An 88,745-nucleotide genomic window follows, 5' to 3' on the forward strand; every position below is an offset into this window, starting at 1 on the left:
CCGTTCGGGCGTCAGATGCCCACCGTCCCGCATGCCCTTGTACGCCTTCCCGGCCAGGCGCACCTCGACGACGGGCCGGCGCCGACGGCTCGCGCGCAGGTAGGCGCGCGCCAGATCCGGGGCCGTACGCACCTCGGGACCACCCATGTCCGCCACGCGCCCCGCAGGTGCGCCCGTCGCCAACCCCACCAGGCGGTCGGCCACTTCGGCGACCTCGACCGGTTGGTCGGCGACCCCCGCGGGAAGGAGCATCACCGGCAGCCTGGCCAGCGTCTGAAGCCCCTGGAACACCAGGTCGTGGAACTGCGTCGTGCGCAGCACCGTCCAGCCGAGACCCGACTCCTCCACCAGCTTCTCGACCGCGTGCTTGGACTTGTAGTAGCCGAGCGGCACCCGGTCCACGCCCACGATCGAGATGTACAGCAGATGCGGCACCCCGGCCCGCCGCGTGGCCTCGATCAGATGCCGGGCCGCCTTCTCGTCACCGCCGCGCGGCGTGCTCGCGCAGTGCACGATCGCGTCCACACCCGCGACGGCCTCGTCCAGGCCTGGTCCGCCCTCGCGCAGGTCCACCGCGTACGGCCGCGCGTGCCGGCTGAGCACGCGCACCTCGTGCCCGCCCGCGCGCAGCCGCTCGGCGACGAGCCTGCCGAGGGTTCCCGTGCCGCCGGTCACCAGGATCGTGGTCATCGCAGTTCAGCTCCTTCGCGCACCGGACGCTCCACGGTGGAACGTCCCTCGCCAGGTGAGACCGGTGACGGCGCGAAAATGTGACATCGTCCGCGAGGCGCCTCGGGATTCCGCCGGCACGCCGCCCGCCTCGGCGGTTGCGATCGTCACGCTATTGCCCTGGCAAAGGGACCGCCCGGAACGCTGCGCGAGTCCACGCACACGGCCTGTGAGCCAGCCCACAGCCGATCACCCGTTTGGCCCACGCGGGGACGTGGCACACTGGCCCTGTACCAGAAGCAGCGCACTCCGGGGTCGGTGAAAGTCCGAACCGGCGGTTACAGTCCGCGACCCGGTCGCTTCCAGCGGCCGGTTGACCAGGTGAAATTCCTGGACCGACGGTTAAAGTCCGGATGGGAGGCAGTGCGCGGCGGGCGGGCATTCGTGCGCGTCGCCGTCTGTTTCGACGTGTCCCCAGGGACAGGTCTCATTCGGCGTCGGCCTCGGTGTCTTCGCCCGTACGTTCTGTCGCCGTATTGCGACAGTGCCCCGGAGTCCGTGCCCGAAGAGGCAGGAGGACCCGGTGGCCCCCACTTCCGCAGTGCCCGCCCGGCGAGCAGCCGTGCGCCCGCACGCGTCCTTCGCTCCTTCAGGAATCCCCGCCGGCCCTGAGGCGTTGCGCCTCACCGCCACCCTTGTCGGCCCCGCGGCCCCTGCAGCGAAGGAGCACTGACGTGTTCACCGGAATCGTCGAAGAGCTGGGCGAGATCACTGCCGTCGAGGAACTCGGCGACGCCTCCCGCTTCAGGCTGCGCGGCCCCGTCGTCACCGAAGGGGCGCGGCACGGCGACTCCATCGCCGTCAACGGCGTCTGTCTGACGGTCGTGGAGCACGAGGGCGACGAGTTCACCGCCGACGTCATGGCGGAGACCCTCGACCGGTCCAGCCTCGGCGCCCTCGCTGTCGGCTCCCGGGTCAACCTGGAGCGCCCCACCGCTGTCGGCGCCCGCCTGGGGGGACACATCGTGCAGGGCCACGTCGACGGCACGGGCAGCATCGTCGAGCGCAAGCCGTCGGAGAACTGGGAGATCGTCAAGGTCTCGCTCCCGGCGCACCTCGCGCGCTACGTCGTCGAGAAGGGCTCCATCACCGTCGACGGAGTGAGCCTCACGGTCGTCGACGCGGGCCCCGACTACTTCACCATCAGCCTCATCCCCACCACCCTCGCCCTGACCACGCTCGGCCTGAAGCAGGCCGGCGACCCGGTCAACCTCGAGGTCGACGTCATCGCCAAGTACGTCGAGCGGCTGCTCGGCGATCGTGCCCAGGAGGCGACCAAGTGAGCCTGAACTGGCTGAACTCCGAGGCGTTCACGCTCTTCGGCCAGCACATCATGTGGTCCGACATGATCGGCAACACCGTCGGTCTGGTCGCCCTGGCGCTCGGCTGGCGCCGCTCGATCTGGACCTGGCCCGCGCAGCTCGTCTCCGGCCTCATCCTCCTCACGGCCTTCGCCACCGCCCACCTCTCGGGCAGCGCGGGCAAGCAGCTCGTGGTCATCGTCGTCGCCGCGTGGGGCTGGTGGCAGTGGAGCCGCGGAAAGGGGCAGGCCCAGGACGGCTCCCTCGCCGTCCGGTTCGCCACCTGGCGCGAGCGCGGCTACCTGCTGGGCGCCGCCGCACTCGGCACCCTGGCGGTCGGCGGCCTGTTCACCGCATTCCCCACGCTGTCGTGGGACCCCTGGCCGGACGCGTACATCTTCGTCGGCACGATCGTCGCCATGTACGCCCAGGCGCGCGGCATGGTCGAGTTCTGGTTCGCCTGGCTGCTCGTCGACCTGGTGGGCGTACCGCTGAACTTCGCCAACGGATTCGCCTTCTCCGGTTTCGTCTACGTGATCTACGGCGCGCTCGTCCTGTGGGGCATGCGCGACTGGTGGCTGCGGTCCCGCTCGGCCTCGCAGCCCGCCCTGGAAGGAGCACCGGCATGACCACGGCACCCGTCTGGTACAGCACCTCGCGCGACGAGGACAACTCGGACCTGTCGCTCGACCCCGTCGAGCAGGCGATCCGCGACATCGCGAACGGCCGGCCCGTCGTGGTCGTCGACGACGAGGACCGCGAGAACGAGGGAGACCTCGTCATCGCGGCCGAGAAGGCCACCCCCGAGATCGTCGCGTTCATGATGAGCGAGTGCCGCGGCCTGATCTGCGCTCCCATGGAGAGCGACGAGCTGGAGCGCCTCCAGCTGCCGCAGATGGTCGAGAACAACACCGAGTCGATGCGCACGGCCTTCACGGTCTCCGTCGACGCGGGCCCCGCGCACGGCGTGACCACCGGCATCTCCGCCGCCGACCGCGCCACCACGCTCCAGCTCCTGGCCGGCGGCACCGCCGAGGCCGGCGACTTCGTACGGCCGGGCCACATCTTCCCGCTGCGCGCCAAGGCCGGCGGCGTCCTGGTCAGGAACGGCCACACCGAGGCAGCCGTCGACCTCGCCCGGCTCGCGGGCCTGCGCCCCGCCGGAGCGATCGTCGAGATCGCGGGCGAGGACGGCACGATGCTCCGCCTGCCCGAGCTGATCCCGTTCGCCCGCAAGCACGGCCTGACGATCATCTCCATCGAGGACCTGATCGCCTACCGCCGCTCCTCCGAGCCGACGGTCCGGCGCGAGGCCGAGGTCAATCTGCCCACCGCCTTCGGCGACTTCACCGCGTACGGCTACCGCTCGACGGTCGACGGTGTCGAGCATGTCGCCCTTGTCCACGGCGAGATCGGAGACGGCCAGGACGTCCTGGTGCGGGTCCACTCCGAATGCCTCACCGGCGACGTCTTCCACTCGCTGCGCTGCGACTGCGGCCCCCAGCTGGAGGAGTCCATGCGGCGCATCACCGAGGAGGGACGCGGCATCGTCGTCTACCTGCGCGGTCACGAGGGGCGCGGCATCGGCCTGCTCTCCAAGCTGCGCGCCTACGAGCTTCAGGAGCGCGGCCGCGACACGCTGGACGCCAATCTGGAGCTCGGCCTGCCGGCCGACTCGCGGGACTACGCGGCGGGCGCCCAGATCCTCGAGGACCTCGGCGTGCGCGGCCTGCGCCTGCTGACCAACAACCCCGACAAGACCGACGCGCTCCTGCGGCACGGCCTCAAGGTCGTCGCCCGCGAGTCCATGCCGGTCCAGGCGGGCGAGCACAACCTCCGTTACCTGCGCACCAAGCGGGACCGGATGGGCCACGACCTGCCCTGGCTGGACGCCCCCACGTCCACGACCTGCGCGAACCAGTAGCCCGTACCCCTTTCAGACGGCATACCGAACACCGAACACAGCACCACACAAGCACTGAGGAGCAACGTGAGTGGCAAGGGCGCACCCGAACTGTCCGTACGCAACTGCGGTGACCTGCGCGTCGCCGTCATCGCGGCGCAGTGGCACGAGAAGGTGATGGACGGCCTCGTGGACGGCGCCCTGCGCGCCCTGCACGAGCTGGGCATCGACGAGCCGACCCTCCTGCGGGTCCCGGGCAGCTTCGAGCTCCCCGTCGTCGCCAAGGTCCTTGCGGGCCGCGGCTACGACGCGATCGTCGCCCTCGGAGTAGTCATCCGCGGCGGCACACCGCACTTCGAGTACGTGTGCCAGGGCGTCACCATGGGGCTCACCCAGGTCACCATCGACACCGGTGTTCCCGTCGGTTTCGGCGTGCTGACCTGTGACACGGAGGAGCAGGCCCTCGACCGCGCCGGGATCGAGGGCTCCAACGAGGACAAGGGCCACGAGGCCGTCACCGCGGCGGTCGCCACGGCGGCCACACTGCGCTCGGTCAGCGAACCCTGGCGCTGAGTGGCCGGGCGTACCCCGTAGTCTTAGGGCCATCATGGCGAACAAAACCTTCGAAGAGCTCTTCGCCGAGCTTCAGCTCAAGGCCAAGAACGGCGACCCCGCGACGTCCCGCACCGCCGAACTGGTGGACAAGGGCGTCCATGCCATCGGCAAGAAGGTCGTCGAGGAGGCCGCCGAAGTCTGGATGGCCGCCGAGCACGAGGGCAAGGAGGCCGCTGCCGAGGAAATCTCGCAGCTGCTGTACCACGTCCAGGTGATGATGGTGGCCCGGGGAATCTCCCTCGACGACGTCTACGCCCACCTCTAGAGCCGGCGCCCGGTTCACCGCCGCACGCGCCACGCCCCTCTTTCACGTCTCTCACGCAAAGGAATCCGACCTCATGCTGCGCATCGCCGTCCCCAACAAGGGTTCACTGTCAGGACCTGCGTCGGCGATGCTCCATGAGGCCGGATACCAGCAGCGCAAGGAGTCCAAGGAGCTCGTCCTCGTCGACCCGGTCAACGAGGTGGAGTTCTTCTACCTCCGGCCCAAGGACATCGCGATCTACGTGTCGTCGGGCAAGCTCGACATCGGCATCACCGGCGAGGACCTGCTGATCGACTCCGGCGTCAACGCCGAGGTCATCCTGCCGCTCGGCTTCGCCCGCTCCACGTTCCGCTTCGCCGCCAAGCCGGGCACCGTTTCCGGTCCCGGGGACCTCGCGGGCAAGACGATCGCCACCTCCTACGAGGGCATCGTCGGCAAGCACCTCGCCGAGTCCGGCGTCGACGCGTCCGTCGTCCACCTCGACGGCGCCGTCGAGACGGCCATCGAGCTGGGTGTCGCCCAGGTCATCGCGGACGTCGTCGAGACCGGCACCTCCCTGCGCAACGCGGGCCTCGAGGTCTTCGGCGAACCGATCATGAAGTCCGAGGCCGTCGTGATCCGCCGCTGTGGCGCGGCCGCGGAGGAGCCCAAGGTCCAGCAGTTCCTGCGCCGCCTCCAGGGCGTCCTGGTCGCCAGGACGTACGTGATGATGGACTACGACTGCCGCGCCGAGCACCTGGAGCAGGCCGTCGCCCTCACCCCGGGCCTCGAGTCGCCCACGGTCTCGCCCCTGCACAACGAGGGCTGGGTCGCCGTCCGTGCGATGGTCCCCGCCAAGGACGCCCAGCGCATCATGGACGACCTGTACGAACTCGGCGCGCGGGCCATCCTGACCACGGCCATCCACGCCTGCCGCCTTTGAGGACCGCAGTCATGACCGAAGTCCCCACGCTGCCCGTCACCTTCCGGCCGGCCCGCACCCGGGCCGTCCTGCTCGGCCTCGGCGGAGCGATGTTCATCACTCTCACGGCCATCGCCCTCATGCTGGGCGGCCTCAACCCGGGCGACCGCCTCACCTTCATCTTCACCGGGGCGCTCCTCGTCGGCGGGCTCGTCCTGCTCGCCAGGCCCAAGATCGTGGCGGACGACGAGGGCGTCACCGTAGTGAACATCGCCCGCAGCCGCCGCCTGGCCTGGGCGGAGATCGTCCAGGTCACGCTGCGGCCCGGCGACCCCTGGGTGTTCCTCAACCTCAGCGACGGCACGAGCCTGGCCGCCATGGGCATCCAGCCCGCCATGGCCAAGGAGCGTGCCCTCACCGACGCGCGTGCCCTGCGCGCCCTCACCGAGGCCCGTTCCACGGCCTCCGGGGAACTTCAGGGCTGACTCAGGGCCGCACGCCCTGACGCTTCCACCCCTGTCTTGATTAACCTGGTGGCGGGGCGCGCGCACATCGCCGCCCCGCCCCCGACGACGGGTCCGCCAGGGCCCCGGGGGTTTCCTGCTACCCGAGGAGTGACTCCCTCCGGCGATGGACGGTTCGTCCTGCAGTACATGCGCCGCCCCCTCCCGACATAGCGCGACTGAATTGCGCGTTGTGTGCGCGGAGGCGGCGGCATGACCATCCCCTTGTTGCTCCTCGGAGCTGCATTCCTGCTGATCCTGGCCAACGGCTTCTTCGTGGCGGCCGAGTTCGGCCTCGTCACGGTGGAGCGCGCCGACGCCGAGAAGGCAGCGGCCGACGGCGACCGACGGGCCCGTACCGTCGTGAACGCCCTCAAGGAGCTGTCCTTCCAGCTCTCCGGCACCCAGCTCGGCATCACCATCACCTCGCTGGTCGTCGGCATGCTCGCCGAACCGGCGCTCGCGACGCTGCTCGCGGGGCCCTTCACCGCCGTCGGCATCCCGGAAGGCGCCGTCGGAGGCGTCTCCGTCGTCATCGGCATGCTGCTGGCTTCCGCCGTGCAGATGGTGATCGGCGAGCTGGTGCCGAAGAACTGGGCGGTGTCCAAGCCGCTCCAGGTCGCACGGTTCGTCGCGGGCCCCCAGCACGCGTTCTCGCGCCTCTTCCGGCCCGTGATCGCCCTGCTCAACGCCGTGGCCAACCGCGCCGTACGCGCCCTGGGCGTCGAGCCCGCCGACGAGCTGGCCTCGGCCCGCACCCCCGGCGAGCTCGTCTCCCTGGCCCGGCACTCCGCACAGGCGGGCACCCTGGAGCAGGACACGGCGGACCTGTTCGTCCGCACCCTGTCCCTCGGAGAGCTCACCGCCCAGCACGTCATGACGCCGCGCGTGAAGGTCAGCGCGCTCCAGTCCTCGGCGACCGCCGAGGACGTCGTCAACCTCACACGCGCCACCGGTCTCTCCCGCTTCCCGGTCTACCGCGAGCGGATCGACGAGATCGTCGGCATGGTGCACCTCAAGGACGCCCTCGCGGTGCCCGCGCACGACCGGCTGCGCACCCCCGTGAGCCGCATCGCCCAGGCCCCGCTGCTCGTCCCGGAGACGCTGCCCGTGCAGCCCCTCCTGGAGCGCCTGCGCAGCGAGCAGCCCATAGCCGTCGTCGTCGACGAGTACGGCGGCACGGCCGGGGTCGTCACCCTGGAGGACATCGTCGAGGAGCTCGTCGGCGAGGTCCGCGACGAGCACGACCGCCTCGACCTGCCCGAACTCGCGGTCGCCCCGTCCGAGGACGGCCGCCCCGCGTGGGACGCCGACGGCAGCTGCCGGGTCGACATCCTGCGCCGCATAGGACTCGACGTACCGGAAGGCCCGTACGAGACCGTCGCCGGTCTCGTCGCCGATCTGCTCGGCCGGATCCCCGCGCCCGGCGACCGGGCCGAGCTGCCCGGCTGGCGGCTCGCGGTGCGTCAGGTCGACCACTACCGTGCGGAGCGCGTCCGGATCGTCCGGACCGCGGACGCCGCCCGGCCGGCGGAGGCCGCCCGATGAGCGCCCTCCAGCTCTTCTTCGCCCTGCTCCTCGTGCTGGCCAACGGTTTCTTCGTGGGTGCCGAGTTCGCCCTCGTCTCCGTGCGCCGCAGCCAGATCGAGCCCATCGACAACAAGCGGGCCCGCCAGGTCCTGTACGGCCTGGAGCACCTGCCGCAGATGATGGCGGCGGCCCAGTTCGGCATCACCGTCTGCTCCTTGACGCTCGGCGCGGTCGCCGAGCCGACGGTCGCCCATCTGCTGGAGCCGCTCTTCGAGGCGATGCACCTGCCCGAGGGAACGATCCACCCCCTCGGCTACGTGATCGCGCTCGCCGCCGTAGTCAGCCTCCACCTCGTCATCGGCGAGATGGTCCCGAAGAACCTCGCGATGGCGGCGCCGGAGAAGACCGCGCTGTGGTTCAGCCCCGGCCTCGTCGCCTTCGCCCGGCTGTGCCGTCCGGTCACCGTCGCCCTCGGCGCCTGTGCCCGGCTCGTGCTCAAGCTGTTCGGGGTGGAGCCGCGGGACGAGGTCGAGGCGGTCTTCACCAGCGTGCAGCTCGGCCGTCTCGTCGAGGACTCCGGACAGGCGGGGCTCCTCGAGCCCGAGGCGCAGGAACGCCTGGAGGACGCCCTGGAGCTGGGCTCGCGCCCGGTCACCGACGTCCTGCTCGACCGGTCGTCCCTCGTCACGGTCGGCCCCTCGGTCACCCCGGGCCAGGTCATCGAGCTGACGGGCCGTACGGGCTACTCCCGCTTCCCCGTCTGCGCGGAGGGGGGCGCCTTCATGGGCTATCTGCATGTGAAGGACGTCCTCGACCTGATCGACTCCGCGGACCACGACCGCGCGGTGCCGCAGCAGATCTGGCGTCCCATGACGACGCTGCGCGCCGAACTCCCGCTCGACGACGCCCTGACGGTGATGCGCCGCGCCGCGACGCACCTCGCACAGGTCGCCGACGCCTCGGGCCGGGTCCTCGGCCTGGTCGCCCTGGAGGACGTCCTGGAAATGCTCGTCGGCGAGGTCCGTGACCCCGCGCACCGGGACGCTCCGGCGCCCGGGGCCAGGGTCGCGGAGCCGCGGGCCGAGGCGCCGGAGGAGGCGCTGGCCGGCTGACAGGCGCACACGGCGAAGGGGCGGGTCCCGTATCGGGCCCGCCCCTTCGCCGTGTCACATCGCGGATGGATCCTGGGGCCCGCGCCCCGAGAGGACCTCGCCGTACGCCTGCATCAGATCGGGCAGCCGCAGTGTCGACAGGTCGTCCCGCGTCGGCGTCGTCGTGTATCCCGTAAGCCGCAGGTCCCGGTAGGCGCACGACTTCTCGTACAGCGTCCGCAGGAAGCGGCCGTTGCCGAGCTCGTCGATCCAGCCCTGGTCGACGACGTGCCCGCTGATGGAGCGCAGCTCGTCGAGAGCCTCCTCGTCCCACACGTCACCGTTCTCCGCGGCGAGCACCTCGCCGATCGCGGTGAGTTCGAGGGGCCGGTACGAGGGGAAGTCGACCCGCGTCGTGAAGCGCGAGGACAGTCCGGGGTTCGCCGCGAGGAGGCGGTCCATGCCCTCCGGGTAGCCCGCGAGGATCACCACCAGGTGGTCCCGGTTGTCCTCGGCGCGCTTCAGGAGCACCTGGAGCGCCTCGTCGCCGTACGCGTCTCCCTTGCCATAGCCCGAGTTCGACAGGGCGTACGCCTCGTCGACGAAAAGGACGCCGCCGATGGCCGAGTCGATCAGTTCGTTCGCCTTCACGGCCGTCTGGCCCAGATACTCGCCGACCAGGTCGGCCCGCTGGGCCTCCACGAGGTGGTCGCCGCCGAGCAGCCCGAGCGCGTAGAAGACGCGACCCAGGATGCGGGCCACGGTGGTCTTGCCGGTGCCGGAGGGACCCGAGAAGACGAAGTGCCGTTTCGGCGGCTGCACGGGCAGGCCCTGCCCGGCCCGCAGGCGCGCCATGTTGAGCTGCGCCGACAGCGCCTTGACCTGCCGTTTCACGGGTTCCAGACCGACCATCCGCTCCAGCTCGGCGAGTGCCTCATCGAGGAGCGCCGGGTCGGCGGGCCCGGCGGGCAGCTGCGGCGTGATCGGTACGACGGCCTTCTCGCGGACCGCGTCGGTCTCGGCGGGCACCGCGCCGGGCGGCGGCAGATCGGGCTCGCTCACCTTCAGGTCCCGGCCGTCGCCCTCGTACAGCGGGTCCATCGACTCGGAGCCGTCCAGCATCTCCTGGCCGAGCCCGGTCATGGTGAGGGGACTGAGGTCGGTGCCGTCGCCGAAGTCGCCGTAGCCGTCGCCCTCGGCGATGGCTGCGAGGCGGGCCGAGGTGTCCATGAAGGCGGGGTCCACGCGGTGCACGGCCCGGTACAGGGGGAGCGCGGCGGCGGAGCGGCCGGTGCCCTCGTGCGCGCGGGCCAGCCAGTAGCGCAGCTCCTTGCGCTGGGGCTGCTCGCTCCGGCAGCGCATCAGCGCTGCGGACAGCAGCGGCTCGGCCTGCCCGTACATCTCCAGGCGCACCCGGGCCATCCCGCCGAAGAGCCCGGCCTCGATGCCGAGGAGCCCGTCGTCGAGCAGCGGATCGGTATGCCGGACCAGCTGCTCCCAGTCCTTGACGAGGTAGGCGCGGCAGGCGTGCAGGAACCGCACCTGCGGATCGGCGTCCACGCGCGGCAGCGTCGCCAACGCCCCGTCCAGGTCCGGGACATGGCGCCCGTCGAGCCAGTGCGACGCGTGTGCAAGGAGCAGATCGCGCGGCCGCTCCAGGACGGGCTGCACCCACCAGCCCAGCCAGTACCAGGAGTTGAGAGTGCGCCGGTGCCGGGTGCGCTGCTCGCCGAACCGGTCGCGGTGCCGGAACATGCGCAGCAGCGCCGTCGTCGTGTCGATGCGTAACGCGTGCAGCCCCAGCCAGCCGTCGGCCATGCCGGGATCCATCCGGACCGCGGCCCGGAACTCCTCCTCGGCCTGCGGATAGGCGCCCATGGTGTAGGCGTCCACGCCACGCACCCAGGCGAGGTCGGCCGGGCCGGGCGAGCCCTGTGTGCCGAAGTCCATCACGTCCCCCACAAACCGTGCCCCCGTGGTGCGCCGCCGGGCCGGTGCCCGCCGGCTCCTGCGCCGAACCGATGTGCTGTGGACGGGAGTTGTCACGGTACGGGCCGCGAGCCGTCCGTAGGCCGCACCGAAGGCATCGTACCTGCGCAGGAGTCGTCGGCCGAGGGCGCCGCAGGGCCGGATCCAAGGCGGACGGCGCAGGTGGAGGCGGGGTCGGACGGTGACCGAGGGTGAACGAAGTGAGGCTCACCGCACCCCTGAAAGGGTGAACAGGGCAGAACGAAGCCCCCGATCACGGGGGAACAACCGGGGGCTTCGTGTCTGCGGGCGACCCCGTAAGGCCGCACATTCAGAACGTAAGTCCTGTACGGCCCCTCGGTCAAGCCGAGTTGAGGCACTCGCGGAAACTGGCGGAAGGCGTCTCAGGAGCGTTCAGCGCGCTGCCGACGGGCCCTCACGGTGAGTGACGGAAGGCGTCGAACGTCCGGTCCCGGGAGGCATCTGACGTGCCTCGTAGCCCTCCGGACACTCTTGTACCAATGTCTGAGCGAAGGGGCGCGAGGGGTCGTCGGCGAAGTGCGCGCGCTCCGCACGGATCCAGCCGTCCCAGAACTCCCTCTGCGCCGGTCCGTCCCGTCGCCGCCCCCGTTCCCAGGACACCTCCTCGGGTGTGTCCATCCACAACAGTCCCGCCAGGAAAGGCCGTACGGCCCGCCGGCCCGCGCCCACGCCCTCCATCAGGACCACCGGCGCGGGCGCCAGAGCGCGCGGGGTGCCGAAGCTCCGGGTGTTCCAGTCGTACGGCTCGTACCGGGCGCTCTCGCCGCGGGAGAGCGGATCGATGACCTGCTCGCGCAGCCGCGCCGTCCAGTCGAAGAGGGCGTCGTGGCTGGCGAGATCGTCGAGGTGCAGGACGGGCGCCTGCCCGAGCGCCTCGGCGAGCCGGGCGGCGAACGTCGACTTGCCGGAGCCCGCGTGGCCGTCGACGGCGACCAGCCGGACCGGGCCGCAGGAGGGCGGCAGGGCCCGCAGGGTCGCGGCGAGCCGGGGGAGCGGGAGGTGCTGGAAGGTCATCGCCCGCAAGGGTACGGGAGGTACCCGGCCGGTTTCCCGCGCGCCGCCGCAGGTCATGCCAGTGGTACAGGCCAATATTGGTAGCGATGACCGGCCCGGAAACGCTGGTGGAAGTCAGCGGGTACCGGCCATAGTTGGCGCACTGTCGTGCACCTCACCCGCCCCTTTACGGATATCTCGTCGACTGGGGGAGCCCCGCCCATGACCCGACCCGAACCTCTGTCCCGCAGAACCCTGCTCGCCGCCGCCGCGGCCACCGCGGGCGCAGCGGCGCTCGCCACGACGGCGGGCACCGCCGTCGCCGGCACCGGCGCCCCGGCGCGCGCTCACGCGGCGCCGCGCCTCGTGGACAACCACGCCTGGACCTCGCACTCGGACTGGCGCTCCGGAACGGCGGCCGGCACCCGCGCGGTCGCCGGGTCCCGCCCCGGGCTCACGCTCGCGACCCCCGAGGGCCGCACCGACTACACGGATCCGCACACAGGCAAGACCGCCACCTGGGAGTACGGCCGGTGGACCTCCCCGGCGCACCGCCTGTCGGTGCCCGCCACGGAGGTCATCGCCTCCTGGAACGCGCGGACACCGGCCGGTACCTGGATCCAGATCGAGCTCCAGGGCACGTACTCCGACGGTGCGGCGACGCCCTGGTACGTGATGGGCCGCTGGGCCGCAGGTGACCAGGACATCCGGCGGACCTCCGTCGACGACCAGTCGGACGGCAAGTCCAGTATCTGGACGGACACCTTCGCCATCGACGACGCGGCCTCGGGCCTGCGCCTCGTCTCGTACCGCCTGCGGCTGACCCTGTACCGCGCGCCGGGCTCCAAGGCCTCGCCCCTCGTGTGGCGGCTCGGGGCCATGGGCTCCGACGTGCCCGACCGCTTCTCGGTCCCGGCCTCGAAGCCGGGGCTCGCCAAGGAGCTGTCCGTTCCGCGCTACTCGCAGAGCATCCACGCGGGCCAGTACCCCGAGTACGACAACGGCGGCGAGGCCTGGTGCAGCCCCACGTCCTCGCAGATGATCGTCGAGTACTGGGGTCGCGAGCCCTCGTCGGACGACCTTTCCTGGGTCAACCCGGACTACACGGACCCGCAGGTCTGCCACGCGGCCCGCTTCACGTACGACTACCAGTACGAGGGCTGCGGGAACTGGCCCTTCAACGCGGCCTACGCGTCGACGTACAAGGACCTCCAGGGAGTCGTCACGCGGCTCGGTTCGCTCGGTGATCTGGAGACCCTGATCGCGGCGGGGATCCCGGCCATAACGTCGCAGTCGTTCCTCAAGGAGGAGCTGACAGGCGCGGGTTACGGGACGTCCGGACACCTCATGACGGTGATCGGCTTCACCGCGGACGGTGACGTGATCGCCAACGACCCGGCGTCGCCGAGCGACACGGCCGTGCGCCGCGTCTACAAGCGGGCCGAGTGGGAAAAAATCTGGCTGCGTACCAAGAGGTACAACGCCAGTGGCAGCGTCGTGTCCGGCACCGGCGGCGTCTGCTACCTGTACTTCCCGGCCCACCCGACCCCGAAGCAGCGCCGCGCGCTCGAGGCGGTCGGCGTCCGCTGAGGAACCTGCCACGGCCCCTCCCCGCGCGACAGGGAGGGGCCGTGGCATGCCGCGACGACTTCTGCGCCGCGCCCGGTCTGCCGTAGTCGTGGCGAGTGAGTGACGGCTTCCCGAGAGGAGACCGCGATGCGGCAGCGGAACACCAACCACCCCGCCCTGCGCCGGCTCGACCCGCTGGTCGGGCACTGGTACATGTACGCGCTGGTGGACGATGTGCCGGGTGGCCGGCTCGGGCCCGTCCGCTCCGTCCACGAGTGGACGGACGACGGCGGACTGCCCTTCCCCACCGTCTGGCTCACCGGCTACGACGACACGGACGAGCAGTTCACGACGCTGTATGCCGACGGCCGCGGCGTGTCCCGCGTCTACGGGCTGAGCCTCACCGACGGCGAACTGCGGATGTGGCGCGCGGCTCCCGGCTTCCACCAGCGCTTCTCCGCCCGCTTCGACGGGAGCGGCGACGCCCTCGCCGGCGCGTGGGAGCGCTCGGAGGACGGAGAAGCGTGGGTGAAGGATTTCGGGGTGCTCTACGAGCGGATCAGCCCGTGACCGGATGCACGCTCCGGTCCGGGTGCCTCGGAGCGGCGGCCTGCGAGACCGGTCCCGTCAGGGCGGCCGACATCGACCCGGGCACTGCCCCGGTGTCACCGATGTGAGGCGGACGACGCCACGGCGTAGTTGCGCGTGACCAAGCTCTCGCCCACAACCGGCCGAGGCGGTGGCATGGTGGACGGGTCAGTGGGGGGATGCCACTGCCGGACGACTTCAGCGAGATGCCATGACCGCGACCACCGCCACGAACCGCGCCGCCCGGACCCGCACCGGCGGCCCCAAGGACAACGGCCCCAAGATCCTGGAGCACGTCCTCGGCTGGACCTTCGTCGTGGTCCTCGCCATGTTCGTCACGCAGGCCGGACTGATGTGACCCGGCTCTCCTCGGCGCCCGGCCCGACGCGCCAGTGCCGGTCCGGGAGCCCCACGAGCCCGTAGAGCCACCGCACGGGAGAGCGCAGCAGGACGAGTCCCGCGACACCGCGAACAGCGGCAGCCCGGCCCGGGCCCCCGCCAGCCGCACCAGAACGCTCGCGGACAGCGCCCCGGCGAACGGCAGCCCGTACATCCCGGCCCCCGCGGTCGCCACCGCGACCACCCGGGGCACCCCGCGGTCCTCGTCCGCTCCGGGCAGCGCCCACCCCTCCACGAGCCGGCCGCCGCCCCTCGAGACCAGGAAGCTGGTGCCGGAGACGGCGAACGACACGGCGAGCGCGCCCTGCGCCATCACGGAGGCCGTCGTGCCGACCGCGAGGACCGCGGGCAGCGCCACAACTGCCGTCTTCTTCCCGTTGGTTCTGTCGTGCCGGTGTCCTTCGCTCACTGTTCCTCCTGTACGTCGTCCGCATGCGCAGGGGCGCGCGGGAAAGCGGGAAAGGGGGAGTGCGTGGGAAGGTTCAACCGCGAATGTCCCGCCGGCAGTTGGAGACCAGGGCTGAAATTGAACAATAGTGAACAGCGCGGAGCGGGCTCCGGTCTCGGGCGCCCGCAGGCGCGCGGCACCGACCGGTCCGTGGCGCGCCGCGCCGAACTCATCACCATCGGGCGGAAGTTGTTCGCGGACACGTCCTACGACGCGCTGTCGATGGACGACATCGCCCGGCACGCGGGCGTCGCCAAGGGGCTGATCTACTACCACTTCAAGTCGAAGCGCGGCTACTACCGCGCGAACTCCTGGTGCGCCTGCTCGGCGAGACGCTGCGGGTCATCGAGCAGTTCGAGCCGGACTGCCCGGCGCCCGCGAGGCCCTGACGCGACGCGCGAAGGGGCGGGGGACGCCGCGCATCCCCCGCCCCAAGTGCCACACTCGGAAGGCTAGTCGACCGACTTGATCAGCTCACCGTTCGTCGTGTCACCGCTGAGCTCCCAGAGGAACGTGCCCCCGAGGCCCTGCTGGTTCTTGTAGTCCATCTTCCCGGCGATGGTGGCCGGGGTGTCGTAGCTCCACCAGTTGTTGCCGCAGTACGCGTAGGCGGTGCCGCCGACCGTGCCCGTCGCCGGGCACTTCGACTTGAGCTCCTTGTAGTCGTCGATGCCCTGCTCGTACTTGCCGGCCGCCGGGCCCGTCGCCGTGCCGCCGGGCGCCGCCTGTGTGACGCCGGTCCAGCCGCGCCCGTAGAAGCCGATGCCGAGCAGCAGCTTCGACGCCGGGACGCCGAGGCCCTTGAGCTTGGTGATGGTGGCGTCGGTGTTGTAGCCCGCCTTCGGGATACCGCTGTACGAGGTCAGGGGCGAGTGCGGGGCGGTCGGCCCCTGTGCGTCCCAGGCCCCGAAGTAGTCGTACGTCATCGGGTTGTACCAGTCGACGTACTGGGCGGCGCCGGCGTAGTCGGTGGCGTCGATCTTGCCGCCGTCGGAGGCGTCGGCCGGGATCGCGGACGTGATGAGCGCGCTGGAGCCGAACTTCGAACGCAGCGCGCTCATCAGGTTCTTGTAGGCGTCGCGCCCGCTCGTGTCGCAGGACAGGCCACAGGCGTTCGGGTACTCCCAGTCGATGTCGATGCCGTCGAAGACATCGGCCCACTTGGAGTTCTCGACCAGGTCGTAGCAGGACTGGGCGAACGCGGCCGGGTCCTTGGCCGCGTCGGTGAACCCGCCCGACCAGGTCCAACCGCCGAAGGACCAGAGGATCTTGAGGTTCGGGTGCAGCTTCTTCAGCTTGAGCAGCTGGTTGAAGTTGCCGCGCAGCGGCTGGTCCCAGGTGTCGGCGACGCCGTCCACCGCCTGGTCGGCGGTGTACGCCTTGTCGGTCGCGGCGTAGGAGTCGCCCATCGCGCACTTGCCGCCGGTGACGTTGCCGAAGGCGTAGTTGATGTGCGTGAGCTTGTCGGCCGAGCCCGACGTCTCGATGTTCTTGACGTGGTAGTTCCGGTCGTAGACACCCCATTCGGTGAAGTAGCCGACGACCTTCGAACCGGCTGCGGCTTTCTGGGGGCCGGCGTCGTTCTGCGCTGCGGCGGCGCCCGCGGAGGCGAGCAGTCCGGCGCCGAGGACGGCGCAACACGCGGCGGACAGGAGCGCCCGGAAGGAGGCGCGGGGACGGTGCGGTCTGAGCATCGTGTCTCCTCGTGGGGGAGGGGAGCGTGGGGGGGATTTGCTGTGGACCTCGGGGGCGTCGTCACGCGATCCGTGTCACGAGTCTTTGGCATGAACGCGTTAAGACGTTGCAGGGAACCTTAGGAGGACTAGACCAGTGGGGTCAATGGTGCGGACCAATGTGCTCGACTCCCGGTGTGGGCTCCGGGAACCGCCGGTGAGGGCTCGGGGCCGCCCCCGGCCGCCTTGTCGCCGTCCTTTCGGTATCTTTGAAGTAAGCGGTCGTTAACTGGTGACTGGCCGCCGTCGAACGGGCATACTCAACGGGCCGCAGCCGCTGGTCAGCGCCCGTCCGAGACCCGGAAGGGAGCCCTCGGCGGCGGCTCGAACACGGCGCCGCCGCACACCCCGCGCGCGACCGCCGCAGTGCCCGACAGGGAGGAGAGCGTCGATATGCCCGACCGCGCCCCGCAGCCGGTGGACCGTCAACTGCCCACGGACGAGGCCCGGGATCTGTTCTCGCTCGTACGTGAGCTCGTGCAGCGTGAGATCGCCCCGAGCGCGGCCGAGGAGGAGGATGCCGGACGCTTCCCGCGCGAGACGTTCTCACTGCTCTCCGAGTCGGGCCTGCTCGGCCTCCCCTACGACTCCGACTTCGGCGGTGGCGACCAGCCGTACGAGGTCTATCTCCAGGTCCTTGAGGAGCTCGCCGCCGCCCGGCTCACCGTCGGCCTCGGCGTCAGTGTCCACTCGCTGGCCTGTCACGCACTGGCCAATTTCGGCACCAAGGAGCAGCGGGCGGAGCATCTGCCCGCCATGCTCGGCGGCGGCCTCCTCGGCGCGTACTGCCTCTCGGAGCCGTCGTCGGGATCGGACGCTGCGTCCCTGCGGACCAAGGCCGTCCGCGAAGGCGACGACTGGGTGATCACCGGCACCAAGGCATGGATCACGCACGGCGGCATCGCCGACTTCTACACCGTCCTGGCGCGCTCCGGCGGCGAGGGGGCGCGTGGCATCACCGCGTTCCTGGTCCCTGGCGACGTGGAAGGGCTGAGTGCGGCGGCGCCCGAGAAGAAGATGGGGATGAAGGGCTCGCCCACGGCACAGGTTCACTTCGACGGGGTGCGCGTGAGTGACGCGCGCCGGATCGGCGACGAGGGGCAGGGCTTCGCGATCGCGCTTTCCGCCCTCGATTCCGGGCGGCTCGGCATCGCGGCCTGCGCGATCGGCGTGGCCCAGGCGGCCCTCGACGAGGCCCTCGCGTACGCCACAGGGCGTGAGCAGTTCGGGCGGCCCATCGCCGACTTCCAGGGCCTGCGCTTCATGCTCGCCGACATGGCCACGCAGATCGAGGCCGGCCGCGCGCTCTATCTGACGGCGGCCCGCCTGCGCGACGCGGGCCGGCCCTTCTCGAAGCAGGCCGCCATGGCCAAGCTGATGTGCACGGACACGGCGATGAAGGCCACCACGGACGCCGTCCAGGTGCTCGGGGGGTACGGCTACACGGCCGACTTCCCGGCCGAGCGCTATATGCGTGAGGCCAAGGTGCTCCAGATCGTGGAGGGCACCAATCAGATCCAGCGGATGGTCATCGCCCGGCACCTCGCCGGTCCTGAAACCCGCTGAACTGCCCGGTGCTGACCGGGGACGCCACCAGCCGGGCCCACTCCGGGTCGTGGCGTCCCGGCAGGGTCTTGCCGTGGTCGGCCCAGTGTCTGACCAGGGCGCGGTAGATCGGCGGGTCCGGGGGTGCGGGGCGCTCCGGGGGCGGCGGCTGCGGAACCGATTCTGCGGTGGCGGGGGTCAGGAGGCGGCGGCGACGGCTGGTGGTGCTCTGCGTAAGGGGCATGTCCGGGCCAACGCGCCCGCGCCGGGCAGGTCACCGTCCAGGGCATGGGGGCGTGAGTTCTAGGGCCTTTCGTTTGGATCGGGCTGGATCGGTTCGGACCGGACCGGACCGGACCGGATCAGGGTCGGCCCCGCGCCCCGGCCATCGCCAGGCCCGGGTCGGCGCACGCATCTGGCTCCGGCGGCTCAGCTGACGTACCGTCAACTCCGCCGCCGGGGGCCGCACCCCTCCGGGCGACGTCAACCGCCGTACGCCCAGGGAGGAAACGCGTGGCAGACGACCGCCCCGTCGCACTCGACGAATACCCGGTCCACCAGGTGCCGCTGTCCATGAAGCACGTCGCGACCGGTGACCGCAACGCCTACGACCGCTGCATCTTCCATCTCGTCGACCCCACCGGGGAGTACCTCCTCATCCTCGGCCTCGGTGTCTACCCGAACCTGGGCGTCATCGACGCGTACGCGACCCTGCGCGTCGGCGACAGCCTCCACGCGGTCCGTGCCTCCGACGCCCTGCGCGACGACGCCCGCATGGAACTCGCCGTCGGTCCGCTCCGGATCCACGTCGAACGCCCCTTGAAGGACTTCGTCCTGACCTGCGCGGCCGACCCGGCCGACCCCGACGGACTCTCGTACGAGATCAACTGGTCGGCGGCCTTCCCGGCCCTCTGGGAGCCCCACCACACCCAGCGCCGCGGCGGCCGCCTCACTCTTGAGGGCAGGCGCTTCGTGCAGGCCGGGCGCTGTGACGGCCGGCTCCGCGTCGGCGGGCGAGAGGTGTCCCTCGACGGCTGGACCGGCACCCGCGACCGCAGTTGGGGCGTGCGCCCGGTCCCCGGCGAGGAGGGCGGCCGGCTCGCCGAGGAGAACAGGACCGAGGGCTTCCACTGGATCTGGTCACCGGTCCGCTTTGACGACCGCTTCCTGATGGTGATCGTCCAGGAGGACGCGGACGGTTACCGCACCCTCAACGACGCCACCCTCGTCCGCGACGGCCATCCGGATCTCCAACTCGGCTGGCCCCAGGCCGACATCGCCTACCGGACCGGCACCCGCCACCCCGAGAGCGCCGTCGTGCATCTCACCGACCCGCTGTCCCGCAAGCCCGTGGAACTCGGCGTCGAGATCCTCGCCTCGTCCCCGCTCGCCGTCGGCGCCGGATACCCGCCCGCGGACGACTGGCAGCACGGCACCTGGCGCGGCCGCGACTGGACGGACCGCCGCAGCTACGACCTCTCCGACCCCGCCGCCCACCCGCTGGCCGCCTACGGCGTCATCGACCACGCGGCGCGCTTCACTCTGGACGGCCAGGTCGGCCACGGCATCTTCGAGCACGGCAGCTTCGGCAGGCACGACCCGAGCGGCTTCACCGGCTACGACTCCGTGGCGCCCTGAAAGGAGCCTGCGATGGCGACAGCACCCCGACCGCGCACCAGCACCCGCGACCCGGAGGAGGTGTCCCGAAGACTGACGTCCTGGCTGGCCGCCCGGCTGCCGGGCGCCGAAGCGGTGAACGTGACCGTCCCCGAGTCCAACGGCATGTCCAGCGAGACCCTGCTCTTCGACATCGAACACCCCGAACCCCCGGTCCGGGCCTGCGCGTTGAGACTCGCCGCCGACCCGTCCGCGTACTCGATCTTCCCGGACTACGACATGCCGCGGCAGTACCGCACGATGCGGCTCGCCGCAGATCGGACCGGGCTGCCGGTGCCGCGCGTGTTGTGGCTGGAGGAGGATCCCGCGCCGCTGGGCGCTCCGTTCTTCGTGATGGAGCGCGTCGAGGGCCGCGTACCGCCGGACGTCATGCCCTACACGTACGAGGGCAACTGGCTGCACGCCGCGACGGACGCCGAGCGCGCACGGCTCCAGGACGCGACCGTGGGTCTCATCGCCCGGCTGCACGACGGAGTCCCGGCGTCCGAGGCCGAGTTCCTCGCCGCATCCGGAAAGGGCAGCGCACTGCGCCGTCACGTCGAGGCCCAACGCGCCTACTACGCCTGGGTGGTGGACGGGCTGCCGCCGTCACCGCTCATCGAGAGCGCCTTCGACCGGCTCGCCGAACTCTGGCCCGCCGACGAGGGAGAACCCGTCCTCAACTGGGGCGATGCCCGCATCGGGAACATCATCTACGACGGCTTCGAACCGGCCGCCGTGCTCGACTGGGAGATGGCGGCCCTGGCCCCGCGCGAGGTCGACCTCGGCTGGACCGTGTACCTGCACCGCTTCTTCCAGGACCTGACCGAGAGCTTCGGCCAGGCCGGCCTGCCCGGCTTCCTGCGCCGCGAGGACATCGAGCGCCGCTACGCCCAACTCACCGGCCACGCGCCGCGCGACATGGACTTCCACACCTTGTACGCCGCCCTGCGCCACGCCATCGTGATGCTGCGCGTCGCCTACCGGCAGGCGTACTTCGGAGAGGTGGCCGTGCCGGACGATCCGGACACACTGATCCTGCACCATGCCAGTCTGCGGGCCATGGTGCAGGGCAGTTACTGGAGTTGAGGCGTCGTCAGGCGGCTGTGCGCCGCACCTGCTCGGGGACGCGCAGCGGGCGCGAACCCGGGCCGCCCACGTGTGAGAAGGGCTGCATCCGCCAGTCGAGGCCCTGAGGGAGCGTCAACAGGAGGGCGGTGTCCTGCTCCTGAACCTCCGTCGAGTCGTCGGCGGGCCGGGCGTCGGCCGCCGGGCGGCCCGTACCGGCGCAGACCGTGAGACCGAACGGGTTCCACGGCGAGGCGCACAGCGCGTGCTCGGGCAGCGCGTCCTCGTCGGCGAGCAGCGCGATCGGCTGCGCGCAGTCCGGGCAGAACACCCGGTACATCTCGAAGGTGTCGTACTCGTCGAACGCGTCGATGCCGGTGTCCGCCGGTTCGACACCCTCCGGCTCGGGTTCGATCGCCGGCTGCTGCCGACTGCGGGCAGGACGACCGGGACGCTTCACATTCTGCATGGGACTCTCCCCCTCGGGTGGGCCGACAAGGCGCTGCGGCCTCGACCACAGCAAGCACTTCCCGTCCCGTCGTGGGGGTAATCGTGGCACGCGCCTGGACACGGTTCGACAGGTGTGGTCTTCGTCACATGCTGATTGCGGATGTCCGGCAGCAGGTAGGCGTATCCGCCCCCATGGCCCGCTCGGGTATCCCCGGGGATCAAGGGCCCTGTAGGTTCTGCGCCATGGAGGAGCTCGACCGACAGATCGTGCAGCTGCTCGTCAAGGACGGGCGGATGAGCTACACCGACCTGGGCAAGGCCACAGGCCTGTCCACGTCCGCGGTGCACCAGCGCGTGCGCCGACTCGAACAGCGCGGGGTCATCCGCGGCTATGCCGCGGTCGTCGACCCCGAGGCGGTCGGCCTGTCGCTCACCGCCTTCATCTCGGTGAAACCGTTCGACCCCAGCGCCCCCGACGACATCGCGGAACGCCTCGCGGGCGTCCCGGAGATCGAGGCGTGCCACAGCGTCGCCGGCGATGAGAACTACATCCTCAAGGTCCGCGTGGAAACCCCGCACGACCTGGAGAACCTGCTGGCCCGGGTGCGCTCCCTCGCAGGCGTCTCCACCCGCACGACCGTGGTCCTCTCCACGCCGTACGAGGCACGGCCGCCCCGCGTCTGACCGACGCGGGTCCGACCGCTACGGGCCCCCGGGTGCGGCCCGGGGGCACAAACGCGGGAAACTGTCCCCATGAGTACGACCCCCACGCCGCCCGCACCGGCTGAGTCCCGCACCTTCCTTCTGCGCGGTGGCGACGTCCACAGCCCCGCCGACCCCTTCGCCACGGCCATGGTCGTCGAGCGGGGGCACGTCGCCTGGGTCGGCTCCGAAGGCGCGGCAGACGCGTTCGCCGAGGGGGTCGACGAGGTCGTCGACCTCGAAGGCGCCCTCGTCACTCCCGCGTTCACCGACGCCCACGTCCACACCACGTCGACGGGGCTCGCCCTGACCGGCCTCGACCTCTCCGCGGCCCGCACCCGGGGCGAGGCGCTCGCCCTCGTCCGCGCCCACGCGGCCGCCCGTCCCACGGACCGGATCCTCCTCGGCCACGGCTGGGACGCCGCCCGCTGGCCCGACGGCGCGCCCCTCACCCGCGCCGAGCTCGACGAGGCCACCGGCGGCCGCCCGCTCTACCTCTCGCGCATCGACGTCCACTCGGCCGCCGTCACCACGGCCCTGCTCGACCTCGTCCCCGGCATCGCGGACCGCCCCGGATTCACCCCCGACGGCCCTCTCACCCGCGACGCCCACCACGCCGTCCGCGCCGCCGCCCACGCCGCCGTCACCCCGCAGCAGCGCACGGAGGCCCAGCGCGCGGCCCTGCGGCACGCGGCCTCCCTGGGGATCGGGTCCGTGCACGAGTGCGGCGGTCCCGACATCTCCTCCGAGGACGACTTCACCGGGCTGCTGCGGCTGGCCTCCGAGGAGTCCGGCCCCCGGGTCGTCGGCTACTGGGCCGACCGGGACATCGACCGGGCCCGCGCGCTGGGCGCCGTCGGCGCCGCCGGTGACCTGTTCGTGGACGGCGCCCTCGGCTCGCACACGGCCTGCCTGCACGAGCCGTACGCAGACGCGGCCGCCGGGCACACCGGCACCTCCTACCTGGACGCCCACGCCGTCGCCGGCCACGTCGTCGCCTGCACCGAGGCGGGGCTCCAGGCGGGCTTCCACGCCATCGGGGACGCCGCGGTGACCGCCGTGGTGGACGGCGTGCGCGCCGCCGCAGAGAAGGTCGGCCTCGCCCGTGTCAGGGCCGCGCGGCACCGCGTCGAGCACGCCGAGATGCTGTCGCCGGAAACCATCGCCTCCTTCGCCGAGTTCGGCCTCACCGCTTCCGTACAGCCCGCGTTCGACGCCCTGTGGGGCGGCGAGGACGGCATGTACGCGGACCGCCTCGGCGCTGAACGGGCCCGCGCCCTCAACCCGTTCGCCGCGCTCCTGCGCGCCGGGGTCCCGCTGGCCTTCGGATCCGACAGCCCCGTCACCCCGCTCGACCCGTGGGGCACGGTCCGCGCCGCGGCCTTCCACCGCACGCCGGAGCACCGCGTGTCCGTGCGGGCCGCGTTCACCGCGCACACCCGCGGCGGCTGGCGCGCCGTCGGCCGGGACGACGCGGGAACCCTGGTCCCGGGTGCCCCGGCGGACTACGCCGTGTGGCGCACCGAGGAGCTCGTCGTCCAGGCGCCGGACGACCGCGTCGCGCGCTGGTCGACCGACCCGCGCTCCGGGACGCCCGGTCTCCCCGATCTCACGCCGGGGGCCCAACTGCCGCTCTGCCTGCGCACGGTGGTCGGCGGGCGGACCGTGTACGTAGGGCCGGACGAGTGATGTAGGCGTGCGCAGTACCGCCGACAGCGGTCCACCGCACGCTCGCGCGACCTGCGAGTCCTCGGCGCTGACCAGGTGGTTTCCTCAATCACCGCAGATCAAACGGGTGTTGACAGCTGGGCGCGGTCGACGGGTAGGTTCGGCCGGGTCCACCACTGGACGTCCGACCGGGGAACCTCCGCGCAGTCGATGAACGCCGCTGGGTCATGGGCGGTGTGCCGCACCGGCGCACCGCCACTGGGAGCCAGGCCCAGCACCCGCGCCATGGAGCGCTGGAACGTTCCGGCCGGATGGGGGTCCCTCCCTGCTCCGCGGGAGCACGGGGGAAGGTGCGACCCGGGTGGGGCCCGGACGCTCAGTAGACAACGGCTCTCGGTAGACCCGCAGCCAGCGGTCCCAGGCCGGCCCGAAGGGCACCGGGCCCCGATCCCGCAGTCCCGCGCAGGGCGCCTTACCAGCGCCGACAAGCACTCTCGCTATGGTGGTCCCCTCGTACAGGAGTCTTAAGGGGAAGCTGTGAACGACGGCGGTGGGCGGCAGTTCGGCCCTCTCGGTACGGCGCTGGTGATCATCCCGACCTACAACGAGGCGGAGAACATCAAGTCGATCGTCGGCCGGGTGCGCGCGTCCGTGCCCGAGGCGCATGTCCTCGTCGCCGACGACAACAGCCCCGACGGCACGGGAAAGCTCGCCGACGAGCTCGCCTCGGGCGACGAGCAGGTGCGGGTCCTGCACCGGCAGGGCAAGGAAGGTCTGGGCGCGGCCTATCTCGCGGGCTTCCGCTGGGGCCTCGAGAACGGCTACGGCGTCCTGGTGGAGATGGACGCCGACGGCTCTCACCAGCCCGAGGAGCTGCCCCGGCTGCTGACCGCGCTGAAGGGCTCCGACCTCGTGCTCGGCTCGCGCTGGGTGCCCGGCGGACGGGTCGTCAACTGGCCCAAGTCGCGTGAGTTCCTCTCCCGCGGCGGCAGCACCTACTCGCGGCTGCTGCTCGACGTGCCGATCCGGGACGTCACCGGGGGCTTCCGTGCCTTCCGTCGCGAGACCCTCGAAGGCCTCGGGCTCGGCGAGGTCTCCTCGCAGGGCTACTGCTTCCAGGTCGACCTCGCCCGCCGGGCCGTCAGGGCCGGCTATCACGTCGTCGAGGTGCCCATCACGTTCGTCGAGCGCGAGCTCGGCGACTCCAAGATGAGCCGTGACATCGTCGTCGAGGCGCTGTGGCGGGTCACCGCTTGGGGCGTGGGGGAGCGCATGGGGCGTGTGATCGGCCGCAAATAGGCCTGAGCCGCAGCCTCCGTCGATCTTGATCTCCCGCTTACGCCACTCGGGCCGGGGCCCAGGCACACTGGGGGCATGACCACTGGCACCCCGCCCCCTTCGCGCCCCGCCACGCCCCGGCGTTCCCGGGTCCGCACGTTCCTGCCGCTCGGTATCGCCGCGTGGCTGGTCCTGGAGATCTGGCTGCTGACCGTGGTCGCGGGCGCGGCCGGCGGGTTCACCGTCTTCCTGCTGCTGCTCGCCGGGATCGTGCTCGGCGCCGTCGTCATCAAGCGCGCCGGGCGCCGGGCCTTCAAGAATCTGAGCGAGACGCTGCAACAGCAGCAGAGCGGCGCGGTCCCGGCAGGCGAGCAGCGCTCCGGGGGCAACGGTCTGCTGATGCTGGCGGGCCTGCTCCTGATGATCCCCGGCCTGATCTCGGACGCCCTGGGTCTCGTCCTGCTCGTGCCGCCCGTCCGTACGGCCCTGAGCCGCTACACGGAGCGGACCATCGAGCGGAAGATGCAGTCGGCCACTCCCGGGACCTTCGGCGACGCGTTCCAGCAGGCGCGGATGCACCGGCCGGACGGCACGGTCATCCAGGGCGAGGTGATCAAGGACGATGAGCGGCCCGCACAGCGCCCCGACGCGGGTCCGCGCCCCCCGATCACTCCCTGAGCGTGCGCGGGGCCCAGAAGCTCACTGAGCCCCGCCCGGCGCCGGACATGCGAAAAGCCGTGGGCCGGACACACATGACGTGTGTCCGGCCCACGGCTTCTGTCAGTCGCGCTCCCGCTGCTCCCGAGGGATCAGGCGGACTTGCGGCTGTCGCGCGGATGCACCGCGATGTTCATGGCACCTGATCGGAGAACGGCGAGCCGCTCCTCGAGGACCTCTTCGAGTTCCTCGCGAGTGCGCCGCTCCATCAGCATGTCCCAATGTGTACGAGCGGGCTTGGCCTTCTTCTCCTCAGGGCCGTCTCCGTCGACCAGAAGTGCTTGGGCCCCGCAGACCTTGCACTCCCACTCGGCCGGAATTTCGGCCTCCACCGAGAAGGGCATCTCAAAGCGATGTCCCTTCTCGCATGCGTACTCCACGGCCTGGCGCGGGGCCAGGTCGATGCCGCGGTCCGTCTCATAGCTGGTCACTACGAGGCGTGTGCCGCGAAGAGCTCGCTCACTCATGAATCGTGCCTCCCGGGCTTGTCGCCCACAGGACAGGTGTCGCTGTCGTCGTCATCCGGTCAACGTCCGGTCGGCGGTAAAGATTCCCGGTTCCGGGTCATGCGTCGCCGTCGTAGCCGCCCCTTGTTGTACCCACCGGCGCCCGGTTTGTCACATCTGCCAGCAGATGTCACCCAGCGTTTTGCGATATTGACGTGCAGTAACGGTACGCCTGGCAGGCCAAACGCGTACACTACCGGCCTTTGGCCCCAGGTGCTAAATCCGGGTGGGCACGGGATTTCCTGCGGCCCGCACCGCCTGCCTCACCGGAACCCGGGCAAGCAGCACAAAGCCGATCATGAAGAACGCCACCAAGGACACGATGGCGTCCCTATAACTGCCGGTCAGCTGGTACGCGAGGCCGAAAACGAGCGGTCCGAGCCAGCTCATTCCCCGGTCACTCATCTCGTATGCGGAGTAGTACTCGGCCTCCTTTCCGGCCGGTACCAGATGGGAGAACAGGGAGCGCGACAGCGCCTGCGTGCCGCCGAGGACGAGCCCGATCCCGGCCGCCAGCGCGAAGAACCACACCGGAGCACCCGACGGCAGGAAGTAACCGGCCCCGATCGTGACCGTCCAGGCGATCAGCGAACCGAGAATCGTGTTCTTCGCGCCGTACGTACGGGCAAGGCGCCCCATCGCGAGCGCGCCCGCCACGGCAAGGACCTGGACCAGCAGCACCGCCACGATCAGCGTCGACTGGTCGAGGCCGAGTTCCTCCGAGCCGTACACGGATGCCTGCGAGATCACCGTCTGGATGCCGTCGTTGTAGACCAGATAGGCGAGCAGGAAGGAGAGCGTCAGCGGGCGGCGGCGCATGTCACGGACGGTCGAGGCCAGCTGGCGCCAGCCGGGCACGGCGGCTGCCCCGTCGTCGGCGGCTGCCGTGCGCCGGTCCCGCAGGCGCCGTAGCGGTACGAGCGTGAAAGCGCCCCACCACACACCCGCCGAGGCCAGGCAGATCCGGACCGCCGTCGACTCGGAGACGCCGAAGGAGTCGTGGCCGGAGTACAGGACGAGGTTCGCCACCAGGACCAGCGCCCCGGACGCGTAGCCGAAGGCCCAGCCGCGCGAGGAGACCGCGTCGCGTTCCTCGGGGGGCGCGATCTGGGGCAGATACGAGTTGTAGAGGACCATCGACACCGCGAGCGAGGCATTGGCGACGACGAGCAGGAGCCCGCCCAGCAGATAGCGGTCCCCGTCCAGGAAGAACATCCCGGCGGTCGCCGTGGCCCCCAGGTAGGCCGAGATCGCGAGCAGCGGCTTCTTGCGGCCCGTACGGTCGGCGGCCGCACCCGCGAGCGGCATCACCAGGATCGAGACGATGACCGAGGCGGAGACGGTGTACGCGAAGAACGCGCCGGCCCGGACCGGTATCCCCAGGGGGTGCACGAAGCCGTCCGCGTCCGCCGCCGACTTGGCGACCGCCGTCAGATACGGCCCGAGGAACACCGTGAGGACGCTCGTCGAATAGACCGAGCACGCCCAGTCGTAGAAGTACCAGCCCCGCTGCTCCCGGCGCCGCTGCGCCGCCTCGTCGCCCGCCGGCTCCGCCCGCACGGTGTCGCTGCCCACCCGCGCCCCCTCGCTGTCCCCGTGTCCGGACGCGGCCGGCGGGCGGTCAGGTCCAGGCTCCCCGGTCCTTGAGCACGTCACGCAGCGTCTCGATGTGATCGGTCATGATGCCATCCACACCGAGGTCGAGGAGTTCACCCATCTGCGCGCGGTCGTTGACCGTCCACACGTGGACCTGGAGCCCGCGCGCGTGGGCCGCGCGGACGAAGCGCCGGTCGACGACGCGTATCCCCGACTGGGCCACGGGTACCTGGGCGCACACCGCCGAAGGGCGCAGCGCCGCGGGCAGCCCGAGGGACCGCAGCCGCAGGCCGAGCACGCCACGCGTGCCGTACGACGTGGCGAGGCGGGGACCCGCGAGGGACTGTGCCCTGGCGACCCTGGCCTCCGAGAACGAGCCGACGCAGACCCGGTCCCACGCGTTCGTGCGGCCGATCAGGTCGAGCAGCGGGAGCAGCGCGGGCTCGGCCTTGACGTCCACGTTCCAGCGCACGTCGGGGAAGGTCTCCAGGAGTTCCTCGAAGAGCGGCACCGGTTCGCGGCCCGCCACGCGCGCGTGGCGCACATCGCTCCAGGGGAGGTCCGCTATGCGGCCCGCCGCGTCCGTGACCCGGTCGAGGGTCGCGTCGTGGAAGGCCACGAGCGTGCCGTCGGACGTGGCGTGCACATCGGTCTCGATATAGCGGTAGCCGAGGTCCACGGAGCGCCGGAACGCCGCCATCGTGTTCTCCAGACCGTCGGCCGTCCCGCCGCGATGGGCGAAGGCCAGCGGTCCGGAACGGTCGAGATACGGATGGCGTACGCGCGTGGTCACCGCGGAAGTATCGCCCCTTCGGGTGACGCGCCGGCAACCGCGGTGGGTGCCTCGGGCGGCGCGGGGGCGGCGAAGACCTTCAGGAACACCTGGGCCAGCGGGCCGATCGCCACGGCGTACAGGACGGTGCCGACGCCGATGGTGCCGCCGAGGGCGAAGCCCGTCGCCACCACCGCGATCTCGATGGTCGTGCGTGCCAGCCGGATCGAGCGCCCGGTACGCCGGTGCAGCCCCGTCATCAGGCCGTCGCGCGGGCCGGGTCCGAAGGAGGCGGCGATGTAGAGGCCCGTCGCCGCGCCGTTCAGGACGATCGCCGCCGCCATCAGCGGGATCCGGATCCCGAGGGCGTGCACATCGGGGACGACGGCCAGCGCGCCGTCCATCGCGATGCCGACCACGAAGACGTTCGAGACGGTGCCGAGACCGGGGCGCTGCTTGATCGGGATCCACAGGAGCAGCACCAGGGCGCCCACGATGATCGACACGACGCCGATGGAGAGCCCTGTGAGCTCGGCGAGGCCCTGGTGGAGCACGTTCCACGGCTCCAGGCCGAGCCCCGCCTCCACGAGGAGACCGGAACTCACGCCGTACAGCGCCAGGCCGACGTAGAGCTGGAAGAGGCGCCGGGTGAGACCGGGGCCGGGTGGCGTGGACGACGCGGACAAGTGGAGCCCCCTGTGGTGGTAGTGGCCTGTCGCGTGACAGTCTGTGGCTTGGGAACACAGGCCAACCATGGCCAATTCGGGGAAGGTGGACTGGACTCCATGGCTCAGTGGACTTCGGCGGTCGGCGCGGCCCAGCTCGCCCGGCTGCTCACCTCCCAGCAGACGCGCCCCCCGGGCCCCGGCAGCCGCCGCCCGCCCGCCTACCGCGCCCTCTCCGACGGCATCCGCCTCCTGGTCCTCGAAGGGCGCGTGCCCGTCGCGGCGCGCCTGCCCGCCGAGCGCGAGCTCGCCGTCTCCCTCGCCGTCAGCCGCACGACCGTCGCCGCCGCCTACGAGGCGCTGCGCGGCGAGGGGTTCCTCGAATCTCGCAGGGGAGCGGGCAGCTGGACGGCCGTACCGGCCGGAAACCCACTGCCCGCGCGCGGCCTGGAGCCCCTGCCGCCCGAGGCGCTCGGCTCGATGATCGACCTCGGCACCGCGGCCCTGCCCGCCCCCGAACCCTGGCTGACCCGCGCCGTCCAGGGCGCGCTTGGCGAACTCCCGCCCTACGCCCACACCCACGGCGACTACCCCGCGGGCCTGCCCGCCCTGCGCGAGATGCTCGCCGAGCGCTACACGGCCCGCGGTATCCCGACCATGCCCGAGCAGATCATGGTGACCACCGGCGCGATGGGCGCGATCGACGCGATCTGCCACCTGTTCGCGGGCCGCGGCGAGCGCATCGCCGTCGAGTCGCCCTCGTACGCCAACATCCTCCAGCTCATGCGCGAGGAGGGCGCACGGCTCGTCCCGGTCGCCATGGCCGAGGGCCTCGCGGGATGGGATCTCGACCGCTGGCGGCAGGTCCTGCGCGACGCGGCGCCCCGCCTCGCCTACGTCGTCGCCGACTTCCACAACCCCACCGGGGCGCTCGCCGACGAGGACCAGCGCAGGCAGCTCGTCGACGCGGCGCGCTCGGCCGGCACGGTGCTCGTCGTCGACGAGACCATGACCGAGCTCCACTTCGACCACGACCTGGACATGCCCCGCCGCGTCTGCGCGTTCGACCCGGCGGGCTCCACCGTCATCACGGTCGGCTCGGCGAGCAAGGCGTTCTGGGCGGGCATGCGCATCGGCTGGGTCCGGGCGGCGCCCGATGTGATCCGCAGCCTCGTGGCCGCGCGCGCCTACGCCGACCTCGGCACCCCGGTCGTGGAGCAGCTGGCCGTGAACTGGCTGCTCAGCACCGGCGGTTGGGAGGAGGCCGTTCAGCTGCGCCGCAGCCAGGCCCGGGACAACAGCACGGCGCTGGTCGCCGCGCTGCGCCGCGAGCTGCCCGACTGGGAGTTCGACGTGCCGGTCGGCGGTCTGACGCTGTGGGTGCGTGCCGGAGGCCTGTCGGGCTCGCGGCTCGCGGAGGTCGGCGAACGCGTCGGCGTTCGGGTCCCCTCGGGTCCCCGCTTCGGGGTGGACGGCGCCTTCGAGGGCTACGTGCGGCTGCCGTTCACGGTCTCCGGGGCGGTCGCCGACGAGGCTGCGGCGCGGCTCGCGGCGGCGGCGCGGCTGGTGCGGGAGGGCGGAGCGTCCGGGGCGGAGCCGCCGCGGACGCTCATCGCATAGGGCCGCTGTGGCCCGGCCGTCACCCCTCGGCGGCGACCGCCTGCACCGTACCCACCGCTTCCACGACGTGGACCGGCTCGGCCGCTTCGACCGGCTCGGGCTCGGGGCTGTCGTCGGCAGGCGTCGTCCGCTGCGGGAGCAGCCCGAGCACCGCCTGCCGGTGCGCGTCACTCGTCGCGTCGTCGTACGGGTCGGGGGTGGCCGGCACCTGGAGGCGGTGGACGGGCCCCGCGCCGAGGCGCGCGTAGCCCCGTCCGGCGGGGACGTCCGGGGTGGGCGTCGTGTGGGGCGCGACCCCGAGGACGTCCTCGATCTGGTCGTACGTGGCCGGGCCGAGCACCACGCGCGCGCGTGTGTGCTGACAGACGGTGTCGGTCAGGGAGTCGAGGCTGTCGAACTGGTCCGCCACGACGACCGTGACGTTGGCCGCGCGCCCGTGCTGCAGGGGGACCTGGAGCAGCGTCTGCGGGTCCTTGCGCCCGTCGGCCGCGGCCAGATGGCCGAGGACGCTGGGCCGGTCGAGCAGGATCCACAGGGGGCGCCGGGTGTCGTCCGGCGCGGGGTGGCCGGCCTGGCGCGCCCGGTTCGCGGCGATCAGGCGCCGCTCCGTCTCGTGGGCCGCCCATTCCAGGCTGGCCAGCGCGCCGGCCAGCCCGCACTCGACGGCCAGGACACCGCTGCGTCCGGTGAGGCACGCGTAGTCGCCCGTTCCGTTGCCCTCCACGATGAGGACGTCACCGTGCTGGAGGGCCTGGAGCGCGATCGAGCGCAGGAGCGAGGTGGTCCCGCTGCCGGGGTGGCCGACGGCGAGAAGGTGCGGCTCGGTGGAGCGCATCCCCGTACGCCAGACGACGGGCGGTACGTCGCGCCGCTCGTCGCCGTCACCGAGGGGCAGGGTCCGCTGGGTGCCGCTCTCGTCGGTGAAGCCGAGGACCATTTCGCCCGGTGCCGTGACGAATCGCTGGGCGGCGATGTCGGTGGGCAGCGGGGGCATGACGGTGACCGTCAGCTGGTTGCCCTCCTCGTCCCACTCGAAGTGGTACTCGCGGCCCCGGCCCGACTTGGCGTGCAGGAGCTGTTCGATACGGGCGCGGGAGTCGGCCTCACCGTCCGTGAAGTACGCCGGGTAGTGCAGCACGATCCGTGAGACGCGCCCGTCGTCGTCGAAGTCGTACGACTCGAAGGCCTTCTCCCACTCGCCGCCGTGGGCGAAGAGCGGGTTCGGGTCCTCTGGGACGGAGAAGTACGGGACGAGCGCCTCGTAGAGCGCGGTGAGCCGCTTGACCTGGGACTCGTCGGGACCGGTCGGCGCCGGCGGGGTCTGGTCCCGGCCCGTCCATGCGGCCGCTGCCATCAGGGTGATGAGCGCCAGCAGCGGCCCGTACGGAATCAGCACCACGACCAGCACCGAGGCCGCCACCAGGAACAGCAGCGGTCCGCGCCGGTCCTTGGGGGTGTCGGCCCACTTGTGCCGCCCGGCGGATGCCAGGCGGCCCAGGCCCTTGGTGATCGTGATCAGGGGATGGAGTACGTCGATGGCCCCGTCGGCTGCCGTCCGTGCCAGTTCCCGGCTCCGGGCGATGGGGGCGCTGCCGTTGCTCAGAATGCGGGGGAGGGGGCGCCGGGCCACGTCTGTCTCCTGAAGTTACGTGCGAAGGGGGAGGGGGTCAGAACTTGATCCCGCCGAGCAGGCTGGCCAGGCTCGCGCCCCCGGCCTTGATGCTCGGGGCGATGGCGGTGCCCGCGAGGTAGAACCCGAAGAGGGCGCAGGTCAGGCCGTGCGAGGGCTTGAGTCCGTCTTTGCGGAAGAAGAGGAAGACGATGATTCCGAGCAGCACCACGCCTGAGATGGACAGGATCATTTGAGTTCTCCTGGTTGATGGGGACAGTCACCATGAGTCCTTCCAGGCTCACAGCATGTATCTATACGATAAAAGGTGCAAATGGGTGGAATATTCTTGATTTCACCCGTTCGGCAGGCGTCCCGTGAGCCTCCTGGGCGTGTGCTGTTCGGCCGTCAGGGCTCTTCGTGATCTTTGCCTCGGTCGGCGCTGCTCATGTGCTGAACCGGGCAGTACTCTGTCGATTCACTCGTACGGCCGCACGGTCGTAGCACTCCGGATACGCAAAGGCGGTCTGTTCCGATGAGCGAAGTCCCCGACCCCGAGGTCGTGGAACTGGCCACCAAGATCTTTGATCTTGCGCGCCGGGGTGAGAGCGAACAGCTCGCTGCCTATGTCGACGCCGGCGTATCCCCGGACCTCACGAACGACCGTGGCGACTCCCTGGTGATGCTCGCCGCCTATCACGGGCACGCCGAGGCGGTCCGCGCGCTGCTCGCCCGCGGCGCCGACGCCGACCGAGCCAACGACCGGGGCCAGACCCCGCTCGCGGGCGCCGTCTTCAAGGGCGCGGACGACGTGATCCGGGCGCTGCTCGACGGCGGGGCCGACCCGGCGGCGGGAACTCCGTCGGCGGTCGACACGGCCCGCATGTTCGCCAAGGCGGAGCTTCTGGAGCTCTTCGGCACTTCCTGAGGCACCGCCTTTGACCAGGCAGAACGGGGGAGCAGGAAATGTGGTCGCGGCGAGAAGAACCGCTGGGTCATCATGACGACGTGATTCACGGACGCGACGGCGGGGCAGATGGTGCCACACCGCGTGGGCCGTGAACGGTCCGATTCGGACCACGGACGAGAGGCAGAGGAAGATGGTCTACAGCAAGCAAGAGACGGCGGGCGCCCCGCAGTGTTGTCGCGCGGCCAGGTAGTGCAGTTCCCCCGGTTGCGTCGACGCTTGATGTGAGGCTGTTTCCCATGTTCGATCCGGTCATAGCGCCCAGCGGTACGCTGCTCGGCCTGCTGCAGAGGGGCCGCGGCGACGGCACCCTGCACGCGTTGACGGCGCCGCGTGCCGAAGCGCTCGCGGCTCTGAACCACTGTGTGCTGAGCGACCCCCGCCACGACTGGCAGGTGGAGAACCGCTCGCTCTACTACGCCCGTCTCTACCTCGACCTCCACGGAGAGCTGGGGGAGATCGAGCGTCACCTCTTCGACCCCGACGACGTCCTCAATACGGACGAGTCCCGCACGGGCCTCGCGCTCGCGGTCCTCGGCCACCTCGCCTCGTACGGCAGGCGCGACGCCCTGGAGCTGCTGCGCCGCTACGCCGCCTTCGGGTCCAGCTGGGCCTGGGCGCTTGACGAGCTGGCCCTGCGCGACGACGACGCGGGGCTGCGCGTGCTCGCCGCCCCCATCCTCGACAGATTCCCCGAGGACCCCGAGGGCGACGCCGAGCTCGCCGCCGCCGTGCGCGACGCCTATGAACCGCGCCCCTGGCGGCTGTGGGCCGACGACCCCAGGGAAGCCATCGGCGCCCGCGTGCGCGCCGCCCAGGAACGCGGCTCCTTCGACCAGTGGCAGCGCCAGATGCGCCCCGCCGGGCCACGCCCCGGCTGGAGCGTGCGGGCCGTCTTCGACTGGGCCCAGGAAGGCCTCGAACGCGGAGCCGTCCTGTACGTGCCCGCCGCGCGCTGCCTGACCGCCGTCGCCGGACCCGATGACAGGGCCGAGATCGTCCAGGCCGCGCTCACCGGGCACGACGGCGCCCGCAGCACGGCCCTGCGCTATCTCGCCGACAACCATGATCCCGACGTACTCGATCTGATCGAGGCCGCCGTGGAGAGCCCCTCGCACGCCGTGGTGGACGCCGCCCTCGACGCCTTCGAACGCATGCGGACGGTCGCCTCCCTGGAGCGCGCCCGCCGCTGGGCCCCCAGGCCCGACGCCCTCGGTGCCGCCGCGGGACGCATGCTCGCCTGCCGCGGCGGAGCCCAGGACACCGAACCGGTCCTGGCCGCACTGCGCGAGGCGGTGCGCGGCGAAGGCGCCGACGCACCGACCTTGTGGCCCCTGGTCGACGGGGCGGGACGCCTCGGCATCGCCAGCGCCGCCCCCGTTCTGCGCCACGTCTACAGAGAGACCGCCTCGTCCCACCTGCGCGGCCACGCCGCCAAGGCCCTCGCCGCCACCGACCCCTCCTTCGCCGCAGGATTCGCGGTCGAATGCCTGTGGGACTGCGAGGAATCCACCCGCGAAGTCGCCGCGCGCCACGCGGAGACAGGCGACGCGCGCGTCGTGGACCAGCTCAGAAGACTCGCCGCCGACCCGGCCGAGGAGGCCGAGGTGCAGACCGCGGTGCGCAGCAGAATAGGCCCGGACGCGACGGCTTTGTGACCGGCGGCTTTCCGGGAGGCAACGCTCGACGGACGCTGCCTCCCGGCCGTCGGCGAGCGAGGGCCAACGCTCATGGGACGTTCCTCGCCAGGAAAGATCCACGTTGACGTGCCCACGCTCGGCGCGACGACAACACCGGTATGCGTGTCGTCATCGTCACCGAGTCCTTTCCCCCCGACATCAACGGTGTGGCTCACTGCGCCCTGCAGACCGCCCGGCACCTCGCCGCGCGCGGTCACGACCCCCTCGTCATCGCCCCGGCCACCGCGCCGGGCCCTGACACCGACACCGACGCCCCCTGCCCCGTCGTACGGGTGCCCTCCCTGCCGCTGCCGGGCTACCCGCAGGTCCGGGTGGCGCTGCCGAGCCGCCGGGTCGCGGCGGCCGTGGCCGCGCACGGCGCCGAACTCGTCCATCTGGCCAGCCCGTTCATCCTCGGCGTGCGCGGCATGGCCGCCGCCTCACGGCTGCGGATCCCCGCCGTCGCCGTCTACCAGACCGACCTCGCCGGTTACGCGCGTACGTACATGGGGGCAGGTGAGGCCACCGCGTGGCGGCGGATCCGCAGCGTCCACGGTGCCGCCGACCGCACACTCGCCCCCTCCAGCGCCGCCGTGCACGACCTGGAGGTGCACGGGGTGCCCCGCGTGCGGCTCTGGCCGCGAGGGGTGGACACCGTCCGCTTCCGGCCCGACCTGCGCGACGAAGCCCTGCGGCGCGAACTCGCGCCCAACGGCGAGCTGATCGTCGGCTACGTGGGGCGGCTCGCCCCCGAGAAACAGGTCGACCTGCTGGCCGGCGCGTGCGCCCTCGACGGCGTGCGCGTGGTCATCGTCGGCGACGGCCCCAGCGAGCCCGGCCTGCGCGAGGCGCTCCCCGGCGCCGTCTTCCTCGGCCGCCGCACCGGCGCCGAACTCGCCCGCATCTTCGCCTCGTTGGACATCTTCGCCCACACGGGCCCCTACGAGACGTTCTGCCAGACCGTGCAGGAGGCCATGGCCAGCGGCGTGCCGGTGATCGCGCCCGCCGCCGGGGGGCCGCTGGACCTCGTCGCGCACAGCCGGACCGGGCTCCTCGTCGCACCCGGCGACCCGGCCGCCGTACGCGACGCCGTCTGGTCGCTCGCCGCTGACCCGCTGCGTCGACTCGCCTACGGGGCGGCCGGCCGCAGCGCGGTCGAAGGGCGGACCTGGGCGGCCGTCGGGGACCAACTCGTCGGCCACTACGAAGAGGTCCTCGACGCGCGGACGGCGGTGGCGGCATGAGCGGGCTGCGGATCGTACGCCTCGCCAACTTCGTCGCGCCCTCCTCGGGCGGACTGCGCACCGCCCTGCGGGAGTTGGGGGCCGGCTACCGCGCCGCCGGGCACGAGCCCGTGCTGATCGTTCCGGGGGAGCGGGCCGGCGAGCACGACAGCACGCAGGGCCGCGTCATCAGGCTGCCGGGGACGCTGCTTCCCGGTACTGGCGGCTACCGCGTCCTCACCGACCGGCGGCGCGTGACGGAACTGCTCGAACGCCTCGCCCCCGACCGGATCGAGGTGTCCGACCGCACGACGCTGAGGTGGACGGGGGAGTGGGCGCGGCGCGCCCGGGTGCCCGCCGTGATGGTCTCCCACGAGACGGCCGACGGGGTCCTGCGGACCTGGGGCCTTCCCGAGAAGGTCGCCCTGCGCGCCGCCGACGCGCTCAACTCCCGCACCGCGCACGCCTACGCGCGCGTGGTGTGCACGACCGAGTACGCCGAACGCGAGTTCATCCGCATCGGGGCGCGCAACGTCGTACGCGCCCCGCTCGGCGTCGATCTGGAGCGGTGCCGTCCGAGCCTGCGGGACCCGGCCGTGCGGGAGCGGTACGCGCGGGTGGGCGAGGTGCTGCTCGTCATGTGCTCGCGTCTCTCCGTGGAGAAGCGGCCCGGCACCGCGCTCGACGCCCTCGCCGCACTCCGTCGCCACGGGACGCAGGCGGTGCTCGTCGTCGCCGGGGACGGGCCGTTGCGGGCCCGGCTCGAACAGCAGGCGCGCGCAAAGAGGTTGCCGGTGACGTTCCTCGGGCACGTGGCCGACCGCGGGCATCTCGCGGCGTTGCAGGCCGCCGCCGACGTGTGTCTCGCGCCGGGTCCCGCGGAGACGTTCGGGCTCGCCGCGCTCGAGGCCATGGCCTGTGGCACTCCCGTCGTCGCCAGCGCGTCGTCGGCGCTGCCCGAGGTCGTGGGCCCCGCCGGGGGAGTCGCGCAGGACACCGGCGAGGCCTTCGCCGTCGCGGTCGATGAGCTCGTCGCGCGGCCCAGGGACGAACGCCGGGAGGCGGCCCGCGCGCGTGCCGAGTGCTTCGGGTGGGGGGCCGCGGTGGACGCCTTCCTGCAGGCGCATGACGCGGTACGGGTGACGGCCGACGCGCCGCGCCAGGCGACCCCCGACGTGTCTCTCCTGGGGACGGCCGACGTCCCTGTACGGGTGACCGGGCGGGATGCCGTATGAGCACGGTCCTGCGGTTCGTCGCCCTCGGTGACTCCCTCACCGAAGGGCTCGGCGACCCGGTCGGCGACGGCTGGCGCGGCTGGGCCGCGCTGCTCTCCGCCGGGCTTGGCCCGGACGGCATGCCCGTGGAGTTCCACAACTTCGCGGCGAGCGGCGCCCAGACGCATGACGTCCTTGCCCGTCAGATGCCGGAGGCGCTCGCCCTGCGGCCCGACATCGCCTCCGTCCTCGTCGGCGTGAACGACACCCTGCGCCGCACGTTCGACATCCACGCCGTGGCCGCCCGCCTGGACCATGTGTACGCGGCGTTCACGGAGCAGGGCGCGGTCCTGCTCACGGCGTGTCTGCCCGACCCCGGCACCATGCTGGGGCTGCCCGGTCTGCTCGGCCGGCCTCTCGCGAGGCGCCAGCAGGCGGTGAACTCGGTCGTCCACGCTCTGTCCGAGCGCTACGGCGCCGTGCATCTGCACGCGGCCGAGGGGGCGTGGGTCGCCGACCGTGCCATGTGGAGCGCGGACCGGCTGCACCCCGGCGAACGGGGGCACCGGATGCTCGCCGCGCGGTTCCACGCCCTGCTCGAGGCCGACGGGCTCGCCCAGGGCGCGCCGCCGTCGCAGCAACCCGAACGGCCCGCGCCCACGCGCTCGGCGAGCCTGTTGTGGCTCGCCACGGCGGGCACGGGCTGGGTCGCACGGCGGTGCACCGACCTGCTCCCCCAGCTCCTCACCCTCGCCGCGGACGAACTGCGCCACCGGGCCCGCGGCACCAGTGCCCGCCTCGACCTGCGGGCGTCCAGCTCGGCGCGCGCGGCTCTGGCGGCCGTGGAACAGGCGGACGCGGCGTGAGGGTCGGACGGCGGGTGAGGTGACGTGGAGAGGGGCGAGCCCGGCCACCGTACGACGGTGGCCCGGTGGCCGGCGGTCGCTTTGGGGTCTCCCGTCAGCGGCCCGCCGCCAGGACAAAACGGACCGGTGTGCCAGGAGTCGCCTGTGCCGCGGCGGGCAGGTCTGCCTGGCGTACGACGGCGACCACGGGATAGCCGCCCGTTGTCGGGTGGTCGGCGAGGAACACGACCGGCCTGCCGTCAGGCGGTACCTGTACGGCCCCCAGGACCATTCCCTCACTGGGCAGTTCACCCTCCGACGCCCTGAGCAGAGACGGGCCCTCCGTGCGCAGGCCGATGCGGTTGCTCGCCGACGACACGCGGTACGCGCGCGTAGTCAGCGTGCGCAGGGATGCCGCCGTGAACCAGTCCGCGCGCGGCCCGAGCGAGATCCGCAGCACCAACTCACGGGGCGGTCCCGGCTGCGGGGCCACGTCCACGCGCGTGTGCGCCGACGCCACCGTGCCCAGGGGGAGCACCGCGCCGTCCGCGAGGGGGGCCGGGCCGAGCCCGGAGAGCAGGTCGGTCGACCGGCTGCCGAGGACCGGCTCGACGGCCACTCCACCGGCGAACGCCGCGTAACTGCGTACCCCGGAGAGCGCGGGTCCCAGGTCGAGGAGCGCGCCGGCCGGGACCCGTACGGGCGCGCCCCAGGCGACCGGCCGTCCGTCCACCGTCACCGTGCACGGCGCGCCCACCACGGCAACCGTCACCTCACAACGCGGCCGCACGGCGCATCCGTTGAGGGTGGTCTCCAGGACGGCGGTCCCGCGCGGGTTGCCGACGAGCCGGTTGGCGAGGCGGGACGCGGGGAGGTCGAGCGCGCCGGAGTGCGGCACCCCGAGGTGCGCGTGTCCGGGCCGGCCCTCGTCTTGCACGGTGGTCAGCGCTCCGGCCCGGACGACGGCCATGGCACGGTCCGTCACGCGGTCACCTCCGGTACGAAGCGGACCAGGGTCCCCGGGGCGAGCAGCGCGGCGGGCACGCGCGCGTGGTCCCACAGCACGGTGTCCGTCGTCCCGAGCAGCTGCCAGCCGCCGGGCGACGAGCGCGGGTACACGCCCGTGTAAGGCCCCGCGAGCGCCACGGAGCCTGCCGGGACGGACGTGCGCGGCGTCGACCGGCGCGGCACGTCGTAGCGGGCCGGCAGCCCTGTCAGATAGCCGAAGCCGGGCGCGAACCCGCAGAAGGCGACCCGGAATTCGGCTGCCGCGTGGATGCGTGGCACGTCTTCGACGGCAACGCCCCACAGCGCGGCCACATTCGCAAGGTCGGGACCGTCGTAGCGGACGGGGATGTGCACGGCGTCGTCCCCGCGCGGAGGCAGCGGAGGGAGCTCCCAGTGGGGCAGCTGCGCCGCGAGCCGGCCCGCGGGTTCGTCGAGTCCGTCGAGGAGGACCGTGCGGGCCGCGGGCACGATCTCGCGTACGCGCAACTCGCCGGCGGCGCGGCGGCGCAGCAGCTCGGCGTGGAGCGCCGCGGCCTCCTCGCCTCCGGAGACCTCGACGAGCAGCGCCCGGTCGCCGACCGGAAGGGCCCTCATGCGAAGGCCTCCACCCGGACTCCCGCCGACTCCAGCTGCGCCCGCACCCGTCGGGCGAGGTCCACCGCGCCCGAGGTGTCCCCATGCAGGCACAGGGACCGCGCGCGTACGGAGATCTGCTCGCCGTCGTGCGAGGTGACCGTTCCGAAGCGGGCCAGGCCGACGGACCGCTCGACCACGGACTCGGGGTCCGTCACCACGGCGCCCTCGCTGCCGCGCGGCACGAGAGTGCCCCGCGCGGTGTAGGCGCGGTCCGCGAACGCCTCGGTCACCACGGGCAGTCCGGCCTCGTCGGCCACCTTCAGGAGATGTGACCCGGGCAGCCCGAGGACGGGCAGGGTGTCATCCGCGAGGCGGACGCCGTCGACGACCGCGCGGGCCTGTTCCTCGTCGTGGACGACACGGTTGTAGAGCGCTCCGTGCGGCTTGACGTAGGCCACGCGCGTGCCCGCCGCGCGCGTGAAGACCTCCAAGGCGCCGATCTGGTACGCCACTTCGGCGGCCAGCTCATCGGGCGGCACGTCCATGGCGCGCCGCCCGAACCCCGCCAGATCCCGGTACGAGACCTGGGCGCCGACCCGGACACCGCGCTCGGACGCGAGGTCGCACACGCGGCGCATCGTGGCCGCGTCCCCGGCGTGGAAGCCGCAGGCCACGTTGGCGCTCGTGACGACGGACAGGAGCTGCTCGTCGTCGGTGAGACGCCAGCGGCCGAAGCCCTCGCCGAGGTCGGCGTTCAGGTCGATGGTCACGGCCGCGGGTGGGGCCTGCGCGGTCAGTGAGGTCATGGAACCCTCTTCTTCCGGTGGGGTGTTGTGGGATCAGGCGACGCGGTACTTCTCGTCGCGCGCGTCGGTCAGGAACATCCGGCCGGGCGCGTGCGTGATGGCGAACGGCGGCCGGGAGGCCATCACCGCGGCCTGGGGAGTGACGCCGCACGCCCAGAACACCGGGATGTCGCCCTGCTGCGCGGCCACGGGATCGCCGAAGTCCGGCCGCCCCAGATCCTCGATGCCGAGCCCGGACGGCTCACCGCAGTGCACCGGGCTGCCATGGACGGCGGGCAGCAGCGCGCTCTCCCGGATCGCTGCCGCGAGATGCTCCGGCGGGACCGGGCGCATCGACACCACCATCGGCCCCTGGAGCCGCCCGGCGGGCCGGCACTGGCGGCTGGTCGTGTACATCGCGACGTTGAGGCCCTGTTCGATGTGGCGCATCGGCACACCCGCCTCGGACAGAGCCCACTCGAAAGTGAAGCTGCACCCGATGAGGAACGACACGAGGTCGTCGCGCCAGTGGCCGACGACGTCCGTCGGCTCGGCGGTCAGTTCGCCGTGCTCCCACACCCGGTAGCGCGGCAGGTCGGTGCGCAGATCGGCGCCGGGAGCCAGCGGGGTGGTCCAGGCTCCCGCGTCCGTGACGTCCAGTACGGGACAGGGCTTGGGGTTGCGCTGGCAGAACAGCAGCATCTCGTAGGCCCAGTCGGCGGGGACCGAGATGAGGTTGGCCTGCGTGTGGCCGCGCGACCAGCCCGCGGTCGGCCCCGAGGCGCCGGCGCGGATGCGGGCGCGGGCCTCGGCCGGGCTCCACGCGTGCGCGTGGCTGTCGACGAGTTCCGTGCGGGTCGGGAGCGAGTCGGGAGTGACGGACTCCGTGACGCGGTCCTGCGTGCGGTTCACAGGAGCTCCCTTCCGCGGGTCTCGGGCAGCCCGAAGAGGGCGATCACGGCGAGTGCGTACCCCACCGCACCGAAGATCAGGGCGCCGCCCACACCCCAGCTGTCGGCGAGGTACCCGACGAGCGTGGGGAAGACCGCTCCGACGGCACGCCCGGTGTTGTACGTGAAGCCCTGTCCCGTGCCGCGCACGGCCGTCGGGTAGAGCTCGCTGAGGAACGAGCCGAAGCCGCTGAAAATGGCCGACATGCAGAAACCGAGCGGGAAACCGAGCACAAGGAGAAGGCTGTTGGCCCCGTCGGGGATGCTCGTGTAGACGGCGATGCTCACCGCGGACAGCAGCGCGAAGAGCGCGATGTTGCGCTTGCGGCCGAGAAGGTCGGTGAGATAGCCCCCGGCCAGATAGCCGGCGAAGGCGCCGGAGATCAGGAACGTGAGATAGCCGCCGGTGCCGACGACTGTCAGGCCGCGCTCCGTCTTGAGGTACGTGGGTACCCAGGTGGCAAGCGTGTAGTAGCCGCCCTGGACACCCGTCGACAGGAGGACGGCGAACAGGGTGACGCGCCGCAGGCCGGGAGCGAAGATGGCCGCGAAGGAGCCCTTCTGCGCGTTCGTGTCCAGCTGTTCGGTCGCCTTGGGCGCGTCCTGCACCTGGCGCCGTACCCACAGGACGAGGAGTGCGGGCAGCGCCCCGGTCCAGAACATCACGCGCCACGCGAGGTCGTCGCCGAGGAACTGGAACACCAGCGTGTAGACGACCACGGCGAGCGCCCAGCCGACCGCCCACGCGCTCTGCACCGCTCCCAGGGTCCGGCCGCGGTTCCTGGCCGTGGCGTACTCGGCGACGAGGATCGCGCCGACCGCCCACTCGCCGCCGAAGCCGAGGCCCTGAAGGGCGCGGAAGACCAGCAGGGTCTCGTAGTTGGGGGCGAAGCCGCAGGCCACGGTGAAGACCGCGTACGTGATGACCGTGATCAGCAGGGCCTTCACGCGGCCCATGCGGTCCGCCACGACGCCCGCGACGGCGCCGCCGATCGCGGAGACGACGAGCGTGACCGTGGTCAGCAGGCCGGTCTGGCCGCTGTCGAGCCCGAAGTACGCGGCCAGCGCGACCATGCTCAGCGGCAGCGTGAAGTAGTCGAACGAGTCGAGCGCATAGCCGCCGAAGGCGCCCCCGAAGGCGCGTCGGCCGCGCGGGCCGAGGTCGCGCAGCCAGCCGAAGGCGCCCTCGGAGGGCGGGAGTTCACCGGGGCGTGTGGGGGAGTCGGTCACGGTCGCGTCGGGCGGTGGGGTCGTGCTCATGGGCACCTCGCAGGAGGGGATTGGGTGCTTCCTGAGTGGGCTGAACCGAGGGGCGCGCTGCGTGCGGGGAACAGCGCCTGTCCGCCAAGGTAGAGGATCGTTGAACGATCCCTCAATACCCATGTTGTTTCGTTCTGGTATCTGCGCTTGAATTCGGGCGTGGCCGAACTGAACGGACTGGCGGACGACCGCGCGCTCCTGGGGCGCACCAGCACCGCCGAGCGGGTCGCGGACATCCTCAGGAGCCGCATCGCGGAGGGGTACTTCCCGCCCGGGACGCGCCTGTCGGAGGACAGCATCGGCGGTGCGCTCGGCATCTCGCGCAACACGCTGCGCGAGGCGTTCCGGCTGCTCACCCACGAGCGGCTCCTCGTGCACCAGCTCAACCGCGGCGTCTTCGTGCGCGTGCTCACCGTCGAGGACGTCGAGGACATCTACCTCACGCGCCGCCTCGTCGAGTGCGCCGTCGTACGCGGCCTCGGCCGTCCTCCGTACGACCTCGGCGCCGTGGCCGACGCGGTCGCCGACGGGCACCGCGCCGCGAAGGCGCGGGAGTGGAAGGGCGTCTCCACCGCCAACATCCACTTCCACCGGGAGCTCGTGGCGCTCGCGGGCAGCGCGCGGACCGACGAGCTGATGCGCAGCGTCTTCGCCGAACTGCGCCTCGCGTTCCACGTCGTGGACGACCCCCGCCGCCTGCACGAGCCCTATCTCGCCCGCAACAAGGAGATCCTCGGGACCCTGGAAGCGGGGCGCCCCGACGACGCCGAGCGGCTGCTCGACCAGTACCTCGACGACTCCCGCGAGGGCCTGGTCGACGTGTACGGCCGACGGGTCGCGCAGGGCGAACGGCCGGACGCCTGACAGCCACCGTTCCCGGCGGTGCGGCGGGTCGCGGGGCGTGCGGTGCGGGCGGTCGCTTCTGCGCCGTTTCGACCGTTGTCAGACCTAGGACCTAGTCTGTGCTCCGTGACTTCGCCTGCCACCACGGAATCCGTTCCGCCCCAGCTCAGCGCGGGGCCGCGGCCCGCACCGGGCCCGGCCGCCGACGAAGGGCTCGCGCGCCGCCTTCGCGCGCTCGCCTGCACCGCGCCGCTGCACGACCTCGACGTGCGCAAGGCCAATCTCGCGGGCGAGTACTCCGGATACGGCATGGCCGAGGTGGCGCTCTCCGCCATCGACCTCGTCACACTCAACATGGACTTCGACACGGGCGCCGACCACGAGCAGATAGTGGCCAGGCTCATCCCCCGAGTCGGCGCACAGGCCCCGCAGCGCCCCGCCGCCGAGCACGAGCGCGTGGCCCGCTGGGTCCTGGAGAACCTGATCAACGTCGGCAGCGTCGACCGCGGCTTCCGCGCCGTGTACGGCACGTTCGCGCCCGACGGCTCCTATGTCCGCAGGGACTACGACTTCAAGCTGATCGAGGAAGTCGCCGGCTACGGGGGAAGCGTCTACCTCCGCACCACCGACGAAGCGGTCAACGTCCTGGTGGGCGCCCTCGACACCGACGTCACCAGCGCCCAGATCGCCGCCGAGGTGAAGCTGGAGGTGCTGATCAACCGCGGCCGTCTCGCCGACGCCCAGCTCGCCGCCGAGCAGGCCAGGTACCGGACGGTGCAGTACTCCGAGACCCTCCGAAGGGCCCTGGACGCGACCCGGAGGAACGTCCGCGCGGTGGACTGGCTGAACGCCGTCCCGGACATGATCGCCGAGGCGCTCGACCACGTCGCCGACCGGTACCGCCACGAGAACGCGATCCTCACGAACATCCGCAAGGCCCGCGACGAGTCCGAGGACCCCGAGCACAAGCGGCGCGCCGCCGAGCTCGTCGACATCGTCAAGGACTGCATCCGCCGGCACACACAGCTCCAGTCCCGCCTCCTCGAAGCGGGCCCCCTGTTCCGCGCCGAGCAGGACCGGCAGGCCTTCGCCGCCCCGTCCGCGCGCGCGGGCCTCGACCTGTACGGGCAACTCGTCGCGCCCCTGCTGCCGCTGCCGGTCGAGCAGGCGAGCCGCGTCACCGACGCGTTCTTCGCACGCGGGACGGGCATGCGCACGCCCGTGTCCGTACGGGTCGGAGACCTGATCGACATACTGCTGACGCCGCCCCAGGAGCGGGAGCACCTCGGCGTCGAGATGCCCGAGCCCGACCTGATCGCGACGCCCGACGACAGCCGGTTCAGCGAGGAGCAGCTGGCGAGCGCCATGGAGCTGCTCGACCTTCCCTCCGACGCGCCGCGCCGGCTCTCCGGACTGCTCGCCGAGGCGCGCCGCCGCGACCCCGAACTGCCTTATCTGGTCGCCCTGCTGTCCGTCCACGCGGCCAGCCCGCCGGTCGGCACGGCCTACCGGCAGGGCGAGGAGAAGCTGCTGTTCGCCGTGGACGACGGCACCGAGCTCGACGACCCGGAGTTCGGCGGCGCCGACCTCATCGTCGGCACGGCCCTCCTGGACGCCGCGGGCATGGCGGCCGACCGGACGGAGGCCGCGTAGTGCCGATCGCATCGCACCGTGCCTCACCGCCGCGCGTCGCTGATAGCGACGTACACCCGTGCCTCGCCGTAGACCCGACCAAGGAGCACCAGCCGTGACCGATCACCCCGCAGAGCACGCCGCGTGGGGCGAGGCGGAGCCCTCGGAGGCTCCGGCGGCCGGCGCGCCCGTCACTCCGGCCGACGCCGCCGACGCGGCCCGCCTCGTGGCCTTCGGCCTCCAGCCCAAGCTGCAGCCCGCCCGCGACCAGGAGTACGCCGAGCTGCTGCGCCGCTACCGCGAGGACCCGCCGTTCGCGCGGCTCGCCGACGCCGTCGCCGCCGGGCTCGGCCTCGTCGTCCTGGAGGTCTCCACGCGCGCGGGGATGGCCGTGACCGCCGCGGAGGACTCCGTATTCGCCGTCCGGATGGGCGACTACGCGCGCCGCACCTCCGCCGACGGCAGCGACCGCTTCCTGCACGGCCTCGCGCACCTCGCCGTCGCCGCGATGGCGTTCCCGCGCCCCGAGGACCTCGCCGACGACGGCTACATCGGCCGCGTCACGGTCAACGGCGTGGACGCCTTCGTCCGCCAGGCCTGTCGCCGCCTGGAGGAGCGCGCCGAGGAGCGGGGCGAGAACACCGACCCGGCCTCCGACGCCCCGGGCCTCGAGGCGGCGTGGCGCATCTGGGCGAGGCGCAGCTCGACCGGCGCGACGAAGGACGCGCGCCGCCTCGCCGGATCCACCACCGGCATCGTCGCCAAGGCCGTCGCGTTCCTCACCGACTCCGGGTTCCTGCAGAGAACGGGCGACGACTCGGGCGGCACGTACCGCACCACGGCCCGCTACCAGCTCCAGGTCCGCGACCTGGCCGGCACCGCCGCCCTCTCCGAGCTGGCGGACCTCGGCATCGTGCCCGTCACGGACGGCTCCGCGAGCCTCCTGCCGCCCGCGGACGAGGACGACGGGGAGCTCGTGGCCGACGCGGGACTCCCCTTCCACTCCTGACCGCCCACGCACCACCGCCCCACGACGCCCCCCGCCTCACCGACTTACTACGACGAGAGTCCGCCGCCATGTACGAGCTGTCCCGGATTCGCCTCTACTCCATCGGGCCCGCCGGTGCGCGCTACGCCGACACCGTCCTGGACCTGCGGGGCGTCGGCGAGCCCGTGCCCGACCCCGCCCCCACCCAGGCGGAGTTCTTCGAGGACGAGCCCGTCGGGCCGCCGCGGCGCCCGGCGCCCGCGGGCGTGCTCTTCCTGGAGAACGGCGGCGGCAAGTCGGTCCTCCTCAAGCTGATCTTCTCCGTGATGCTGCCGGGCCACCGGAACACGCTCGGCGGCGCCAGCTCCGGCGTGCTGCGCAAGTTCCTGCTCGCCGACGACTGCGGGCACGTGGCCCTGGAGTGGCAGCACACCCTCACGGGCGAGTGCGTCGTCGTCGGCAAGGTCAGCGAGTGGCGGGGGCGGCAGGTCTCGAACGACCCGCGCAAGTTCGCCGAGGCCTGGTACTCGCTGCGACCCGGGCCCGGCATGAGCCTGGACTCGCTGCCCGTCGCCGAGTCCTCCGCCGTACGGGCCTCGGCCGAGGGCGTCTCGGGCGCGCAGGGACGGCGGCGCACCATGAAGGGCTTCCGGGACGCACTGACCGACGCGGGCAAGGCGTACCCGCACCTCGAAGTGCACTGGGAAGAGATCCACGACCGGTGGAACGAGCACCTGGGCGAACTCGGCCTCGACCCCGAACTCTTCCGCTACCAGCGCGAGATGAACGCGGACGAGGGTGAGGCCGCCGGCCTCTTCGCCGTCAAGAAGGACTCCGACTTCACCGACCTGCTCCTGCGCGCCGTCACCGACACCCGGGACACGGACGGGCTGGCCGACCTGGTCAGCGGGTTCGGCAACAAGCTGGGGCGGCGGGCCGAGCTGATCGCCGAACGCGAGTTCACCGCCGGCTCCGTGGACCTCCTCGGCCGCATCGTGGACGCCGCGGACACCCGGGCACGCGCGCGTGACGTGCACGCCGGAGCCGAGCGCCGCACCCGGACCCTGGCCCGCAGGCTCGCCGCCCGTGCCGCCCTGGAGCGCGGCCGTGCCGCCGACCTCGCCCAGCAGGTCACCGCCGCCGCGCACACCGTCGGCGAGGCGGAGCAGGCCCGCGGCCGCAGCGCCCTGATCGCTTCCGAACTGGCATACCGGCACGCCTCGTTGGCGCTGGCCGGAGCCGAGAAGGCCGCCGCAGCGCAGAAGCGTGAGCTGGCCGACGCACGCACCCTGCACGCTGCATGGCAGGCCGCCGAGGCCGTCCTGCGCCACCGCGCAGCCGCCGACCGCTCCGCGCGCGTGGCCGTCGCCATCCGCGAGGCCGAGCGGGATGCCGCCCCGGCCCTCGCCGCCCGCGCCGAGGCCGCCGCCGACCTCGTACGCGCCCTGCACGGAGCCGCCGAGAGCGCCGAGGAGCTGGCCAACGAGGGCGAGGAGCGCTCCGCCGCGCTCCAGGAGGCGGGCGAGACCGCTCACCGCGACGCGACTGTCGCCGCCACGGAGGCGCAGCGCGCCCGCAGCGAGGTCGGGCACCTGCGGCAGCGGCTCTCCGAGGTCGAACAGGAGACCGCCGAGGCGGTACGGGCCGGCTGGCTCGACGACACGGCGCCCGACGCCGACCCCGCGCGCGCGGCGCTCGCCGCGAGCGACGCAGAGAAGACCACGGTCGCCGCCTGGGACACGGCGCGTGACGCCGCCAGGCGCGCGAACGAGCACGCACGGGAGACGGCGGGCGCCGAGGCCCGCGCCGAACTCACCGCGGCCCGCGCCGCGGATGCCGCCACGGCCGCCGAGAACGCGTACGGGGCCGAGCACCGCGCCGCCGGTTCCCTCGCGCGCGAGGAGCGCGTCGCGGAGCTGCTCGGACTGTCCGGGGTCCCCGGGATCCCCGCCGCAGGGGTGCCCGCGCCCCGGGGCGCGGTGGCCGGCGGAGCCGCGACCCGCCACGCGCGCGTGGCGACCGTCACCCGCGACCTCGGCGAAACCCCGCTCACGGCCGAGGAGTTGGACCGCGCGGCCGACGACCTCAAGGCGCTGCTCGACGACGGCGTCGCCTCCGCCGAACGCCAGCTCTTCGACCTGCGCACGGCCGCGGCCGACGACGCCCGCATCCTCGGCGCGCTCGGTGACGGCGGGCTCCTGCCGCCGGGACCCGACGTCCTCGCCACCGTCGAGTTCCTCGGCGAGCATGGCATCCCCGCCCTGCCCGGCTGGCGCTACCTCGCCCAGGCCGTCGACCCCGTGGACCACGCGCGCGTGCTCGCCGCGCGCCCCGAGCTCGTCGACGGCGTCGTCATCACCGACCCCGACACACACGCCCGGGCCCGCGAGGCACTCGCCGGCGCCGCCCTGCTGCCCCGCTCCGCCGTCGCCGTCGGCACGGCGGCCGCCCTGCTCGCCCCGACACCCCACGAGGAGACCGGCGACAGCGGCGTCTTCCTCGTGCCGCCGAACCCGGCTATGCACGACGAGCACGCCGCCGACGAGGAGCGGCAGGCGCTGCGCACGCGCGCGACCGAGCGCGACGAGGAGATCCGCGCCCTGGCCGCCCGGCTTTCCAAGGACCGGGAGCTCGCCGCCCGTATCGGCTCCTGGCGCACCGGCTGTCCGGACGGACGCCTCGCCGAACTGGCCGCCGCCGCACAGGAGGCACGCGCCTTCGCCGACGAGACCGAGGCCGAGCTCGCCGAGGCCCGCACTGTCCGCGCCGAGGCCGAAGAGACCGCGGTCGAGGCGACCCGCGTACGCGACGAGCGGCAGGACGCGGCCCAGCGCGCGCGGCGCGTCGCCGACGCCCTCGCGGGACTCGCGTTCCGGCTGCGCGAGCGCGCCGGCTGGCAGGTCAAGGTGCGCGAACTCGCCGACGAGGCCCTCGAGTCGGAGGCACGCGCCCAGACCTGCCTGGAGCGCGCCCGCTCCGCCGACGAGGACCGCAGGGCGGCACAGCGCGCCGCCGACGACGCCCGCCGAACCGCCCGTGCCCTGCGCGCCGAACGCGCGGAGATCGCCGGCGCCCCCGACGACGTACCGGCGGACCCGGAGCAACCCTCCCCTCAGGCGCCGAAGCCGTCGCTGCCCGCGCTGCGCGAGGCGTACCGCGCGGCATCCCAGGTCTACGAGAAAGTCGGCGTCGGCGCCGACCTGCGCGCCGAGCAGGCCCGCGCGGAGAGCGACGAGAGCGCCGCGCTCGCCGAGCTCGACCGGCTCAGCAACAAGGTCCGCACCCGCGCGGCCCAGCTCCTGCAGTCCCCGGACGGCTCCGACGGACCGTCACGGCAGGCCGCCGCGGCCCGCGCCGACGAACTGGTTCAGCTCCTGGAGGCCCGCGTCTCCACCGCGAGCGAGCAGCTCGGACGCCTGCGCGGCGAGGCCGAGCGGCACGCGCCCGAGGACGGCGACGACGCCCACACCGAGCTGCCCGACGACCTCGTCCCCACCGGCGCCGAGCACGCCCAGACGCTCCTGCGCACCGCCACGGGCGAACTCGCCGCGCGCACCGAGGCGTTGACCGTGGCCCGCGCCGCCCACAGCGAACTCCTCGACGCCCACCGCGCCGCCGAGGACGCGACCGGCGGCTTCGAGGAGACCGCAGCGCTCCTCAAGGACCTGCTGCGCGAGCATCCCGACCGGCACGAGAGCGAGCAGGACGAGCCCGAGCCCTACCCCGGCACCCTCGAAGAGGCCCGGCACGCGGCGGCCGAGGCCCGGCGCTCCCTGCGCGGCTGCGCCGCCGACCTGTCCGCCGCCGAGGCCGCCGTGCGCGACGCGAGCGACATCCTCGTACGGCACGCGAACGCCACCCGCTACGAGCAGGTGCGCACGCCGGCCCGGCAACAGATCCGCGAGCTGCCCGCCTCGGCGCTGCCCGAGCACGCGCAGAAGTGGGCGGACGCGTTCGCGCCCCGGCTGCGCGTACTGACCGACGAGCTGGAGCAGTTGGAGCGCAACCGCGACTCGATCGTGGACCGGCTGCGCGGGCTCGTCGAGTCGGCGCTCGCCACACTGCGGTCCGCCCAGCGCCTGTCCCGCCTCCCGGAAGGGCTCGGCGAGTGGTCGGGCCAGGAGTTCGTGCGCATCCGCTTCGAGGAGCCCGACCAGGCGACCCTCGTGGAGCGGCTCGGCGAGGTCGTCGACGAGGCGACCCGCGCCGCCGTCAAGAAGAACTCCGACCTGCGCCGCGACGGCATGTCCCTGCTCCTGCGCGGTGTCGGCGCGGCGCTCCAGCCCAAGGGCATCGCCGTGGAGATCCTCAAGCCGGACGCCGTGCTGCGCGCCGAGCGGGTCCCCGTCGGACAGATGGGCGACGTGTTCTCCGGCGGCCAGCTCCTCACCGCGGCCATCGCCCTGTACTGCACGATGGCCGCCCTGCGCTCGAACGACCGGGGCCGCGACAAGCACCGGCACGCGGGCACGCTGTTCCTCGACAACCCGATCGGCCGCGCCAACGCCACGTACCTGCTCGAACTCCAGCGGGCCGTGTCGGACGCGCTCGGCGTGCAGCTCCTGTACACCACCGGCCTGTTCGACACGACGGCACTCGCCGAGTTCCCGCTGGTCATCAGGCTGCGCAACGACGCGGACCTCAGGGCCGGGCTGAAGTACATCAGCGTCGAGGAGCACCTGCGGCCGGGCCTGCCGCAGCAGGACCCGGCCGAGGAGACCGTGCACGGAGAGATCACGGCAACGCGCATGTACAAGCGCCCCGCGAACCACCCCGGTTAGAGAGCCGGTCGCATCAGGCGTCCGCGCGCAGCAGCTCGGCGCACTTCTCGCCGATCATCATCGTCGTGATGCACGGATTGACCGTGACGAGGTCCGGCATCACGGAGCCGTCGGCGACGCGCAGGCCCTCGGTCCCCTTCACGCGCAGCCGCGCGTCGAGCGGGGCCGAGGCATCGTCGTCCGCGCCCATCTTCACCGTGCAGGCCGGGTGGTAGACGGTGTTGTGCGTCTTGTGGATGTAGTCGAGCAGCTCGTCGTCGGTGCGGACATCAGGCCCGGGGGCCAGCTCCGCGCCCGCCCACCTGCCGAGCGCGGGTTGCTCCGCGATGCGCCGCGCCAGCTTCAGCCCGTACGTCATCACGCGCGCGTCGTGCTCGTGCGTGAAGTACCGCGGGTCGACGAGCGGCTTGTCCCGGTAGTCGCGGGTGCGCAGCCGCACGGTGCCGCGTGACTTCGCGCGTGTCACGTTGGGCGTGAGGCAGAAGGCGTTCTCCGACGTCGGATAGCCGTATCGCGCGGTGTTCATGTCGAAGGGCACGGAGCCGTAGTGGAACATCAGGTCGGGCCGGTCGAGGCCGGGCTCGGTGTCGTAGAAGATGCCGGCCTCCCACCACTGGCTGGACGTGGTGGTCATCGGCTGCTTCGCCTCCCACATGATCACGCCCTCAGGGTGGTCCTGGAGGTTCTCGCCGACCCCGGGGGAGTCCACGAGCACGTCCACGCCCCTCTCGCGCAGATGACCGGCCGGGCCTATCCCGGACAGCATGAGGAGCTTGGGCGAGTCGATGGAGCCGCAGGAGAGGACCGTCTCGCGGCGGGCACGCACCGTCCTGGTGTGGATGAGGTCGGGGTCGAGGTACTCGGCGCCCACGCAGCGCCGGCCCTCGAAGACGAGCCGCTTGGCCCGCACCCCCGTCCGCACAGAGAGGTTGGGCCGCCTGCCCATGACCGGGTGCAGATAGGCGACCGAGGACGACTGGCGGATGTTGTTCTCGTCGGAGTTGATCTGGAACCAGTTGGCGCCGCGCACCACCGTGCGGCCCGTGTTGAACGGCGTGGTCGGGATGCCCGCCTCGGCGCAGGCCGCCAGCAGCGCGCTGCCGCACGGGTCCGCGCCCTTGAGGGAGCGCAGCTTCACCGGGCCGGAGCGGCCGTGGTGGTCCCCGGGGGCGTCGTTGTTCTCCAGGCGCTTGTAGAGCGGGAACACGTCGGCCGCGCCCCAGCCGGCGCACCCCGCAGCCGCCCAGTCGTCCAGGTCCTCGGCCGGCGCCCAGAAGGCGATGCACGAGTTGTGGGACGAGCAGCCGCCGAGGACCTTGGCGCGCGCGTGGCGCATGAAACTGTTGCCGCTGGTCTGGGGCTCGACCGGGTAGTCCCAGTCGTATCCGGAATCCAACAGGGCCATCCAGCGGTCCAGTTGGAGGACGTTGTCGTCGCCGACGTCGCTCGGTCCCGCCTCCAGGACGCACACGCTGACGGACGGGTCCTCGGACAGGCGCGCCGCGACGACGTTTCCGGCGGTGCCTCCGCCGACCACGACGTAGTCGAAGACGTCAGAGTTCATGGGGTGGTGACCTCCTCCAGTGGGGCAGCGGTTCGGGCGGGCTCGGCCGCGTGTTCGGCGAGGACACCGGTGCGGTGTCGCTGGACGACCCAGTAGTAGGCGAAGCCGCCGCCCGCGATCACGCCGATGAACAGGACGGCGCCCCAGCGCAGGTACCAGTGGTAGGGGGCGGCGGCGTTGTAGACGGCCGCGCGCGGCCAGATCAGGTTGAGCGTCATGGCGCCGCCCCACAGCACGGCGATGATGTTGACGGGCAGCCCCCAGCGGCCCAGGGAGAACTTCCCGTCGCCCGCCGGCTGCCACCTGCCGCGCAGCCGCGCCACCAGCATCGGGGCGGTGACCAGCAGATAGGCGAGGTAGATCATGATGATGCCGATGCTGGTGACCACGGTGAAGATCTGCGGCTGGCGGATGTTGACGACCAGGATCGCGAGCGCCAGTACGCCGATGACTACGGCCGGCACGACCGGCGTTTTGAAACGCGGGCTGACCCGGCCGAGGACCGACGACGCCGGCAGGTTGTTGTCGCGCGACATCGCGAAGGCGAGGCGGATCGCCGCGGTGTGCACGGCGAGCGCGCACACCGTGACCGCGATCAGCACGCACCACAGCATCGCCTTGCCGGCCGTCGGGCCGAGCACGTCGAGGACGACGTACTGCAGGCCGTCCGTCGACAGCTTCTCGCCGGTCAGGCTCGACACGCTCATCAGGGCGAGCAGCAGGATCAGCCCGCCGAGGACGAACGAGGCGACGATCGCGCGGATGATGGCGCGCGGCGCGCCGCGCGTCGGGTCGAGGGACTCCTCGCCGAGCGAGGCCGCCGTGTCGAAGCCGTACATCACGTACGCGGAGGCGAGCGACGCGACGAGGAACGCGCTCAGGTAGCCGAAAGGCTGGCCGTGGCCCGCCCCGGCCGTGTGGGTCACGACCTGCGGGCCGCGCACGATGTGCACCGCGAACAGCACGATCAGGACGACGGTCGCGATCAGTTCGAGGAAGACGCCGGCCGTGTTGATGGTGGCCATCAGCTTCACACCGAAGGCGTTGACGAGCGTGGTGAAGAGGATCAGTACGGAGGCCAGGACGACGGCGTTGGTCGCGACGTCGTACGGGCCGGTGCCGTCCCCGATGAACTGGAAGGCCGACGAGATCTGCGGCAGCGTCAGCTGGTAGGCGAGCGCGACGGCCGCGATCGACACGACGGAGGCGAGCAGCATCATCCAGCCGGCGAGCCAGCCGATGTGCGGATTGCCCACCTTCTTCGCCCAGTTGTAGACGGAGCCCGCGACGGGATAGCGGGCGGCGAGTTCGGCGAAGCACAGGGCGACCGTGAACTGGCCGCCGAACACCATCGGCCAGGACCACCAGTACGCCGGGCCGCCGTTCGCGAATCCGAAGTAGAAGAGCTGGAAGGTGCCGGTGAGGATGGAGATGTAGCTGATGCCCGCCGCGAAGGTGTGGAAGTTGCCCAGCGTGCGCTTGAGTTCGGGCCGGTAGCCGAACTCGGCGAGCTCGGCGTCGTCCCCGCTCCGCGTCTCCTGTGTGCTCTCGTCCTGGCTCATGACGGGTCACCGTCCTCGGGACACTCCGGCGGCGCGCCGAACCAGCCCTGTGCGACGGGCTGCGTATTGCGCCAGATGTGCTTGGTCTCGCGGTACTCGGCGAGCCCCGAAGGGCCGAGTTCTCGGCCGCTCCCCGACTGCTTGTAGCCGCCCCATTCGGCCTGGGGGACGTACGGGTGGTAGTCGTTGATCCAGACCGTGCCGAGGCGCAGGGCGCCCGCGACGCGCGCCGCCTTCGCCTCGTCGCTCGTCCAGACGGCGCCCGCGAGACCGTAGATCGAGTCGTTCGCGAGCCGCACCGCCTCCGCCTCGTCGGTGAACCGCTCGACGGTCAGGACCGGGCCGAAGGACTCGTCCTGCACGACGGACATGCCGCTCGTGCACTCGTCGAGGACGGTCGGCAGGTAGTAGAAGCCCTGCTCGTACGCGGCCGGCTTCGGCCGTTCGCCGCCGCAGCGCAGCACCGCCCCCTCCTCGATGCCCCGTGCGACATACGCCTCGACCTTGGCGCGGTGCGCGGCCGAGATCAACGGCCCCGTCTGCGCGTCCTCGTCGAACGGGCCGCCCAGTCTGATGAGTTCGGCGCGCCGCACGACCTCGTCGACGAAGCGGTCGTGCAGCGAGTCCTCCACCAGGAGCCGAGCGCCGGCCGAACACACCTGCCCCGAGTGCAGGAACACCGCGGTGAGCGCCATGTCGACGGCCGCGTCGAAGTCGGCGTCCGCGAACACGATGTTCGGGTTCTTGCCACCGAGTTCGAGGGCGACCTTCTTGACCGAGCCCGCCGCGGCGGCCATCAGCAGCCGCCCCGTCTGCAGACCGCCCGTGAACGACACGAGGTCCACGTCCGGATGGTCGCCGAGCGGCGCGCCGGCCTCCGGGCCCGCGCCGAGGACCAGATTGGCGACGCCCGCGGGCAGTCCCGCCTCGTCGAGCAGCCGCATCAGATGGATCGCCGTGTGCGGGGTGAGCTCGCTGGGCTTCAGGACGAAGGTGTTGCCGGCCGCGAGCGCCGGGGCGACCTTCCACGCGGTCTGCAGGAGCGGATAGTTCCAGGGGGTGATCAGGGCGCACACCCCGACGGGCTCGTACAGGACCCGGCTCTCGGCGCCCTCCGTCCCCGTTTCCACGACGCGCCCGGTGTCGGCGGCAGCGAGCCGCCCGAAGTAGCGGAAGCAGTTCGCGATGTCGTCGATGTCGTACGCGCTCTCGACCAGCCGCTTCCCGGTGTCCAGGGACTCGGCGCGGGCCAGCGCGTCCTTGTCGCGCACGAGCAGGTCCGCGACGCGCAGGAGGAGGTCGCCGTGCTCGGCCGCCGACATCCGGGGCCACGGGCCTTCGTCGAAGGCGTGGCGGGCCGCGGCGATCGCGTCGGCGGTGTCCTTGCCGCCCGCCTCGTCGACCACGGCGACGAGCGAGCCGTCGGCGGGGCAGCGGATCTCACGGGTCCGCTCGTCGCGGGCGGTGGTCCAGCCGCCGCCGATGAACAGGTCAGGCATGTGCACCGCCCAGCCTCGAGGTCAGCCATTCATGGAAGATCCCGATGTGGTGCTCGGTCGGGACGAGTACGCCGCCGCGCCGGTAGGCACGGGAGTCCATCGACGGCTGGGTCCGCTCACAGGCCTCGAAGTCCTGGGCGTTGACCCGGTGGAACAGCTCCACGGACTTGGAGACATCGGCGCCCGACTCGACGACCTCGGGCGCGTACAGCCAGTCGCACTCGACGACCGTTCGGTCCTCGGCCAGCGGGAACATCCGGTGCAGGATCACATGGTCGGGGACGAGGTTGATGAAGACCGTCGGCCGCACGGTGATCGCGTAATAGCGGCGGTCCTGGTCCTCGGCGACCTCGGGCAGCCGGCCGAAGCCCTCGCTGCCGTCGACGGTGAAACCCTTCACGCCGTCCCCGAACTCGGCGCCGTGGCCCACGTAGTACTGGGCGGCGTAGCCGTCCGCGAACTCCGGCAGGACATCGGTCAGTTCGGGGTGGATCGTCGCGCAGTGGTAGCACTCCATGAAGTTCTCGACGATCAGTTTCCAGTTGGCCTTCACGTCGTACGTGATGCGCTTGCCGAGAGCCAGATTCTGGGTGTGGTACCGCTCGATCGAGGCCGTGTCGCCGAGCCGCTCGACGGCATCGCCGATCACCGTCTCCTCGAAGGAGGGCGGCTCATCCGCCAGGCTGACCCAGGCGTAGCCGAGCCACTCGCGCAGGGCGACCTTGACCAGGCCGTACTCGGTACGGTCGACGTCCGGCATCTGCACGAGGTTCGGCGCAGCGATGAGCTTGCCGTCGAGGTCGTACGTCCACGCGTGGTACGGGCACTGGAGGTTGCGGCGGACCTGGCCGGACTCCTGCGTGCACAGGCGGGCGCCGCGATGACGGCAGACATTGAGGAAGGCCCGCAGTTCGCCGGTGCGGGAGCGGGTGATCAGGACGTTCTCGCGGCCGACCTGGACCGTGCGGAACGCGCCCGGCTTGTCGAGGTCCGCGGCGCGTACGGCGCAGAACCACATCGACTCGAAGAGGCGTTCCTGTTCCTGCCGGAAGATCTCCGGATCGGTGTAGTAGTGCCCGGGCAGCGTGGCCATCAGGCTGGGGGAAATCGGGGTCGTCGTCACGTGCGGACTCCTCAGGCGGGCGCGGCGGCGAGGCGGCTGGGGTCGAAGAGGTCGATGGGGTGCGCGATGGCGCCGGTGAGCGCGAGGTCGGTGACGATCTCACCGACGACGGGCACGAACTCGGTGGCACGCTCGCGGAGGCCGAACACGTCATAGGTGCGTGACATGTCCCGGCCTCCGCGCGATCAGCGGCGGATGCGGGTCATCTTCGGGTCGAACAAGGGCTCGTCGGCGACCGTCGCCGGGACCTTCTCGCCGAAGTACTCGATGTGGACGCACGTGCCTGAGGGGAGCGGCGGCAGCCATGCGTACGCGACACATCGGCCCAGCGTGTAGCCGTACGACGCGCTGGTGACGTAGCCGGACGGGACCCCCTCGACGTGGACGGGCTCCTTGCCGAGCACGACGGCCGCCGGGTCGTCCAGGAGGAGCGGCGTGAGCCTGCGGGCCGGCTGCTCGCCCTTGCGCTCCAGCGCCGCCCTGCCCAGGAAGTCACCGCGGTCCATGCGGACGGCGAATCCGACGCCCGCCTCGTACGGGTCGTGTTCCTCGGTCATGTCGTGGCCCCAGGAGCGGTAACCCTTCTCCAGGCGCAGGCTGTTGAAGGCCGAGCGCCCGGCCGCGATCACGCCGTGGTCCCGTCCCGCCTCCCACAGCGTGTCCCACAGGCGCAGCCCCAGGTCGGCCGTGGTGTACAGCTCCCAGCCCAGCTCACCCACGTACGACAGGCGCATCGCGGTGACGGGCACGTGGCCGAGGTAGGTCTGCTTGGCGCGGAAGTAGCCGAAGCCCTCGTGCGAGAAGTCGTCGCGGGTCAGCGGCTGGACGAGGTCGCGGGCCAGCGGGCCCCAGACGCCGATGCAGCAGGTGCCGGAGGTGATGTCCCGGATCTGTACTCCCCCACTCTCGGCTTCGCTCGAGCGGGACGTGCCCCCACCGGGCGCGTGCCGCGTGAGCCAGTCCAGGTCGGCGGGGGAGTTCGCCCCGATCTGGAAGCGGTCCGGCGCGAGACGGGCGACGGTCAGGTCGGACCGGATGCCTCCCGCCTCGTTCAGGAGCAGCGTGTACGTGACCGCGCCCGGCTTCTTCGCGAGATTGTTCGACGTCATGCGCTGGAGGAAGGCGAGGGCACCCGGGCCCGTGACCTCCAGCCGGCGCAGGGGCGTCATGTCGTAGAGGGCTACCTTCTCGCGGGTGGCCCTGGCCTCGGCGGCCGCGATGGGCGACCAGTAGCGGGCCGACCAGGCGTCGCGTTCGGGCAGGTCGCCGGTGGGCAGGTCCGCGTTCGCCTCGTACCAGTGCGGACGCTCCCAGCCGCCGCCCTCCAGGAAGTACGCGCCGAGCTGTTCCTGGCGGGCGTGGAAGGGGCTGACCCGCAGCGGGCGCGGCTGCTCGGCCGGCTGGAGCGGGTGCAGGACGTCGTAGACCTCGGTGAACTGCTGCGCCCCGCGGTCGTGCACATAGGAGGGGGAGCGCTGGGCGTCCTCGAACCGGGTGAGGTCGCACTCGTGCACGTCGACGGAGGGCCGCCCGTCGACCATCCACTCGGCGACCGCCTTGGCGACGCCCGCGGAGTGCGTGACCCAGACCGCCTCGGCCAGCCAGAAGCCGCGCAGCGCACGGGTCTCGCCGAGGACCGGCATCCCGTCGGGCGTGAAGGAGAAGACGCCGTTGAAGCCCTCCTCGATCTCGGTCTCACGCAGCGCGGGGATCAGCCACCGGCAGTCCTCCCAGCTGGGCGCCCAGTCCTCCTGGGTGAAGGGCAGTGACGACGGCATGTCCAGCTCAGTGGCCCGCGCCGTGTCGTAGTCGAGCACCTTGAACGGATCGATGGGCAGGGGCTTGTGGGCGTAACTGCCGATGCCGATGCGGTCGGTGTGCTCACGGAAGTACAGATCACGGTCCTGGAAGCGGAGGATCGGCTTCGAGGCCTCCGTGCGAGGGTCGTTGGCTCCGTCGAGCTCCGCCATCGGCTCGGTCTTCGCGTACTGGTGCGCGAGGGGCAGGAGCGGGACGTCCACGCCGGCCATACGGCCGATCACCGGGCCCCAGAATCCGGCGGCGGAGACGACGTGGTCGGCGGGGAAGGTGCCACGGTCGGTGACCACCGCCGTGACCCGGCCGTCCTCCTGCTCGATGCCGGTGACTGTGTGCCGGTCGAGGAAGGTGGCGCCGCGTTCGCGGGCGCGTTGCATCTGGGCGCGGGAGGCAAGGAGGGCGCGGGCCAGGCCGTCGTCGGGGGTGTGGAAGCCGCCGAGTACGGCCGACTCGTCGATGAGGGGCCACAGTTCCTTGCAGCGCGCGGCACTGACGAGTTCGCCGCGCACGCCCCAGGAGGCGGCGTAACCGGCCTTGCGGTGCAGGTCGGCCCAGCGCTCGGGGGTGGTCGCCAGCTCCAGGCCGCCCACCGGGTTGAAGCAGGGAAGTCCGTCCACCTCAAGGGTGTTGAACTTCTCCACCGTGTACCGGGCGAACTCCGTGAGGGTCTTGGACGGGCCCGTCTGGAAGACAAGGCCCGGCGCGTGCGAGGTGGAGCCTCCGGGGGCCGGCAGCGGGCCCTGTTCGAGGACGGTGACGTCGGTCCAGCCGCGGGCGGTGAGCTCGTCGGCGAGCGAGCAGCCGACGATTCCGGCGCCGATGACGACGACGCGAGGGCTGGATGTTCCGGGCTTTTCGGGTGTGCTGGACATGCCCCTCCTCAAGCTGGTGGGGATGGAATGGCCTTATGCGGCAGGTGTGTCGGCGCGCTCCGCGGGGTGCAGAAGGACGCGGCGCCGGTTGCGGCGGCGGCCGTGACCGCCGCCGCGTCGTGTGCGGCGTCGAGGGTCAGGACCTCCTCGTCTCGCCGATCAGCCAGACGATGTTGTCGATGTCGATGTCGATGTCGATGTCGATGTCGATGTCGAACGTCCGTCCAGGCTGAGCCTGCCCGAGGTGACGACGCGTTCGATGCGGGCCGCCGGGCTCACAGGACCACCACCGAGCGCAGCACCTCGCCGCGGTGCATCTTCGCGAATGCCGACTCCACCTGGTCGAGGGCGATCGTCTCGGTCACGAACGCGTTCAGGTCGAGCAGCCCGTAGAGGTACTGGTCGATGAGGACCGGGAAGTCACGGCTCGGCAGGCAGTCCCCGTACCAGGAGGACTTGAGCGATCCGCCGCGCGAGAACAGGTCGATGAGCGGAATGTCCACCGCCATGTCCGGCTCGGGCACTCCGACCTGGACCAGCACGCCCGCGTGGTCGCGCATGTAGAACGCCTGCTTGTACGTCTCCGGGCGGCCCACCGCGTCGATGGCGATGTCGACGCCGAACCCGCCGGTGAGCGCGCGCACCGCCTCGATTGGGTCCGTGCCACGGGAGTTGACCGTGTGCGTGGCGCCGAACCGCTCGGCCTGGTCGAGCTTCTTGTCGTCTATGTCGACGGCGATCACGCGGCGCGCGCCGTTGAGGCAGGCGCCCGCGATGGCCGCGTTGCCGACGCCGCCGCAGCCGATGACGGCGACGGTGTCGCCGCGCTGGACGTTGCCCGTGTTCACGGCCGCGCCGTAGCCGGCCATCACGCCGCAGCCGATCAGGCCCGCGGCCTCGGGACGCGCCGCGGGGTCGACCTTGATCGCCTGTCCGGCCGCGACCAAGGTCTTCTCGGCGAACGCGCCGATACCGAGCGCGGGGCTCAGCGGCGTTCCGTCGAGCAGTGTCATGGGCTGCGTCGCGTTGCGCGAGTCGAAGCAGTACCAGGGGCGGCCGCGGCGGCAGGAACGGCAGTTGCCGCAGGGGGCGCGCCAGGCGAGTACCACGTAGTCGCCGGGGGTGAGGTCGGTGACCCCGTCGCCGACGGACTCGATGGTGCCAGCCGCCTCATGGCCGAGCAGAAACGGGAAGTCGTCGTTGATGGCGCCCTCCCGGTAGTGCAGATCCGTGTGGCAGACCCCGCATGCCTGCACCTTGACCAGAACCTCGCCCGGACCGGGATCCGGCACGACGATCGTCTGTACCTCGACGGGTGCGCCCTTCTTCACAGCGACGACGGCGCGGACCTCATGTGGCACGACCAAACTCCTCTGCTGTTGCGCAATGCACGCCCAGTTGCGCGATGAGGAACATCTTGGAAACGCCATCAAGGCCCCGTCAAGGGGTGGGAGTTAATGCTTGGCAAAACGATCGGCCGCACCGAAACCTCGTCGACACACGCAGAACGCGGGGCCAGGTTTCCCTGACCCCGCGTTCAGTAAGCGTGCTGCGGAACGTCCTGCTAGAAGCCGTATCCCATCCGGCGCGACAGTTCGGTCGAAGCCGCGACGGTGCGTTTGGCCAGCTCGGGGAGGTGTTCCTCGGTCAGCCGGTACACGGGACCCGACGCACTGATCGCGCCGATGACCTTTCCGTCGTGGGCGAACACGGGGGCCGCAACCGCGGCGAGGCCGACCTCCAGCTCCTCCACGGCGACGGCGTACCCCTGGTCGAGCACGGCCTCCAGCTCGGCTCGCAGTGACGCCGTCCCGGTGGCTGTGTGCGGGGTGAACCGCGCCAGCGGGCGGGCGAGCAGGCCCTCGCGCAGCGCGGACGACAGATGGGCGAGCAGCACCTTGCCGCTCGATGTGGCGTGCAGGGGAGTGCGTCTGCCCAGCCAGTTCTGCGCCGTGACGGAGGCGGAGCCGCGCGCCTGCATGATGTTGACGGCGACATCGTCGTCGAGGATCGCGATGTTGACCGTCTCGCCCAGCTCGTCGGCCAGTTCACGGCAGACGGGCACGCCCTCCTGTGAGATGTCCAGGCGCACTGCCGCCGCCCCCGCGAGGTGCAGTACCCCCGCCCCCAGGTAGTACTTGCCGCGGTCCTTGGCCTGCCCGACCAGGCCGCGGTTCTCCAGCACTCCGAGCAGCCGGAACGCGGTGGACTTGTGCACGTCCAGCTCGTCGGCGATCTCGGTGACGCCCGCCTCGCCGTGCCGGGCGAGGATCTCGAGGACGCTCACCGCGCGGTCCACGGACTGGACGGAGGCGGCCGCGCCCTTCGGGGTCTTCTCCGGTGCCGTCGTGCCTGGTTCAGCCTGCGATTCCTTGCGGGTCATCACTCAACTCTCACCACCTTGCGACCCCTTGGCGGGTCGCATCTTCGAGAAGCCCTTGACGCGGCGGGCGCCCCGACCGGATTCTGTTGCGCATAGCGCTCCCTCGTGCGCCATACGGAACGCCATGTTACCGAACAGTCCTGAGTCAGACAGTCCTGGACCAAGAGGGGGGCCCGTGATACCCGTCTGCCGCCTTGAAGACCTCCCCGAGGGCGGATCCGTCCGCACCGACACAGCACCGCCCATCGCCGTCTTCAATGCTGACGGTGAGCTGTACGCCATAGACGACACCTGCACCCACCAGGACGCCTCCCTGTCGGAGGGCTGGTTGGAGGGCTGTCTGGTCGAATGCCCGCTCCACGAGGCTTCATTCGATCTCCGTACCGGGCGGCCGACCTGCCTGCCCGCCCGCCGCCCCGTACGCACCCACCGGGTGACCGTCGACGACGGCGTGGTCCACGTCCATCCCGCCGCCGAGGAAGGAACCGCCGCATGAGCACTGTCAACGGAATGAGCACGGGATCCGGCATGAGGACCGTGACCGTGGTGGGCGCCTCGCTCGCCGGACTGTACGCCGCCCGCGAGCTGCGGGCCCAGGGCTTCGACGGCCGTCTCGTGATCGTGGGCGAGGAGCCGCACCGCCCGTACGACCGCCCGCCGCTGTCCAAGGACTTCCTCATCGGGAAGGCCGGCGAGGACCAGCTCGCCCTCTCCGACGTCGACGAGACGCTGGAACTGGGCGCCGAGTGGATGTTCGGCGTACGGGCCCGCGGGCTCGACGCGCGCGGACGCACGGTCCTTCTGGAGGACGGCCGCACGGTGTCCACGGACGGGGTCGTCATCGCCACCGGGGCGAGCGCCCGCCGGCTGCCCGGACCCGCCCTCGCGGGCGTGCACACGCTCAGGACTCTCGACGACGCGCGCTCCCTGCGTGCCGAACTGCTGCGCGGGCCGCGGCGCGTGGTCGTGATCGGCGGCGGGTTCATCGGCGCCGAGACGGCCTCTTCGTGTGTCGGGCTCGGCCATGCGGTCACCGTCGTCGAGGCGGCGCCGCTACCGCTCCTGCCCCAACTCGGGCCGGAGATGGCCGCGGTGTGCGCGGGATTCCACGCGCGCGGTGGGGTGGAACTGGTCACGGGCGTCGGGGTCGCGGCACTCCACGGCGACCTCGCGGTCCACGGCGTGGAACTGGCCGACGGGCGCGTGTTGCCCGCCGACGTGGTCGTCGTCGGCATCGGGGCCGTCCCCAACACGGGCTGGCTCGCCGGTTCGACGCTCGCCCTGCGCGACGGGGTGCTCTGCGACGACGGCTGCGTCACGGCGCTTCCTCAGGTCGTGGCCGTGGGTGACGTGGCACGCGTGGGCGGGGCACGGGCCGAGCACTGGACGAGCGCCACGGCCCAGCCGCGCGTCGCCGTACGCAATCTGCTGGCGGGCCGCACCGTCGAGACCGTCCGGCCGCTGCCGTACTTCTGGTCGGACCAGTACGGCTCACGCATCCAGTTCGCCGGGCGCAGGAGGGACGGGGACATGGTCCGCGTCATCGAAGGCGCCGTGGAGGACGGGAGCTTCCTCGCACTCTACGAGCGCGGGGGCGCGACCACGGCCGCGCTCGCGGTGAACCGGCCGCGACCGTTCACGCGGGTGCGCCGGGAGCTGGCGCGAGGCGAGGCGCGACCGGTCGTGCAGAACGTCGCGGAGCCGGTGGCGCTGTGACGATGGCTCTCGCCTTGGGCGTGCGTAGGTAGCTGACACCTGTCCCAGCGCTACGTAACCGTCACCGATCCCACCCCACCTACCTACGCAGGCCCACGCGCGCGTAACCACCGACGCACTACCTACACGCGCCTACGTATGCGTCAACTGTCCGGCCCCGCCACGCCTCCGTATGCGTTCCGGGGCCGGACGGCCCTGCGCGCGTGCCTGCCGGCGCGCCTGGCGACGCTCCCTGCGCAGCTGCCGTGCCGTGCTGTTGGGCGCGGACACCACGCCGTTGCGCTGGTTCCACACCTGTCGGGTCACCCAGACGTCCAGCACGCCCCAGGTCGCCACGACCGTGCTCCCCACGCTGCTCAGCACCATCGGGAACGCCAGCCATGAGTCGGCCAGGGTGCACAGGAACGCGATCACCGCCTGCATCAGCGTCAGCGCGACGATGAGCACCGCCCGTACCGCCGCCGTCCGCACCGGATCAGGCAACCGGCGCCGCCTCGCCGGCTCCTCGACCCACAATTCCCCGCGCCGCTCTGCCGTGCCCATCAGTTCGTCACTCCCCACCGCCGTCACAGCCCGCCGCCCTGGGTGCTCCCGCACCGGGGCTCTCCGATGGCTGCCCGGATTGCGCCGCTTTACGCTGCCCGCTCACCTCGTGCGGGCCTCATCACGTATGACCCGTAAGGAAGGACGTACGGCGGCGTCGAAAGATTCCCCCGGATTGCGGCGGTCATTTGCTTGCCGCCGAAGATCGATCGATTCCGGCCAACTGCCTTCCCTGACCCGCCGGATGGAGCCGGATTTTGAGCGCCACTTTGCGGGGTGCAATCTCCCGCAATGCCCGGACACATGATGACGTCCCACGCCACTCGCCACCGGACAGCATCCGGACAGCCCTTCGAGTTGCACCTGCGTCAGTAGTAGGCTCGCGCCGTTTGTTGCCGCACATGTGTACCCCTGACCACAGGGGTCGATCTGGGGGAGGCCATGCGCTTTCGCGGGAAGTCCATCCGCCGGAAGATCGTGGCGTTGCTCCTGGTGCCGCTGGTGTCCCTGACCGCCATCTGGGCTTTCTCCACGGTGATCACGGGCCGCGCCGCGACTCAGCTGGTTTCGGCGGGGAAGGTCGCCGACGAGATCGGCTACCCGATCTCCGACGCCGCGCGGACCCTTCAGGACGAGCGCCGCCAGACCCTTGTCTACCTGGCCGACCCCCGGGCCTCCGACGCCCTCTCCAAGCTGCGCAGCCGCCGCAGCGCCTCCGACGAGGCGATGGCCCAGATCAGGACGAAGGCCGAGAACTCCGGGATCCGCGACGACATGAGCGACGACTCCCGGCGCCGCATCGGCGCCGTCGTCGAGGGATTCGACGGCATCGAGTCCCTGCGCCGCAACGTCGACGAAGGAACCGTCACCCGCGAGCAGGCCCTCGACTTCTACAACCGCCTCATCGACCCTACGTACGACTTCCTGCTCACGCTCAGCAGCTTCGACAACTCGGCGATGGACCGCCAGGGCCGCGCCGTCATCGGCGTGCTCCGCGCGCGTGAACTGCTGTCCCGCGAGGACGCGTTGGTCGGCTCGGCGCTCGTCGCCCGCCGGATCACACACAAGGAACTGCGCCAGGTCTCCGACCTCGTAGCCCAGCGCGGCATCCTGTACGAGACCAGCCTCGCCCTGCTCCCCGACGACGACCGCGCCGAGTTCGAGCGTTACTGGAAGAGCGCGGACACGGCGGCCCTGCGCACGGCGGAGAACACCCTCGCCGACGCCACGGCGGGCACCCCCCGGGGCGTCACCGCACGTGCCTGGAACAACGCTTCGGGCCAGGTGCTCGACGAGCTCGTCAAGCGCGACACCGCCGCCACGGAGCGCTACCAGGACCGGGCGCGCCCCGTCGCCATCAATGTCTTCCTGCAGGCCGGAGTAGCCGGTGTGCTCGGCCTGCTCGCGCTGCTGCTCTCGCTGTTCCTGTCCGTACGCATCGGCCGCAGCCTCGTCCGCGATCTGCGGCGGCTGCGCCTGGAGGCCCACGAGGCGTCCGGTGTGCGGCTGCCCAGTGTGATGCGCCGTCTCGCGGCAGGCGAACATGTCGACGTGGAGACCGAGGCCCCCCGCCTGGAGTACGACAAGAACGAGATCGGGCAGGTCGGCCAGGCGCTCAACACCCTTCAGCGCTCCGCCGTCGAGGCCGCCGTCAAGCAGGCCGAACTGCGCCACGGCGTCTCCGAGGTCTTCGTCAACCTCGCCCGGCGCAGCCAGGTGCTCCTCCACAAGCAGCTCACCCTGCTCGACACGATGGAGCGCAGGACCGAGGACACCGACGAACTCGCAGACCTGTTCCGCCTCGACCACCTGACCACGCGCATGCGGCGCCACGCTGAAGGCCTGGTGATCCTCTCCGGAGCCGCCCCCTCCCGGCAGTGGCGCAGGCCCGTCCAGCTCATGGACATCGTCCGGGCCTCCGTCGCCGAGGTGGAGGACTACGAGCGCGTCGAGGTCCGGCGCCTGCCGCGCATCGCCGTCACCGGCCCCGCCGTCGCCGACCTCACCCACCTCGTGGCCGAACTCCTGGAGAACGCCACGGTGTTCTCGCCGCCGCACACGGCCGTGCACGTCGTCGGCGAGCGCGTCGCGAACGGCTTCACGCTGGAGATCCACGACCGGGGCCTCGGCATGGCGGCCGACGCGCTCCTCGACGCCAATCTGCGGCTCGCCGAGACGCCCGAGTTCGAACTCTCCGACACCGACCGACTCGGCCTGTTCGTGGTCAGTCGGCTCGCTCAGCGGCAGAACGTCCGCGTCTCGCTCCAGCCGTCCCCGTACGGCGGCACGACCGCGATCGTCTTCATCCCGGACACCCTGCTCACCGACGCCCCCGACACCGAGGGCGCCGGCTTCCGTCTCGACCGTCCCAACAGCGCCGGGCGCGGCAAAGCCCCGGGCGTGCGCTCCCCGAAGCTCTCCACGGCGGGCAGCCCGCTCCCGGGTCTTCCGGCCTCTCTCCTGGACGGGCCCGTGGAGCTGGAGGCGCCGCTTGCGGCGTCGGACCTCGCGCCCTTCCCGGGCGCTCTCGATGACGAGGACAGCGAGCGGGGCGGGCTCTTCCGGCCGCGCCGCCGCCCCGCCGGGCTCCCCGGAGAGCAGCACCAGCACGCGCGCGACGACTTCGAGGACCGGGCCGAGCCCACCCACCGGGCCGGCGGCCCCGACGGCGACGACGCGCCCGTGCCGCTGCCGCGCCGCAGGGCACCGAAGCTCGTCAGCTCGCACGGCAGGCCCGTCACCCACACGAGGCCCGGCGAGTCGGAATCGGACAACCAGCGCACGGACGGCCGACCCGAGAACCCGGGCAGCGTCCCACGGGATCCCGAGGCCCCGGCCCCGGACACCCCAGGGGACGCGTACCGCGCGGAAGCCCCGGAGGGACCCCGCGAGCGCCGTCTCACTTCGGCGTCCGCGCCGGATCTGCCGCGCAGGCGCGCCCGTGCCGAGGCATCGGATGACGCGGCTCCCGCACGCCGCCCGGAGCCGGTGCGCGACCCCGCGCCGGAACCGGCCGACGACGCCCCCGCGCCGAGCTTGCCGAGTGGCCTGCCCCGCCGTGTGCGCCAGGCCAATCTCGCCCCACAGCTCAAGGAAGGACCCGACCTGCGCGCCGACCGCGCCGCGGACCGGGAGGGGCCCAACCACTCGGACAGCCCCGCCGAGCGCGACGCCGACGAGGTCCGCAACCGGATGGCCTCGCTCCAGCGGGGCTGGCGCCGCGGCCGTGAGGAGAACGCCGCAGGCGACGACGCCTCCGACGGCACAGCACAGGGAACGACATCTGAGGGGGACGGTCGATGACCGCACCGAAGGCCGCCGCACACACCACCGCGAACGGCGGTTCCGGGGAGCTGAACTGGCTCCTGGACGACCTGGTGGAGCGCGTCGCCAGTATCCGCAAGGCGCTCGTGCTCTCCGGGGACGGCCTGCCGACCGGGGTCTCGAAGGACCTCACCCGGGAGGACAGCGAGCATCTCGCCGCCGTCGCCTCCGGCTTCCACAGCCTGGCCAAGGGGGTCGGCCGGCACTTCGAGGCGGGCAGCGTCCGCCAGACCGTCGTGGAGCTGGACGACGCCTTCCTCTTCGTCACGGCAGCCGGCGACGGCAGTTGCCTCGCCGTCCTGTCGGACGCGGACTCCGACGTCGGTCTCGTCGCATACGAGATGACCTTGCTGGTCAAGCGGGTCGGCGTGCATCTGGGGACCGCTCCGCGCACCGATCTGTCCGCCGGCGGGTAGTGGGCCGGTATGAGCCCTGACGGGGAGGGGACGCAGGAGACGCACCACTGGTTCGACGACGACGCCGGACCGGTGGTTCGCCCGTACGCCATGACACGCGGCCGCACCACCAGCGCGGCCCAGCATCGCCTCGACCTGATCGCGGTCGTCGTCGCGGAACACCGCATCGGCGACCCCGCAGCCGACCAGACGCTGTCCCCGGAACACGTGGACATCGTCGGACTGTGCCGCGACAGCCCCCAGTCGGTGGCCGAACTCGCCGCGGAACTCGACCTTCCCATCGGCGTCGTACGCGTCCTCATCGGCGATCTCGTCGACGAGGAACTGGTCCATGTGACCCGGCCCGTACCCCCTGCCGAGCTCCCGGACGAGAGTATTCTGCGCGACGTGATCAACGGTCTCAGGGCGCTCTGACCCACGCGTACACCGAGGCCACACACGGGGGTGGGGACCAGGCGAGCAGCTGGGCGAACAACGGAGACGCGCGTGACAGGCTGGCAGTTCTGGATCGACCGAGGCGGCACGTTCACCGATGTCGTCGCGCGGCACCCCGGCGGACGCCTGCTCACCCACAAGCTCCTGTCCGACAACCCCACCCGCTACCGCGACCCCGCCGTCGCCGCCATCCGCGAACTTCTCGACAGCGAGGGCGAGTCGGGCCACGCCCACGTCGACTCCGTCCGCATGGGCACCACCGTCGCCACCAACGCACTCCTGGAACGCAAGGGCGAACGCACCGCGCTGGTGGTCACCCGGGGCTTCCGTGACGCCCTGCGCATCGCGTACCAGAACAGGCCCCGCATCTTCGCCCGCCGCATCGAGCTGCCCGAGCTGCTCCACGAACGGGTCATCGAGGCCGACGAGCGCATCGACGCCCACGGCGCCGTCCTCACCCCCCTCGACACGGACGCCCTCGAAGTGTTGCTGCGCCAGGCGTACGACGACGGGATCAGGGCCCTCGCCGTCGTCTGCATGCACAGCCACCTGTACCCCGACCACGAGCGGCAGATCGGCGCCCTCGCGGCCCGGATCGGCTTCCCGCAGATCTCGCTCTCCAGCGAGGTCAGCCCCCTGATGAAGCTCGTCCCGCGCGGGGACACGACGGTTGTCGACGCCTATCTGTCGCCGGTCCTTCGCCGCTACGTCCAGCAGGTGGCGGACCAACTCACGGGCGTACGCCTCATGTTCATGCAGTCCAACGGCGGGCTCACGGAGGCCGGGCAGTTCCGCGGCAAGGACGCCATCCTGTCCGGCCCCGCCGGCGGCATCGTCGGCATGGCCCGGGTCTCCCGCCTCGCCGGATTCGACCGCGTCATCGGCTTCGACATGGGCGGCACGTCCACGGACGTGTCGCACTACGCGGGGGAGTACGAGCGCGTCTTCACCACGCAGATCGCCGGCGTGCGCCTGCGCGCTCCCATGCTCGACATCCACACCGTCGCGGCCGGCGGCGGCTCCGTCCTCCACTTCGACGGCAGCCGCTACCGCGTGGGCCCCGACTCCGCGGGCGCCGACCCCGGACCCGCCTGCTACCGCGGCGGCGGCCCGCTCACCGTCACCGACGCGAACGTGGCCCTCGGGCGCATCCAACCCGCCCATTTCCCCCGGGTGTTCGGCCCCGAGGGCGACCGGCCCCTGGACCACACCCTCGTACGGGACCGCTTCGCCGCGCTCGCCCGCGAGATCCGCGACCGCACCGGCGACGACCGCACCCCGGAGCAGGTCGCGGAGGGCTATCTGCAGATCGCCGTCGCCAACATCGCGAACGCCGTGAAGCGGATCTCCGTCCAGAAGGGCCACGACGTCACCCGCTACGCCCTCACCACCTTCGGTGGGGCCGGTGGCCAGCACGCGTGCCGAGTCGCCGACTCGCTCGGCATCCGCACCGTCCTCGTACCGCCCATGGCGGGAGTCCTGTCCGCGCTCGGCATCGGTCTTGCCGACACGACCGCCATGCGCGAGCAGTCCGCCGAGGCACCGCTCGAACCGTCCGCCATGCCGCACGTCCACAAGACCGCCGACGACCTGGAGGGCGCGGCCCGCGCCGAACTCCTCGCCGAGGACGTGCCCGAGGACCGCATCCGCGTCACCCGCCGGGCCCAACTGCGCTACGACGGCACCGACACCACGCTCACCGTGGAACTCACGGACCCGGACACGATGCGCGCCGCCTTCGAAGAACGCCATCGCGCCACCTACTCCTTCACCCTCGACCGCCCTCTCGTCGTCGAAGCACTCTCCGTCGAAGCAACCGGCCTCACCGCACCCCCCGATCTGTCCGCCCTCGCACCCCGCTCGGCCCCGCCCGCCGCCCCGGAGACCGTCAGCCTCCATACCGGCGGGGCCTGGCGCGACGTGCCCCTGCACCGACGCGACCAACTGCCGCCCGGCGAAAGTGTCACCGGACCCGCGATCATCGCCGAGTCCGGCTCCACGACGGTCGTGGACGACGGCTGGCGGGCGGCCGTGACGGACGACGGCCACCTGATCATGGAACGCGCGGCGGTCACGGAGAGTTCCGACATCGGCACGGCAGCCGACCCCGTACTCCTCGAAGTCTTCAACAACCTCTTCATGTCGATCGCCGAACAGATGGGCGCCCGCCTGGAGTCCACCTCCCAGTCGGTCAACATCAAGGAGCGCCTCGACTTCTCGTGCGCGCTCTTCGACCCTGACGGCAGCCTTGTCGCGAACGCCCCCCACATCCCTGTCCACCTGGGATCCATGGGCACCAGCGTCAAGGAGGTCATCCGCCGCCGCGGCACGCGCATGCGGCCGGGCGACAGCTACGCCGTCAACGACCCCTACCACGGGGGCACCCACCTCCCCGACGTCACCGTCATCACCCCGGTCTTCGACACGGAGGGTGAGCGGCTCCTGTTCTACGTCGCCTCGCGCGGCCACCATGCGGAGATCGGCGGCATCGCCCCCGGCTCCATGCCCGCGGGCAGCCGCACCATCGACGAGGAAGGCATCCTCTTCGACAACTGGCTTCTCGTCGAAGGGGGCAGCTTCCGCGAGACGGAGACCCTGCGCCTGCTCACCGGCGGCCCCTATCCGTCCCGCAACCCGCGGACCAACCTCGCCGACCTGCGCGCCCAGATCGCCGCCAACCAGAAGGGCGTCGACGAAGTCGCCCGCATGATCGACCACTTCGGGCTCGACGTCGTCCAGGCGTACATGAAGCATGTCCAGGACAATGCCGAAGAGGCCGTGCGCCGCGTTGTCGACGCCCTGCAGGACGGTGAGTTCGCCTACGAGACCGACTCCGGCGCCACGATCCGCGTCCGGGTCACCGTGGACCGCGAACAGCGCGGCGCGACCGTCGACTTCACCGGCACATCGCCACAGCTCGCCACCAACTTCAACGCGCCCTTCGCCGTCGTCAACGCGGCCGTCCTGTACGTCTTCCGCACCCTCGTGGACGACGACATCCCCCTCAACGACGGCTGTCTGCGCCCCTTGCACATCGTCGTCCCCCCGGGCTCGTTCCTCGCCCCCGAGCCCCCCGCCGCCGTCGTCGCCGGCAACGTGGAGACCTCCCAGGCCATCACCGGAGCCCTCTACGCGGCCCTGGGCGTCCAGGCCGAGGGCTCCGGGACGATGAACAACGTGACCTTCGGCAACGAGAGCCACCAGTACTACGAGACCGTGGCCTCGGGCTCCGGGGCAGGTGACGGCTTTCACGGAGCGCCCGTCGTACAGACCCATATGACCAACTCGCGGCTCACCGACCCCGAGGTCCTGGAGTGGCGACTGCCCGTCCTGCTCGAGGAGTTCGCCGTGCGGCGAGGCAGCGGGGGCCCAGGACGGTGGCGCGGCGGCGACGGCGCCGTACGCCGCCTCCGCTTCCTCGAACCCATGACCGTGTCCACGCTCTCGCAGCACCGCAGAGTCCCGCCGTACGGCATGGCGGGCGGCGGGCCGGGAGCCCTGGGCACCAACTCCGTGGAGCACCCCGACGGCACGGTCGACCGGCTCGCCGGCAGCGACTCGGCGGACGTGCTCCCCGGAGACGTACTCGTCATCGAAACCCCCGGAGGCGGCGGATACGGTCCGCCGCCGCCCGCCGGGAACGACAACAGCGACAGCAGTGAGGCAGGAGAAGAGACCCATGATCTTCGGGCGTTCTGAGCGCGGCAAGCCCCCCGTGGAGCCCGTCACGCTCAAGATCCTCGTGGCCGGCGGATTCGGCGTGGGCAAGACGACGCTCGTCGGTGCGGTCAGCGAGATCAAGCCCTTGCGCACCGAGGAGCTGCTCAGTGAGGCGGGCCGCCCGCTCGACGACACCCGGGGCGTCGAGGGCAAGCACACCACCACGGTCGCCATGGACTTCGGGCGGATCACGCTCCGCGAGGACCTGGTGCTCTACCTCTTCGGCACGCCCGGGCAGGACCGCTTCTGGTTCCTGTGGGACGAGCTGGCGACCGGCGCCCTGGGAGCCGTCGTTCTCGCCGACACCCGCCGCCTGGAGGACTGCTTCGCCGCCGTCGACTACTTCGAGCGGCGCTCCATACCGTTCGTGGTGGGCGTCAACTGCTTCGAGGGGTCGGCCCGTTACCCGGCCGACGCCGTACGCCAGGCCCTCGACCTCGACTCCGACGTGCCCGTTCTGATGTGCGACGCGCGTGAGAAGGAGACCGTCAAGGAGGTCCTCATCGGCGTCGTCGAGCACGCGATGGCCGTGGGTGCGCGCCGCCGCCAGCCCGTCACCACCTGATCCGTCGGCGCGGTAACGGACCGCGTGGCAACGGACCGCATGGCAACGGACCGCATGGGAACGGTCGGCATGGGAACGGAACGCATGGGAACGGCCCGCACCCTCGCCGACCGGGGTGCGGACCGTCGTCCACGCGCGCGTGGCCCTCGCCAGGACCACGTGCCAGTCACAAGAGGCGCACGCCGACCGTCACGCCTCGTCGTCGTGCCAGCCGAAGCTCTTCTCCACGGCCTTGCGCCAGTTGCGGTACTCGCGCTCACGCGTCCCGCCGTCCATCGCCGGCGTCCACTCCGCGTCGCGCTGCCAGTGCGCCTTGAGCTCGTCCAGGTCGTTCCACACCCCCGTCGCGAGCCCGGCCGCGTACGCGGCGCCCAGGCACGTCGTCTCGGACACCCGAGGCCGGATCACCGGCACCCCGAGGACATCCGCCTGATGCTGCATCAGGAGATTGTTCTTGGTCATGCCGCCGTCGACCTTCAGCGTCGTGATCTGCACGCCGGAGTCCTGGTACATCGCGTCGACGACCTCGCGCGTCTGCCAGCTCGTCGCCTCCAGGACCGCCCGCGCCAGATGGGCCTTGGTGACGTACCGGGTCAGCCCCGTGATGACACCCCGCGCGTCCGAGCGCCAGTACGGCGCGAACAGGCCGGAGAAGGCCGGCACGATGTAGGCGCCGCCGTTGTCACTCACACTCGCCGCGAGCGTCTCGATCTCGTCGGCGGTGCGGATGATCCCGAGCTGGTCGCGGAACCACTGGACCAGGGCGCCGGTGATCGCGATCGACCCTTCGAGGCAGTACACGGGAGCCTCGGAGCCGATCTTGTACCCCATGGTGGTGAGCAGCCCGTTCTTCGAGGGGACGGGCCGGTTCCCGGTGTTGAGCAGCAGGAAACTGCCCGTGCCGTACGTGTTCTTGGCCGTCCCCGTGTCGTAGCAGGCCTGACCGAAGATCGCCGCCTGCTGGTCGCCGAGCGCGGACGCGACCGGCACGCCGGAGAGCTGGCCGACGGCCGTCCCGTAGACCTCGGCCGACGACCTGATCTCCGGTAGCACCGCCTCCGGCACGTTCATCGCCGACAGGATCCCGTGGTCCCACTGGAGCGTCTCCAGGTTCATCAGCATGGTGCGCCCGGCGTTGGTGACGTCGGTGACGTGCACGCCGCCGTCCGTGCCGCCCGTCAGATTCCAGATGAGCCAGGAGTCGATGGTGCCGAACGCGATCTCGCCCCGCTCGGCGCGGGCGCGCAGCCCCGGCACGTTGTCGAGCAGCCAGGCCGCCTTGGGCCCGGAGAAGTAGCTCGCGAGCGGCAGACCGGTCTGCTCCCGGAAGCGGTCCTGCCCGTCCGTGCCGCCCAGCTCGTTGCACAGCGCCGAGGTACGGGTGTCCTGCCACACGATCGCGTTGTGCACGGGCCGGCCCGTGGCCCGGTCCCAGAGGACCGTCGTCTCACGCTGGTTGGTGATGCCGAGCGCGCTGAGGTCGTCGGCCCGCAGCCCGGCCTTGGCGAGCGCGCCGGCGACCACGGCCTGCACCTTGGACCAGATCTCGGTGGCGTCGTGCTCCACCCAGCCGGGCTTCGGGAAGATCTGCCGGTGCTCGCGCTGGTCGACGGCGACGATCTCGCCGCCGTGGTTGAAGATGATGCAGCGGCTCGACGTGGTGCCCTGGTCGATGGCAGCGACGTACTTCTCATCGTTGTCGGGCATGCGACTCCCCTTCGTCTTCGTCCGAGGTCCCCGCGCGCGGGGACGCGAAAGCGGCGTGGCGGCTGCGCGGCCGCGGTCAGAACGCCACGTTGTAGATGAGCCCCGCCAGTGCGCCGCCGATCAGCGGCCCGGCCACCGGGATGACGGCGTAACCCCAGCCGGACGTGCCCTTGTTGGGGATCGGCAGGAACGAGTGCACGATGCGCGGGCCGAGGTCGCGCGCCGGGTTGATGGCGTACCCGGTGGGCCCACCGAGCGAGAGACCGATCCCGACGACCAGGAATGCCACGACGAGTACGGTCGTGCCGGACTCCCCGAGCCCCTTGGTGAGCCCGAACGCGAGGATGGGCAGCACGAGGGCGACGGTCGCGATGATCTCGGTGATCAGGTTGGCCACGGGGTTGTTGATCTCGGGGGTCGTGGAGAAGATCCCGAGCGTCGGAGTGGGCCCGTCGTCTTCTGCTTCGCCGTCGGCGGACTCCGATGTGACGTTGGCGTTGAACTGGGCCAGATAGACGAGATAGGCCAGCACGGCGCCCAGCATCGCGCCGACCATCTGGCCGAGCAGATAGACCCAGACCTTGTCCCACTTGCCGGTGTCCACGGCGATGCCGATCGTCACCGCCGGGTTGAGCTGGCCCCCGGACAGGGGCGCGGCGGTGTACGCCCCGGCCAGTACGCCGAAGCCCCATCCGAACGCGATGACGACCCATCCCGAGGCTCTCGCCTTGGAATGCTTGAGCGTGACCGCGGCGCATACGCCGGCGCCGAACAGAATCAGGATCGCGGTCCCGATGACCTCACCGACGAAGATGTCTCCATTGCTCATGGCGGCTCCTAGGCCCTCGCCCGGAGCGATACGCCCCGGTCCTCAGTGCAGGGTGCGTTTTCCATGGCTGGTTCTGGATGGCTCTGGCTGCAACGGCCGACGGCAGGCGTTCCCGCGCCCCGCCCGGCGCCCGCGACAAGCGTTCCCGCTCAGTCGGATCGCTCGTATCGCCGCAGAGAGAAGGCCCTGACCTGCCTGGACGCGACAGGAGAAGCCCGACGGACAGGCTGGGGCCCCGAGCGGCGGTGGGACGACGTGCGGCGATGCCGACTGACACGGGGAAGTGTTCACCGGCCGTGATGGAGCGTCAAGGTCGCGGACGGGAACGGTTGGCGGCGCCCGCCCGTACGGCCCGCGCCCGCTTCATCCCGTGGCTGCCCGGCCCGATTCCGCTTCCGCGCGCGGTCCTGTCCCCGCCCAGGCGGCCCCGGACACCGGGGCCGCCCCCGAACGCATACCCCGCCGCACCTCGTGCCCCTGCGTGTCCGAGCGGCCGATGACCCAACTCGCCCCCGGCAGCGCCTTGGCGGCCTGCTTGAGCGGTGCCAGCGACGCGGCCGCCTGCCGGTGGTCGGCGACGCTGCCCGCCGCGCACAGCACCGTGGCGAGCGACATCGTGACGGGCCGCCCGCCTGCCGCCCAGGGCACGTCGAGTACCGCGGACGCCAGCGGATCGAGCGCGTCCGGATCGGCCAGGACCAGGAAGTCGTCGCCCCCGATGTGCCCCACCCTGGTCGCCCCCGACGCGGCCCGTTCCAGGGACCTGCCCACCTCACGGATCAGATCGTCACCCGCGGCGAACCCCGCCCCGTCGTTGACCTGCTTGAACCCGTCGATGTCCAGCCAGCTCAGGGCGAACCCGCGCCCCTGCGCGATCCGCCGGTCCACCTCGCCCGTGATGGCGTCCGAACCGGGCAGCCGCGTCAGCGGATTGAGCGCCGCCGCCTCCTCGACCCGGCTCTCGGCCAGCGCGCGCACGAGATCGGCGAGCCGCACGATGCCCACGCACCGGCCCCGCTTGTCGACGACCGCGACGTCGTCGGCCGTACGGCTGCGCTCGCCGTCCGCGAGTACGTCGAGGACCTCCCAGGCGGTGGCGTCCACGCCCACCGTGCGCGGCCGGTCACCGTGGCGGGCGGCCGGCCGGTCGGCGTAGAGCGCGTGCCCGTAGCGGCCCGACAGGGACAACAGGAAGCGGTCCCGCTGCACCGAGCGCACCGGTGCGCCCGCCGAGTCCACCAGGAGCACGCCGGACACGTCGGGCGACCCGGTGAGCAGGGCGCGTACGCGCCCCGCCGAGGCCGATGCGGGCAGCAATGCGGCGGGCCGCACGAACTGGCGCACCGGCGGCCCCGAAGGCGGCGGCGACGCCACCGGGGGAGTGAGAGCCGGGACGTACACATCGGCCGCCGGCAGCCGTGACGGCGGCGCGAACAGCTCGCCCTGGGCCAGCTGCGCACCGGCCTCCCGAGCGGCGCCGCACTGCAACTCCGTCTCCACGCCCTCGACGGCGAGCAGCGCGCCCAGCCCCTCGCACAGCGTCCGCATCGCGCTCACCGACGCGCGACGCGACAGCAGCGACGCATCGAGCTTCACGAGGCCCGGCGCCAGGTCGAACAGGAGCCGCAGTGGCAGGTCGCCGTCACCGACGCCGTCCGCACAGATCCGGAAGCCCTCCTCGCGCAGGGTCGTGACCCCCTCGAGGAGCGCCCGATGCGGCACGTGGGTGAACGGGGGACCGATGTCGACCGTCACTTCCCAGGGCAGCCGCCCCACGTCCCGGACAGCGTCCCGGAGTGCGGCGAGACCACCGAGGTCCGCCACCGTCCCCGCGAACACATTGACGTGCAGCGGCAGCAGCGTCTCCCGCTGCGCCGCCGAGCGCACCGCCAACGCGGCAAGGCGGCCGTCGAGTTCAGGGTCGCGCCGGGCCTGTGCCAGTACGTCGCCGACCTCCGGACGGGCGAGTATCTCCAGGGCCGCCACGGCGCCGGTCGTCAGGTTGACGACCGGCTGGAAGGCGAAACGGAGAGCGTCCGTCCAGGAAGGCACGGAAGCATAATGGCGCCCCCGGCGCGCGCCCAGGCGCAGTTCACGAGCTGTTCACGCACCCTTTTCGGCCGAACACGCAGCGTACGGATCCATAGGAGGCCGCCGGTCAGCGGACCGCGACCACGGACGAGCCGTGCCCGAACAGTCCCTGATTCGCCGTGATTCCCACGCGCGCGTCCGCCACCTGCCGGGCGCCCGCCGTGCCGCGCAGCTGCCATGTCAGCTCGCAGACCTGGGCGATGGCCTGTGCGGGGACCGCCTCTCCGAAGGACGCGAGTCCGCCACTGGCGTTCACGGGTATGCGCCCGCCCGTCGCCGTCGCCCCCTCCCTCAGCAGCTTCGCCGCCTCGCCCTCGCCGCAGAGCCCCAGATCCTCGTACCACTGGAGCTCCAGAGCGGTCGACAGGTCGTACACCTCGGCGAGGGAGAGGTCTTCCGGGCCGATTCCGGCCTCCTCGTACGCGGCCCGCGCGATGGAGGCACGGAAGGTGACACCGTCCGGCTCGACGGCCGCGGCCGAGTCGGTGGCGATGTCCGGGAGGTCGAGCACCGTGTTCGGATACGTGGGCGTGACCGTCGACACCGCGCGGATCCGCACCGGGTTGCGCACTCCGTGTTTGCGCGCGAACTCCATGCCGCACAGCACGAGCGCGGCCGCCCCGTCGGACGTGGCGCAGATGTCCAGGAGCCGCAGTGGATCCGCGACGACCGCCGACGCGGCCACCTCGTCGGCCGTCACCGTCTTGCGGTACCGGGCATTCGGATTGAGCGCGCCCGCCGCCGCGTTCTTCACCTTGACCTGCGCGAAGTCTTCCAGCGTGTCCCCGTGCACGGCCATGCGCCGACGCGCGTACAGGCCGAAGTACGCCGGGTTGGTCGCGCCGAGGACCCGGAACCGCAGCCAGTCCGGGTCGTCGTGCCGGTCCCCGCCCGCGGGCCGGAAGAACCCCTTGGGAGCGGCGTCGGCACCCACCACGAGCACGACGTCGGCGAGCCCCGCGAGGATCTGCGTACGCGCCGCGTTGACCGCCTGGGCGCCCGAGGCGCACGCCGCGTACACGCTCGCGACCCGCGCGCCCTGCCAGCCGAGCGCCTTCGCGAACGTCGCGCCCGCCACATAGCCCGGGTATCCGCCCCGCACCGTGTCCGCGCCCACGACGGAGTCCACGTCGCGCCAGTCGACCCCGGCGTCGGCGAGCGCCGCCCGCGCCGCCACCGTCCCGTACTCGACGAATCCGCGCCCCCACTTGCCCCAGGGGTGCATGCCCGCCCCGAGCACCGCCACGTCGTCCGTCATGCCGCCACCCCCGTCGGCCGCCAGTGCCACGCCGTCCAGGTCGTGTCCCCGTCCTCGTCGAGCACGCCGGGCACGACCTCCACCTCCATGCCCACCTCCAGGTCGGCCACGGAGACTCCGGGAACCGCCTGCCCGAGCACCACCATGCGCTCCGCCTCCAGCTCCACAGCGATCAACGCGTAGGGCTGCCATGGAAGTTCCGGATCGGATACGTACGGCGCGGGCGGCCGGTACCGGCTGTCCGTGTACGACCAGACCCGGCCGCGCGGGGAGAGCGGCACGGAGAGCAGCTCACCTCCGGTGCAGCCGGGGTTGCGGCAGAAGGTGTCCTCGCGGGGGAAGAAGACCGAGGCGCAGGCCGAGCAGCGCGTGCCGAGCAGCCGGAAGTCCTCTCCCTCCCCGGTGAACCAATCGGCCACGACAGGTGTGCGCGTACGCGACAAGGCCCCTCCCGCGCTGGATTCCGACGACGCCACCAGAACACCAGCAGATCTGATGGATCGTCAGAAGTGTGCCATGGGCCGGCCGCTCAGGGAACGCCGCGAGATGGGGAAGTCGAAGTACGTGTCCGGGAAGAGCTCCGGCTTGTACGTGAAGTGCCACCACTCCTCGGGCAGGTTCACGAACCCCTGCGCGGCCAGGGCGCCCCGCAGGAGGTCACGGTTCGCCCGCTGCGCCCCCTGGATCCGCGGGTCATCGGTGTGGGCGAGCGTGTCGAAACAGTCGAAGCCCGTACCCATGTCCACCGAGTTGTCGGGGAAACGGTCCTTCTTCGGCCCGTAGCAGGGCGCCAGCCGCTCACCGGGCACGTACGCGCGCGTGGGCACCGCCGGCAGTTTCACGACGGTCAGATCGAGCGTGGAGCCCCGGCTGTGCCCGGACTTCTCCGCGATGTATCCGTCGGCGAACAGTCGCGTCTTGTCGACCTGCGGATAGAACTCCGCCTTCATCCGCTGGTCGTCGAGGTCCTTGGCCCAGCGCACGAAGTGGTCGACCGCCCGCTGCGGCCGGTAGCAGTCGTACACCTTCAGCGAGTAACCCCGCTTCAGGAGCCCCGCCTGCGCCTTGTGGAGCGCCTTCGCGGCAGGTTCGGTGAGGATGCACATCGGCTTCTCGTAGCCGTCCACAGGCGCCCCGACGAAGTTGTGCGGAGTGATGTAGCGGATCTCCTGGATGATCGTCGGGTCGACGTCCCGCAGCGCCACGAACTGCGCGGGAGCCTTGGGCTCGGGCTTCGCCTGCGCGGCGCTGGGAGCGGCGGCGGTCCACAGGAGCGCGGCGGCAGCGGTGACGGCGAGTCTGCGTAGGGCAGTTGCTGTTCGTGTCATGAACCCTGCATCTATCAGGATCAAGGGTGGCCAGGGAAGAGCGGCGCTTCGCGATCGGATACAGTCCGCGGCGTGTCAGCACCCCACCACATAACCAACGCCGTTCCGGATTCTCACTGTTCGAGCTGTGGAACCGCCTACGGACCCGACGTCTCGGGATGGCCGCGCACGTGCCCGGCCTGCGCCGACGTGAGCTACCGCAACCCCCTGCCGGTCGCGGTCGCCCTCCAGGCCGTCTACGACAGCCGCGGTTCCGCTCTCGTCGTGATCACCCGGACCATCGCCCCCGCGCGCGGGGGAGTCGCCCTGCCCGGCGGGTTCGTCGACCACAGGGAGGACTGGAAGGACGCCGTCGTCCGTGAGCTCAAGGAGGAGACGGGCATCGAGGCGGCGAGCCGCGACGTGCGCCTCGCCGACGCGATGAGCTCGCCCGACGGACACCTGCTCCTGTTCGGCCTCCTCCCGGAACGTCCGGCCGCCGAACTGCCCGAGCCCGCCGTCACTGACGAGACCGAAGGCTGGCACCTCCTGCGCCGCCCGGCCGAACTCGCCTTCCCTCTCCACACCCTGGCCGCCCGCGCCTGGTTCGAGGGCCGCTACGTGTGACGCGCGCAGCCGCATGACCTCCCCAGCCCTCTGAACGCTCAGAGCCCGCGGATCCGCACCGGGTACGCGGGCTCGGCCGGCCTTCCCTCGTCCTGCCGCTCCACCACCACACTGCCCCCGCTCCACCGCGTGGTGTAGCGCTGAACGTCCGGTGCCTGCCAGCCGTCACCGACGTCGGGCACGACAACCCCGCCGCCGGTACGCCCCTGCGCCGGAGCCCACACCTCAAGGCACAACTCCCCGTCCTCGCCCCGCACCGGGATCACCGCGCCCGCCCGCGCGAAGACGGGAACACGGGACAGCGGCGCGTCCACCAGAACCTGACCGGGCCCCTCGTGAGCCTGCCCGCTCTCCGTGTCGTACCAGCGCCCACGCGGCAGTCGCACCGCCCGCCGGTCCGCACCCGGCTCCAGGACCGGAGCCACCAACACGGAGTCACCCAACAAGAACGCGTCCTCGCAGTCCCGCAACTCCCTGTCCTCCGGAGCTCCCCACCACACAGGCCGCGCATATGGAGCGCCCGTACGCCGCGCGAGATGAGCCAGCGTCACGAAGTACGGCAGCAGCCGCCTGCGCTCGACGAGCGCCACGCGCGCGTGCCCCAGCACCTCGTCACCGAACTCCCACGGCTCCCGACGCCCCGCCCGCAGCGCCGCATGCGTACGGAACAGCGGCAGATACGCACCCAGCTGGAGCCACCGCAGATACAGCTCAGGAGACGGATCACCGTCGAACCCGCCCACGTCCGGGCCCGAATACGGCACTCCGCACAACCCGAGGCCCAGCACCAGGGACAACGACGCGCGCAAACCGGGCCACCCCGTGGCCACATCCCCGGACCACGTCCCTCCGTAGCGCTGCATCCCCGCCCAGCCCGAGCGCGAGAAGAGGAACGGCCGCTCCTGGGGCCGCAGTTCACGCAGCCCCTCGTACCCGGCGCGTGCCATGCACAGCCCGTACACGTTGTGCGCCTCCCGATGGCAACCGCCCCGCCCCTCCAGGGAGTGCCGTGCCGAACGGGGCAGCGTCGGGTCACCGAACGCGGCGAACGACGCCGGCTCGTTCATGTCGTGCCAGAACCCCGAGAACCCCTGGGCGAGCCGCTCCTCGTACAGGCCGCCCCACCACTTGCGCACCGCGCGGTCGGTGAAGTCGGGGTATACGGACTCACCCGGCCACACCACGCCACGTACCGGTCTCCCCGCAGCGTCCTTCACAAAGGCGTCCACGGACGCTCCCGCGTCGTACACGGCGTTACCCGCCTCCGCCTTGACCGCGGGGTCGACGATCGACACCAGCCGCACACCTTCCCCGCGCAGCTCCTCGGCGAGCCGCGGGAGCCCCGGATACGTCTCCTGGTCGACCGTGAACACCTGAAACGCGTCGAGATGATCGATGTCCAGATGCACCGCGTCGAGCGGAAGCCCCCGCTCCCGGTAGCCCGCGACGATCCGCCGCACTTCGTGCCCCCCGCCGAAGCCCCAGCGCGCATGCTGATACCCGAGTGCCCAGGCCGGCGGCAGCGCGGGCGCACCGGTCAGCGACGTCCACGCGCGCAGCACGCGCGCGGGGGCACCCACCATGACCCAGCAGCGCAGCGGCCCGCCCTCCATCCGGACCTCGCACGTCCCCGCCCGGTCGTGCCCGGAACCGGCGCCCTCCGCGCCCTCCGACAGGGTCACCGTGCCGTCCCACGAGTTGTCGTGGAACACCAGATGGGTGCCGGCGTCGGCAACCACCATCTGCACCGGCATGGTCAGATACAGCGGATCGTCACCAGGCCCGAAGGAACCGCCCGGATCGGTGTTCCACAGCCGGTACGCGCCGTCCCGCAGCCGAGGCCCCGAGGCCCGGCCGCCCAGCCCGAAGAACCGCGCGTCGGCGGCCACCTCGGACCGCTGCACCCACCGCGCCTCGCCCCCGCCCACAGGCTCCCACCAACGCGGCGGCAGATCACGCCGCAGCACCACACCCCCCGGAGTGCACACGGAGACGGCGCCGTGCCGCGACACGACGACGGTCACCCGCTCCGCCACCACCCGCCAGCCGCCGTCCTTGTCCGGCTCCAGGACAGCCCGGGGATCCGGTTGCGGACATGAACCCGCCAGTGCGTACGACGGTTCCGGGTCCGCCCCGTCCCAGCCCCAGAAGGCCGCGCCCGTCACCGTCACCGTGATCCGCAGTCGGGACCGCGTGAACCGGACGACACCACCACCGGGCGCCGGCTCGGCCCCCGTCACCGGACCCGGCACCCGCGCCCGTTCCGGCCCCCGGCGCCGCAGACCCACCGCATCGGCCCGCTTCCTGCGCCACGAGGAGCGCACCGCCCGCAAACCCTGGACCGCACCCACCAAGCCAACCGCCCTCACCGCGCGTACCAGGTCACGACCGTTCATGCTGCTCACCCTGTCATTGCGGGGCGCGCAATAGTGAGTCGTTCAACTGCCGTTCATCCGTGGTGGCAGCACATCTTCACGACACGGACTATGTGGGGCGCAACCTGGTGCGGAAGTCGATCACGTGGCATCGTCCCTGTCAGCCGCGTCACGCGCACACACCGGCCCGTGCGCGGGACCGACGCACACCACGCGTACATCCGGGAGCCGCCCCATGCCGTCCGCAGCGAATCCGACGCCGCTCTGGAAGCCCGACAAGGAATTCATCGCCGAAGCGCAGATCACGCGCTTTCAGGCCTGGGCGTCCGAACACTACGGAGCCCCCGCCGACGGCGGTTACGAAGCGCTGCACCGCTGGTCGGTGACCGAACTCGACACGTTCTGGAAGGCTGTCGCCGACTGGTTCGACATCCGGTTCACCACCCCGTACGCGCGCGTACTCGGCGACCGTTCCATGCCCGGAGCCGAATGGTTCCCCGGCGCCACCCTGAACTACGCCGAACACGCCCTGCGCACCGCCACGGACCCCGAGCGCGCGGACAGCCCGGCCATCCTCCACGTGGACGAGACACAAGAACCTCGCCCCGTGACCTGGGCGGAACTGCGCCGCCAGGTCGGCTCGCTCGCCGCCGAACTGCGCGCCATCGGCGTACGCCCGGGCGACCGCGTCAGCGGCTACCTGCCGAACATCCCCGAGGCCGTCGTCGCCCTCCTCGCCACCGCGGCCGTCGGCGGAGTCTGGACGTCCTGCGCCCCCGACTTCGGCGCCCGCAGTGTCCTCGACCGCTTCCAGCAGGTCGAACCCGTCGTCCTGTTCACCGTCGACGGCTACCGCTACGGCGGCAAGGAGCACGACCGCCGCGACACGGTCGGTGAACTCCGCGCCGAACTGCCCACTCTCCGCGCGGTCGTCCACATCCCGCTGCTGGGCACGGACGCCCCCGAAGGGGCCCTTGAGTGGTCGGAGCTCACATCCGCCGACACTGAGCCCGTCTTCGAAGCCGTCCCCTTCGACCACCCGCTGTGGGTTCTGTACTCCTCAGGAACGACGGGACTCCCCAAGGCGATCGTCCAGTCCCAGGGCGGCATCCTCATCGAGCACCTCAAACAGCTCGGCCTGCACTGCGACCTCGGCCCCGGCGACCGGTTCTTCTGGTACACGTCCACCGGCTGGATGATGTGGAACTTCCTCGCCTCCGGCCTCCTCACGGGCACCACGATCGTCGTCTACGACGGCAGCCCCGGATACCCCGACACCGGCGCCCAGTGGGCCGTCGCCGAACGCACCGGAGCCACCCTCTTCGGCACCTCGGCCGCTTACGTCATGGCGTGCCGCAAGGCCGACGTCCACCCCTCGCGCGACCACGACCTGTCCCGCGTCAAGTGCGTCGCCACGACCGGCTCGCCGCTCCCGCCGGACGGCTTCCGCTGGCTCCACGACGAGGTGCGCGAAGACCTCTGGATCGCCTCCGTCAGCGGCGGCACGGACGTCTGCTCCTGCTTTGCCGGAGCCGTCCCGACCCTGCCCGTCCACATCGGCGAACTCCAGGCCCCCTGCCTCGGCACGGACCTCCAGTCCTGGGACCCGCAGGGCAAACCGCTCATCGACGAAGTCGGTGAACTCGTCGTCACCAACCCCATGCCCTCGATGCCGATCCGCTTCTGGAACGACCCCGACGGCAGCCGCTATCACGACAGTTACTTCGACACCTACCCCGGCGTCTGGCGGCACGGCGACTGGATCACGCTCACCTCCCGCGGTTCGGTCGTGATCCACGGCCGTGCGGACTCCACCCTGAACCGTCAGGGCGTCCGCATGGGTTCGGCCGACATCTACGAGGCCGTCGAACGCCTCCCCGAAATCCGCGAGTCCCTCGTCATCGGCCTCGAACAGCCCGACGGCGGCTACTGGATGCCTCTGTTCGTCCACCTCGCGCCCGGCGCCGTACTCGACGACGACCTCCGCGCCCGCATCAAGCAGACCATCCGCGAGAACCTCTCCCCGCGCCACATCCCCGACGACATCATCGAAGCCCCAGGCGTCCCGCACACCCTCACCGGCAAGCGCATCGAGGTCCCCGTCAAACGCCTCCTCCAGGGCACCCCCCTCGAAAAGGCCGTCAACCTCGGCTCGGTCGACAGCGTCGAACTCCTGCGCTTTTACGAGGAAATCGCCCGCAACCGCCCCTGACCGAACCCGGTTCCACCGCCGCTGTCAGTGCCCACGATTACTCTGAGTGAGCATTGACTACAGCTCCCAGGGGGAACCATGGCGCACACCCAGAACACCCAGCACGCCGGCATGCGACGCGTCCTGCGCCGTGAAGTCGCGGGCATCATCGGCCTGCTCGCCGACGAACGCGACTTCACGGCAATGCGGAGCTACCGCACCTTCGCCTTCGACGACCACGACACGTACCTCCAGCAGGTGGAGAACCTCCTCCAGGCCCTCGCCGCGCAGGGCGGACACACCACCGTTGCCCTCTTCGACCCCGAGGAGTACGCGGAGTTCTGCGCCGAGACCGGCCTCGAACCGGACACCCCCACCAGCCGCACCCGCTTCACCGCCGAACTCGCCGTCATGGGCACCACCGTGCCGTACGAGGGACAGCCCCTGGCCGACCTCCTGCCCGACCTGGTCGACGAGGCCGTCCGCCAGGCCACCTGGGAGTACGCCTCGTCCGTCCTCGCCAGGATCGGACCGTGCGGCGCCTGTGGCCGGGACATCGGAAGGGACGCCTTCGCCCGCGCCTCGCACCTCCTGACGCGGGTCCTCGACGCGGCAGGCACCGGCGCCCACCACCTCGTGTGCAGCATTCCCACCGGCGCGGAATCGGTGCTGTCGGTACTCCACGTCGACCGCTGCACCGAGGACAGCACACGACTCGACGAGAAGGAGGCGCTCGAGTTCACCACGGTCCTCGCACTCGGCATCGCCACGGCAAGCCCGGGCGGCCTGGTCATGCGCACCACTGCCCCGGACACGGACGACCGCGTCCAAGGCTGGCGCCTGCGCGACGAACGCCTGCTACCGCTCACCGCGGCAGAAGTCTTCGACGCCTACTGCACCGACGCCCAGTCCGGCGACCTCGTCGCACCCGAGTCCGGCGTCGACTACTGCGCGGCACCCGATCTCGGAGACACCGGCCCCGAGGTCGGGCACACCCACTGAAACGACCGTGGGGCGCTCCACCACGAAGGTGAAGCGCCCCACGACGGCAAACCGGCTTGTGGCTACTCGCCGGAAAGCACTGCCTGAGCGGCCTTGCGGGCCTCCTCGGCGGAGTCCGAGGCACGGGCGGCCGAGGCCGCACGCTCGCACTGCGCCAGCGTGTACTTGCCGAGCGTCGCCCGCACGTAAGGAATCGACGCCGCACCCATGGAAAGGGAGGTGACACCCAGACCGGTCAGGACGCACGCGAGCAGCGGGTCGGATGCGGCCTCACCGCAGACGCCACAGCTCTTGCCCTCGGCCCTCGCCGCATCCGCGGACAGGGCGACCAGGTCGAGCAGCGCGGGCTGCCACGGGTCCTGAAGCCGGGACACCGCACCGACCTGCCGGTCGGCGGCGAACGTGTACTGCGCCAGGTCATTGGTCCCCAGGGAAAGGAACTCGACCTCCTGAAGGATCGAACGCGCCCGCAGAGCGGCCGACGGAATCTCGACCATCGCGCCGAACTTCGCCTCAAGCCCCGCCTCACGGCACGCGTCGGCGAAGGCCTTCGCGTCGGCACGGTCGGCGACCATCGGCGCCATGACCTCGAGGTAGACCGGCAGGCCCTCAACAGCCTTGGCCAGCGCGGTCAGCTGCGTACGCAACACCTCAGGGTGCTCGAGCAGCGAGCGCAGCCCACGCACACCCAGAGCCGGGTTCGGCTCGTCCGCGGGCGTCAGGAAGTCCAGCGGCTTGTCCGCACCGGCATCGAGGACGCGCACCACGACCCGGCCCTCGGGGAACGCCTCGAGAACCTTCCGATACGCCTCGACCTGCTTCTCCTCGGAAGGAGCGCGGCTGCTGTCGTCCAGAAACAGGAACTCGGTACGGAAGAGACCCACACCCTCCGCACCGGCCTCGACCGCGGCCGGAACGTCGGCCGGACCGCCGACATTGGCAAGGAGCGGCACCTTGTGACCGTCGGACGTCGCACCGGGACCGGACGACCCGGCCAGCGCGGCCTTCCGCGCGGCGGAGGCGGCCTCCAGCTCGGCCCGCTTCTCCGGACTCGGATCGACGAAGATGTCGCCGGTGCTGCCGTCGACTGCGATCACCGTGCCCTCGGCGAGCTCACCCGCACCGGGCAGCGCGACCACGGCCGGCACCCCGAGCGCACGCGCCAGAATCGCGCTGTGACTGGTCGGCCCGCCCTCCTCGGTGACGAAGCCGAGCACGAGCGTCGGGTCGAGCAACGCCGTGTCCGCGGGAGCCAGGTCCCGCGCGATGAGTACGTAGGGCTTGTCGCTGTCCGGGACACCGGGCATCGGCACTCCGAGCAGCCGCGCCACGATCCGGTTCCGCACGTCGTCCAGGTCGGCGACGCGACCCGCGAGGTACTCACCTGCACCGGCCAGCAGCGCCCGATAAGACGCGAAGGCGTCGTACACCGCACGCTCGGCCGTGCTGCCGACCGCGATACGTCGGTCGACATCGGCCATGAGCTCCGGGTCCTGCGCCATCATGGCCTGGGCCTCGAGCACATGCTGTGCCTCGCCACCCGCCAGATTGCCGCGCGCAATCAGATCGGCCGCCACAGCCTCCACGGCCTGACGGGCGCGCCCCTGCTCGCGCTCCGCGTCCTCCGTCGGAATCTGCTTGGCCGGCGGCTCGAGAACCGCCGTCCCCATGTGCCGAACCTCGCCGATCGCCACACCGTGGCTTACGCCGACGCCTCGCAGCGTTGTCTCCATCTCACCGTCTCCGATAGTGCGGCGGGCCCAGCCGCCGCGGTGGTTGACCTGCATGCCGCCAGCGACGGCCCCCGTCACTTCCAGCTGAAGAGTGCGTCGCCGGACTTGACGTTGCCGTCCTCGATCACATCGGAGAGGGACTCGGCGGTGGCCTCGAGGGCAACGATCGGGCAGATCGGGGACTTGCCGGCGGCTTCGACGGCGGCCGGGTCCCAGCGCACCATCTCCTGACCGCGCTGCACGGTGTCGCCCTTGTTGACGAGGAGCTCGAAGCCCTCGCCATTCAGCTGAACGGTGTCGATGCCCAGGTGCGTCAGGACGCCGTGACCCTGATCGTCCACCACTACATAGGCGTGCGGGTGAAGAGAGACGACGATGCCGTCGACGGGCGCGACAGCCGCCGAGGGCTCGCGCACCGGATCGATGGCGGTGCCGGGGCCGACCATCGCACCGGAGAAGACCGGGTCAGGAACGGCGGAGAGTCCAATGGCGCGTCCGGCGAGCGGGGACGTCACACTGGTCATGGCAAGCCTCCCAGGGGTGGAGATTGATGGTCGCCGTCACTGCATGTCCTGGACGGCGTACCGTTTCAGAGCGTAAGTCATAAAAAGTCCCGGTTCCCCATGAGAGGTACCGGTTGGCTGACGTAGAGGGTGCACGCAAACGATTTGCGCCCGCCCTGCACGCCCATGTACTGTCGTACTCCCGCTTGAGGCCGAGCGGCACTTTCGAGTGCCTGGTGGCTCAGCGGCAACTATCACGACAGATCTTAGCTTTGATCGACTTCTGCATGCCCGCAGGAGTTCATGGTCGGAGCGGCGGAAAATGGCTGATAGTGTTTGGACCGCCGGAAAGGGAAACGCGGAAGCCGAAAGGCCGGAGCGGAAACCTGAAAGGCACCGAG

73 protein-coding genes, 1 pseudogene and 1 riboswitch (1 of these 75 only partly in view) are annotated in these 88,745 nt (G+C 71.7%); of the genes and pseudogenes, 40 read left to right on the forward strand and 34 right to left on the reverse strand.

Annotated features, from left to right (window positions below):
• Positions 1-690: the 5' portion of an SDR family oxidoreductase gene (locus tag CG723_RS34460; RefSeq protein WP_100597449.1), read on the reverse strand. 57 nt of this gene lie to the left of the window's left edge; only the first 690 of its 747 coding nucleotides appear in the window; the start codon lies at positions 688-690; its stop codon lies off the left edge, out of view.
• Positions 691-969: 279 nt separating this feature from the next.
• Positions 970-1,100, forward strand: a riboswitch (FMN riboswitch).
• Positions 1,101-1,403: 303 nt separating this feature from the next.
• On the opposite strand from CG723_RS34460, the gene CG723_RS34465 reads away from it, so the two are divergent.
• The 9 genes from CG723_RS34465 to CG723_RS34505 all read left to right on the forward strand — a co-directional run bounded on the left by CG723_RS34465 (position 1,404) and on the right by CG723_RS34505 (position 8,859).
• The gene (locus CG723_RS34465) at positions 1,404-2,012 is read left to right on the forward strand and encodes a riboflavin synthase (RefSeq protein WP_100597450.1); all 609 of its coding nucleotides are present in this window, start codon (positions 1,404-1,406) and stop codon (positions 2,010-2,012) included.
• A gap of 2 nt (positions 2,013-2,014) precedes the next feature.
• The gene (locus tag CG723_RS34470) at positions 2,015-2,659 is read left to right on the forward strand and encodes a nicotinamide mononucleotide transporter family protein (RefSeq protein WP_100597518.1); all 645 of its coding nucleotides are present in this window, start codon (positions 2,015-2,017) and stop codon (positions 2,657-2,659) included.
• Complete coding sequence (locus CG723_RS34475) at positions 2,656-3,954, forward strand: bifunctional 3,4-dihydroxy-2-butanone-4-phosphate synthase/GTP cyclohydrolase II (protein WP_100597451.1); 1,299 nt, start codon at positions 2,656-2,658, stop codon at positions 3,952-3,954. Before CG723_RS34470 ends, CG723_RS34475 begins: the two co-directional genes overlap by 4 nt.
• Positions 3,955-4,020: 66 nt before the next feature.
• Entirely contained in the window at positions 4,021-4,506 is a 486-nt protein-coding gene (gene ribH, locus CG723_RS34480) for a 6,7-dimethyl-8-ribityllumazine synthase (RefSeq protein ID WP_100597452.1), read from the forward strand.
• 34 nt (positions 4,507-4,540) lie between these two features.
• A complete protein-coding gene (locus CG723_RS34485) occupies positions 4,541-4,813 on the forward strand; it encodes a phosphoribosyl-ATP diphosphatase (RefSeq protein ID WP_100597453.1) in 273 nt (90 codons plus the stop codon).
• 73 nt (positions 4,814-4,886) lie between these two features.
• Positions 4,887-5,735 carry an ATP phosphoribosyltransferase gene (hisG, locus tag CG723_RS34490; RefSeq protein WP_100597454.1) on the forward strand — a complete coding sequence of 283 codons (849 nt, stop codon included), beginning with the start codon at positions 4,887-4,889 and terminating at the stop codon, positions 5,733-5,735.
• 11 nt (positions 5,736-5,746) lie between these two features.
• A complete protein-coding gene (locus CG723_RS34495) occupies positions 5,747-6,199 on the forward strand; it encodes a PH domain-containing protein (protein ID WP_100597455.1) in 453 nt (150 codons plus the stop codon).
• A 231-nt stretch (positions 6,200-6,430) separates the two neighbouring features.
• Entirely contained in the window at positions 6,431-7,765 is a 1,335-nt protein-coding gene (locus CG723_RS34500) for a hemolysin family protein (protein ID WP_100597456.1), read from the forward strand.
• A complete protein-coding gene (locus CG723_RS34505; protein ID WP_100597457.1) occupies positions 7,762-8,859 on the forward strand; it encodes a hemolysin family protein in 1,098 nt (365 codons plus the stop codon). The genes CG723_RS34500 and CG723_RS34505 overlap by 4 nt, the downstream gene beginning before the upstream one ends.
• Positions 8,860-8,913: 54 nt before the next feature.
• Here the strand turns inward: CG723_RS34505 and CG723_RS34510 are convergent, their stop codons facing one another.
• Positions 8,914-10,788: an AAA family ATPase gene (locus CG723_RS34510; RefSeq protein ID WP_100597458.1), complete on the reverse strand. Its 1,875-nt coding sequence runs from the start codon at positions 10,786-10,788 to the stop codon at positions 8,914-8,916.
• A gap of 432 nt (positions 10,789-11,220) precedes the next feature.
• Positions 11,221-11,862, reverse strand: a complete 642-nt coding sequence (locus CG723_RS34515) for a uridine kinase family protein (protein ID WP_100597459.1) — start codon at positions 11,860-11,862, stop codon at positions 11,221-11,223.
• Positions 11,863-12,063: 201 nt separating this feature from the next.
• Between CG723_RS34515 and CG723_RS34520 the strand changes: the two genes are divergently transcribed.
• The 4 genes and pseudogenes from CG723_RS34520 to CG723_RS34535 all read left to right on the forward strand — a co-directional run.
• Positions 12,064-13,431, forward strand: a complete 1,368-nt coding sequence (locus CG723_RS34520; RefSeq protein WP_100597460.1) for a peptidase C39 family protein — start codon at positions 12,064-12,066, stop codon at positions 13,429-13,431.
• 126 nt (positions 13,432-13,557) lie between these two features.
• Positions 13,558-13,980 (forward strand): hypothetical protein, encoded by a 423-nt coding sequence (locus CG723_RS34525; RefSeq protein ID WP_100597461.1) that lies wholly within the window; start codon positions 13,558-13,560, stop codon positions 13,978-13,980.
• Between the two features lie 229 nt (positions 13,981-14,209).
• Positions 14,210-14,356: an SCO1431 family membrane protein gene (locus tag CG723_RS45940; RefSeq protein ID WP_107489218.1), complete on the forward strand. Its 147-nt coding sequence runs from the start codon at positions 14,210-14,212 to the stop codon at positions 14,354-14,356.
• A gap of 567 nt (positions 14,357-14,923) precedes the next feature.
• A pseudogene (locus tag CG723_RS34535) lies at positions 14,924-15,151 on the forward strand (TetR/AcrR family transcriptional regulator); the annotation flags it as partial.
• A gap of 146 nt (positions 15,152-15,297) precedes the next feature.
• Here CG723_RS34535 and CG723_RS34540 read toward each other — a convergent pair.
• Positions 15,298-16,539, reverse strand: coding sequence for a glycoside hydrolase family 18 protein (locus CG723_RS34540; protein ID WP_100597462.1), 1,242 nt, complete (start codon positions 16,537-16,539; stop codon positions 15,298-15,300).
• A gap of 432 nt (positions 16,540-16,971) precedes the next feature.
• Between CG723_RS34540 and CG723_RS34545 the strand changes: the two genes are divergently transcribed.
• The 3 genes from CG723_RS34545 to CG723_RS34560 all read left to right on the forward strand — a co-directional run bounded on the left by CG723_RS34545 (position 16,972) and on the right by CG723_RS34560 (position 20,868).
• On the forward strand, positions 16,972-18,144 hold the full coding sequence (locus tag CG723_RS34545; protein WP_100597463.1) for an acyl-CoA dehydrogenase family protein: 1,173 nt from the start codon (positions 16,972-16,974) through the stop codon (positions 18,142-18,144).
• A gap of 492 nt (positions 18,145-18,636) precedes the next feature.
• Positions 18,637-19,761 (forward strand): hypothetical protein, encoded by a 1,125-nt coding sequence (locus CG723_RS34555; RefSeq protein WP_100597465.1) that lies wholly within the window; start codon positions 18,637-18,639, stop codon positions 19,759-19,761.
• Positions 19,762-19,773: 12 nt separating this feature from the next.
• Positions 19,774-20,868: a phosphotransferase family protein gene (locus CG723_RS34560; RefSeq protein WP_100597466.1), complete on the forward strand. Its 1,095-nt coding sequence runs from the start codon at positions 19,774-19,776 to the stop codon at positions 20,866-20,868.
• 7 nt (positions 20,869-20,875) lie between these two features.
• Here CG723_RS34560 and CG723_RS34565 read toward each other — a convergent pair whose 3' ends face one another.
• Positions 20,876-21,316 carry a hypothetical protein gene (locus CG723_RS34565; protein ID WP_100597467.1) on the reverse strand — a complete coding sequence of 147 codons (441 nt, stop codon included), beginning with the start codon at positions 21,314-21,316 and terminating at the stop codon, positions 20,876-20,878.
• 224 nt (positions 21,317-21,540) lie between these two features.
• Between CG723_RS34565 and CG723_RS34570 the strand changes: the two genes are divergently transcribed.
• The 4 genes from CG723_RS34570 (at position 21,541) to fxsA (ending at position 25,623) form a co-directional block, all read left to right on the forward strand.
• Positions 21,541-21,981, forward strand: a complete 441-nt coding sequence (locus CG723_RS34570; protein WP_100597468.1) for an Lrp/AsnC family transcriptional regulator — start codon at positions 21,541-21,543, stop codon at positions 21,979-21,981.
• Between the two features lie 69 nt (positions 21,982-22,050).
• Positions 22,051-23,688, forward strand: a complete 1,638-nt coding sequence (locus tag CG723_RS34575; protein WP_100597469.1) for an amidohydrolase — start codon at positions 22,051-22,053, stop codon at positions 23,686-23,688.
• A gap of 516 nt (positions 23,689-24,204) precedes the next feature.
• Complete coding sequence (locus CG723_RS34580) at positions 24,205-24,966, forward strand: polyprenol monophosphomannose synthase (protein ID WP_100597470.1); 762 nt, start codon at positions 24,205-24,207, stop codon at positions 24,964-24,966.
• Between the two features lie 75 nt (positions 24,967-25,041).
• Entirely contained in the window at positions 25,042-25,623 is a 582-nt protein-coding gene (fxsA, locus tag CG723_RS34585; RefSeq protein ID WP_100597471.1) for an FxsA family membrane protein, read from the forward strand.
• 131 nt (positions 25,624-25,754) lie between these two features.
• Here the strand turns inward: fxsA and CG723_RS34590 are convergent, their stop codons facing one another.
• From CG723_RS34590 to yczE, 4 genes are all read right to left on the reverse strand, one after another.
• Complete coding sequence (locus CG723_RS34590) at positions 25,755-26,129, reverse strand: RNA polymerase-binding protein RbpA (RefSeq protein ID WP_081223278.1); 375 nt, start codon at positions 26,127-26,129, stop codon at positions 25,755-25,757.
• A 255-nt stretch (positions 26,130-26,384) separates the two neighbouring features.
• Complete coding sequence (locus tag CG723_RS34595) at positions 26,385-27,743, reverse strand: MFS transporter (protein ID WP_100597472.1); 1,359 nt, start codon at positions 27,741-27,743, stop codon at positions 26,385-26,387.
• A gap of 46 nt (positions 27,744-27,789) precedes the next feature.
• Positions 27,790-28,557 (reverse strand): glycerophosphodiester phosphodiesterase, encoded by a 768-nt coding sequence (locus CG723_RS34600; protein WP_100597473.1) that lies wholly within the window; start codon positions 28,555-28,557, stop codon positions 27,790-27,792.
• Positions 28,554-29,222, reverse strand: coding sequence for a membrane protein YczE (gene yczE / locus CG723_RS34605; protein ID WP_100597474.1), 669 nt, complete (start codon positions 29,220-29,222; stop codon positions 28,554-28,556). The genes CG723_RS34600 and yczE overlap by 4 nt, the downstream gene beginning before the upstream one ends.
• Before the next feature lie 99 nt (positions 29,223-29,321).
• On the opposite strand from yczE, the gene CG723_RS34610 reads away from it, so the two are divergent.
• Positions 29,322-30,821 (forward strand): SCO1417 family MocR-like transcription factor, encoded by a 1,500-nt coding sequence (locus tag CG723_RS34610; RefSeq protein ID WP_100597475.1) that lies wholly within the window; start codon positions 29,322-29,324, stop codon positions 30,819-30,821.
• Positions 30,822-30,840: 19 nt separating this feature from the next.
• On the opposite strand, the gene CG723_RS34615 is transcribed toward CG723_RS34610, so the two are convergent.
• Positions 30,841-32,451 carry a hypothetical protein gene (locus CG723_RS34615; protein ID WP_100597476.1) on the reverse strand — a complete coding sequence of 537 codons (1,611 nt, stop codon included), beginning with the start codon at positions 32,449-32,451 and terminating at the stop codon, positions 30,841-30,843.
• A 37-nt stretch (positions 32,452-32,488) separates the two neighbouring features.
• Positions 32,489-32,683, reverse strand: coding sequence for a hypothetical protein (locus CG723_RS34620; protein WP_100597477.1), 195 nt, complete (start codon positions 32,681-32,683; stop codon positions 32,489-32,491).
• Positions 32,684-32,965: 282 nt separating this feature from the next.
• Between CG723_RS34620 and CG723_RS34625 the strand changes: the two genes are divergently transcribed.
• The 5 genes from CG723_RS34625 to CG723_RS34650 all read left to right on the forward strand — a co-directional run bounded on the left by CG723_RS34625 (position 32,966) and on the right by CG723_RS34650 (position 38,379).
• Complete coding sequence (locus CG723_RS34625) at positions 32,966-33,358, forward strand: ankyrin repeat domain-containing protein (RefSeq protein WP_100597478.1); 393 nt, start codon at positions 32,966-32,968, stop codon at positions 33,356-33,358.
• Positions 33,359-33,636: 278 nt separating this feature from the next.
• Complete coding sequence (locus CG723_RS34635; RefSeq protein WP_100597479.1) at positions 33,637-35,055, forward strand: hypothetical protein; 1,419 nt, start codon at positions 33,637-33,639, stop codon at positions 35,053-35,055.
• 140 nt (positions 35,056-35,195) lie between these two features.
• Positions 35,196-36,320: a glycosyltransferase family 4 protein gene (locus tag CG723_RS34640; RefSeq protein WP_100597480.1), complete on the forward strand. Its 1,125-nt coding sequence runs from the start codon at positions 35,196-35,198 to the stop codon at positions 36,318-36,320.
• A complete protein-coding gene (locus tag CG723_RS34645) occupies positions 36,317-37,534 on the forward strand; it encodes a glycosyltransferase (RefSeq protein WP_100597481.1) in 1,218 nt (405 codons plus the stop codon). Before CG723_RS34640 ends, CG723_RS34645 begins: the two co-directional genes overlap by 4 nt.
• The gene (locus CG723_RS34650; RefSeq protein WP_100597482.1) at positions 37,531-38,379 is read left to right on the forward strand and encodes an SGNH/GDSL hydrolase family protein; all 849 of its coding nucleotides are present in this window, start codon (positions 37,531-37,533) and stop codon (positions 38,377-38,379) included. The genes CG723_RS34645 and CG723_RS34650 overlap by 4 nt, the downstream gene beginning before the upstream one ends.
• Positions 38,380-38,473: 94 nt before the next feature.
• On the opposite strand, the gene CG723_RS34655 is transcribed toward CG723_RS34650, so the two are convergent.
• Genes CG723_RS34655 through CG723_RS34675 form a run of 5 tightly spaced genes read right to left on the reverse strand, consistent with a single transcriptional unit; the run spans position 38,474 to position 42,937 of the window.
• The gene (locus CG723_RS34655) at positions 38,474-39,343 is read right to left on the reverse strand and encodes a biotin-dependent carboxyltransferase family protein (RefSeq protein WP_100597483.1); all 870 of its coding nucleotides are present in this window, start codon (positions 39,341-39,343) and stop codon (positions 38,474-38,476) included.
• Positions 39,340-39,960, reverse strand: a complete 621-nt coding sequence (locus CG723_RS34660; RefSeq protein ID WP_100597484.1) for a 5-oxoprolinase subunit B family protein — start codon at positions 39,958-39,960, stop codon at positions 39,340-39,342. The genes CG723_RS34655 and CG723_RS34660 overlap by 4 nt, the downstream gene beginning before the upstream one ends.
• A complete protein-coding gene (locus CG723_RS34665) occupies positions 39,957-40,748 on the reverse strand; it encodes a LamB/YcsF family protein (protein WP_100597485.1) in 792 nt (263 codons plus the stop codon). The genes CG723_RS34660 and CG723_RS34665 overlap by 4 nt, the downstream gene beginning before the upstream one ends.
• A 33-nt stretch (positions 40,749-40,781) precedes the next feature.
• Positions 40,782-41,639 (reverse strand): putative hydro-lyase, encoded by an 858-nt coding sequence (locus tag CG723_RS34670; RefSeq protein WP_100597486.1) that lies wholly within the window; start codon positions 41,637-41,639, stop codon positions 40,782-40,784.
• Positions 41,636-42,937 (reverse strand): MFS transporter, encoded by a 1,302-nt coding sequence (locus CG723_RS34675; RefSeq protein WP_100597487.1) that lies wholly within the window; start codon positions 42,935-42,937, stop codon positions 41,636-41,638. Before CG723_RS34675 ends, CG723_RS34670 begins: the two co-directional genes overlap by 4 nt.
• A gap of 159 nt (positions 42,938-43,096) precedes the next feature.
• On the opposite strand from CG723_RS34675, the gene CG723_RS34680 reads away from it, so the two are divergent.
• The 4 genes from CG723_RS34680 (at position 43,097) to CG723_RS34695 (ending at position 51,181) form a co-directional block, all read left to right on the forward strand.
• Entirely contained in the window at positions 43,097-43,801 is a 705-nt protein-coding gene (locus CG723_RS34680) for a GntR family transcriptional regulator (RefSeq protein WP_100597488.1), read from the forward strand.
• Positions 43,802-43,906: 105 nt separating this feature from the next.
• Positions 43,907-45,433, forward strand: coding sequence for a hypothetical protein (locus CG723_RS34685; protein ID WP_100597489.1), 1,527 nt, complete (start codon positions 43,907-43,909; stop codon positions 45,431-45,433).
• 94 nt (positions 45,434-45,527) lie between these two features.
• Positions 45,528-46,421, forward strand: a complete 894-nt coding sequence (locus CG723_RS34690; protein ID WP_100597490.1) for a hypothetical protein — start codon at positions 45,528-45,530, stop codon at positions 46,419-46,421.
• A 68-nt stretch (positions 46,422-46,489) separates the two neighbouring features.
• Positions 46,490-51,181, forward strand: coding sequence for a hypothetical protein (locus tag CG723_RS34695; protein WP_100597491.1), 4,692 nt, complete (start codon positions 46,490-46,492; stop codon positions 51,179-51,181).
• A gap of 13 nt (positions 51,182-51,194) precedes the next feature.
• Here the strand turns inward: CG723_RS34695 and CG723_RS34700 are convergent, their stop codons facing one another.
• The 8 genes from CG723_RS34700 to CG723_RS34730 all read right to left on the reverse strand — a co-directional run bounded on the left by CG723_RS34700 (position 51,195) and on the right by CG723_RS34730 (position 62,002).
• Complete coding sequence (locus tag CG723_RS34700; RefSeq protein ID WP_100597492.1) at positions 51,195-52,745, reverse strand: GMC family oxidoreductase; 1,551 nt, start codon at positions 52,743-52,745, stop codon at positions 51,195-51,197.
• On the reverse strand, positions 52,742-54,307 hold the full coding sequence (locus CG723_RS34705) for an APC family permease (protein ID WP_100597493.1): 1,566 nt from the start codon (positions 54,305-54,307) through the stop codon (positions 52,742-52,744). The genes CG723_RS34700 and CG723_RS34705 overlap by 4 nt, the downstream gene beginning before the upstream one ends.
• On the reverse strand, positions 54,304-55,806 hold the full coding sequence (locus tag CG723_RS34710; protein ID WP_100597494.1) for an aldehyde dehydrogenase family protein: 1,503 nt from the start codon (positions 55,804-55,806) through the stop codon (positions 54,304-54,306). The genes CG723_RS34705 and CG723_RS34710 overlap by 4 nt, the downstream gene beginning before the upstream one ends.
• A complete protein-coding gene (locus CG723_RS34715) occupies positions 55,799-56,899 on the reverse strand; it encodes an aromatic ring-hydroxylating oxygenase subunit alpha (RefSeq protein WP_100597519.1) in 1,101 nt (366 codons plus the stop codon). Before CG723_RS34715 ends, CG723_RS34710 begins: the two co-directional genes overlap by 8 nt.
• A gap of 41 nt (positions 56,900-56,940) precedes the next feature.
• A complete protein-coding gene (locus CG723_RS46535) occupies positions 56,941-57,096 on the reverse strand; it encodes a hypothetical protein (RefSeq protein WP_159032614.1) in 156 nt (51 codons plus the stop codon).
• An 18-nt stretch (positions 57,097-57,114) separates the two neighbouring features.
• On the reverse strand, positions 57,115-59,619 hold the full coding sequence (locus CG723_RS34720) for a GcvT family protein (protein ID WP_100597495.1): 2,505 nt from the start codon (positions 59,617-59,619) through the stop codon (positions 57,115-57,117).
• 275 nt (positions 59,620-59,894) lie between these two features.
• A complete protein-coding gene (locus tag CG723_RS34725) occupies positions 59,895-60,980 on the reverse strand; it encodes an S-(hydroxymethyl)mycothiol dehydrogenase (protein ID WP_100597496.1) in 1,086 nt (361 codons plus the stop codon).
• 203 nt (positions 60,981-61,183) lie between these two features.
• Complete coding sequence (locus CG723_RS34730) at positions 61,184-62,002, reverse strand: IclR family transcriptional regulator (RefSeq protein WP_100597497.1); 819 nt, start codon at positions 62,000-62,002, stop codon at positions 61,184-61,186.
• 175 nt (positions 62,003-62,177) lie between these two features.
• Between CG723_RS34730 and CG723_RS34735 the strand changes: the two genes are divergently transcribed.
• Positions 62,178-62,498, forward strand: coding sequence for a bifunctional 3-phenylpropionate/cinnamic acid dioxygenase ferredoxin subunit (locus CG723_RS34735; protein ID WP_100597498.1), 321 nt, complete (start codon positions 62,178-62,180; stop codon positions 62,496-62,498).
• A gap of 32 nt (positions 62,499-62,530) precedes the next feature.
• Complete coding sequence (locus CG723_RS34740; RefSeq protein WP_199842009.1) at positions 62,531-63,718, forward strand: NAD(P)/FAD-dependent oxidoreductase; 1,188 nt, start codon at positions 62,531-62,533, stop codon at positions 63,716-63,718.
• A gap of 132 nt (positions 63,719-63,850) precedes the next feature.
• Here CG723_RS34740 and CG723_RS34745 read toward each other — a convergent pair whose 3' ends face one another.
• The gene (locus CG723_RS34745; RefSeq protein ID WP_100597499.1) at positions 63,851-64,315 is read right to left on the reverse strand and encodes a hypothetical protein; all 465 of its coding nucleotides are present in this window, start codon (positions 64,313-64,315) and stop codon (positions 63,851-63,853) included.
• A gap of 387 nt (positions 64,316-64,702) precedes the next feature.
• Here CG723_RS34745 and CG723_RS34750 point away from each other — a divergent pair, with 387 nt between their 5' ends.
• The 5 genes from CG723_RS34750 to CG723_RS34770 all read left to right on the forward strand — a co-directional run bounded on the left by CG723_RS34750 (position 64,703) and on the right by CG723_RS34770 (position 72,721).
• Positions 64,703-67,564, forward strand: coding sequence for a nitrate- and nitrite sensing domain-containing protein (locus tag CG723_RS34750; protein ID WP_100597500.1), 2,862 nt, complete (start codon positions 64,703-64,705; stop codon positions 67,562-67,564).
• Entirely contained in the window at positions 67,561-68,001 is a 441-nt protein-coding gene (locus CG723_RS34755) for a roadblock/LC7 domain-containing protein (protein ID WP_100597501.1), read from the forward strand. Before CG723_RS34750 ends, CG723_RS34755 begins: the two co-directional genes overlap by 4 nt.
• Before the next feature lie 9 nt (positions 68,002-68,010).
• A complete protein-coding gene (locus tag CG723_RS34760; protein ID WP_100597502.1) occupies positions 68,011-68,415 on the forward strand; it encodes a DUF742 domain-containing protein in 405 nt (134 codons plus the stop codon).
• Between the two features lie 72 nt (positions 68,416-68,487).
• The gene (locus CG723_RS34765) at positions 68,488-72,135 is read left to right on the forward strand and encodes a hydantoinase B/oxoprolinase family protein (protein WP_100597503.1); all 3,648 of its coding nucleotides are present in this window, start codon (positions 68,488-68,490) and stop codon (positions 72,133-72,135) included.
• Complete coding sequence (locus tag CG723_RS34770; protein ID WP_100597504.1) at positions 72,116-72,721, forward strand: GTP-binding protein; 606 nt, start codon at positions 72,116-72,118, stop codon at positions 72,719-72,721. The genes CG723_RS34765 and CG723_RS34770 overlap by 20 nt, the downstream gene beginning before the upstream one ends.
• A gap of 189 nt (positions 72,722-72,910) precedes the next feature.
• Here CG723_RS34770 and glpK read toward each other — a convergent pair whose 3' ends face one another.
• The 6 genes from glpK to CG723_RS34800 all read right to left on the reverse strand — a co-directional run bounded on the left by glpK (position 72,911) and on the right by CG723_RS34800 (position 79,934).
• Positions 72,911-74,428, reverse strand: a complete 1,518-nt coding sequence (gene glpK, locus CG723_RS34775) for a glycerol kinase GlpK (RefSeq protein ID WP_100597505.1) — start codon at positions 74,426-74,428, stop codon at positions 72,911-72,913.
• 76 nt (positions 74,429-74,504) lie between these two features.
• The gene (locus CG723_RS34780) at positions 74,505-75,257 is read right to left on the reverse strand and encodes an MIP/aquaporin family protein (protein ID WP_100597506.1); all 753 of its coding nucleotides are present in this window, start codon (positions 75,255-75,257) and stop codon (positions 74,505-74,507) included.
• Positions 75,258-75,620: 363 nt separating this feature from the next.
• Positions 75,621-77,309 carry a GGDEF domain-containing protein gene (locus tag CG723_RS34785; RefSeq protein ID WP_100597507.1) on the reverse strand — a complete coding sequence of 563 codons (1,689 nt, stop codon included), beginning with the start codon at positions 77,307-77,309 and terminating at the stop codon, positions 75,621-75,623.
• 106 nt (positions 77,310-77,415) lie between these two features.
• Positions 77,416-78,606 carry a lipid-transfer protein gene (locus CG723_RS34790; RefSeq protein ID WP_100597521.1) on the reverse strand — a complete coding sequence of 397 codons (1,191 nt, stop codon included), beginning with the start codon at positions 78,604-78,606 and terminating at the stop codon, positions 77,416-77,418.
• The gene (locus CG723_RS34795; protein ID WP_100597508.1) at positions 78,603-79,049 is read right to left on the reverse strand and encodes a Zn-ribbon domain-containing OB-fold protein; all 447 of its coding nucleotides are present in this window, start codon (positions 79,047-79,049) and stop codon (positions 78,603-78,605) included. Before CG723_RS34795 ends, CG723_RS34790 begins: the two co-directional genes overlap by 4 nt.
• 60 nt (positions 79,050-79,109) lie before the next feature.
• The gene (locus tag CG723_RS34800) at positions 79,110-79,934 is read right to left on the reverse strand and encodes a M15 family metallopeptidase (RefSeq protein WP_100597509.1); all 825 of its coding nucleotides are present in this window, start codon (positions 79,932-79,934) and stop codon (positions 79,110-79,112) included.
• 72 nt (positions 79,935-80,006) lie between these two features.
• Here CG723_RS34800 and CG723_RS34805 point away from each other — a divergent pair, with 72 nt between their 5' ends.
• Complete coding sequence (locus tag CG723_RS34805) at positions 80,007-80,540, forward strand: NUDIX domain-containing protein (protein WP_100597510.1); 534 nt, start codon at positions 80,007-80,009, stop codon at positions 80,538-80,540.
• Between the two features lie 38 nt (positions 80,541-80,578).
• Here CG723_RS34805 and CG723_RS34810 read toward each other — a convergent pair whose 3' ends face one another.
• Entirely contained in the window at positions 80,579-82,936 is a 2,358-nt protein-coding gene (locus CG723_RS34810; RefSeq protein WP_100597511.1) for a glycoside hydrolase family 31 protein, read from the reverse strand.
• A gap of 214 nt (positions 82,937-83,150) precedes the next feature.
• On the opposite strand from CG723_RS34810, the gene CG723_RS34815 reads away from it, so the two are divergent.
• Entirely contained in the window at positions 83,151-85,127 is a 1,977-nt protein-coding gene (locus tag CG723_RS34815) for an acetoacetate--CoA ligase (protein WP_100597512.1), read from the forward strand.
• Positions 85,128-85,205: 78 nt separating this feature from the next.
• A complete protein-coding gene (locus CG723_RS34820; protein WP_100597513.1) occupies positions 85,206-86,108 on the forward strand; it encodes a hypothetical protein in 903 nt (300 codons plus the stop codon).
• Positions 86,109-86,170: 62 nt separating this feature from the next.
• On the opposite strand, the gene ptsP is transcribed toward CG723_RS34820, so the two are convergent.
• Together ptsP and CG723_RS34830 are read right to left on the reverse strand one after the other, a co-directional pair.
• Positions 86,171-87,841: a phosphoenolpyruvate--protein phosphotransferase gene (gene ptsP, locus CG723_RS34825; RefSeq protein WP_100597522.1), complete on the reverse strand. Its 1,671-nt coding sequence runs from the start codon at positions 87,839-87,841 to the stop codon at positions 86,171-86,173.
• 74 nt (positions 87,842-87,915) lie between these two features.
• Entirely contained in the window at positions 87,916-88,365 is a 450-nt protein-coding gene (locus CG723_RS34830) for a PTS sugar transporter subunit IIA (protein ID WP_100597514.1), read from the reverse strand.
• Between the last annotated feature and the right edge of the window lie 380 nt (positions 88,366-88,745).

Origin of the sequence: Streptomyces sp. CB01635 (assembly GCF_002803065.1) — a bacterium.
Lineage (GTDB): Bacteria > Actinomycetota > Actinomycetes > Streptomycetales > Streptomycetaceae > Streptomyces.

Coding starts and splice junctions, on each gene's coding strand:
- CG723_RS34475 (WP_100597451.1), top strand. CDS start 2,656: ATGACCACGGCACCCGTCTGGTACAGCACCTCGCGCGACGAGGACAAC.
- CG723_RS34485 (WP_100597453.1), top strand. CDS start 4,541: ATGGCGAACAAAACCTTCGAAGAGCTCTTCGCCGAGCTTCAGCTCAAG.
- hisG (WP_100597454.1), top strand. CDS start 4,887: ATGCTGCGCATCGCCGTCCCCAACAAGGGTTCACTGTCAGGACCTGCG.
- CG723_RS34495 (WP_100597455.1), top strand. CDS start 5,747: ATGACCGAAGTCCCCACGCTGCCCGTCACCTTCCGGCCGGCCCGCACC.
- CG723_RS34500 (WP_100597456.1), top strand. CDS start 6,431: ATGACCATCCCCTTGTTGCTCCTCGGAGCTGCATTCCTGCTGATCCTG.
- CG723_RS34505 (WP_100597457.1), top strand. CDS start 7,762: ATGAGCGCCCTCCAGCTCTTCTTCGCCCTGCTCCTCGTGCTGGCCAAC.
- CG723_RS34510 (WP_100597458.1), bottom strand. CDS start 10,788: ATGGACTTCGGCACACAGGGCTCGCCCGGCCCGGCCGACCTCGCCTGG.
- CG723_RS34515 (WP_100597459.1), bottom strand. CDS start 11,862: ATGACCTTCCAGCACCTCCCGCTCCCCCGGCTCGCCGCGACCCTGCGG.
- CG723_RS34520 (WP_100597460.1), top strand. CDS start 12,064: ATGACCCGACCCGAACCTCTGTCCCGCAGAACCCTGCTCGCCGCCGCC.
- CG723_RS34525 (WP_100597461.1), top strand. CDS start 13,558: ATGCGGCAGCGGAACACCAACCACCCCGCCCTGCGCCGGCTCGACCCG.
- CG723_RS45940 (WP_107489218.1), top strand. CDS start 14,210: ATGACCGCGACCACCGCCACGAACCGCGCCGCCCGGACCCGCACCGGC.
- CG723_RS34540 (WP_100597462.1), bottom strand. CDS start 16,539: ATGCTCAGACCGCACCGTCCCCGCGCCTCCTTCCGGGCGCTCCTGTCC.
- CG723_RS34545 (WP_100597463.1), top strand. CDS start 16,972: ATGCCCGACCGCGCCCCGCAGCCGGTGGACCGTCAACTGCCCACGGAC.
- CG723_RS34560 (WP_100597466.1), top strand. CDS start 19,774: ATGGCGACAGCACCCCGACCGCGCACCAGCACCCGCGACCCGGAGGAG.
- CG723_RS34565 (WP_100597467.1), bottom strand. CDS start 21,316: ATGCAGAATGTGAAGCGTCCCGGTCGTCCTGCCCGCAGTCGGCAGCAG.
- CG723_RS34570 (WP_100597468.1), top strand. CDS start 21,541: ATGGAGGAGCTCGACCGACAGATCGTGCAGCTGCTCGTCAAGGACGGG.
- CG723_RS34575 (WP_100597469.1), top strand. CDS start 22,051: ATGAGTACGACCCCCACGCCGCCCGCACCGGCTGAGTCCCGCACCTTC.
- fxsA (WP_100597471.1), top strand. CDS start 25,042: ATGACCACTGGCACCCCGCCCCCTTCGCGCCCCGCCACGCCCCGGCGT.
- CG723_RS34590 (WP_081223278.1), bottom strand. CDS start 26,129: ATGAGTGAGCGAGCTCTTCGCGGCACACGCCTCGTAGTGACCAGCTAT.
- CG723_RS34610 (WP_100597475.1), top strand. CDS start 29,322: ATGGCTCAGTGGACTTCGGCGGTCGGCGCGGCCCAGCTCGCCCGGCTG.
- CG723_RS34620 (WP_100597477.1), bottom strand. CDS start 32,683: ATGATCCTGTCCATCTCAGGCGTGGTGCTGCTCGGAATCATCGTCTTC.
- CG723_RS34625 (WP_100597478.1), top strand. CDS start 32,966: ATGAGCGAAGTCCCCGACCCCGAGGTCGTGGAACTGGCCACCAAGATC.
- CG723_RS34635 (WP_100597479.1), top strand. CDS start 33,637: ATGTTCGATCCGGTCATAGCGCCCAGCGGTACGCTGCTCGGCCTGCTG.
- CG723_RS34640 (WP_100597480.1), top strand. CDS start 35,196: ATGCGTGTCGTCATCGTCACCGAGTCCTTTCCCCCCGACATCAACGGT.
- CG723_RS34645 (WP_100597481.1), top strand. CDS start 36,317: ATGAGCGGGCTGCGGATCGTACGCCTCGCCAACTTCGTCGCGCCCTCC.
- CG723_RS34650 (WP_100597482.1), top strand. CDS start 37,531: ATGAGCACGGTCCTGCGGTTCGTCGCCCTCGGTGACTCCCTCACCGAA.
- CG723_RS34660 (WP_100597484.1), bottom strand. CDS start 39,960: ATGAGGGCCCTTCCGGTCGGCGACCGGGCGCTGCTCGTCGAGGTCTCC.
- CG723_RS34665 (WP_100597485.1), bottom strand. CDS start 40,748: ATGACCTCACTGACCGCGCAGGCCCCACCCGCGGCCGTGACCATCGAC.
- CG723_RS34675 (WP_100597487.1), bottom strand. CDS start 42,937: ATGAGCACGACCCCACCGCCCGACGCGACCGTGACCGACTCCCCCACA.
- CG723_RS34695 (WP_100597491.1), top strand. CDS start 46,490: ATGTACGAGCTGTCCCGGATTCGCCTCTACTCCATCGGGCCCGCCGGT.
- CG723_RS34700 (WP_100597492.1), bottom strand. CDS start 52,745: ATGAACTCTGACGTCTTCGACTACGTCGTGGTCGGCGGAGGCACCGCC.
- CG723_RS34705 (WP_100597493.1), bottom strand. CDS start 54,307: ATGAGCCAGGACGAGAGCACACAGGAGACGCGGAGCGGGGACGACGCC.
- CG723_RS34710 (WP_100597494.1), bottom strand. CDS start 55,806: ATGCCTGACCTGTTCATCGGCGGCGGCTGGACCACCGCCCGCGACGAG.
- CG723_RS34715 (WP_100597519.1), bottom strand. CDS start 56,899: ATGGCCACGCTGCCCGGGCACTACTACACCGATCCGGAGATCTTCCGG.
- CG723_RS46535 (WP_159032614.1), bottom strand. CDS start 57,096: ATGTCACGCACCTATGACGTGTTCGGCCTCCGCGAGCGTGCCACCGAG.
- CG723_RS34720 (WP_100597495.1), bottom strand. CDS start 59,619: ATGTCCAGCACACCCGAAAAGCCCGGAACATCCAGCCCTCGCGTCGTC.
- CG723_RS34730 (WP_100597497.1), bottom strand. CDS start 62,002: ATGACCCGCAAGGAATCGCAGGCTGAACCAGGCACGACGGCACCGGAG.
- CG723_RS34740 (WP_199842009.1), top strand. CDS start 62,531: ATGAGGACCGTGACCGTGGTGGGCGCCTCGCTCGCCGGACTGTACGCC.
- CG723_RS34750 (WP_100597500.1), top strand. CDS start 64,703: ATGCGCTTTCGCGGGAAGTCCATCCGCCGGAAGATCGTGGCGTTGCTC.
- CG723_RS34755 (WP_100597501.1), top strand. CDS start 67,561: ATGACCGCACCGAAGGCCGCCGCACACACCACCGCGAACGGCGGTTCC.
- CG723_RS34760 (WP_100597502.1), top strand. CDS start 68,011: ATGAGCCCTGACGGGGAGGGGACGCAGGAGACGCACCACTGGTTCGAC.
- CG723_RS34770 (WP_100597504.1), top strand. CDS start 72,116: ATGATCTTCGGGCGTTCTGAGCGCGGCAAGCCCCCCGTGGAGCCCGTC.
- glpK (WP_100597505.1), bottom strand. CDS start 74,428: ATGCCCGACAACGATGAGAAGTACGTCGCTGCCATCGACCAGGGCACC.
- CG723_RS34780 (WP_100597506.1), bottom strand. CDS start 75,257: ATGAGCAATGGAGACATCTTCGTCGGTGAGGTCATCGGGACCGCGATC.
- CG723_RS34790 (WP_100597521.1), bottom strand. CDS start 78,606: ATGACGGACGACGTGGCGGTGCTCGGGGCGGGCATGCACCCCTGGGGC.
- CG723_RS34800 (WP_100597509.1), bottom strand. CDS start 79,934: ATGACACGAACAGCAACTGCCCTACGCAGACTCGCCGTCACCGCTGCC.
- CG723_RS34810 (WP_100597511.1), bottom strand. CDS start 82,936: ATGAACGGTCGTGACCTGGTACGCGCGGTGAGGGCGGTTGGCTTGGTG.
- CG723_RS34815 (WP_100597512.1), top strand. CDS start 83,151: ATGCCGTCCGCAGCGAATCCGACGCCGCTCTGGAAGCCCGACAAGGAA.
- CG723_RS34820 (WP_100597513.1), top strand. CDS start 85,206: ATGGCGCACACCCAGAACACCCAGCACGCCGGCATGCGACGCGTCCTG.
- ptsP (WP_100597522.1), bottom strand. CDS start 87,841: ATGGAGACAACGCTGCGAGGCGTCGGCGTAAGCCACGGTGTGGCGATC.
- CG723_RS34830 (WP_100597514.1), bottom strand. CDS start 88,365: ATGACCAGTGTGACGTCCCCGCTCGCCGGACGCGCCATTGGACTCTCC.